The 115343-nt window shown below is 47.5% G+C and carries 96 protein-coding genes and 4 pseudogenes (1 of these 100 running past the window's edge); 77 read left to right on the forward strand and 23 right to left on the reverse strand.

Going from position 1 to position 115343, the window contains the following annotated elements:
- The 5 genes and pseudogenes from AC0YOA_RS28870 to AC0YOA_RS28890 form a co-directional block, all read left to right on the forward strand.
- A partial coding sequence (locus AC0YOA_RS28870) for a glycosyltransferase (RefSeq protein WP_475789566.1) occupies positions 1 to 799 on the forward strand: 799 nt, incomplete at its 5' end.
- Positions 800 to 850: 51 nt separating this feature from the next.
- A pseudogene (locus AC0YOA_RS28875) lies at positions 851 to 1034 on the forward strand (sugar phosphate nucleotidyltransferase); the annotation flags it as partial.
- 141 nt (positions 1035 to 1175) lie between these two features.
- Positions 1176 to 1367 (forward strand): annotated as a pseudogene (locus AC0YOA_RS28880) (IS256 family transposase); the annotation flags it as partial.
- 141 nt (positions 1368 to 1508) lie between these two features.
- Positions 1509 to 1817: a hypothetical protein gene (locus tag AC0YOA_RS28885; protein ID WP_475789567.1), complete on the forward strand. Its 309-nt coding sequence runs from the start codon at positions 1509 to 1511 to the stop codon at positions 1815 to 1817.
- A gap of 140 nt (positions 1818 to 1957) precedes the next feature.
- Entirely contained in the window at positions 1958 to 2545 is a 588-nt protein-coding gene (locus AC0YOA_RS28890; protein WP_475789568.1) for a TetR/AcrR family transcriptional regulator, read from the forward strand.
- Between the two features lie 146 nt (positions 2546 to 2691).
- Here the strand turns inward: AC0YOA_RS28890 and AC0YOA_RS28895 are convergent, their stop codons facing one another.
- Positions 2692 to 2838 carry a hypothetical protein gene (locus tag AC0YOA_RS28895; protein ID WP_475789569.1) on the reverse strand — a complete coding sequence of 49 codons (147 nt, stop codon included), beginning with the start codon at positions 2836 to 2838 and terminating at the stop codon, positions 2692 to 2694.
- An 85-nt stretch (positions 2839 to 2923) separates the two neighbouring features.
- Between AC0YOA_RS28895 and AC0YOA_RS28900 the strand changes: the two genes are divergently transcribed.
- The 3 genes from AC0YOA_RS28900 to AC0YOA_RS28910 all read left to right on the forward strand — a co-directional run bounded on the left by AC0YOA_RS28900 (position 2924) and on the right by AC0YOA_RS28910 (position 5314).
- Positions 2924 to 4258 (forward strand): alpha/beta fold hydrolase, encoded by a 1335-nt coding sequence (locus AC0YOA_RS28900; RefSeq protein WP_475789570.1) that lies wholly within the window; start codon positions 2924 to 2926, stop codon positions 4256 to 4258.
- Positions 4259 to 4448: 190 nt separating this feature from the next.
- Entirely contained in the window at positions 4449 to 4952 is a 504-nt protein-coding gene (locus tag AC0YOA_RS28905; RefSeq protein WP_475789571.1) for an SRPBCC domain-containing protein, read from the forward strand.
- Positions 4953 to 4975: 23 nt separating this feature from the next.
- Positions 4976 to 5314 carry a DUF1801 domain-containing protein gene (locus AC0YOA_RS28910; protein ID WP_475789572.1) on the forward strand — a complete coding sequence of 113 codons (339 nt, stop codon included), beginning with the start codon at positions 4976 to 4978 and terminating at the stop codon, positions 5312 to 5314.
- Between the two features lie 479 nt (positions 5315 to 5793).
- Here AC0YOA_RS28910 and AC0YOA_RS28915 read toward each other — a convergent pair whose 3' ends face one another.
- Positions 5794 to 6258 (reverse strand): nuclear transport factor 2 family protein, encoded by a 465-nt coding sequence (locus tag AC0YOA_RS28915; RefSeq protein ID WP_475789573.1) that lies wholly within the window; start codon positions 6256 to 6258, stop codon positions 5794 to 5796.
- Between the two features lie 373 nt (positions 6259 to 6631).
- Here AC0YOA_RS28915 and AC0YOA_RS28920 point away from each other — a divergent pair, with 373 nt between their 5' ends.
- From AC0YOA_RS28920 to AC0YOA_RS28940, 5 genes are all read left to right on the forward strand, one after another.
- Complete coding sequence (locus AC0YOA_RS28920) at positions 6632 to 7141, forward strand: AAA family ATPase (protein ID WP_475789574.1); 510 nt, start codon at positions 6632 to 6634, stop codon at positions 7139 to 7141.
- 361 nt (positions 7142 to 7502) lie between these two features.
- Positions 7503 to 8252 (forward strand): PEP-utilizing enzyme, encoded by a 750-nt coding sequence (locus AC0YOA_RS28925; RefSeq protein ID WP_475789575.1) that lies wholly within the window; start codon positions 7503 to 7505, stop codon positions 8250 to 8252.
- Complete coding sequence (locus AC0YOA_RS28930) at positions 8249 to 9013, forward strand: PEP/pyruvate-binding domain-containing protein (protein ID WP_475789576.1); 765 nt, start codon at positions 8249 to 8251, stop codon at positions 9011 to 9013. Before AC0YOA_RS28925 ends, AC0YOA_RS28930 begins: the two co-directional genes overlap by 4 nt.
- A gap of 585 nt (positions 9014 to 9598) precedes the next feature.
- Positions 9599 to 9952 (forward strand): PadR family transcriptional regulator, encoded by a 354-nt coding sequence (locus AC0YOA_RS28935; protein WP_475789577.1) that lies wholly within the window; start codon positions 9599 to 9601, stop codon positions 9950 to 9952.
- A complete protein-coding gene (locus tag AC0YOA_RS28940; RefSeq protein WP_475789578.1) occupies positions 9939 to 10955 on the forward strand; it encodes a hypothetical protein in 1017 nt (338 codons plus the stop codon). The genes AC0YOA_RS28935 and AC0YOA_RS28940 overlap by 14 nt, the downstream gene beginning before the upstream one ends.
- A 340-nt stretch (positions 10956 to 11295) precedes the next feature.
- Here AC0YOA_RS28940 and AC0YOA_RS28945 read toward each other — a convergent pair whose 3' ends face one another.
- Both AC0YOA_RS28945 and AC0YOA_RS28950 read right to left on the reverse strand, forming a co-directional pair.
- Positions 11296 to 11442, reverse strand: coding sequence for a paeninodin family lasso peptide (locus AC0YOA_RS28945; RefSeq protein ID WP_210044200.1), 147 nt, complete (start codon positions 11440 to 11442; stop codon positions 11296 to 11298).
- Between the two features lie 93 nt (positions 11443 to 11535).
- Positions 11536 to 12747, reverse strand: coding sequence for a right-handed parallel beta-helix repeat-containing protein (locus AC0YOA_RS28950; RefSeq protein ID WP_475789721.1), 1212 nt, complete (start codon positions 12745 to 12747; stop codon positions 11536 to 11538).
- Between the two features lie 501 nt (positions 12748 to 13248).
- Here AC0YOA_RS28950 and AC0YOA_RS28955 point away from each other — a divergent pair.
- The 5 genes from AC0YOA_RS28955 to AC0YOA_RS28975 all read left to right on the forward strand — a co-directional run bounded on the left by AC0YOA_RS28955 (position 13249) and on the right by AC0YOA_RS28975 (position 17270).
- A complete protein-coding gene (locus tag AC0YOA_RS28955) occupies positions 13249 to 14175 on the forward strand; it encodes an acetamidase/formamidase family protein (RefSeq protein ID WP_475789579.1) in 927 nt (308 codons plus the stop codon).
- Between the two features lie 604 nt (positions 14176 to 14779).
- Positions 14780 to 15751 carry a helix-turn-helix transcriptional regulator gene (locus tag AC0YOA_RS28960; protein WP_475789580.1) on the forward strand — a complete coding sequence of 324 codons (972 nt, stop codon included), beginning with the start codon at positions 14780 to 14782 and terminating at the stop codon, positions 15749 to 15751.
- Positions 15752 to 15837: 86 nt separating this feature from the next.
- Complete coding sequence (locus AC0YOA_RS28965; RefSeq protein WP_475789581.1) at positions 15838 to 16347, forward strand: DinB family protein; 510 nt, start codon at positions 15838 to 15840, stop codon at positions 16345 to 16347.
- A 52-nt stretch (positions 16348 to 16399) separates the two neighbouring features.
- Positions 16400 to 16690: a hypothetical protein gene (locus tag AC0YOA_RS28970; protein ID WP_475789582.1), complete on the forward strand. Its 291-nt coding sequence runs from the start codon at positions 16400 to 16402 to the stop codon at positions 16688 to 16690.
- Positions 16691 to 16712: 22 nt separating this feature from the next.
- A complete protein-coding gene (locus AC0YOA_RS28975) occupies positions 16713 to 17270 on the forward strand; it encodes a DUF1697 domain-containing protein (RefSeq protein WP_475789583.1) in 558 nt (185 codons plus the stop codon).
- A 271-nt stretch (positions 17271 to 17541) separates the two neighbouring features.
- Here AC0YOA_RS28975 and AC0YOA_RS28980 read toward each other — a convergent pair whose 3' ends face one another.
- From AC0YOA_RS28980 to AC0YOA_RS29000, 5 genes are all read right to left on the reverse strand, one after another.
- Positions 17542 to 18108 (reverse strand): beta-class carbonic anhydrase, encoded by a 567-nt coding sequence (locus AC0YOA_RS28980; RefSeq protein ID WP_475789584.1) that lies wholly within the window; start codon positions 18106 to 18108, stop codon positions 17542 to 17544.
- Between the two features lie 571 nt (positions 18109 to 18679).
- Positions 18680 to 20140: an ABC transporter substrate-binding protein gene (locus tag AC0YOA_RS28985; RefSeq protein ID WP_475789585.1), complete on the reverse strand. Its 1461-nt coding sequence runs from the start codon at positions 20138 to 20140 to the stop codon at positions 18680 to 18682.
- A gap of 36 nt (positions 20141 to 20176) precedes the next feature.
- Positions 20177 to 21076 carry a sugar phosphate isomerase/epimerase family protein gene (locus tag AC0YOA_RS28990; protein WP_475789586.1) on the reverse strand — a complete coding sequence of 300 codons (900 nt, stop codon included), beginning with the start codon at positions 21074 to 21076 and terminating at the stop codon, positions 20177 to 20179.
- 4 nt (positions 21077 to 21080) lie between these two features.
- Complete coding sequence (locus AC0YOA_RS28995; protein WP_475789587.1) at positions 21081 to 21983, reverse strand: sugar phosphate isomerase/epimerase family protein; 903 nt, start codon at positions 21981 to 21983, stop codon at positions 21081 to 21083.
- A gap of 194 nt (positions 21984 to 22177) precedes the next feature.
- Entirely contained in the window at positions 22178 to 23206 is a 1029-nt protein-coding gene (locus AC0YOA_RS29000; protein ID WP_475768955.1) for a LacI family DNA-binding transcriptional regulator, read from the reverse strand.
- 343 nt (positions 23207 to 23549) lie between these two features.
- Here AC0YOA_RS29000 and AC0YOA_RS29005 point away from each other — a divergent pair, with 343 nt between their 5' ends.
- From AC0YOA_RS29005 to AC0YOA_RS29015, 3 genes are read left to right on the forward strand one after another with little or no spacing between them, the layout of a single operon-like run.
- On the forward strand, positions 23550 to 24491 hold the full coding sequence (locus tag AC0YOA_RS29005; RefSeq protein ID WP_475789588.1) for a carbohydrate ABC transporter permease: 942 nt from the start codon (positions 23550 to 23552) through the stop codon (positions 24489 to 24491).
- The gene (locus AC0YOA_RS29010; RefSeq protein ID WP_475789589.1) at positions 24488 to 25318 is read left to right on the forward strand and encodes a carbohydrate ABC transporter permease; all 831 of its coding nucleotides are present in this window, start codon (positions 24488 to 24490) and stop codon (positions 25316 to 25318) included. Before AC0YOA_RS29005 ends, AC0YOA_RS29010 begins: the two co-directional genes overlap by 4 nt.
- A gap of 48 nt (positions 25319 to 25366) precedes the next feature.
- Positions 25367 to 26542 carry an MFS transporter gene (locus AC0YOA_RS29015; RefSeq protein WP_475789590.1) on the forward strand — a complete coding sequence of 392 codons (1176 nt, stop codon included), beginning with the start codon at positions 25367 to 25369 and terminating at the stop codon, positions 26540 to 26542.
- A gap of 114 nt (positions 26543 to 26656) precedes the next feature.
- On the opposite strand, the gene thpR is transcribed toward AC0YOA_RS29015, so the two are convergent.
- Entirely contained in the window at positions 26657 to 27325 is a 669-nt protein-coding gene (gene thpR, locus AC0YOA_RS29020) for an RNA 2',3'-cyclic phosphodiesterase (RefSeq protein WP_475789591.1), read from the reverse strand.
- A 272-nt stretch (positions 27326 to 27597) separates the two neighbouring features.
- Between thpR and AC0YOA_RS29025 the strand changes: the two genes are divergently transcribed.
- The 5 genes from AC0YOA_RS29025 (at position 27598) to AC0YOA_RS29045 (ending at position 32925) form a co-directional block, all read left to right on the forward strand.
- A complete protein-coding gene (locus AC0YOA_RS29025; protein ID WP_475789592.1) occupies positions 27598 to 29376 on the forward strand; it encodes a DUF5050 domain-containing protein in 1779 nt (592 codons plus the stop codon).
- Positions 29377 to 29431: 55 nt separating this feature from the next.
- Positions 29432 to 29947, forward strand: a complete 516-nt coding sequence (locus AC0YOA_RS29030) for a GNAT family N-acetyltransferase (RefSeq protein ID WP_475789593.1) — start codon at positions 29432 to 29434, stop codon at positions 29945 to 29947.
- Between the two features lie 91 nt (positions 29948 to 30038).
- On the forward strand, positions 30039 to 30344 hold the full coding sequence (locus AC0YOA_RS29035; RefSeq protein WP_475789594.1) for a hypothetical protein: 306 nt from the start codon (positions 30039 to 30041) through the stop codon (positions 30342 to 30344).
- A gap of 369 nt (positions 30345 to 30713) precedes the next feature.
- Positions 30714 to 32291, forward strand: coding sequence for a Calx-beta domain-containing protein (locus tag AC0YOA_RS29040; protein ID WP_475789595.1), 1578 nt, complete (start codon positions 30714 to 30716; stop codon positions 32289 to 32291).
- A gap of 112 nt (positions 32292 to 32403) precedes the next feature.
- Complete coding sequence (locus AC0YOA_RS29045) at positions 32404 to 32925, forward strand: AAA family ATPase (protein WP_475789596.1); 522 nt, start codon at positions 32404 to 32406, stop codon at positions 32923 to 32925.
- Between the two features lie 156 nt (positions 32926 to 33081).
- Here AC0YOA_RS29045 and AC0YOA_RS29050 read toward each other — a convergent pair whose 3' ends face one another.
- Both AC0YOA_RS29050 and AC0YOA_RS29055 read right to left on the reverse strand, forming a co-directional pair.
- Complete coding sequence (locus AC0YOA_RS29050) at positions 33082 to 33486, reverse strand: hypothetical protein (protein WP_475789597.1); 405 nt, start codon at positions 33484 to 33486, stop codon at positions 33082 to 33084.
- A gap of 50 nt (positions 33487 to 33536) precedes the next feature.
- Positions 33537 to 34349, reverse strand: coding sequence for an N-acyl homoserine lactonase family protein (locus AC0YOA_RS29055; RefSeq protein WP_475789598.1), 813 nt, complete (start codon positions 34347 to 34349; stop codon positions 33537 to 33539).
- 293 nt (positions 34350 to 34642) lie between these two features.
- Here AC0YOA_RS29055 and AC0YOA_RS29060 point away from each other — a divergent pair, with 293 nt between their 5' ends.
- Positions 34643 to 35494, forward strand: a complete 852-nt coding sequence (locus tag AC0YOA_RS29060) for a class I SAM-dependent methyltransferase (protein WP_475789599.1) — start codon at positions 34643 to 34645, stop codon at positions 35492 to 35494.
- Between the two features lie 62 nt (positions 35495 to 35556).
- Here the strand turns inward: AC0YOA_RS29060 and AC0YOA_RS29065 are convergent, their stop codons facing one another.
- The gene (locus AC0YOA_RS29065; RefSeq protein WP_475789600.1) at positions 35557 to 37449 is read right to left on the reverse strand and encodes a PAS domain S-box protein; all 1893 of its coding nucleotides are present in this window, start codon (positions 37447 to 37449) and stop codon (positions 35557 to 35559) included.
- A 331-nt stretch (positions 37450 to 37780) separates the two neighbouring features.
- On the opposite strand from AC0YOA_RS29065, the gene AC0YOA_RS29070 reads away from it, so the two are divergent.
- Complete coding sequence (locus AC0YOA_RS29070; protein ID WP_475789601.1) at positions 37781 to 38686, forward strand: SDR family oxidoreductase; 906 nt, start codon at positions 37781 to 37783, stop codon at positions 38684 to 38686.
- Between the two features lie 595 nt (positions 38687 to 39281).
- Here AC0YOA_RS29070 and AC0YOA_RS29075 read toward each other — a convergent pair.
- A complete protein-coding gene (locus AC0YOA_RS29075; protein ID WP_475789602.1) occupies positions 39282 to 40121 on the reverse strand; it encodes an SDR family NAD(P)-dependent oxidoreductase in 840 nt (279 codons plus the stop codon).
- A gap of 303 nt (positions 40122 to 40424) precedes the next feature.
- On the opposite strand from AC0YOA_RS29075, the gene AC0YOA_RS29080 reads away from it, so the two are divergent.
- From AC0YOA_RS29080 to AC0YOA_RS29125, 10 genes and pseudogenes are all read left to right on the forward strand, one after another.
- Positions 40425 to 40811, forward strand: coding sequence for a MerR family transcriptional regulator (locus tag AC0YOA_RS29080; protein ID WP_475789603.1), 387 nt, complete (start codon positions 40425 to 40427; stop codon positions 40809 to 40811).
- A 181-nt stretch (positions 40812 to 40992) separates the two neighbouring features.
- Positions 40993 to 41220, forward strand: a pseudogene (locus tag AC0YOA_RS29085) (IS701 family transposase); the annotation flags it as partial.
- A gap of 87 nt (positions 41221 to 41307) precedes the next feature.
- Positions 41308 to 41913 carry a TetR/AcrR family transcriptional regulator gene (locus tag AC0YOA_RS29090; protein WP_475789604.1) on the forward strand — a complete coding sequence of 202 codons (606 nt, stop codon included), beginning with the start codon at positions 41308 to 41310 and terminating at the stop codon, positions 41911 to 41913.
- A 100-nt stretch (positions 41914 to 42013) separates the two neighbouring features.
- Positions 42014 to 42961: an ATP-binding cassette domain-containing protein gene (locus AC0YOA_RS29095; RefSeq protein ID WP_475789605.1), complete on the forward strand. Its 948-nt coding sequence runs from the start codon at positions 42014 to 42016 to the stop codon at positions 42959 to 42961.
- 1 nt (position 42962) lies between these two features.
- Complete coding sequence (locus AC0YOA_RS29100; protein WP_475789606.1) at positions 42963 to 43754, forward strand: ABC transporter permease; 792 nt, start codon at positions 42963 to 42965, stop codon at positions 43752 to 43754.
- 362 nt (positions 43755 to 44116) lie between these two features.
- Positions 44117 to 45328, forward strand: a complete 1212-nt coding sequence (locus AC0YOA_RS29105) for an IS701 family transposase (protein WP_475789607.1) — start codon at positions 44117 to 44119, stop codon at positions 45326 to 45328.
- Positions 45329 to 45482: 154 nt separating this feature from the next.
- The gene (locus AC0YOA_RS29110; protein WP_475789608.1) at positions 45483 to 50096 is read left to right on the forward strand and encodes an S-layer homology domain-containing protein; all 4614 of its coding nucleotides are present in this window, start codon (positions 45483 to 45485) and stop codon (positions 50094 to 50096) included.
- 105 nt (positions 50097 to 50201) lie between these two features.
- Positions 50202 to 50387 (forward strand): annotated as a pseudogene (locus AC0YOA_RS29115) (TetR/AcrR family transcriptional regulator); the annotation flags it as partial.
- 150 nt (positions 50388 to 50537) lie between these two features.
- Complete coding sequence (locus AC0YOA_RS29120) at positions 50538 to 50969, forward strand: SRPBCC family protein (RefSeq protein WP_475789609.1); 432 nt, start codon at positions 50538 to 50540, stop codon at positions 50967 to 50969.
- Positions 50970 to 51284: 315 nt separating this feature from the next.
- Complete coding sequence (locus AC0YOA_RS29125) at positions 51285 to 52280, forward strand: aldo/keto reductase (RefSeq protein ID WP_475789610.1); 996 nt, start codon at positions 51285 to 51287, stop codon at positions 52278 to 52280.
- A 4-nt stretch (positions 52281 to 52284) separates the two neighbouring features.
- Here AC0YOA_RS29125 and AC0YOA_RS29130 read toward each other — a convergent pair whose 3' ends face one another.
- Positions 52285 to 52824: a winged helix-turn-helix transcriptional regulator gene (locus AC0YOA_RS29130; protein WP_475789611.1), complete on the reverse strand. Its 540-nt coding sequence runs from the start codon at positions 52822 to 52824 to the stop codon at positions 52285 to 52287.
- Positions 52825 to 53225: 401 nt separating this feature from the next.
- Here AC0YOA_RS29130 and AC0YOA_RS29135 point away from each other — a divergent pair, with 401 nt between their 5' ends.
- Positions 53226 to 53891, forward strand: coding sequence for a class I SAM-dependent methyltransferase (locus AC0YOA_RS29135; RefSeq protein WP_475789612.1), 666 nt, complete (start codon positions 53226 to 53228; stop codon positions 53889 to 53891).
- Positions 53892 to 54106: 215 nt separating this feature from the next.
- Here AC0YOA_RS29135 and AC0YOA_RS29140 read toward each other — a convergent pair whose 3' ends face one another.
- From AC0YOA_RS29140 to AC0YOA_RS29150, 3 genes are all read right to left on the reverse strand, one after another.
- On the reverse strand, positions 54107 to 55474 hold the full coding sequence (locus AC0YOA_RS29140) for an ABC transporter substrate-binding protein (protein WP_475789613.1): 1368 nt from the start codon (positions 55472 to 55474) through the stop codon (positions 54107 to 54109).
- 140 nt (positions 55475 to 55614) lie between these two features.
- Positions 55615 to 56973, reverse strand: a complete 1359-nt coding sequence (locus AC0YOA_RS29145; protein ID WP_475789722.1) for an LLM class flavin-dependent oxidoreductase — start codon at positions 56971 to 56973, stop codon at positions 55615 to 55617.
- Positions 56974 to 57021: 48 nt separating this feature from the next.
- On the reverse strand, positions 57022 to 58395 hold the full coding sequence (locus AC0YOA_RS29150) for an LLM class flavin-dependent oxidoreductase (RefSeq protein WP_475789614.1): 1374 nt from the start codon (positions 58393 to 58395) through the stop codon (positions 57022 to 57024).
- A 412-nt stretch (positions 58396 to 58807) separates the two neighbouring features.
- Between AC0YOA_RS29150 and AC0YOA_RS29155 the strand changes: the two genes are divergently transcribed.
- Complete coding sequence (locus AC0YOA_RS29155; protein ID WP_475789615.1) at positions 58808 to 60427, forward strand: ankyrin repeat domain-containing protein; 1620 nt, start codon at positions 58808 to 58810, stop codon at positions 60425 to 60427.
- Between the two features lie 128 nt (positions 60428 to 60555).
- Here AC0YOA_RS29155 and AC0YOA_RS29160 read toward each other — a convergent pair whose 3' ends face one another.
- Positions 60556 to 61350, reverse strand: a complete 795-nt coding sequence (locus AC0YOA_RS29160) for a cyanophycinase (protein ID WP_475789616.1) — start codon at positions 61348 to 61350, stop codon at positions 60556 to 60558.
- Positions 61351 to 62154: 804 nt separating this feature from the next.
- Between AC0YOA_RS29160 and AC0YOA_RS29165 the strand changes: the two genes are divergently transcribed.
- On the forward strand, positions 62155 to 67587 hold the full coding sequence (locus AC0YOA_RS29165; protein WP_475789617.1) for a S8 family serine peptidase: 5433 nt from the start codon (positions 62155 to 62157) through the stop codon (positions 67585 to 67587).
- A gap of 75 nt (positions 67588 to 67662) precedes the next feature.
- Here AC0YOA_RS29165 and AC0YOA_RS29170 read toward each other — a convergent pair whose 3' ends face one another.
- Positions 67663 to 68034, reverse strand: a complete 372-nt coding sequence (locus AC0YOA_RS29170; RefSeq protein WP_475789618.1) for an iron chaperone — start codon at positions 68032 to 68034, stop codon at positions 67663 to 67665.
- A gap of 460 nt (positions 68035 to 68494) precedes the next feature.
- Here AC0YOA_RS29170 and AC0YOA_RS29175 point away from each other — a divergent pair, with 460 nt between their 5' ends.
- The 11 genes from AC0YOA_RS29175 (at position 68495) to AC0YOA_RS29225 (ending at position 76640) form a co-directional block, all read left to right on the forward strand.
- On the forward strand, positions 68495 to 69628 hold the full coding sequence (locus AC0YOA_RS29175; protein ID WP_475789619.1) for a hypothetical protein: 1134 nt from the start codon (positions 68495 to 68497) through the stop codon (positions 69626 to 69628).
- Positions 69629 to 69671: 43 nt separating this feature from the next.
- Positions 69672 to 70586, forward strand: a complete 915-nt coding sequence (locus AC0YOA_RS29180) for a phosphotransferase family protein (protein WP_475789620.1) — start codon at positions 69672 to 69674, stop codon at positions 70584 to 70586.
- Between the two features lie 108 nt (positions 70587 to 70694).
- Positions 70695 to 71531, forward strand: a complete 837-nt coding sequence (locus AC0YOA_RS29185) for a nucleotidyltransferase domain-containing protein (RefSeq protein WP_475789621.1) — start codon at positions 70695 to 70697, stop codon at positions 71529 to 71531.
- Between the two features lie 243 nt (positions 71532 to 71774).
- A complete protein-coding gene (locus tag AC0YOA_RS29190; protein WP_475789622.1) occupies positions 71775 to 72098 on the forward strand; it encodes a hypothetical protein in 324 nt (107 codons plus the stop codon).
- A gap of 114 nt (positions 72099 to 72212) precedes the next feature.
- Positions 72213 to 72404: a hypothetical protein gene (locus tag AC0YOA_RS29195; protein ID WP_475768986.1), complete on the forward strand. Its 192-nt coding sequence runs from the start codon at positions 72213 to 72215 to the stop codon at positions 72402 to 72404.
- Between the two features lie 55 nt (positions 72405 to 72459).
- Positions 72460 to 73068: a zinc dependent phospholipase C family protein gene (locus AC0YOA_RS29200; protein ID WP_475789623.1), complete on the forward strand. Its 609-nt coding sequence runs from the start codon at positions 72460 to 72462 to the stop codon at positions 73066 to 73068.
- A 246-nt stretch (positions 73069 to 73314) separates the two neighbouring features.
- Entirely contained in the window at positions 73315 to 73785 is a 471-nt protein-coding gene (locus AC0YOA_RS29205; protein WP_210044431.1) for a DinB family protein, read from the forward strand.
- 274 nt (positions 73786 to 74059) lie between these two features.
- Entirely contained in the window at positions 74060 to 74608 is a 549-nt protein-coding gene (locus AC0YOA_RS29210) for a DinB family protein (protein WP_475789624.1), read from the forward strand.
- 192 nt (positions 74609 to 74800) lie between these two features.
- Positions 74801 to 75466 (forward strand): short chain dehydrogenase, encoded by a 666-nt coding sequence (locus AC0YOA_RS29215; RefSeq protein WP_475789625.1) that lies wholly within the window; start codon positions 74801 to 74803, stop codon positions 75464 to 75466.
- 235 nt (positions 75467 to 75701) lie between these two features.
- The gene (locus AC0YOA_RS29220; protein ID WP_475789626.1) at positions 75702 to 76040 is read left to right on the forward strand and encodes a VOC family protein; all 339 of its coding nucleotides are present in this window, start codon (positions 75702 to 75704) and stop codon (positions 76038 to 76040) included.
- Positions 76041 to 76178: 138 nt separating this feature from the next.
- On the forward strand, positions 76179 to 76640 hold the full coding sequence (locus AC0YOA_RS29225; RefSeq protein ID WP_475789627.1) for a DUF6985 domain-containing protein: 462 nt from the start codon (positions 76179 to 76181) through the stop codon (positions 76638 to 76640).
- A gap of 220 nt (positions 76641 to 76860) precedes the next feature.
- On the opposite strand, the gene AC0YOA_RS29230 is transcribed toward AC0YOA_RS29225, so the two are convergent.
- Both AC0YOA_RS29230 and AC0YOA_RS29235 read right to left on the reverse strand, forming a co-directional pair.
- Positions 76861 to 77019, reverse strand: a complete 159-nt coding sequence (locus AC0YOA_RS29230) for an MmyB family transcriptional regulator (RefSeq protein WP_475789628.1) — start codon at positions 77017 to 77019, stop codon at positions 76861 to 76863.
- Between the two features lie 16 nt (positions 77020 to 77035).
- Positions 77036 to 77182: a helix-turn-helix domain-containing protein gene (locus tag AC0YOA_RS29235; protein WP_475789723.1), complete on the reverse strand. Its 147-nt coding sequence runs from the start codon at positions 77180 to 77182 to the stop codon at positions 77036 to 77038.
- 341 nt (positions 77183 to 77523) lie between these two features.
- On the opposite strand from AC0YOA_RS29235, the gene AC0YOA_RS29240 reads away from it, so the two are divergent.
- From AC0YOA_RS29240 to AC0YOA_RS29310, 15 genes are all read left to right on the forward strand, one after another.
- Entirely contained in the window at positions 77524 to 77682 is a 159-nt protein-coding gene (locus tag AC0YOA_RS29240) for a hypothetical protein (RefSeq protein ID WP_475789629.1), read from the forward strand.
- Positions 77683 to 77934: 252 nt separating this feature from the next.
- Complete coding sequence (locus AC0YOA_RS29245; RefSeq protein ID WP_475789630.1) at positions 77935 to 78660, forward strand: TetR/AcrR family transcriptional regulator; 726 nt, start codon at positions 77935 to 77937, stop codon at positions 78658 to 78660.
- An 85-nt stretch (positions 78661 to 78745) separates the two neighbouring features.
- Complete coding sequence (locus AC0YOA_RS29250) at positions 78746 to 79714, forward strand: carboxymuconolactone decarboxylase family protein (RefSeq protein ID WP_475789631.1); 969 nt, start codon at positions 78746 to 78748, stop codon at positions 79712 to 79714.
- Positions 79715 to 80418: 704 nt separating this feature from the next.
- A complete protein-coding gene (locus AC0YOA_RS29255) occupies positions 80419 to 81072 on the forward strand; it encodes a TetR/AcrR family transcriptional regulator (RefSeq protein ID WP_475789632.1) in 654 nt (217 codons plus the stop codon).
- Positions 81073 to 81190: 118 nt separating this feature from the next.
- A complete protein-coding gene (locus AC0YOA_RS29260; protein WP_475789633.1) occupies positions 81191 to 82435 on the forward strand; it encodes an MFS transporter in 1245 nt (414 codons plus the stop codon).
- A 216-nt stretch (positions 82436 to 82651) separates the two neighbouring features.
- The gene (locus AC0YOA_RS29265; protein ID WP_475789634.1) at positions 82652 to 83188 is read left to right on the forward strand and encodes a hypothetical protein; all 537 of its coding nucleotides are present in this window, start codon (positions 82652 to 82654) and stop codon (positions 83186 to 83188) included.
- A 327-nt stretch (positions 83189 to 83515) separates the two neighbouring features.
- Complete coding sequence (locus AC0YOA_RS29270; RefSeq protein ID WP_475789635.1) at positions 83516 to 88792, forward strand: Ig-like domain-containing protein; 5277 nt, start codon at positions 83516 to 83518, stop codon at positions 88790 to 88792.
- A 76-nt stretch (positions 88793 to 88868) separates the two neighbouring features.
- A complete protein-coding gene (locus tag AC0YOA_RS29275; protein WP_475789636.1) occupies positions 88869 to 90674 on the forward strand; it encodes an S-layer homology domain-containing protein in 1806 nt (601 codons plus the stop codon).
- Positions 90675 to 90777: 103 nt separating this feature from the next.
- A complete protein-coding gene (locus AC0YOA_RS29280) occupies positions 90778 to 92409 on the forward strand; it encodes a response regulator (RefSeq protein WP_475789637.1) in 1632 nt (543 codons plus the stop codon).
- Complete coding sequence (locus tag AC0YOA_RS29285; protein ID WP_475789638.1) at positions 92402 to 94126, forward strand: cache domain-containing sensor histidine kinase; 1725 nt, start codon at positions 92402 to 92404, stop codon at positions 94124 to 94126. Before AC0YOA_RS29280 ends, AC0YOA_RS29285 begins: the two co-directional genes overlap by 8 nt.
- Positions 94102 to 95100, forward strand: a complete 999-nt coding sequence (locus tag AC0YOA_RS29290; protein WP_475789639.1) for a substrate-binding domain-containing protein — start codon at positions 94102 to 94104, stop codon at positions 95098 to 95100. The genes AC0YOA_RS29285 and AC0YOA_RS29290 overlap by 25 nt, the downstream gene beginning before the upstream one ends.
- Before the next feature lie 114 nt (positions 95101 to 95214).
- Positions 95215 to 96252 carry a galactose ABC transporter substrate-binding protein gene (locus AC0YOA_RS29295; RefSeq protein WP_475789640.1) on the forward strand — a complete coding sequence of 346 codons (1038 nt, stop codon included), beginning with the start codon at positions 95215 to 95217 and terminating at the stop codon, positions 96250 to 96252.
- 79 nt (positions 96253 to 96331) lie between these two features.
- Entirely contained in the window at positions 96332 to 97867 is a 1536-nt protein-coding gene (locus AC0YOA_RS29300) for a sugar ABC transporter ATP-binding protein (protein WP_210044498.1), read from the forward strand.
- Positions 97864 to 98883 carry a galactose/methyl galactoside ABC transporter permease MglC gene (mglC, locus tag AC0YOA_RS29305; protein ID WP_475769004.1) on the forward strand — a complete coding sequence of 340 codons (1020 nt, stop codon included), beginning with the start codon at positions 97864 to 97866 and terminating at the stop codon, positions 98881 to 98883. Before AC0YOA_RS29300 ends, mglC begins: the two co-directional genes overlap by 4 nt.
- Before the next feature lie 158 nt (positions 98884 to 99041).
- Positions 99042 to 99800 carry a cyclase family protein gene (locus AC0YOA_RS29310; RefSeq protein WP_475789641.1) on the forward strand — a complete coding sequence of 253 codons (759 nt, stop codon included), beginning with the start codon at positions 99042 to 99044 and terminating at the stop codon, positions 99798 to 99800.
- A gap of 233 nt (positions 99801 to 100033) precedes the next feature.
- On the opposite strand, the gene AC0YOA_RS29315 is transcribed toward AC0YOA_RS29310, so the two are convergent.
- Positions 100034 to 100936, reverse strand: a complete 903-nt coding sequence (locus AC0YOA_RS29315) for an aldo/keto reductase (RefSeq protein ID WP_475789642.1) — start codon at positions 100934 to 100936, stop codon at positions 100034 to 100036.
- A gap of 374 nt (positions 100937 to 101310) precedes the next feature.
- Between AC0YOA_RS29315 and AC0YOA_RS29320 the strand changes: the two genes are divergently transcribed.
- The 10 genes from AC0YOA_RS29320 to AC0YOA_RS29365 all read left to right on the forward strand — a co-directional run.
- The gene (locus tag AC0YOA_RS29320) at positions 101311 to 101874 is read left to right on the forward strand and encodes a hypothetical protein (RefSeq protein ID WP_475769006.1); all 564 of its coding nucleotides are present in this window, start codon (positions 101311 to 101313) and stop codon (positions 101872 to 101874) included.
- A gap of 71 nt (positions 101875 to 101945) precedes the next feature.
- Positions 101946 to 102671: a YebC/PmpR family DNA-binding transcriptional regulator gene (locus AC0YOA_RS29325; protein ID WP_475789643.1), complete on the forward strand. Its 726-nt coding sequence runs from the start codon at positions 101946 to 101948 to the stop codon at positions 102669 to 102671.
- Between the two features lie 237 nt (positions 102672 to 102908).
- Positions 102909 to 104213 carry an ABC transporter substrate-binding protein gene (locus AC0YOA_RS29330; RefSeq protein WP_210044522.1) on the forward strand — a complete coding sequence of 435 codons (1305 nt, stop codon included), beginning with the start codon at positions 102909 to 102911 and terminating at the stop codon, positions 104211 to 104213.
- Between the two features lie 68 nt (positions 104214 to 104281).
- Positions 104282 to 105076 carry a Nif3-like dinuclear metal center hexameric protein gene (locus tag AC0YOA_RS29335; RefSeq protein ID WP_475789644.1) on the forward strand — a complete coding sequence of 265 codons (795 nt, stop codon included), beginning with the start codon at positions 104282 to 104284 and terminating at the stop codon, positions 105074 to 105076.
- Between the two features lie 170 nt (positions 105077 to 105246).
- Complete coding sequence (locus tag AC0YOA_RS29340) at positions 105247 to 106209, forward strand: carbohydrate ABC transporter permease (RefSeq protein ID WP_475769010.1); 963 nt, start codon at positions 105247 to 105249, stop codon at positions 106207 to 106209.
- Complete coding sequence (locus AC0YOA_RS29345; protein ID WP_475769011.1) at positions 106206 to 107048, forward strand: carbohydrate ABC transporter permease; 843 nt, start codon at positions 106206 to 106208, stop codon at positions 107046 to 107048. The genes AC0YOA_RS29340 and AC0YOA_RS29345 overlap by 4 nt, the downstream gene beginning before the upstream one ends.
- Positions 107049 to 107151: 103 nt before the next feature.
- Entirely contained in the window at positions 107152 to 108906 is a 1755-nt protein-coding gene (locus tag AC0YOA_RS29350) for a sensor histidine kinase (protein ID WP_475789645.1), read from the forward strand.
- Between the two features lie 121 nt (positions 108907 to 109027).
- Positions 109028 to 110635 carry a response regulator gene (locus AC0YOA_RS29355; protein ID WP_475789646.1) on the forward strand — a complete coding sequence of 536 codons (1608 nt, stop codon included), beginning with the start codon at positions 109028 to 109030 and terminating at the stop codon, positions 110633 to 110635.
- A gap of 436 nt (positions 110636 to 111071) precedes the next feature.
- Positions 111072 to 113291, forward strand: coding sequence for a helix-turn-helix domain-containing protein (locus AC0YOA_RS29360; RefSeq protein ID WP_475789724.1), 2220 nt, complete (start codon positions 111072 to 111074; stop codon positions 113289 to 113291).
- 537 nt (positions 113292 to 113828) lie between these two features.
- A protein-coding gene (locus AC0YOA_RS29365; protein WP_475789647.1) for a glucuronyl esterase domain-containing protein crosses the window boundary here: on the forward strand, positions 113829 to 115343 show its 5' portion. 1863 nt of this gene lie beyond the right edge of the window; the window shows 1515 of its 3378 coding nt (coding positions 1-1515); the start codon lies at positions 113829 to 113831; the stop codon falls past the right edge of the window.

Here is a 115343-nt window from a genome sequence, read left to right on the forward strand (position 1 = left end):
TAGCTCAGAAGAGGGCCGTGCACGAAACATCGACCTTAATGGCTTAATGAAAAATACCATATTCGGGGATGCACAGAAGCTCTATGAAAAGGTGTTAACGGATCTAGGAGCGATCGGGGAAATGTCATACCTTCTTGACAGTTGCGTACGTGCGGACAGCTATCTTCAGTTGTCTGTAGAGGAACTGAGCTATAAGCGATCAGACCTGCCCGAAAGCGTCCGCTTCATCGGTGCGCTTCCTACCCCTCCTTCCGTAGATGCTAAATTGCCAGCATGGTGGTCGGATGTGTTAGAAGCTGAAAAAGTTGTCGTTGTAACACAGGGAACAGTAGCAAACGGTGACTTCACTCATCTCATTGATCCAACACTAGAAGCGCTAGCTGACCTGCCCGTTCTAGTTATTGCGGCGACAGGCAGCAAGAATGAAGTCAAAAACGTACCAGCCAATGCACGCGTCGTGGAATTCATTCCTTTCGTCGATCTCCTTCCGCATACCAATGTTCTCGTCACAAACGGTGGTTTTGGCGGGACGCAGCAGGCGTTAAGTTTCGGAGTGCCGATGGTATTGGCTGGCATTTCCGAAGATAAGATTGAGGGTAACGCTCGCACGGCCCATACTGGTGCCGCAATCAATCTCAAAACCCAAACACCGATGCCAGAGGCGGTTCGGGAGGCGGTCCTTAACGTACTCACTAAGACGGAATTCTTAGCGAATGCACAAAGATTGAAGGCGGAATATGCTGCCCTTGATCCGTTCACGGCCATCGCGAATGTCGTCGCCGAGTTAGATGCCAAATAATATTATCCTTGTCAACCTATATTGATGACCGGGGAGATAAGGGAGATATTAATGAAGGGAATTATTCTCGCAGGCGGGACAGGATCCAGATTGTTTCCACTAACCAAAGTGACGAATAAACACTTATTGCCAGTCGGTGTAGATATCCCATGATATTCCATCCGGTTTTTAAATTAAAGCAAGCCGGTATGAAATTCTTGTCGTAACAGGAAAAGAGCGTTTAGGAGATGTTGTCGTATAACGAATCGTACAGGGGCTTTATCCACGGGGATTTTCAGCTGGGAATAAGTGATCTGAGGATGGTCTCAATTTTGTTGCAGGAAGGAGCGATGACGGCAGAACAACTTGCTCAGCGCCTAAGCCTGACGACGGGGGTTACCATCGTCAGCTTCGCAAAGTGACGAAGGGAAAAAGCATCTTTCCAACGGATGAATCGTTACTAAAAATGCTCTATCTGGCCACCATGGATGATACGCGTAAATGGACTGGCCGTGTTCAAAACTGGGGTCAAATGCTCCTGCAGCTCTCTGTCTTCTATCCGGATCGCATCGGGCAGCATTTACGATAAATCCCCCCTCGGGGGAGCCTTCAAAAAGAGTTTACACAAAAGATTTGACAGACCCAACGGCCAACGGATACGTTAGTTCAAAGCATCTTGGAGCAGTTTGCCGGTAGCAACTGCTCCAGTTAGCTGGGGGAGGTTGGGTTTATGAGAGCAAGCAGCGGCACAATTATGAAACAACTGCTTGATTCAGATTATATTGATGCAAAGTTAAAGATCTTGTCTTATGACCATGCATCTCATGTGGTTCGTATGGCGTATGGTGACCCAACTAGTTATGATAATGATGTAACCCTTATTTTCAGGGACGGTTTTTCAGCCAATTTTAACACTTGGCTGGAAGGTATAACTGGAACCATTCCGATTAAACCAGGCGGTTCTGACTTCTACATTCATGACATCTCAATTCAGGGTATCGAAATCGATGCTGCAATTGATGATTTTCTTTTTCTTTAAGCCCGTAATATTAAGCATTCAAGTATAAAACTTTATTTTCATCAGACATTCTGAGAACTTCCAACTTGACAGGAGGAAAAGATTGGCCTAAAATGACAGTAACCACTGACAGACATTTGATTTTTGAAGGGAAGCTTATCATGAAAAACGACAAAATGGGAACTGGGGATAGACTCTTACAAGCTGCTATAGACCTAATCTCGGAGAGAGGCTATAACGGCGTAACTACGGAGGAAATCGCCACTACTGCCGGTTTAAGTGAAAAGACGCTGTTTCGTCATTTCGGAAGCAAGCGGAACCTCCTTGAGTCGGCTCTCGACCGGTTTCACTACGCCGAAGAGATGCGGTTGCTTTTTGAGGAAAAACTTGTATGGGAGTTGGAACAAGACCTCTATACCATTTGCAGAAAATATCACGAGATTATGAACCGAAATCGGAAGTTGATCCTGATCAGTATCAAAGATGAGGCTCATTTGCCCGGGTTCAAGGAACGAAAAATGCAGCACCCTCATCAGCTGTTAGAATTTCTGACGAAATACTTGACCACGATGGAGGAAAAAGGCAAGATCATTTGCTCAAATCCGGAGATGGAGGCTTTTACTTTTTTAATGGCGCAATTCGGCGCTTTCATCAATGATTTGGAAGCCGGTGAGAACTACCCAAATATCACCCTCGGACCCTTTATGAAGGTGAGTGTGAAGATGTTAGCTAGGGCTATAGCTCCCTAGTTTTTTATGACCATTATTTCAGTAAGTACTGACGGTCATATTTGAAAGGATGGAATTTCATGAAAAATCAGTCGACGAAGATGAAGACAGTAGGAGACCGACTGATGCGCATCCTCCTGCTCACACTCACGACTCCATGGCCTCTATTACTTCGCATTCGGCAGAACCCAACGCGTCGAGCCGTCCGAGACCCACTTGAACATGACATAAGCCGTGACGTACGCTCCAAGGATATATATCCTTGGCCAGCTTTCGCGCTCAGGCGCATTCAAGGCGATAGTGGTTAATTTCAATATATAATATTCCTTGACAGGAATATTCCTTTTAGGGTATATTCAAGGCAAGAACCGAAAACATATGAAAAAGGAGTGAGTTGGTTTGAAGAAGTTGACATTCCTGATAGTTGCCGTCGTGTTGCTCGGAGCATTGGCCAGCAGACCCGTGTTAGCTTTCACCGATTTAAATGATGCTGAACGAGAAGCCATTCTTCAGCTAAAGGATCGAGGTATTGTATCCGGCATCACAAGTAGCCAGTTTGCACCGCGTGAGAAAGCCAGTGTTGCACAAGGTGTCAATTTAATTGTGAAAGGCTTGAATCTGAAACTTGATCAGACCGGATCGGGTAAAAAGCCGGTCGCCACAGATTTTTTTCATACGATTTCCAATCACGCATGGTATAGCGATTCCTTTGTAATCGCACGTGTGAACGGATTGGAGCTTTCGAGTGAGGTTAATCCAAACGCTGATTTGTCCAGGCAGCTATATGCGGAGTTGCTGAAAAAAGCCGTTGGCATCAAAGGGTTAGACCTAAGCGATCCCGCCTTCTTCGAGAACCTAAATAACGAGGCCATGACTCGGGGAGAAGCAGCATTGTGGTTATATAAAACCATTCAATTTGTCGAGTCGCAGCAATCAAAAGAGAAACGCGGTCATTACGCCACAGTGAATGGGCTCAACATGTATTATGAGATCCATGGCACGGGCGGGCATCCGGTCGTCTTGCTCCATGGCGCATTTATGTCTATTGACTCCGCGTTTGGCACACTCATTCCCAAACTTTCCGAGAGCCGACAGGTGATTGCTCTCGAAATGCAAGGTCACGGACGTACCGCTGACATTGACCGTCCGTTAAGCAGCGAGCAGATGGCCGACGATGTGGCTGAGCTCCTGCATCAAATCGGGATTAAGGATGCCGATATAATCGGCCATTCCTTAGGTGGTGCAGTCGGAATTCAAATGGCTGCCCGGCATCCGGAGCAGGTTCGAAAGCTTGTAGTAGCCTCGTCGACGTTTAAGAGCGACGGCATGTACGATGAGGTTAATGGAATGATGGATTTCATCACGCCGGAAATTTTCGTAGGCACCCCAATTGAAGAGGAATATAAAAAGCTGGCACCGCGTCCGGAAGATTTCCCCAAGCTGGTTAACAAAATCAAGGCGATGGGTAGCGTAAAGCTAGATTGGACGCCTCTGATCAAATCAATTAAAGCTCCCGTACTCACTGTCATTGGGGATTCTGACAATGTTCGTCCCGAACATGCATTGGAGATGTTTAAGCTGCTTGGAGGTGGTGTAGCTGGAGACCTGACTGGCCTTCCCAAAGCTCAGTTGGCTGTGTTGCCCGGTACGACTCATGTGACCTTAATGGAGAATACGGATTTGATTGTTGCCATATTCACCCGATTTCTGGATGCTTCCAAAGAAGAAGAGTAATTCTCGGGCACTACTTCAATTTCCGGAATAGCAGGACTTGATGGCAGAAAATTAAGTCGAAAAATTGGTGCTAACGCGTGTCTTCCAACGCTCCCAGAGAGCGGTGCTCATTACATCTTCCGTTACGTTTTCATTCAGCCTTATTCGGTTCCCCCTGGAGAACCCATACCATTATTAGGAGGAGATTAATATGAATATGAATCAACATGCAGCAAAAGCAACAACTCGAGTAGAAGGTCAAGCACTGATCGTCGAACGCATTTTTCAAGCGCCGCGAGAGCTGGTATGGGATGCCTGGACAAAGCCGGAGCATGTGGCCCGGTGGTGGGGATATGGCGGAGTACCTCTTTTCGCTTGCGAGATCGATTTGTGCGTTGGCGGTACCTATCGATACGTTCAACGTGGCCAAGACGGGACCGAGTTTCCTTTCACTGGCACATATCGCGAGATTGCCAAGCCTGAACGGCTGAACTACACCATGATTTTTGATATGGCCCCGTATAACGAGCATGAATCCCTCATATTCGACTCGTTCGAACAACTTGATGTGGGCCTAACCAAACTGACTATGCGCACGGAATACGCATCTGCTGAAGCCCTTCAAGGTTCCATTGCTTCCGGTGCGGAGCAAGGCGCAATTGCATCCATGGAACGCTATGCTGAATACTTGGCAATGATTCAGCAGGCTAAATAGCTTACGAAAGGAGAATGAATAAAATGAATCAAGAAGTGACCACATTTATTGAAAATCTGAATCCACAATGGCAAATTGAACTGAGCGGCAAGCTGCGGCAGATGGTTCATGAGACGATTCATGGAGTGGAAGAAAAAATTCAATACAAGAAGCCACATTTTCTAAAAAACGGGCAATTTGCAGCGGTTATTTCGCCTTCGAAGGATGCAATTGCATTCATGATTATGAATGCAGCTGACGTTGAGTTTCCAAAAGGCTTTGAAGGACCAGCAGAACGGAAATGGATCAAATTGCGTGAAGGGGCTATACCTGATTTAGCACAATTGTCCAGCCTTCTGTCGAAAGCGTCCAAATCGCTGTAACATGGATAATGGGGGAGGGGTTATATGGATACGGCGACGTCGAATGCACGTGGGAGGAACGATTTGATCGTCTAGTCAACTATTTGCAAGAAATGAAGAGGGTTGGGCCTCCTATTAGGAGGCTGTAACTTGTCCGGATAGCGTTAATATTCTGGAGTGTTCCAAATGAAGAGAGTGAAGCCGCGGCTCTTCACTCTCTTTTTATTTCAAATGAAAGGAGGTTGATTATCCATACAAGCGACCAATATTAATTCTTTAGTCTTGAATGATGCGGTAAAGGGACCTATGTGGAAAGCTGATCGAGCGCTGGCGCCAGATTTGGCAAGAGGGGCAATGCTGCTGTTTATCGCACTGGCAAGCGATCCGCCATGGCTTTACGAATTTTGTGCAGCATCAACCAAGCCGTGGGGTAACTGACTTCGAGTTCGCGGGCGACAAACACCGCAGGTTGTTCTCATTCTCTTTCTCGCAAAATCGAATCAAGCTATGTCTTCTTTAACATTATCCTGACTATAACCAAGTGCTGTATTTATAGCGACAGTGTCGAAATAGTATGGAAATCCTTCAATTACTAAATTGTCCTTTATTTTTAGGATTTGGGCGAAAGGTAGCCGGATTTCTATTTCAGAATGTCTTGCAGTCGCCACTAAAGTACATCCCATAAAAAGGGTGTCACCGTCAAGTGTCGCAAGCATGTTCTCGGTATTCATGGAGTTCCACGAATTATGCATAATTTTAAAGAGTCTTCCAAGAGCTTCATAACCACGCCAATCGCCAGGATAAGGAAGCGAAGTTGGTTCATGCACCACGATGTCGGGGTGAAAGACTGATTTAATACCACTAAAATCGCTTCCATCAGAGCGCATAAATTCCATCTCAGCAGTAAACATCCGGTTTAATATTTCCATTGCCTTTGTGTTGTTGTCGCTAAATGCATTATTCATTCATAAATTCCTCCATTCATCATTTTTCAATACATACTTAATTATAGATCATGAGAAGTTTCGAAATGTTGCTATTACATTCACAGATGTGCCTGATGCATATGTGTTTTAGGTTTGCGAAGGACGAAGAGAAATGCGCAGCAGATTTAGCTGATTGGGCAGAAAGGAACAAAGTGAAGATAACCAATACATCTTTTTTTAGATGAATATAAGATGTGCATGGAGTACCTTTGTTTGTTGAGCTAACGGGTACGATAGTGGAGGAGCTTGCTTCGAGGCAGATCCTCTTTGGATTATTGAAGTAAAGGGCAGTAAACGACAGATAGACATATCCAATATATTGTGCTTATCCAGTTGAATGGAGGGTCAAGCCATGGGCATTAGGAATTATCTGATTGAAGGCGTTTCCGGCACCGGCAAAACTTCGGTTTGCAAAAAATTGCAGCGGCGCGGCTACCATGCCATTAATGGTGACCGTGAATTGGCTTATCAAGGCGATCCGGAAACGGGTACACGGACGGATGGCGTCACGCACGAGCACCACATTTGGCATGTAGATAAAGTAAAAGCTTTAGTCGCCAATCAGCATGAGGCGGTAACATTTTTCTGCGGTGGTTCTAGGAACTTTTCGAAATTCATAGATCTATTTGACGGCGTGTTTGTCCTCGAGGTCGACCTTGACACATTGAACCGGCGGCTTGACGAGCGACCGGAAAATGAGTGGGGCGGAAAGAAAACGGAACGGGAACTCATTGCGCGATTGCACCAAACGAAAGAAGACATTCCGAAAAACGGAATTATAATCGACGCCACCGCACCGATCGAGCACGTCGTTGACGAGATCGTCCGTCAAAGCGAAGAAAATAAACGCCAACGACAGTAACTTACGGGCGCTCACGGTCGGCTCTTTGCTAGCATCGTCAGTATTGATACATATTCATTATTTCGGTCCAGGTGATTTGGTTCTGACTTCATAATTGAACCCATCTTGAGACAAGATCGTTGCTTAGAATTGGCATTCCAGGATACAGAGGAAATGATTTACTTTTAATTGTGGCATGTGGTAGCTTTGAATTACCAAATATGTAAAGGGGTGAAGTGCAATGAATACAACTCAAATTATGATCTTTGAACAAACAATTGTTTCATCGCGCTCATCTAATCGGAGAAATCTTTTCATAATAACTAATGATCAGATGATGCCATGGTCTTTTTTGCGTTCCATAAAACAATGAAAGGGGTAGATGATTTTCAATAAGATCAGAATCGCTTACGGTGAGGTACTTGAAAATTTCAAACCCATATTACGGAATGCTTATCAGAGCATATACAACTATCAGCTGGATCGTACAACCGAAAATGAATCACAAATGCGCGAAGCCATTAACGCGACAAGGGAGATATTGGAGTTTTTTGCAACCCATTTGCCTTATTCAAAGGCCAAATATATATTAGCCCTGAAAAGATTGGATGAAATGGCTTCGTTTGACCTAATTATGTGTTTTGATCAAGCGATCTTTGAAATGCATGTATGGCAAACGCTATCAGAACTGAGAATCAAGCAAGGACAATGGGCCAAAAACAACACTTGGAGCAAGGAGCTTCGCGATTTATTGAATGAACGGCAAGAAGTTCGCCAAAATGATAACAACTTGAATGTTGAAGAGGAATTTCTAGTCAGCGGTACCCCGGCATCTAGAGGAAGTGCTCAAGGACGGGCCTGTATTGCTTTAAATAAAGAACATTTTAATAAAATAAAAAAAGGGGATATTCTTGTCACAACGATGACAACCCCCGATTTTATTGAGGTAGCCCATCTGATTTCCGGTCTTATTACAGACCGTGGTGGAGTCGTCTGCCATGCGTCGATTTTAGCCAGAGAATTCAATATTCCTTGCGTCGTAGGATGTCAAACTGCAACGACAACCATCAAGGATGGCGATCAAATTCGTTTGGACGCGACCTCAGGAATTGTAGTGAGTGTGATCCAATGAATCGTTATCGGTACTTGGTACCATTAGAGGATGCCGTAAATCCGTGTGAATTTGGAGGGAAAGCGTCGCAATTAAATCTTGCTATTCAACACAAGCTGCCCGTACCTAAAGGATTTGTGATATCCGACTCCTTTCTTAATCAATTTGAATCGGGCGAAATCTCCTTGGAAAAAGAGCTGCATCAGGTTCTGAGTAAGCTGGGGCCGATTGCCGTCAGATCGTCCGCTGTCGGCGAAGATAGTCAGAACAAAAGCTATGCAGGGCAATATATTTCCTGCTTAAACGCAGCTACTGTCCAGGCGATCGAAGAAGCGATAATTGCTGTCCGAGAATCGGTTTTTTCCAAGAGAGTGAAGGTTTACAATGAAAGGTTCGGGATAACTGAAATTCCCAAGATGGCAGTCCTTCTTCAAAAAATGGTATCTGCAAAGGTGTCGGGTATCCTTTTTACTCAAGATCCCGTCTCTAAAGCAGACGAGAGAATTATAGAAGCCAGTTGGGGGCTTGGTGAGTCGATTGCATCCGGGCGAATTATACCTGATTTTTTTCGATTAAGCAGGGTGGGTCAAATCCTTGAACAAAGGTCAGGCAATAAGACGGATCTAAACGTAAATAAGATTTGTTTAAATGAAATAGAACTTCAAAAACTTCATCAGTTAGCAACGTGTTGTGAAAATGTATTTGGCAGGGAGCTCGATATCGAGTGGGCATTCGTTCAGCAGAAGCTCTATCTGCTCCAGTGCAGGCCGATTACCTGTTGACACTCTTTTCTATCAGAACAAAAGTAGTGGGAGCTTAAAGAACAGTTAGCATTTCTTGCTTGTGAAGCAGTGAAACAATCATTTTAATCGAGCTTTTTTGACTTACAGCAACGTGGAAGCCTTACAGAAGTCCGGGCACTACGCGGGGGGAGAAGTTCAGGTTACTGATATTTGTTCCAAGCACCATGAGGCGGATTTGCCGCGTCCAGTAAGACGAGATTCTTGCTGTCGTGTTAAATAGTGTAAATTCATTAGATGCTGACCCCGTGTTTTGTAGGGTTCAAGCTCTTCTTTACATCCAGAAACTGAACAACGGGGCTATGATAATGGCCACCCCAATCGAGCAGACGCTCGTATGGTCTGTACATCATATAAAGGGCCGGGACTTTCTCATCTTGAGGATCCCGGCCTTTTCGCTTTATATTGTTTGAAATATATAGGACTAGATATATTGAATTTTTCTTCAAGCATCACATACGCGTGTCGTACATGGCTTAAAATCAAATATTATAAAATAAGTGTTATTACACCATTTACAACAGTGTGCGACATACAGTATGATGTAATCAGGAGTTGATGAAATAAATGGATATCAATGAAACGATCAGCGGATTAACACAGGAGTTGCGGCGTGGAACGATTATTATCGGCGTGCTCAGTCAATTATCTGAACCGCAGTATGGTTATTCCCTGGTCTCCATCCTGGAGGAGAAGGGCATTAACATCGATCCAAGCACCCTGTACCCGCTCTTGCGCAGACTGGAGAAGCAGCAATTGCTTGAAAGCAAATGGGACACCAATGAAACTCGCCCTCGGAAGTACTATTTGCTCAGTTCTATAGGGAAGGAAGTTTACCGGCAGCTTTGTCTAGAATGGAGGAGCATGAACATGAGCCTTGAAAATTTGATTGGAGGAGACGATGGGGATGGAGTTAGTTAAAAGATACATTTTTGCGGTGACGCAAAACTTGCCTGAGAAGCAGAGGACGGATATAGAGAAAGAGCTGAAGGGTTTAATCGAGGATATGCTTGAGGAGCGCGTCCAAGGTAGAGAAGCGACCAGGACGGATGTGGAAGAGGTGCTTCTTGAACTGGGGAATCCGAGTGAATTATCTGAAAGGTACAGGGGAGATAAGAGATATCTGATTAGTCCGGCAATCTTTTCGACCTATCTGTCCGTTCTCAAGATGGTAATTATCTCGATTGCAGTTGCAATGGCAGTCGTGTTCACGATTGAAACGTTCATGAATCCATCGCAAGTCCTTAACCATTTGGTGAGCAATCTGGCTTCCTTCCTTATCGTGGGTTGCGTTCAAGGCTTCGCCTGGGTGACGATCATGTTTGTCATAATAGAGGTTGTAAATGCTAAGAAAAGGAAGCTGGGAATCGCCCATGACTGGAAACTGTCTGAATTACCAGCCCTGCCTGATCGTCGGATTCGAATTAAGCGTGCCGAGCCTATAGCAAGCATAATCATTACCGTTTTATTCTTCGTGCTGTTTACCTTCTCAATCGACCTTTTTGGTGTATGGAGGTTTGAGGACGGCGGTTATTCGACGGTTGTGTCATTCTTCAATGAAGAAGTGTTTCGCGGGTTCCTGCCGATAATATGGATCCTGCTGGCCTTAAGCATCTTGAAAGATATCTTGATGATGATTTCAAGGAAGTGGACAGTAAGGCTGGTCGGCTTTGAAATCTTGCTCAATATTTTCTATTTCGTCCTCGCGCTGTTCATGTTCTCGGATATGGCGATATGGAATTCCGATTTTATGCAGCAACTCGCGCAATCCGGTATAACGCCGCTCCGCAGCGAGGCATTTGAAAGAGTGAGTGAGATTTGGGATCGTATCAATGAAGGTTTAATCTATCTGATAGGATTAGTTATTGCCGTACACGTTATCTTCATGGCTGTTAAAGCATTTCGGATCAAACAGATCTCATAATGTGTATCGATGCCTTGATCGGGCTGGCTTCCTCTCGGCTGTTGGAGTGGAATGCCGCCAGCACGAAGTGCCGGTCAGCCTATGCAGCTGCTAAGATTCAATAGGCTTAGATCGGGCAGCCGTAAACGTTAAGCTAACAGGTACGTTAGTGAGGAGCTTGCCGCGCGGCAGCTCCTCTTTTGGTTTTGAGTTATGACCACTTAACGATCACAATCCTAATCCTTCAATGCGCGAATCTACCCAAACCTTCACCGTAAATAACGCCTTGAATAGTCATGAAAAAAATGCCCCTATACAAAAATGTATAGGGGACTTGGACGTGCTTCAGGTTAAGTACACATTACGAGACCGGAGGCGTATCGGTAATATCAAGGTCGCTCGGAGAAACAGCGTCAATGTACTTCATGCCTTTTCCCTCCAGCGTTCTGCTCACTTGCAGCGTTTCCAGGGTCGGCTGTTCCCAGACATTCTTCACTTGTTGTTCCATGTTATCACCTCCCTTCAAAGTGATTTCTTACAGTCTTTCATCGTACTCAGTAGTGGCAGTACAACGCCGCCAAAGGGGCACGGCCGGTCCTTCTTATTTCAGGATATTGGCTGCAAAATTAACAAATATATTTTTCATATCTTCTTCTACGACTGTACTGCCATAAATAAGCTTCCCTTCGTTGGTTGTATTTCCTTGTATAATATGTCCGCCTCCCGCATAGGAAACGTATATTCCGGCGTTCGGTTCTCCTTTACGGGGATTCATCGCGTTGTTCTTGAAAATAATAATACCGTGGCTCGTCATTAGTTTGCTGTTGGGATCACCCGTCCGCAGAGCGATGTTATATCTGTTGTTTGTGGCCGTGTTCTGTGTGATATTGCAATAGCTGGAACCATTTTTAATATCGATGCCATAGTAGAAGCCTGTAACCGTGTTGCCTATTATCGAGCTGTTCTTTTCCGCTTCCACCGAAATCCCCTGCTGATCGCTTTTGTTTACGCGATTCTCGGAAACCGTGTTATTGGAAACCGTATTGTATTCTCCTCCACCGTACAGTGAAAGATGTCCGTCGCCGGAATTTCGGATGGTATTGGAATCGATGATGGAGTTTTTGGATTGCATGCTGATAATACCGGAACCACTGTTGCTTTCTGTAACGTTGTGCCTGACTATGCACTTATCCGATTTGTATAAATTAACGCCTTGTGAGAAATTCATCATCGCCATATTCTCAATCAAACAATCTTTGCTTTTCTGGACGAGGACGGCAACTCTGGACATGTAATGACCATCCGTTGGCATTGCGTTACCTATTAAGCTTCCACCTTTCAGATGCACATTTGAAGTATTATATATCCAGAAAACCCCGTATTCATATGCCGTTGAGGTTTTAAATGTGACGTTGTCCATTACAATGGTAATAGGCTTAGTGATCTTTAAAGCGGAATAGCTTTTCCCATAATCCGTATAAACAATATGCTCCGGATTTTTATTAATATTATAAACTCCCGGGGGGATGACGATTTTGCCTCCGCTTGGCGTTTCATCGATCATTTTTTGAATAGCCGGAGTATCATCCCTGATGGCTGGAGCAGCGGCTGCCGCGAGCTTATTGTTGGGAGAATAGTTGGGATTATTAACATCGAATGGAGGGAACGTTTGGTTAAGGCCAGTCAAGGAAAAAGCAAGTGGCAGACAAAGGACCGCAAGTATATAAAGATAAAATCTATTTCTTTTGCTTATTGTTACTGTCAGCTGTCTGTCCGGTAAGTTGGAAGACGGAAGTTTGTCTGAGACAGCCATAGGAAACAAAAAGAGCGGATGTACACGGGTTGCGAAGCGATTTCTAATCAAATTTGATTACCTCCAATGTTTAGATGTCTTGTCCATTGCATAAACGTTCTGAATGATCTCATGAAAAGACAACAGCTTATATAAAAGATACGTTATGTATCATTAAATGAAATTGATGATACCAATTGTAGCATATAATGAATTTGAGATATCACTTCTATCAAATGAGTTTTTTTTAAGAAAACAATAGTAAAGCAGGTCTCGGTGCATGTTCAAGATTTTCAAACATCAAATAAAAACCTCAACCTGTAGAACAGAACTGCTAGTAATGCAAGCTGATTCGATGAAAAGGAAGCGTCGAAGTCGTTTTCTTCCCCTCAGAATATAAGCAAAGTATAAATCTGTACTTTCTTATATTTTTAAAATTTTTTCATTCTCAATGAAGTGGAATTTACTCTTAATGGGAGTATACTTAAAGGATCAAAAACAATTTGAAACTGAGGTGATTGAATGGTTGTACATGAGTTGGCGCCAAGCAGGTATTGGAATACGATCGGCTCGCATGAGCCTGTACTGACCGTCAACGACGGCGACCGGATAACGACCTCGACGGTGGACGCCCGAGGATGGGATCGATACGGAAACTCGGCTGCGATGGCGGGTAACCCGATGACCGGACCGTTTTATGTGAAAGGCGCGGAGCCCGGGGACACGCTTGTCGTCCGCTTCGAATCGATTGTGCCGAACCGCGAGTGGGCATGGTCGATGGATGTTCTTGCTCCCAATGTCGTCGATCCGTCCTATTTTCCAAACCTTCCTAAAGCGGAAACAAAGAGATGGAAGATCAATACCGAGAGCCGGACGGCTCGGCCGGAGCTTGAATCTGAAATGATAGCTGGCTTGCAGCTTCCGCTTGCTCCCTTTTTCGGCTGCTTCGGCGTCGCTCCGGCGTTGGGCCAGGCTATCGGTACCGCAACCTCCGGTCAATACGGCGGCAATATGGACTACAGAGGCTTTGGAGCTTGCGAGACCATCTACTTGCCTGTATTCGTCCAAGGTGCGCTCTTTCATCTCGGGGATGGCCATGCCGTGCAAGGGGACGGCGAAATCGTGGGCACAGGGCTCGAAATTTCAATGGATACGACATTCTCGCTTTCATTGCTCAAAGGGCAAACGATCGGCTGGCCGCGCGGAGAGTCGGAGGATTCGATTTTTACGGTAGGAAACGCCAGACCTCTTGATCAGGCCCTTCAGCATGCATCGACGGAGATGCTTCGCTGGCTGACCAATGAGAACGGCTATGGCTTAAGCGTACAGGAAGCAAGTCAATTAATGGGTCAGTGCGTGGAATACGAGGTAGGCAATGTTTTTAATCCTGCCTATACGATGGTATGCAAAATGAAAAAACGTTGGCTTCCTTCAAAGAGAGCAAATTAACCCGTAGTGATATTTTTATTGCGGCTGTACTGATGACCCGTGCATACATAAATGCTGTCCCCAGTGGTATGCGAAATGATCTTATCATTCAAACAATCGGCTCTTTGATTATTATGGTTCCGTCTTCGGATTCGGGGTTTGTTAATCAGTACGTTGGCAGTCAACCTATAATTCTAAGCGTTAAAGGTTTGTTTTATCTCTTTGTAGTTGGCTGTTTTCTCTATGGGGGAAAGCTCGAGATCGGTAAGGAATGAATAATTAACAATAGTTCAAACCACCTTATAATAGGTGGTTTGAACTATTGCAATTTAATATCTTTTCCCCTTTAAACCAAATGATAGAAGTGATAAAATGATGGATAACGAAGGCCATATTCAATGAACCACAGTCAGGAAGAGCTCGCAAGAGCTCTTCTTTTATATTTATGGAGCCGATGAAAATAATATGAGTCTTCACAACTATAACGTGAATAGTTACATACCAGGGATTTAGTCCAACTCTGGACATGATGACGTCCGGGTAGAGAAACATATATAGTCACTGGTATATTTCAACCGCGAGGAAATATTAAAAAAAGATTATGTAGGAATAGAGGTCAATTCTGATGGCGAAATGGGATAACATGCTGTCCATGCTTTGGATGCTGCGATCCGGAAGGAAGCACACCGCCGCGCAGATCGCGGACAGCTTGGAGATTAGCATCCGTACCGTTTACCGGTATATCGACGCCTTATGCGCAAGCGGAGTGCCGGTCGTCGCAGAATCGGGACATGACGGCGGCATTCGCATTCTGGAAACCTTCAAGGAGACGCCATTGTTCTTCACCCTCGTAGAGCTGAAGGCGCTCGCGGACGCGTTTAAATTTTCGCAAGGCGCCGGCTATCCTTATACGGAGGAGCTGGGAAGCGTGTTGAAGAAGGTGGAAAACGGGCTGCACGAAGAGCAGCGCCACGATTTGCCCCGTCACACGAGCGGCTTGGATGTAATTTCTCCGGCACGACCGCCTTCCATTGTTCTGTTGTTACGGGACCTGGAGCAGGCGGCGATGGACGGACAAACATTGCGCATGACCTATCGCAAAGTAAATGCAGAGCAAGCTAACGAGCGTGAAGTTGATCCGTACGGGTTGGCTTACGACCAGAACGAGTGGTACGCTGTCGCGTTCTGCCATCGATCGAAGGCGGTACGGACTTTCCGAGTGGACCGTATCGAACGACTGGAGCCGACTCGATCGGGATTCATAAAGCCGGAGCATTTCTCAGCAGCCGTCTATTTCCGCGACCAGTCCGAACGGGTACGGGAGGCGGACGGACCTCTGACGGTCATCTGTATCGAGGGAGATCCCGACACGATGAAGGCGGTTTGTGGTCACTGGCATTTGCGCCACTATTTGACGGAGCGGACCGATCGAGAAGCGCGATTTCTGCTCGATATCCCGACGATGAACAAGTATCTTCCGAAGTATCTGGTGACATTCGGAACGACCATTCGCATTCGGGAGCCGCTGGAGCTGAGGCGTCGAATTCAGGAAATGGCATATGGAATAGCAAAACATTATGAAGACGCTCCCGATTGAACTCCCCTGACAACGGTTGTCAGCAAATCTGGTATACGATAGAGACAAGGTTGCGGCAGCCATACGAAAGGAATGTGATTTCATCCATGACTCAAAACCCGAAAAAATTGTACGAGTATCATGTGTGGGCAAATAATCAGTTCTTCACCTGCTTGGAGCAGCTTCCGGTGCATGTGTTCCATGCGGAAGTGACGAGCGTGTTCCCGTCCGTATCGCAAACGTTCGGGCATATGTACTTGTTCGAACAGATCTACATGTCTGTGCTAGCGAAAGTTCCGAACGAGGACATTTTTCCGAAGATCCAGGGTTGGACGGAGGAAGCGAAGGATAAATCTGTGGACGAGATGCGGCAGCTTTTCGCCTGCCTCGCCGAACAATTTCGAGAGTTGCTGCGGCGTACGTCCGATCCGGACAAGGCGATGACGATCGTGCATCCGCAGTACGGCCGAATCGATACGCATTTCTCTGAGATCCTGCAGCATGTAGTCAACCACGGGACGTATCACCGGGGCAATGTGACAGCGATGCTGAGGCAGCAAGGGTATGGCGGGACTCCAACTGATTATATGTATTATTTGATGAAACGACAGGAATGACCGCGGTAAGCTGTTCCGAATTCTGTCAACTTCCTACTAAGGAGGAAACCCGATGTCTTCTTTTAAAATGGAGTATAAAAATCCGGAGGGTATATTCAAATCAACAGCATTTAGTCAAGCAATTACTGAAGCTTCTGAAAATGCAAGTTTCGCCAATCTGGTCAAGCTCAATATCTATTTAGTTAGCGGAAGTGACCCCAGGATTGGTTACGAGGCTTTTCAGGAGACGGCCGGTATGTTAGATCACCCGCCTTTGGTCACCGTTTTATTTGTTTCAGAATTCTCGCGTCCGTCTTGTCTTCTTGAAATAGATGGAATTGCAGTCATTGAAGACATAAGCTAATAGCGACAAAAGAGAGGGAATTATGGTCTATACTGCTTTGCTTCGCGGAATCAATGTTGGTGGAAATAACAAAGTAGATATGAAAATACTTAAAAAATCATTCGAGCAAGCCGGTATGAAAAACGCCGTTACTTATATCAATATGGGGAATATCATTTTTACAACCGCCGGCAACTCCAAAAAGGATATAGCGCAAATTCTCGAAAAAGCTATTCTGGAAACTTTCGGACTGCAAATCAAGGTGCTGGTCCTTAGCTTGGAAGACATGAGGAAAGTGATATCCTCGATTCCCGAAGCATGGATAAACAATGACGAAATGAGATGCGACGTCCTGTTCCTATGGGAAGATATCAATGACGAATCCGTACTCGACCAGCTGGCCATAAAACCGGAGATCGAAACAGTGAAGTACGCTCCGGGCGCGATCCTATGGGCGATAGAAAAAATAAACGTGAATAAAATAGGTATGACAAAATTGGTTGGTACAAAAATGTATCAACAAATGACGATCAGGAATTTAAATACGACGCGAAAAATATATCAGCATATGCTGGCAGCAATCGAGAAAGAAGGGGTGTAACTGAAGTGTACTTGGACCCGAGTCCAGCAGTTGAATACAAGTGGCGGTACGGGTTTGCAGGTCAAGGAAACGCTCACCACCACGTCAAAAGCGATGGAGATCCAAAGCACCCCAAATTTAAATCTAATGATTCTAATTTGGGGTGCTTCTTGTTCGTTTATTAGCTATGGGTAGTACCAGCGAACTGACACCGCCCGCTAAGAAGATGTAACTAAATTACAGTATTATCTTATTGGATATAACTTCAGAACAAGAGTGTCCTCCACTATGTTTATGGCTGATGCTTATAGCCATCTTCAATAATGTCTAAAGCACCGGTTTCGGGATTAATAACCAAGCCGTGAACTGGAATATCCTTAGGGATTAACGGATGGTTTCGAATCACCTCAACACTTTGGTGAACGCTTTCCGAAACAGAATCAAACCCGCGTAGCCAATCCTTTATTTTAATTCCTGAATAATTCAAAGTGGTAATCGTTTGTTCGGAAATTCCTCGCTCGATCATCTTTCTTGTAGTTTCAGCTGCATTTACATGGGTCATACCGCAGTCGTGGTGACCTACAACGCAAACTTCGTGGGCGTTGAGATCATAAATGGCAACAATGATGCTTCGCATAATACTGCCAAAAGGGTGAGAAACAACCGCACCGGCTGTTTTAAGAATTTTGGCATCCCCATTTCGTAAATTCATCGCCTTTGGCAGCAATTCCGTTAGCCTGGTATCCATGCAGGATACAACCACTAACTTCTTGTTGGGAAGCTTTGAAGTTTGATATTTTTCATATTCCTTATTATCGACGAACCTTCTGTTGTGCTCGAGCATTTCATCTAAAAGCATGTTAGCCACTCCTTTTTTTTATTATTGTTCACTCCGGGTCCCGGCGCAATATGTGCTGCAACCATAAAATTCCCTTTTGGCCCTTTTTTTAAGAACCATCGGTGTCCGGTTCGGAACAAGAACCGGGATTCATTTTTAAAAATCACCCCAGTTAGCTCTTCGTGGACCAGGAGGACGCTCCACTATAAAGTTTAAATCGCAGAACATACAAAAACAACTCATTGAAAAAATTACTGCCGAGCACCTGGTCATCGGGATCGACATCGACCAGTAAACGCATGTTGCACAAACGGTGAATGCGAACAATGGGAAGGAGTCCGGAGCCTCAGCGCCTACCAAAATTTCAATGTGGACGGGACTGAAGGGCAGGTTCGAAAGCTTGTAGTAGCCTCGTCGACCGAATACCAATATTCCAGTGAACTATTTACGGTTCTGTGCGGTTGTTCAAAGCACTCATAGTGTTATCTTATATCATTAACAAATCCCCGAATAGATCACATTTAAGTGAGCTCTTCGGGGTTCAACGAAATAAAGGATATAGCTTAATTACCTTAGCTGAAATATTGGATCCTTACGGATTAGCAGTATGCCAGTCCTGCAGCAATTGATTCGTTGAGGAATCAATATTCGAAATTGTCGTTGCCATATCCTGACTGCCGTTGCTGAATTTAATAATTTCATCTTGGATAAGCTGGTCCATATCAGTGAAAGAAGGTACCCATGGTTCTAAATATTTCGTGTAATTTTTAGAATGCTCCATAATGGTTTGGATAATATTAAATTGCGGGTTCTTTTCTAAAAATTGTTTCGTTCCTTCCAGTTCCATTGCTTGGTTATTCATTGGATAGTAACCAGTACTCTTAAACCATTCTGCCGATACTTCAGGTGTAGCTAAATATTTCAAATAATCCCAGGCACCAAGAATGGAATCCTTGTTGCCGCGGTCAAAGAGATAAACGGCGGATCCGCCAACTCCTGTACCTGTAGTGCTGTTTTCATTTAGACGAGGCAATTCCGCTACCCCTACATCAAATAATCCGGCATCAATGATGTTTTTTGTTACACTCCCCATAGATGCAGTGGATGCTGGCATAATGGAATACAACCCGGATTGAAATCCTGCCATCGGAGAAGTATCCGTGTATTCTACACCGCCAGTAGCAAGAACCTTTTCCCATTCTGTTAACAAGGTTTCGAGTGTACCATCACTAGTCATCGAAAGCTTAGTTGGTGTATCTAAATGTCCATCTTCGTTATTGAAAATATATTTGTTCTCGCCTTGCATAGGAATCCATGTTCCGAGCAGGAAGAAACGCAATTTAATACCAATACCGTAACGAGTAGTTTTATTTTTCTCAACGACAGCCAGTTTATCTACCGCTGCAGCTAACTCTTCTAGTGTTGTCGGCGGTGATTCCGGATCTAAGCCCGCTTCTTTGAAGTGATCTTTATTGTAATAGATCATGATCGATGAGTTAGAGAATGGCAAGCCAAGCATCTTATCATTATACATGGCATATTGCATTGCATTTTGATTCAAATCATTTAAGTTAATCCCTTCAGAATCTTGCTCGATAAAATCTTGAACAGGTACAATATATTCGGAATTTTTTACATCAAAAATCCCTTTAGAGCTTAGCTGCATAATATCCGGCAGTTCCTTTTGAGAATCGGATTGCAGGATTGCCGCTAATTTGGTAGATGCTTCATCATAAGTACCTTGGAAGGTAGGCGTAATCGTGATTCCTTTTTCTTTACCGACCGACTCATTGTACTCTTTTGCAGTTTTCTCAATCATTTCTGCAGCCTCACCCGTCATCGAATGCCAAAAGATAACTTCTGTAGGTTTACTTGGCAATAAATTTCCATCTGTTGGAACGACCGATGAGGATGCTTCTCCCGTAGCTGCGGCATTAGTTGGGGTCGTCGCATTAGTGTTACTAGATGAGTTTGTAGAAGCTCCTGACGTGCATCCCGCAATTAAAGAGAGAACTAATGCAATGCCAAAAACTTTAGATAACCATTTATTCATGTCTGATTAAGCTCCTTGTATATAAGATTTTTAACATTATAATTTAGCTGCATGGGCATGAAATCTGTCGACACAATAGTTGCCGATTTGATAAGCATAGCTTGCCGATATATCTTTCAAAGCTTCAGGCATTTGCTTTGTTAAACCATAAATTTCATAAGTAAAATCGCCTGAATAGCCAATGCTCCATAGTGCATCTATAGCCTCTTCCCAGTTAACAGTCCCCATAAAGGGTGTAAAGTGTTGATCAGATATTGCCGTGTTATCATTAACATGAAGAGCAACTAAGCGGTTGCCTAAAACCTTTACCGGACGAGATAAGTCTCGATACATACGATGCCCATGACCAAAATCCCAACATACACCAATTCGCTTATCGTTAAAAGAATCTGCTAATGCTGCTAATTCTTCGGCACGGGCAGAAAATTTACGGTGTTCTGGATATTCAATCATATTTTCAAATGCAATACCAACACCATTTTTAAAAGCCAGTTCAATCGAATCAGCGTAAAACTGATGGTTAAATTGTATACTTGCTTCCTCGTCAAATTCCGTTTCCTCACATTGAGTAAATGGATGAACAACACCCCATGAAACACCCAGCATACTGCTTGCAAGAATACTTCGTTCCATGTGTTTTACGTATAAAAGTCGTTGTTCTTCATTTTTCCAAGTCGGCATATATCCTGGGTTGTAAGGCAAATGGGATTGTGAGAACGTCACACCGAGTCGTTCCGCTTCATTCCGGATCATATAAATTTCATTTTGCCAATCCTCTTCCCACAGCTCTGTTCGGGTGAAGAAAAATTCGACAAAACTAAAATCCAAAACTTTAAATCCAGCCTGTCTGCAGCGCCTAACAGATTCGATATACGGTGTATGCATACGTCCGTTGCGGCCTTTTCCAAACAAGTTTGTAGATGTCACTAATCTCATAAGATTACTTGACCTCTCCGGATTTAGGGGCCTTACCCAGAGAAAGTAAATATTCCCCAACTTTGTAACAAAATTCAGCAGTCACATTTTTAAGTTCATCCGGCATGTAATTGTTCGTTTTGATCTCATAAACGAAATCGCCCTTATACCCAATCTCTGTAAGCAGCGACATAATCGTTTCCCAATCGATATTCCCTAAGAAAGGCAATAAATGGTCATCTGTCAAACCATAATTATCATCGACATGAAGGGCAATGATTCTTTCACCTAGAAGACGAAGCGGGCGAACTTGGCTTTTATACATGCGGTTTGCATGTCCAATATCCCAACAAACACCTACGTGTGAATCGTTAAAAGAGTCAACTAATGTAATGAGCTCCTCTGCGATTGAACCAAAGCGCCGTTTGATATTTGTATCCACCATATTTTCAAATGCGATATTTACATTCCGTTTTGCAGCTTCTTCTACTATAGAATCGTAGAATTGATGGTTCAAATTTAAGTTTGCTTCTTCATTATGCTCTTCAAACACCTGCTCTGTTAAAGGATGAACAACAGCAGCTTTTACACCTAACTCATGGCTTACGATCAGAGAGCGCCAAGTGATCTCATTAAAGAATGCTTCTTCCTCGGAACCTGCCGGGAACAATTTATTTCCGGGCAAATAAGGTAAATGTGATTGAGAGAATTCAACACCCAAATTTTGTGCGGCAATTTTGATTTTTTCAAGCTCGGCTTCCCAATTGGGGCCATTTAATTCGGTTTTATTATGGATCATTGCGCACATATTGAAATCCAGCACAGAGAAGCCTGTATCTTTGCATCTTTGGATAGATTCAATATAGCTGATGTGATCATCGGCGCCTCTTTTTTCTCGAAATAGACTTGTCATTGTTGCTAAACGCATGGTTTTCTCCTCCACTATCTTTAGAATTGTTTAATTGTTCTTCACTTGAACATGTGAAAAAGAAAGATTACCGCAGCGGGATAAAAATAGTTATCGAAGTTTTATCGTCATAGCATTGGATTTATAATTACGAGTCGTACATCGCGTTTTGGACGGCTAACATCACCACCTCCTTAAAAGAATTCTATTTATTTTTAAATTAAGGATCTGACTGAGTTTCGCAAAATAAATGAGGGCTCGATAATTAATGTTACTTCTTGTGCATTTTGCTTTTTGATACGGTTAATCATCGTCATGCATGCCATTTCACCCAGTTGTATTTTATGTCCATCAATTACGGTTAAAGAAAAGGGAGCATGTGTTGAAAGCAGCGATTCTTCATAACTAATAATTGAAATATCTTTAGGTACAGAAATTCCCTGCTCGTATAAAAAAAGAATGATTCCTGCAGTGATTCCGTCACTGCCGCCAAAAATGGCAGTTGGCTTAACTCCATCATTCCACAATTGTTTCAACGTTTGATATCCACCCAAACCTGTATACGGCGAATGCATGAAATAAATTTGCTCCATGCTGATGCCTAGTTCGGCAACAGCTGCCGCAAAGCCATTTTGTTTGTCTTGAGAAATCGAACTATGTGCTGGCCCGCTTATAAATGCTATTTGCTTATGTCCTTGCTCCAACAAATATTTTGCTCCTAAATAACCAACTTTGTTGGCGTTAACAGAAACAGAATCAACCCCTTCTTGATGACGTCCTATAATGACGACATGAATCCCTTGCTTAAGGACCAGATTAATAAAGGCATCGTCATATAATCCACCAATTAAAAATACACCGTCTACACGTTTGTTTTTAATTAAATCAGGCAGTTTTGCGTGGCCCGACACTGAAAAGCGTTCAGTAAGCAAGCTGTAATCTGTATTTCTTAAACAAGCGTTGATTCCGTAGGTAACATCATAAAGCAAGGTTTCGGGTACGGAGTCCATAGCATAAGGAAGAGAGGTCTCATCTGAAGTCAAGAAGATCAGCCCCAATGTTTTCGTTCGACTTGTTGTCAATGCCCTTGCAGCCATATTAGGCACATAGCCCAGGTCATTAATCGTTTGCCATACTTTATGTCTCGTTTCTAATTTCACCTTATCACTTTCGTTAATAACCAGTGAAACTGTACTTTTTGAGACCCCGGCAACTTTTGCGATATCTAAAATGGTTACACTCATCCTCAAGCTCCTTTTATTAGAACGTTCCAAAAACTGTTTTTATCGTAAGGGATGACGATGGAATATTCAAATTAAGATATTGTGTAGATCGAATCGAATTTTTATGAGAAGCATCTCTTAAATATTAAGTATTTATTGATTCGTTGACACCGAATAAAAGCATCCTGTATATTGAATCCCATCGGAGCGGGGTTTATCGCGTGCATTGGATTTTATTTACGATGTGTATCTTGTCAGGAGTTTGCGAGCTTAAATTTCGGGAGGATCATTACTCTAAAGAATTGGAACCTTCCAATTTTTCGGGTGATTATGAAGTCAATAACTAGCTGGAGGAAGTTTTTATATGACGTCTTTTACGAGTGCTACTAAGAAAACGAACACCTTTCCATCACTGGCGCAGCTGGCAAGACGAAGAAAAAGAATTCAGACCCTAAAAGCTTATTTATTTTTGGCTCCAATAATCCCGTTTATATTAGCATTTGACTACTTTCCGTTTATTCGGACCTTTATTTATAGTCTATCTACGGTTAATTCACGAGGTGAGATTGTCGATTTTGTTGGATTGCAAAATTACATTAATATTTTAAGCCGTAAGGATTTTGTGAATTCAATTCTCGTTACTTTAAAATTTACGGCGATGTATGTTCCGCTGGCTATTATTTGTCCCTTATTACTAGCGTTGATTGCTTCACAGAAAAAACCTTTTTCTAACGTCTATCAGCTCTTGTATTCCATTCCAATGGCTGTATCCATGGCGGCAACCTGTTTAATATTTGAACACCTTTTGACTCGCAATGGGTTGTTAAATTATATTTTGAATTTATTGGGAGTCGCGAGCGACATCAATTGGTTAGGTGATTCTACATGGGCACTTCCGTCACTCGTATTGATTTCAGTCTGGACGATGATGGGCTTTGACTTTATGCTGCTGCTTGCTGCTGTTCGTAATGTTCCGCAAGACTTAAGTGAATCGGCCGTTATCGATGGTGCCGGCTACTGGACAAAAACGGTAAAAATAACGATTCCAATGATTACTCCAACGTTGTTTTATGTCGTTTGTACGCAGATTATTGTAGGGTTGACAACCGTAGGACCCGTTATGATCCTTACCCAAGGAAATCCGCTTGGTCATACCTCTACATTAATTTATTATGTGTATACGTCAGGATTCCGCAGTCTGAATTATACGATTGGCAGTACAGCGAGTATTTGTGCATTTTTGCTTACACTTGTGTTTTTGCTTATTAACTTTTTATATGAAAAAAGAGGGGTTGTTTACGAATGAGAATGCAACGATCATGGAAAACCTCTCTGAACACTGTATTAAGCTTACTTCTTGGATTAATTGTGGCATTCCCATTGTTTTATGCTATCCTCGCGGGATTTAAAACCGAAGGGGAATTCGGGTCTTTTCCTCCAACCGTATTGCCGGATAGCTTCTCCTATCTAGAAAATTTTAAAGAAGTCCTTTTTAATACGATGATTCCCAGATTCATGTTGAATTCATTTATGATTGCGCTAATCGTGACCTTAGTCCGCTTACTGATATCGACCTTAGCCGCATATGCACTAGCGTTTATTAATTTTCCAGGTCGTAAATTTATGTTTGTTTTCATTCTTGGAACGATGATGATTCCTTCTGAAGCTTTGCTTATTTCGAATTTTATTACGGTTAGTAAATTACATCTGTTGAATAGCTATTTAGGAATCATGATTGTATTCTTTGTTAGTGCTGGACAAGTATTTATGTTTAGACAAGGTTTTAAGACCATATCCGGAACGTTAAGAGAAGCTGCTTTCTTGGATGGCTGCGGTGATTTCAAATTTTATGCAAGCATTTGTATACCCGTATCTGTTCCTATCATTATTTCATTAGGGCTGTCCTCCTTTGTAGGTGTATGGAACTCTTATTTGTGGCCGTTGCTTGTCACTACCAAAGAAGAAATGAGGACCGTACAGGTTGGAATTACCTTATTATCTGCGCATGAAGGCAGCGACAATACACTTGTATTTGCGGGCATTGCCATTATATTGATTCCATCCGTTATCTTTTTTATGATTTTTCAACGCAATATGATTGGTGGTATTTTCAACGGCTCCATAAAAGGTTAACTGGCACCGTTCCATCGTACAAACTAGCTGAAGAGAGAGATGACATATGTGCATGGCAGCAGACTTTGGACAAAAAATTTCATAGCCATTTGCCTTAGCAGTTTTTTTATTTATATAACCGTCTACATGCTCAACACTACGCTCCCGACTTTTGTAAAGGAAGTCTTGCACGGCAATCAACAACAAATGGGCTTGGTCATTACACTTTGGTCGGTGGGTGTTATCGCATTTCGTTTATTTTCCGGTCGGTGGATCGAAATGATTGGCTTGAAAAAAACGGCAATTATTTCTTTTTTGTTATTTTTTCTAGCTGTTGCAATTTATTTAGGAGCGTATGGTATTTTATTTCTACTAATAGTACGTTTGATACACGGCGGCAGCTTTGCCGTCGCTGCTACTGCTACAAGTACCTTAGCTGCTGATCTGATTCCAGAATCTCAAAAAGGAGAAGGCATTGGGTACTTTAGTATGTTCATGAGCATTGCCATGGTCATTGGTCCAGCAATTGGAGCCTATGTGATACATGGATATGATAATAGCCAGGCCCTTTTTATCGTTAGCTTGATTTTATCTGGTCTATCCCTGATATGCTTAGTATTTGTTCGGCATTCTCAACAAACTTCTGTAAGACTAATAACGAATGAAAAAAAGTCCTGGCGTAATTTAATAGAGAAAAAAGTACTTCCCATTTCATTCGTAGGATTTTTGCTGTCATTTTCCTATAGCTCGTTAACTTCATTTATCTTTTCTTATGCAATGGAAATGAATTTAAGCCGCTTCTCGGGTCTGTTTTTTGTTATTTTTGCACTAATCATTATTGTTTCAAGACCACTTGTCGGTATGGCTTTAGATAAATGGCGAGAGCATTTTATCGTGTATCCGGGGACGATCATCTTTGTCATCGGGGTGATATTGCTAAGTAAATCAGAAACTGGATTTCTGTTATTACTTTCAGCAGCGATTATTGGATTAGGTTATGGAGCACTATTTCCATGCTTTCAGTTATTAGCTATTCAGGCTGTGGCCCTTGAACGTCGAAACATTGCTATTTCGACCTTTTTTTTGTTCTTTGATCTGGGCTTTGGCATTGGATCATTTGTACTTGGATGGATTGCAAGCAAGACAAGTTATCAAAGTATGTATCTTGTTGCAGCAATCGCCGGCTTAGCGTGTAGTGCTGTTTATTTTGCAGTGCATCATCCGTTTCTTAAGAGAGATAAATGAGAACATGCTTCACATCATGATTGTGCTGGTGCATCCACTGTGGAAGAAGGAAAGAGCCATGAGGAATCAATTCCTCACGGCTCTTTTTGCTCATTCCTATTCACTTCTATAAGGTCAGCGTAAAGCAAAGCGGGCTGCCGCTTCATACATCTGACGCCGATGCATATGGGTACGGTACAGGACAATCTCATCGACCCGCCAACTTAGCGGATCGTTAACATTGCCATAAGCCTGCGGCTGCGTGCCGTCATCGGAGTTATGACGGGAGCCGCTGGTCAGCTGGCCGCTCGAATGGTCGGCCCGAAGGAGCTCCGGCGGGCTGAACTCATCCTTGCCTGTGTATTTACGGGCGATAGTGAGATGGGGGCTGTAGGGGCGTTTTTCCGCTGCAAAGCCGAGCGGCGCCGTTGCTTCGACGATCATGCGCTGAAGGCTGTGCAGCTGCTCCAGTTCGCCGCCGATTCCTGCCCAAAGCACACTTGGCTGCCCGGGTCTGCCGAAGGTTCCCGTATCCCGGAGCGATAAGGTGAATGGCTGGATTCTGCCCGAGCCGGCTGCGGACGCCAGGGCTGCCTTCAGTTCAGGGATCAGGACCGGAGCCGTATCGCCCAGAAATTGCAGCGTCACATGCAGGTCTGCCTCGTCTGTCCATTTGCGAAAGTGAAATGATGTACGGATATCTCTCGTCCATGCGCCGATCAATCGTTTCAGTGAATCCGGCAGCGGTACGGCTATAAACAGCCGCTGAGATTCCTTGGTTGGAGCGGTTGTCGGGGTGGTCATCTGGTTCTTCCTCCTTCACGAACAAGTCCGGTCTCATCCTTATTTTAACCTAGCCGGCTTTAAAGCAGACACTATATTGCATGTACAACCTCTTAGCATAGTTTATCATTGTGTGCTGGGCGTGTGCTGGGTATACAGAAGGAGATGGGAATAGGGGGATGGTCCCGGTACGACACTTCTGAATGTCTGGACCGAAACATTTACGGTATGGTTGCGTCTTATGACTTGTAAGTAAATGGATTAAGCAGGATTTGGGAGAAGGAGGGATGTTTATGAAAAATTTTATAATGGTCATGTTTATAGGCATATGGTTTGTCAGCGGTTCTCTAATAACTTATGCGGCGGCTGAAGAGGGGGACAAAAAACCGTTAAACGAGGTTTTCGACCAGATTGTAATCGTTCCGTTCGATTATCAGAATAAAGTCTTTGCAAATGGACAAAAAACAGACTTCTATCAAGATTATCAAATCGTGCAGAGAGACGGACATATCCTGGTACCCATTCGATTGATGAGTGATCTGGCAACTCAAGCCAGCCAGTATAGCAGTATGTGGGAAGCGGTTTGGCAGCCTCAAAATCCGAATGACGTGCTCTTGAAGAATTCCAATTTAAACAAGGTCATCAAGTTTACGGTAAACAGCAAAACGATGCTGGTCAATAACAAGCCCCATGCCATCGACATCGCGCCGCAAAAAATAAACGGGAGAATCGTACTGCCTTTGAGGAGCGCAGCCGAGGCACTGGACAAAAAAATCGATTGGCTGGACGGTCTGGTCCTGATCGGCGACGAAAACGTAGATTTGCAGAACCCGCAGACGTTGGCTATCAAGGATCGGATCAAAGCCGAGTTGACCGATACCCGCAAACGGGTCGATTACACGCAAACCGTTTACCCTATTACGAAGTACGGAAATTCTGTTTACTATTTCAAGCGCAGTTATACAAACAACAGTGAAATACAAGCGTTGTACAAGAAAACAGACGGACAGAAAGAGGTTCAAGTCCGAATACAGGGAAATGCCATATTTGACTTTGCGAACGTGATCGATGACGAGCTCTATTACATATCCATGGTTAATAACAATGCCGAGCTGGATGCATTCAATTTTGCCGAAAATAAATCCAGGAAAATCTGTGCAGTCGAGCAGTGGAGGCCAGGGGACGGATGGCTGGTGAGTATTGAGAAAATCGACAATAAATTGTATGTCAACCTGCATTCCGGGGATTTGACGATGGGAAGCGAGACGTTGTATAAGGTTGATCATAGCGCTCTGAAAAGCGTTGCAGGTGCAAAAAGCTTTATCCGTTTTATAAAAGAAGGTGACTATATATACCAAACGGATTTCGCGCCAATGAACGGCGGAGCCGATAATTTAAATCGGGTCGATACGAAGACGGGAGAAGCTTCATCTATAGGAGAACCGGGGTTTGCCTACGGAATCAACCGGACGATAGACGACCGGGGCATCAGTTTTGGGACCAGCCATGCCATGTATATTAAAGACGGTTACCTGTATACGTTGGGCTATAAAGAAAGCGATCCTCAAGACGTAAGCTCGGTGTACAAAATCAATTTGGCCGACGGGACCCAGGTCAAGCTAAGCTCTCAGGCAAATGAATTCTGGATGGCGGACAACCGGATTTATTATACCGGCTCAAGCACAGGATATTTGAAAAGTGTCGACTTGAATGGAAACAATGATCAGATTCTGGTCAAACGAGAACTGATGCAGGCGCAGTTCTTTAATGGGAGTCTCTACTACACTGCAAGTGAGAATACGAAAGACAGCTCCGGCCTGGGAGAATTATACCGATATGATACTGCGAATGGGCGGGAAGTCAAACTAAGCGATAAATCGGTCAGTTCGTACTATGCGGGGAGTGCCGGCGTTTATTATCTGTCCAATGGCTATGACTTGGGATTATACAAAATTGATGCAGCCGGCCGCAATGTTCGTCTGGTTAAGGACACCATAGATTCTGCGGTATTAACGGATGCGGGGATAGTTTATACGATGGCTTATAAGGAGGGGATATATTCGGCGAAGTAGCATATCGTACGAAATCGCTATACGTGTAAAATAAGCGGCATTGGGGGAATGTTGTATGAATACTCGCATCCAAATCAGACAAATGAAAAATGAAGATATTGGCGTGGTTTTCCAAACACTTGAACACCATAATATCGGGAAACCAATGGACTATATAAAAAGGTGCTGGGAAGAGAATAAATCTGGGGAGCGGATCACACTTGTTGCTTTATATGATCAGAATTTCGCTGGATGGCTGCATCTTCTGTCCCAATCATATTATCCGTATTTCGCAGACAAAGGGATTCCGGAGATCAATAATCTGGATGTTATTCCCTCTCAACGCCGACAAGGCATCGGCAACGCATTAATGGATGCGATCGAACAAATTGCATTTGATAAATATGGTATTGTCGGAATCGGAGTTGGACTCTATTACGATTACGGTAATGCACAGCGGCTTTATGCAAAGCGGGGATACATCCCTGATGGAAGAGGAATATTTTACGAAGGCCAACAGGTGGAGCCGGGTAGTTTTGTTCGAGTCGGACACGATCTGGCCCTGTATTTGACAAAAGATCGAACGATTTAATAAGCGTGAAATTGAGTGTGAGTCCATCCTGTAAGGGATGGACTTTATTACAATTGTTCTGCTGCGGCAGAGAAGTGGAAGTGGTTTTAATATGTTGAAACTACTGAGAAAAATTAATCTGTGGGCGTTTTGGTTTTCTTTATTATGCTGGTTATTTTTCATGATATTATTTAAGCGAAATTTTGCTCAAGCAATTGAAAATGTAACGGGGATAGATCCTTGGTTTATTCTATTAGCATTGTCAGGACTAAGTATTACGATGGGGGCATTCGGAATATCCGGTATTAACGGTTGGCTTTCTGTTTTAAGAGGGATAGTAACTGTGGTTATATCTATCCTGCTATTTTTTATTACCGTATTTATTGTGTGCATAGCTGGGCTTATTAAGAGTGTATAAAGGAGAGTACATATGGATTGGATAACTGAGGTTCCATCACGCGGAAATTTTAATGAAAATAATGATGACATGTTTTCGATTCCTAAAATACGGAAGCTTGACTTAAGTGAAATCAAACCATCTTTTGATACTATTTCCCATTTCTTTTTGTCTTTATCTACAACAGGGTTAATTCGGATACGCTCGAAGTAATTTATTTGCATATGAAATTTGATTGAATCTGTAAGGTTCTGAAGACCCATTTTAAATAGTTGATCAAACCCTTGTCAGAAGTACAGGGTTTTCTATAAACTTACAATAGATACAATTTGTATAATAAATCAATCATTTTCATAATATGGTTTTTTCTAAAGTCAAGGGAGGCAGTCTATGACAAGCTGGAAAAGTATCAAGCGCAGTTTTTGTCTTATCGTTATATTTATTCTGAGCCCAGGCCTTTTTCTTTTATTTCAAGGAACAGCGCAGGCCGCTTTCGATGATCGTTTCCAGTTTGAAAGTCCGTATTATGGGGTCAACGAGTCGGATGGCTCCGTTACATTAACGGTTTATCGCAAAGATCATATTGAGGAGAGCGCAGATGTGAAGTACCGGCTCACCTTTTCAGGAGAGCAAGCAGCCGAGCCCGGACTTGATTTCGCCGCGGGGGAAACCCGAGGGACTGTGGCGTTTGCAGCGGGAGAAATAACGAAGACGATCACTATTCCAATCATCGACGATGAGATTGAAGAGTCTACATATGGCGCACCGGGATACAGGAGTGTCCTTGGTGAATACTTTGGGATTGAATTGTACCAGATGACAAACGGATTTGAGACGCCGGCCATCGCACATATCATCATATGGGACAATGATCAAGAGCAGCAGGAAGCGGAACCTTTCTTCAGGCTCAATGCTTTCAGTCCGGAAGTAGGTGAGAGGGATGGCTTGGCAAGCGTGTATATTCAAAGAATGGGAAACGCTGACGGTGCTGTGACTGTTGATTATGAAGCTATAGCAGTGACGGGACCGATTTCAGGCAGAAATCCGGCGACTGCGAATGAAGACTTTACCCCGGCGAGAGGAGTTGTGACCTTTGCCGACGGGGAATGGTGGAAGCGGATCGACGTGCCTGTCATCACCGATTCCATTGAGGAAGGGAAAGAAGTCTTCCGCGTTGCGCTCCTTAATCAAATTGCTGGTCCGCCTCATGAATCGGACTGGTGGGAGTACAATGTATTTATTGAGAATAACAAGTCGTCCGAACCGCCTGCCATACCGAATACGCTAACCTTTTATAAGACCGGTTTTTTTGTTTCGGAAAATGCAGGTAGCAGCATCATTACGATTACCCGGGATTACCCAACGAGCGATGTCCTGACCATTGATTATGCGACGAGGGACGAAGATTCAGCGCTTAGCGGCAGCGATTATGAAGCTGTCTCGGGAACGCTCACCTTTGGTCCCGGGGAGACGGAGAAAAATGTCCTTGTGCCGATCATAGATGATCACATTATAGAAGGCGATGAATATTTCTTTTTTAACATTTTCAACCCGGTTGGCGCAGAGGTGTACACCCCTCAGCGTGGGGATGGCATCTTTATCGTTGATAATGATATGACCAAATTATCCTTCCAAGCCCCTCAATACAATGTCATCGAGGAGGATAAAACCGCGCAGCTGACCGTTGTTCGTACAGGAAGTGTCGAAGGGGATGTTTCTATCCAACTGGCTGTGGAATCCGTGACGGCGCAGCAGAACTCAGATTTCACACTAGGGTCGCAAATATTAACTTTCAAATCCGGGGAGAGAACGAAAACAATTGCTATAAAGCTGATTGATGATGCGCGCATAGAGTACAGGGAGACTTTCACCGTGAAGCTAACCAATCCGGTTCCCGGTACAGGTGTCTCCTTTGGCATACAGGCGGCGGAGGTCGTCATTTATGATAAAGATCATTTGAAGAATTGAACATAAGTTGAGAGTGAATAGAAACATTGTGAAATAGGGGACCCGCCGGACTTAACGAAGCATGATAACTCAACAAGGGAGGGCATGATGGTCCTTGAATTAGGAGGAAATTATGAGGTTTAATGCGCAGACACCTTATTCAGAAAATATGGTATATGGAAGAAAAATGCTGCGATTACTGGTCACCGGGATGTCCGGAGTTGGAAAGTCGACTGCTTTGGAGAAACTCGGCGAACGAGGCCACCGGGTAGTGGATACAGACAGCGACGAGTGGAGCCAATGGGTCCATCTGCCTGATGGTTCAAGCGACTGGGTCTGGCGCGAAGATGCGATTAAAGAACTGCTGACCAGACACCAGGAAGGCAAACTCTTCGTTGCCGGTTGCAAGTCAAATCAGGGAAAGTTTTACTCATTATTCGACCATGTAGTTTTGCTTAGCGCGCCTGCCGATGTAATACTTGCACGGATAGCCGATCGGGTTAACAACAACTTCGGCAAAAGCCCCGAAGAGCGAGAACTTATCCTGCATCATCTTACTGAAGTCGAACCCCAATTACGGGCATCAGCAACTACTGTGATCGATGCCTCTGCACCGTTAGAAGAGGTCCTTCTGCAACTGGAGCGACTGGATTAGGATCGAGAAGGAGCATGGCCGCGCAGTCAAAGCAGCTCGTGAGGAGCTGCTCCACGTCCGGTCGTAAAATTTGCCGAGAGTCCGAACGTTTTATCATGATGATAATGAAAAATGATAATCTTGAATCGTCGAACATTGAATTCTTCCGATAAGCTGTCAAGGCAATCCTATCTCTTCCATAATGTTTTTTAATACAAGCAGATTATTCTTTACTTCATTTTGTATCTTCCCCTTTAAAAGCTTAAGCAACACGCCGCTAATACCGTTCGGCTTCATTGTCGCATAATTGGCCAGCAACGTTTTATTTCCCAGTTGCTTGAGTTCATATTTCATTTCATAAGAAAATCTGCCTCCGGTCGCTTGAAATTGCAGAAATTTGTTTTTTTGAGCCTTAATGATAGTTATCGTTTCTATTTCTACATGTTGACCTAAATTCCTTACTAACCTGTAGGTATCCTTGTGATCTTCTACCGCCTCGACACGAATAACTGCATAATTCCAAATTGAAAAGTTCTCCAATTTACTAAGATAGTCATAAATATGATCCACACTGCTATCCATGATAACTTCATTGCTAAATGAAATTTCAAACGCTGACTCCTCCTTGTTTTTCAAGTTATTATTTGAGGCGCAATCTCGGGATCGTGATTGACGATGACCATTCTGCAATCGTCCCGTTTGGAAAACTCGCCCAGCCACGTTAGAGATTTATCCGCTTCTTCCATGCTTGTTGTCACACCTGGCAGTATGTGTTGTTCCCATGATCTTCTGGCATATCCGACATCGCTGCCAAGCAAGACCCAGCCATCATCGGTTTTGACAAGTAAAGAGACCATGCCTGCACTATGTCCAGGTGTCAGTATGATGTAGATCGAACCATCCCCGAATAAATCCAAACCTTTCTTGTAGGGACCGTGAGGAATAGATTTCATATCGAACTTTTCCATGTTTACACCTTCCCACATGGATTTAATATAGTTGCGATCTTTTAGCGCCGCTTTCCACTCCAAATCCGAAACAATAATGCGTTTTGCACCGCTAACATGTTTAATTCCGCTGACATGGTCGGAATGCAGATGAGTCATAATGACAAGATCTAGATCCTTATCCGTATACCCCAAATGCTGCAGCTGTTCTCTTATGGATTGTCCTGGGGGCAATACTCCAGAGATCATAGTGCTTGTCAAGAAGCCGAGATGTTTGCGCACGTTCACGCGCATATCTTCATGCCAGCCGGCATCGACCAAAATGAGTCCCTTCGGGTGCTCAATCAAATAGGCAGAAACGGGGACCCACATTCTCCAGTTATTGGGACGCAGCCAACCCGAGAATGGCAAGGGGTGAAGTGTTTTCTCCTTAAACGGCAAAGCGCGATCGACATTGACGCTTCCAGTGTGCAGAACGTGAATTTTGGTTTGGCTCATGTTTTTTTCTCCTCATAATTAAATGATGTGTCATCTATATCCCGATAATAAGTGATACGTCATCTATTGTCAAGGAGAATTCTGCACGGTAACTCCCACGATCGATCCTGATTGGGAAATTGCATCTCTCTATCTATTAAATTACAGAGAAGTATAGGTCTAATCTGGTAAAATATGATTGAGGAATGGAGCCATCGATGGAGGAATCCATATAGATGCTGATTTAGAAACTGTATGACTGGGCTATGATAATGGCCCGTTTGTAATATGAGTAACATACAAGGAGGAATATAATGAACTGGAAGAATGACTATAAGATATTGCGCAAGTCATTTGAACAGTCCGCGAGCCTTTATCAGCAGGCGCGTCCGGATTACCCGGAAGAATTGTTCGACGATTTAATTCATGCGGCGGATTTGCATCCAGGCGATCGTTTGTTGGAAGTGGGTTGTGCTACAGGAAAGGCTACTCTTCCGTTAGCCAAGCGCGGATTTAAAATTACGTGCGTAGAACTTGGCGCTGAGCTCGCTGCAGTTGCCCGTCAAAACCTTGTCGGAATGGACGTTGACATAATCACGGGAAGTATCGAGGACTGGCAACCAGAGACGGAGAAAGGGTTTGATCTGGTATTCGCTGCAACCGCTTGGAAGTGGGTTGATCCCGAAGTTCGATACCTCAAGGCATGGCAAATCCTTCGTCCAGGCGGACATCTGGCATTTTGGAGCGCAGATCACGTTTTTCGAGACGGTGGGGACCCATTCTTCCGTGAAATTCAAGCCGTTTACTATGAGATCGGCGAGGGTAAATCGGTAGACAACAACGATTGGCCGCGGCCAGGGGAGCTGCACGAGCTAAGAGATGAGATTGAGAAAAGCGGGCTGTTTGAGGTTGTTCACGTTCGACACTTCGATTGGGAGCGCATTTATCATGTTGATGAGTACATTAAACTGCTCGAAACTTTCTCCGGACACATACTTATGGAGGAATGGAAACGCGATAAGCTCTTCAACGAAATCCGAGTTCGCCTTAATAGCCGTCCAGAAAAGTCGGTTCACCGCCACTGGGGCGCTGTTCTCCATGTCGCCCGCCGAAAGGATTGGGCATTTGTGAAAGAGTTGGAACGAAAAGCATTGCTTTCAACTTGATGGAAAGCGATATATCTCTGGGAATAGAATAAAGCCGAACGTTTTAAACGTTCGGCTTTATTCTATTCGTTCACAAATTGGTTTAAAAGCTTTAGGATGACATCGCGCTTCACAGGCTTGCTTACATACTCATCCATCCCCGCAGCTATGCACTTTTCCCGGTCGCCCTTTAGGGCATTGGCTGTGACTGCGACGATGCGGGGACTTTGCTCCTTGAGCTCTTCTTTTATCTTCTTCGCTGCATCCAGGCCGTTCACAATCGGCATGTGCAGATCCATGAAGATGAGATCAAATGATTTTTTGCGCGTTGCTTCGACAACATCGATGCCGTTTGTGACATTGGTAACCGTATGCCCCATTTTTTCAAGCATTTTCGTCAGTACCAGCTGATTAATGGGATTGTCTTCAGCGACCAAAATGCTCGCCTTGCGTGACGTTTGATGCATTTGCATGCGCATATCTTCACGGTTGGGTTTCGACGATTGCTTTAGCGGGATGGTAAAGGTAAACGTCGAGCCGCTCTTGCCGTCACTCTCAGCGTAAATCTCGCCATCCATCATTTCGATGATTTTGCGGCTGATGGCAAGACCGAGGCCAGTTCCTTCGTGTCTGCGCACCATAAAACTGTCAAGCTGCGCAAACGGTTCAAAAATGTCGTTAAGACGCTCGGGATCTATCCCAATGCCTGTATCCGTTATAATAAAGGCCAACCGGGGAGGACCTTCCTTCACTCGCATCACCTTAACCGAAATACTGCCCTTGATCGTAAATTTGACGGCATTTCCGAGCAGGTTTAGGAGCACCTGTTTCAAGCGATCGGCATCGCAATAAATAAAATCGGGAACATCGTGATTGATGGTGTAGGAGAGCTCCAGTTGCTTTTCATCGGCTCTCGTGGAAATGACGCCGAAGCTTTCCTTGATGCTGTTGCGCAGATCTACGGTATCCTCTTGCAGTTCACTTCGGCCTGCCTCGATTTTGGAAAGATCAAGGATGTCATTAATAATGTTGAGCAGGGTTTCCCCGCTTTTCCTGATGATCTCCAGATAACCTCGCTGCTCGTCATTTACATCCGTGGAATCAAGCAGAATATCCGTCATTCCCACCACCCCATTCATGGGGGTACGAATTTCGTGGCTCATCATAGCCAGAAACTCGCTCTTGGCTTTGTTCGTGGACTCAGCTGTCTCCTTTGCCAGCATCAGCTGCCTCTGCTCGGAGATATCCTTGCAGATGAGGTAAAACCCGATATTTTTCTGGTTCACAAAAATCGGTGCAAGACTCGTAAGCACTTCGACGACTTCATCGTCTTTGGTGACAATCGTGTCAATTTGCTGTTCAATCGTATTATCGTTAAGCGCCTTTTCTAAAATGAGGCTCACATTAGCCTGTCCAATTAAATTCGAAAGCTCCATCCCGATTAGATCCGTGTGGACTTGGTAGCCTGTCAACTTTTCCGCCATCGAGTTGGCGTTAATGATAATGCCGTTGAGGCCAAAGGAAATGACAGCGTCGTGGTTGTATTTTTTGAGCGACGTGTACCGTTCAACAGATTCCTGCAGCCGTTGTTCTGATTCTTTTTGCTTGGTAATGTCAATAATTTGGGCAATGTAATATATCGGCTGGTTTGCCTCGTTGCAGAACAATTTGACGGAGAGCAGTCCCCACAACGCGTCGCCGTTCTTTTTGAGGTACCGCTTCTCGAGCTGTACCTCCCTATTATCATCTCCCATCAGCGCCTTGAGATCGTCAAAGCTTGCCATCTCATCATCGGGGTGAGTGAGGTCGCCAAACAACTTGTTTTCAAACTCAGCACCGGTGTGGCCAAAGATTCTCTCAAAAGCAGGGTTTACTGTCAGAATCAAACCGTCTGGCGCAATAAGGGCAATTCCGAAGGAAGCATGCTCAAACACTTGCTGATTGAAGGCTTCCTGGTTCAGGTTTACGCGGTGCATGGCTAACCTCCGTATAAGTATAGGAACTGGATACGTAAAAATAGACCCCCATTTTTGAAGGTCTTATCAATTCATAAAACAAAATGGTTTCTGCAATATAGATTACCCGCCTGCTAGCTTATTTAAACAGGTCACGCTAACCTGGAATTACAACAAAGCTTTCTGCTTTCAAGGATATAGCTATCAATAACGGGCACGTTCTGTTTGCCCGAAAATACGTTGAACATATTTTTTATAATAGCATTGATTCGAACGGCATTGCTATCGAGCGCACTCTATACTTTAGCATTGCACATGTAAGTAATCATTTTCATTTTAGGAGGAATTCTTTATGCGTGTTTTTGTCACAGGAGCGACGGGTTTCATCGGCTCCGCCATCGTACGCGAACTCATCGACGCTGGGCATCAGGTCCTGGGTCTCGCCCGTTCCGACACCTCCGCCGCGACTTTGGCGAGAGTCGGCATCGACGTGCACCGCGGGGACATCGACGACCTCGACAGCTTGCGTGCCGGAGCCGCTGCAGCAGACGCGGTGATCTACGCGGCGAACAAGCACATCTCCGAGACCGCCGACTCGACTGCACGTGCGCAGGTTGAGCTAAACGCAGTTCAAGCGATCGGTTTGGAATTGGAAGGAACTCACAAACCCTTCGCGGTCACCTCGGGAGTCATAGGCCGCACGCCGGGACGCCTGCTCAGCGAAGAGACTCCCGCCGTTCCCAACACAATCACAGCGCTGCGTCTCCCAGTTGAGGAGTCCGTAATCGCAATGGCCGAGCGCGGCGTGCGCTCCTCTTCGGTGTTGTTGGCGCCGACCGTGCACGGCGAGTGCGACACGCGCGGATTCATTTCGACCCTAATCGGCATAGCTCGCACGACGGGCGTATCCGCCTTCGTCGGCGACGGATCGAACCGATGGCCTTCTGTGCATCGACTTGACGCGGCGGCCCTATTCCGGCTTGCTGTGGAATTCGCCCCGGCCGGTACGCGACTGCACGCGGTCGCCGAGGAGGGGGTGACGTTTCGGGACGTCGCAGAGGCCATCGGCCGCCAGTTGCAAATCCCAGCTGTAAGTATGACGGCCGAGGAGGCAAGCCAGCACTTCAGATTTCTTGCCCCGTTGGTTTCAATCGACAACCCGGCGTCGAGCGCACTGACCCGGGAACGATTCGGCTGGCAGCCAACGCACCCTGCACTGATCGCAGACATCGAAGAAGGCCACTACTTTAAACAATGAGCGCGACGGAAAACGAAAGACGGTCCACCCAGGCGGCTCAGTAGCCCGCCGGGGGCAATTGCAGGAGTGCACCGGCAGTCGTGGTCCTTGTTGGTCGAATGCTGCTTTGTAGGGATGGTCAGCGTCGTAGCTGGCTATTCGACCTTTGGATTTGATTACGGCGGCATGTACGACGAGGTGAGCATTAACGAGAGCTGGGCAAGGTCTTGTAATGTTTCGCGGAATGGGGAATAAGAAAATTTGCAAGCCAACTGGGCACAATAAAAGGAGCGGCTGCCACGGCAGCTGCTCCTTTTTTCTACTGAAATAACGGGCAGGTGATTGGCGGATGCCAGTCAACAAATGAAAGGCGAAAAGCAGAAGAGTCGACTGTGAATTACCTTAGTATTGGAGATAAATATTATATCAACGCCTGGCAACTAGCATTGATCGATCCAGCGGAGATCAAGAAAATAGCTATAATAGCAATCGAAAAGAATCCATCAAATATGTTAAATGCTGAGGCTACAGAGGTGGAGGCAGCCTCACCCAATCTGCCCCCTATCCTGCACGCTTCTCCTTGCCGCCCCTGTAGGTTTTCACCCCCGTGTCTCAGTTAGTCAAAGTCTGTTGATGTAGCGAGAGCTTCCCATGCTGCCAGATCCCGTTGAACGCTTTCGATCTTGGTGCGGGCGACTTCGTAAGCATCCTTCCCAAGAAACAGATGCAGCGGCGGATGCTCGGACTCCGCTGCGCGAATCAGCACATCCATCCCTTTCTTCGGATCACCCGGTTGATTCTGATCGTATTGTTTGAGGGCGGATTCCTGGGCTTCCCTGAGGGGAAGATAATCGTCGATAAGATGGGCCGAACTCGTTTTCAAGGATACTGGGGATAAAAATTGGGTGCGAAAATATCCGGGTTTTACGGCCGTTACATGAATCCCGAAAGGCTGTACATCCTGAGCCAGCGCTTCGCTCATTCCGTCTATGGCAAATTTGGTGGCCGCGTAAATGGCGCTTCCGCCGAACCCGTAAAAGCCGGCTGTGGATGAGAAGTTGATAATATGTCCCGACCTCTGTTTTCGGAGCTGCGGCAGCGCTTGACGCACCACATTAAAAGTTCCGAACACGTTGACTTCGAAATTTTGCCTGGCGGCGGCATCAGAAATTTCCTCGAAGGGTCCGACCTGTCCGTAACCCGCATTATTAACGACCACATCCAATCGACCAAACCGATCGACCGTTGCGGCTAGCGCTCTTTTAACATCATTTTCATCCGACAAGTTCATCTGCAGCGGAAGAAAATGATTGTTTTCACCCACAGCCCGCTGGAGATCTTGGGCGGTTCTCGACGTCGCGGCGACGTTGTATCCTCTTGCCAGCAGCATTTTAACCAATGTCAGGCCCATCCCCTTGGATGCACCCGTAACGAACCAGATTTTTTTCGTACTCAAATGAATTTCCCCTTCCAGGCAATGAATTTGTCAAGCTAGTAGAGCTATTAACAGCATACAGGCTAGAGTCTTGTCTAAGTCAATCAACATACCTCGATATCGGCGTATAACACATCGCGCCGTTCGGCGAATCGACAAATTTACCGGTTGAGTTTGCCCCACGGCTGAGCTTGCTGAGTTGCTGCCGGACATCGTTCACATGTCCGCCATCGTCCTAGCGAACGGCTCTTTATAGTTAAAACGGGGATATTAAGGTAGAATATCTTAGAGTAACTCTAATCTATAACAAGGAAGTGCGGACATATGGCCTACACGATTAAGGAAGTTTCCGAGAAAACGGGAGTTTCCCGTTATACTTTACGCTTCTATGAAAAAGAAAGCGTGCTGCCCCATGTTAGGCGGGACGACAACGGAGTGCGTTTGTATAGTGAATCTGATATCGACTGGATTGAAACGGTGCAGGTCCTCCGTTCAACGGGCTTGCCTCTGACGGAAATAAAGGAGTATGTAGAGCTGTACAAGGGCGGGCGCAAGACGCTTGATCAGCGGAGAACGTTGATGATGCGTCAAAAAAACAAAGTAGAGGAGCAAATTTCACTTTTTATGAAAACTTTAGAAAAGATCAATTACAAGCTTGCATTATTTGACGCCCAGGAAGAGAAGCTTGTGAATCTGCCGCAGACAAATTGAAAGAAAAAATTTCTCTGATTCGATAATGGAAGCCGCGCGTCTGCGGCTTTTTTTATTTTTGGTTGCATACTATAAATGAGTAAATTCACTTCCAGTAAACTGTAAAATCAAAAGAATAGAGACAAAGCGCTCTCCTTGTGGTGAAAAGTAGTCACCAAAACAAACTCTTACACGAGGAGAAATCGAATACTTGTGCCAGCACCGATTACCACTTTATTTTTCCAAACTGGTCGTCGCGCATGTGCGGAGACCTACTTGTTGGCAGCTACGGCGAAAGGGTTTCGTGGCAAGATTAGCGAAATACAGTGATTGCCACCGTACGACACTTGGTCATTTTCTGGCTGAAGGCAAGTGGAATGAAGCCGTCCTGCAAAACAAAGTCAGAGCCGAATCGCTTCGGCATGTGATTTAGATAAATTGAATACACAGTTGACAAGAATGTTGATACTCATTTATAATGACCATATGTTTAGTCATTATAAATGAGGTGAATCATTTGAGTAAACAAAAAGAACGTTTTGAAACAATGAGAACCGAGACAGTTGAAAAAATTATGTATGCCGCTACAATACTTTTCGCCCGAAAAACATTTTTTAAAACGACCATGCAGGATATAGCAGATGGAGCCGGTGTTAGTAAGGGATTAGCCTATCGGTATTTTTCATCGAAAGAAGAGATCATGAACCAGTTGATCGAGTTGGAAGTTCAAAATGTCGATAATATATCCAAGTTGTTTCAACGAGAGGGGGATGAAAAAGAGATTTTGATCCAGGCTACAAAATTTCTTTTGAAGAACCTAATAGAAGATTCTTCTACCGCCGATGGGTTTCTTCTTCTAAGTCAAATTGAAAGCTTTTCAGAAAACGAACTAAACCCAGACGTGAAATCCAGGTATGAGTGTTCATTGAAAAATTTGATTAATGTATTGGCGGATTTGATTTCATCCGGTCAGAAAAAAGGATATTTTAAGGAGGGGAATCCTCAAGAACTTGCTTTTTTCTGCTATAGTAGTTTCCAAGGAGTTGCGTTTACCAGTCGTAGCTTTAAGGAGGACTATATCTTTCCTACCGTAGAGGTATTCTTGAAATTTTTGATAAAGTAGCAAACAGGCATTGTATTCATTTTTTTTTAAAATAAAGTGACTAAACAATTAGTCATCATATAGTTGACCGATGTTACGGTCATTTAAGGAGGAAAATAATTTGGTTAAAACAAATACTGCGATTTCTGTTAATGGACTTGAAAAGTCCTATAAAAATTTGAAAGTGCTTAATAAAGTCCACTTTTCCGTACAAAAGGGGCAAGTCTTCGCCTTGTTAGGTTCTAATGGAGCGGGCAAAACCACGATAATCAAAATCCTGACCACTCTGCTCAAGCCCGACAGTGGAGACGTTCAAGTGGGCGGATTCGATGTTGTGCAGCAGCCGGAACGCGTACGGGAAGTAATCAGCCTGACTGGACAGAACGCCGCGCTGGACTGGATTTTGACTGGGCGGGAAAACTTGCGCATGATCGGAAAACTGCGTCATTTATCCGATGTAAATCGCAAAACGGAAGAAATGCTGGAAAGATTTGACTTGCTGGATGCCGGCAACCGACCGGCTGCGACCTATTCCGGCGGTATGTACCGGAAGCTCGATCTGGCAATGAGTTTGATTGGAAGTCCGTCAATTATCTTCCTTGACGAGCCGACTACGGGCTTAGACCCACAAAGCCGTTTGGCAATGTGGAAAATCATAAAGGGTCTTGCCCGCACGGGAACCACCGTGTTTTTAACTACACAATATCTGGAGGAAGCAGACCAGCTTGCTGATCAAATCGCTATCCTTAATGAGGGAAAAATTATAGCGAAGGGAACTGCGGCAGAGCTGAAAAAACTGCTTCCGCATGGACATATTGAACTGCGTTTTCACAATGAAAACGGGGCGCAAACGGCACTCGATTTACTTGCTGAATACAATGCGATCCTAAACAAGGAAACTCTCACGCTTACAATTGCCACTGATGGGAGTGCAAAACAAATGGCCAATATTTTGAATCGGCTTGAAAATGCGGATATTCCTATCGCAGAATACGCTCAGAAACTGCCTACGTTAGAGGATGTATTCCTTGCAATTATCAGCGACAACCAACCAAAGGAGGAAGCATAAAATGGAATTTGTTTCAAAATTTAGCCACTATCTCAGCGATACTAGGGTCATGAGTGGGCGTAGTATGCGCCACGCTTTCAGGAGCGTTGACACGGTGATTACGGTTATTGCATTGCCAATCGTGATGATGCTCATGTTTGTCTATGTATTAGGAGGGGCGATCGATATCGGCTCCGAAAGCTCAGGTCCCGCAAGCTATATCAATTATATGCTGCCTGGTATTCTACTCATGGGCATTACCAGCGGAATAGCTTATACCGCCGTCCGCTTAAACACGGATGTCACAACAGGCATTTTTGAAAGGTTCCATTCCATGCCTATTGCAAAATCGTCCGTGCTTTGGGGGCATGTACTGACATCGGTATTATCCTGTGTTATCTCAATGGTTGCTATCTTATTGATTGCCCTGTTAATGGGATTTCGGTCGTCTGCCGGAATCACTGAATGGCTGCTTGTAATCGGGATTCTATTGCTGTTTACGCTCGCATTGACCTGGGTGGCAGTCATATCCGGCCTCATAGCCAAAAGCGCCGAAGGAGCTGGTACATTCTCCTATCCGCTTATGTTCCTGCCGTTTGTGAGTTCAGCCTTTGTCCCCACCGAATCCATGCCCGGAGTCGTCCGTGCCTTTGCAGAACATCAGCCGGTTACTGCCATTGTTGGAGCCATCCGTTCTCTTCTTATGAATGAGCCTTTAGGGAATGACGCTTTGATTGCAATTCTATGGTGCTTGGGCGCTCTCGTTGTTGCTTTTATTTTCGCAAAGAGGGCTTACAAGAGTAAGGTAGCATAAATGTTATAAGTATTTTCAAGAACAGTCAAGGACGGACGAGTCATCTCCCTCATCCATATACCTTCGGGCGGGGGTCGTCGTAAGACATAAGTTGAGGACACGGAAATCGGTGTGCCGCAGGCGGAGACTTGAGCCCAATCCTCTCAAGATCCCTCGAGAACAACACAATAAAGGACCTCGGTTTCCTCTTTTTCTCGAACTATTATCGAAAAGTTACTGTGCATTCCTAATGGAACCGCCGTATACCGATCGGTACGTACGGTGGTGTGAGAGGGAGGTCGGCTGCTTAACTAATGGGCGGCCTCCTAACAGAATATCTATCAATCCCAGGGCGAGTTTGCAACACCAAAGGAGAAATTGCTATGTCTTATACCGCCATCGCACCTGATCATGCCACGCTTCGCAACTACTTATTGCAACATCGGTTGCCGCTTTATTTTTCCAAACCGGTCGTTGCGCATATCGAAACCTACATGGTGGCCGCTACGGCGAAAGGCTTTCGTGGCAAGGTGGTCGATCTAGCCGAATACAGCGATTGCCATCGTACAACACTTGGCCATTTTCTGGCCGAGGGCAAGTGGAATGAAGCGGTGCTCCAAAATAAAGTCAAGATCGAATCGCTCCAGCATGTCATTCAGCTATCCAACCAGACGGCAGAGCCCTTATTCATCATTCATGATGATACGATCTCCAAGAAGACAAAGCCTTCGTCACAGGCCCAATCTCCGATGGAACTGACGGGCTTTCACCACTCGCACCTTGAAGGAAAAGTCGTCTATGGCCATCAAGTTCAAGCGACGATCGTCCAAAGCGGAGACACCTCCTTGATCCATTCGCTTGACCTCTACGACAAAACGAAAACCCATGCTGACGGCACGGTCTGCACGAAAATCGATCACGTGTGCGACGCGGCCTCTACGTTTCCGCTGCCACCTCATGGTGGCTACGTGCTGGTCGATTCCTGGTTTACCTGTACACGCGTCATCGACAGTTATGCTGCCGCGGGCTATCACCTGATCGGTGGTCTTAAAACCAATCGCATCCTCTATCCACAAGGCATCCGTATTTCCGTCCAGGACTTTGCCGCCCATATCCGTAAAGAAGACGTTCGCATTGTGACCGTGAACGGAACTTCGTACTGGACGTATCGATATGAAGGTGCCTTAAATGACATAGAAAACGCTGTTGTTCTCCTGTGCTGGCCGGAGCAAGCGTTTGGAGAGTCTAAAGCACTACGTGCCTTTTTGTGCACCGATGTTTCCTTGGATACGGAAACCATTTCGACTTACTATAGCAAGCGGTGGCCGATTGAAATCTTTTTCCGCCAGTCCAAGAATAACCTCGGCTTCGACACGTACCAAGTTCGTTCAGCAACCGCTTTTACCCGACTGTGGGCGTTGCTGGCCTGGACACATTTATACTGCACTACGGGATTGGAACAGTCTTGTCCATTGGGCGATGGATTACGTGCCGTTCGTAAGCAAGTCCAACTGGATCGACTCCAGTTTGTCTACGATTGCGGGCAGGAAGGCATTCCCTTTCACATTGTTCGTGAACGCTTTAAACTGGCTTAATTACACTTGGAATTTTCTGTATCCATTTTTTCTCATTTATAGTTGCATATCTGGATTTAAGATAGAGACCTTTACATGAAATTTAAATAGATGAGGCTGAAAATTAACACTAGATTGTTATGTTGAACGTTACATAAACGAAAGGAGCTTAACAATGCTAAGAAATAAGCTTTTGTCATCTTTGCTGGTAGTTGTGTTGCTTTTATCCTTCTTTGCGAATTTCTCCTCTAAGGTTTACGCCGAGGAGGTTATTGCAGAGGACAAGCCTGTTTTAAATAACGGAATCTACGAAATCAGCAACCCGGAGCAATTACTCTATATAAGTCAGAATTTCGGTGATCCCGATATTCCCAAAGACGGTTATTACAAGCTGATGAATGATATCGATATGAAGCTGATTACGAACTTTGAGCCATTCGGCAGATTTTACGGCACCTTCGACGGCAACCACAAAGTGATCGCTAATCTCAGAATTGATATGCCAAACAGCGGAACCGTAGGGTTTTTCAATCATCTGGGCGATTCCGATGTGCAGGCGGTTGCCAAAAACCTTGGCCTTGTCGATGTGTATATCCGCGGCGGACAAACGGTCGGCGGCGTGGCCGGCATGCTGTGGGGTACGGTCGAGAATGTATACGTAACGGGCGAGGTCATCGGCAGCGACCATAGCGTAGGCGGTATTGCAGGCAGAATTCCCGAGTACAGCTCCGGCACGATCAAGCAGACGCCCGCTCCGGACAAGGCTGCGCATCCCACGATCAGGAACAGTTATTCCCTCGTCAATGTCAGGGAAGAAGGGACCAAAGACAGTCAGGGCGGGCTGGCTGGACGTGTTCTGAACCCCAATACACTCATCGAGAACAGCTATTCGGCCGGCATCATTGACGGTTATACAAGAGTTGGCGGGCTTGTCGGCGATTTGAGAACCGGCGTTATCCGAAACAGTGTCGCTGCCAATCCGCTGATGACAGCAGCTACCAATTCAGGCAGTGTAGGTTCGGCCGTGGGGCGGGTAAAGGCAGTTCCCGATCCCGATCCCGACCCGGATGTGGATTTGTATCCCGAAGCTGTTGCCACGAACCTCTTGTCGTTCGACAAAATGAAGAAGGTTGGCGACGCCAGCGGCGAATCGTTTGACGGCACAACCAAAACGGATACACAGTTGTATGACCAGGCTACCTATGAAGCTCTGGGCTGGGATTTCGGGCATACATGGGAAATGCTTACGGTTACCGACGGAGGCAAAACGTTCAGTTCCCCCGTGCTGCAAGGCTTCGAGCATCAGGAGCTCGCCTTTGATTTCGACAACTATCTCTCCAGCATTGAAGTAACGGTGCAGGCAGGCGATGTCGAGTCCGATTCTGTCACCATAGACGTCTACGCGACCGATACGGAAGATCGGGAAGCCAAGATTACGGATTACAGCATTATTCAATCCGCCAAGCGGCCGACCAGCGATCAAATCAAATGGGAGCAGCAGCCGCACAAAACTTTTACCGGCCTTGCTCCGTCGACGCAGTATACCTTTTGGATTAAGGTGCAGAGTGAAGACGGGAAGGAAAGCGGCTGGTCTCAGTTCAAGCAATACACCAAATATGCAATTCTGACTGATAAGATGCCCAAGGATATAAGTAATTCCATTACATTGGATCCCCAAACAAGCGCGTCGCTTGTCTGGTCCACAGACAATATCGATCTGGCGGACAGCACCGTTGAGATTGTGAAGAAGACCGACTCGGCAACTCTTCCGTCGAATCAATCCATAAGATTCAAGGGGAAGAACGAGGTCAAAGAGGTTCATATGACCCCGGGCGAGCTGGTCTTTGACGGAATAAGAAACTTCCACAGCGTAAGCGTGACAGGGCTGGAGCCCGGAACGGAATATATTTACCGGGTAGGGGATGCCGCCGGGAATGCATGGAGTCCTGCCGGAAGCTTCAAGACGGCGCCTGCTTCGGATGACTCGGTAATGTTCACTTACATGGCCGACCCGCAGGTTTCTAACTCGAGCGCGGCAAGCGCGGCAACATTCAAGACCGCGCAAGAGATGTTTCCCGATGCGTCCTTCACCTATATTGCCGGCGATCACACTGAAAGCGGCAGTTCCAACGGACAGTGGGATGTGCTTTTCCAGGCGGGGCAGGACTCCTTCATGAAAACTCCTGTCGTGTCTGCGCTGGGTAATCACGATGAGGAAAATATGATTAAATATTATATGAATAATCCGGACGACCCGGACGCGGGGCTGCCAAGTGTTTATTCCTTCGACTACGGTCCAGCCCATTTCTCTGTGCTTAACTCGGAGCACTACTCCGGGGAAGGCTTGGACAAGCAGATTGATTGGCTGAGGCAGGATGTGGCTAATTCGGATAAAAATTGGCATATCGTGATGCTTCATAAATCGCTTTACGCCGCAACGGATCATGTAGACGATGAGGACATTAACGATCTCAGGGTCGCTCTTGCGCCTGTTTTACAGGAGTTGAACATAGACGCTGTGCTGATGGGACATGACCATAGCTTTTCGAGGGGCTTTGTCAAGGACGGCTATAATGCCAAGCCTGAAAAGCTGGCAGATAGCGGCAGCGAAGTGTTCATCAAGCCGGACTCGCCTTTGTACATCGTGAACGGAACGATGGGGAACTCGAAATGGTACCAAAAAATAAAATACGACAACACCTTGTATCATGTTTCGCCGGACTATGAATTTATCGATAAAACTTCGGCAACCTATGATACCTCGCTCCATCAGCAGAGCTTTACGGCTGTTAAAATAGAGGATGGCGTGATGTCGCTGGACACGTACTTCCTGGAATATGATCCGAACGATCCGAACGGGTACGCGATAGCGCCGTATCTGTACGATTCAATCAAAATATCGAAAAACGATTACTACTGGCCCAAAGACAGTCAGCTAACGGCAAGCGATGTGACGCAAAACAGCTTATCCCTGGCATGGACGCCTGCGAATACACATGCGGAAAACGCCCAATACCGGTTGTACAAGGACGGATCGGTCATGGATACGGTTTACGGCAATTCTTACGGCGTCACGGGCCTGACCAAAGATACAGCCTATAATTTCAAGGTCGAAACAGCCGACGCTTCCGGCGGCTGGAGCAGCAACGGTCCGGCTATTACGGTGCGGACGCCAGGCGACAAACCAGACGCTTCCAGCAATGCCGCTTTAAGCTCGCTTGCTTTAAGCGGGATTACATTAGACCAGACGGTGACAGGGAATGTTTATGCCTATACGGCGACTGTACCAAACGCTGTCTCCGTAACCAACGTTACCTATGAGACTGCCGACAGCCGCGCATCCGCGTATCTGCAGCTTGACGGCGTGAGGATTGATAATCCGGTTAATCTGAGTGTCGGCTCCAATGACATCAGCGTTGTCGTTACCTCCCAAGCGGGGACAACGCAAACTTATTCGGTTGATGTAACGCGTAGAGGCATTGACTCGTGGCCTTCTTCACCGTCTAATCCGGCGGCGCCTGGACAAGATGATTTTAAAGTGAGTGATGCGACAAAATCCCTGTTGGGACAAGACGCTTCTTCCATTCTGACGGCTCCGGTCACCGTTCAGCAAAATGCCGATGGAGTAACCGTCAATACTGTCAATGAAACTGAGCTGCTGGCAATGATGGCTGTTACAGCCAATATTAAAGCTATTGTTGTGCCTGTATCGGTTTCCAGGAATGGTAAGTCCATTACGAGCTTTACGCCGGAACTGCTGACGGAAGCAGGCAAACATGAGGCTTCGGCGAAGATCGTGCTTCAGGGCGACGGCTTCGCCTACGAGATTCCGGCGGCATTCATGAACGTGGACGCTCTAGCGAAAAAGCTCGGCCTGGATGCTTCAACCGTACAAAAGGCGACCATCAACGTGTCGATGAATGTAGTCTCGGATGCGGCTGCTCTTGAAGCCATCAGCAAGAGCGGAGGAAAGCTGCTGTCCAAAGCCGTTGAGTTTGCGATTTCAATAGCTTCCGACGGCAAGAATTATGATTTCAACGATTTTGAAGGATCTTACATCAACCGGTCTTTTGAACTCGAAGATGCTGCAGATCCTGCAAAATCGGTAGGAGCAGTCATTCATGACGACAGTTCTGTATCGCCTGTCCCGACCGTCTTCCCGAATGTTGGGGATCGGGCTGTGGCAGTAGTAAAAGCGGATCATAACTCGACCTATGCCGTAATCGGGCACAGTACTGCGCTTACCGATATCGCCAATTCGTGGGCCAAGGAATTTATCCAGACGCTTGCCGACAAGATGATTATTAACGGGTACGAGGATGGAACATTCAAGCCCCGCAGCAACGTAACCCGTGCTGAATTTGTCACCATGCTGGCCGGCGGTCTGGGACTGGCCGATAAAGATGGAGCAACCAGCTTCACCGACGTATCGCCATCTGCATGGTATGGGGAAGTTGTCCATGCAGTCAGCGAGCGCGGATTCATTACCGGTTACGAAGACGGGAGCTTCAAGCCCAACCAACAAATTTCACGGCAGGAAGAAGCTGTCATTCTTCTGCGGGTATTGAAATACCTGAACAAGCAGCCTGCGTCTGTCGACGCAGATGGCTTTAAGGATTCCGCTGCCATTGCCGGATATGCCAAGCAAGCAGTTTCCGTCCTGGCAACCCTAAACATCGTTGGAGGAGACGAGAACGGAAACTTTAATCCTGCGAGCTTCGCAACCCGTGCCGAAACGGCGAAAATGATGATGAACCTCATGAAGGAAACAGATTTTTTAAGTGAATAACGGACGGGGCCGATGCAGACATGTAATTTGCTGCAGCTGCCCAAGGCAAGTAAAACGATACCCCCATGATTTACGCATAAAGGAGCTGCCGCGGCAGCTCCTTTTATTTATGGGAGCCGGGGCTATGAAGGCACCACGCTGCCGGACTTAATAACCGGGCTGGGCATTGCCCGTCAGAGTTTATATGACACATACGGCACGAAGCGTGATTTATTCCTTACGGCTGTAAAATATTATATGGACCAAATTTATAAAACTCTTCTCAGAGTGCATCGTTTCCAGGCAGCAGGCCATGAACCGCTGGGGCGTCTTGCACGACCTGATTTATATAGTTGAAAATCATGAAGAGACCTATAGAGTCATGGACTTCAGACGTATCGACTGCAAGTGGATGATATGGTATTATTTGAGAATAACATAGTCATATAAGGAGGTAATGTAATGGGAACAGGTAATCCGGTAACGATAACAGTAGAAACAATTGTTCATTCTCCCGTCGAAAGCGTGTGGGAATATTGGACGGAACCGAAGCATATCAAACAATGGAATAATGCCTCCGATGACTGGCACACGCCACACGCCGAGAATGATCTGAAGCCCGGCGGTAAATTCGTATCAAGAATGGAAGCCAAAGACGGCAGCTTTGGATTTGATTTCGGCGGCGTGTACGACGAGGTGAGCATTAACGAGAGCATCTCCTATACGATGGCCGACGGCAGAAAAGTGAAGATCGCTTTTATTCGCCAAGACAACGACACGCGAATCATTGAATCATTCGACGCGGAAGAGACCAATGCCATCGAGATGCAGCAAGCCGGATGGCAGGCAATTATAAATAATTTCAAAAAATATGTGGAAACAGCTATACAATAATAAAAAAACTTTCGCAGTTTTAGAAGCGCATGCCGACATCGGCATGCGCTTTGCTATGTACGCCTGGCAGGGGCGACATCTAAGACGCCGCATAATCGCGGCTTTTTTCATTATATGGATATATATTTTTTTCCGCGTTCTCCGGCAAGCTGTTATGGACCCCTGCATGGGCTCTACATTCAACAGTAAGTCACCTGAAGGTTACCAGATGAGTAAATAGTGCCTCCTTGTGGGTGGCTAACCTCTAATTCATACTAGATTTACGCCTTGGTAGAACGAATCGCAATTTAAATCGAAATCGGAGGAAACCCTAAAATGCTAAAACGCAAACTTGGCCAAAGCAACGAAGCATTGTCGGCGATCGGACTCGGTTGTATGGGGATGTCGGATATGTACGGAGATGCGGATCGACTGGAGAGCATCGCAACGATCCACGCGGCGATGGAGGCGGGAATTACACTCTTGGATACCGGAGATTTCTATGGGTCAGGTCACAATGAAATGCTGATTAGCGAAGCACTGAAAGGGAGAAGCCGTGAGCAGGCTTTTATCGCTGTTAAATTTGGTGCCTTGCGCGATCCGAAAGGTGGTTGGGGCGGCGTCGATGGTCGCCCTGCTTCCGTGAAAAATTTCCTTGCCCAGACGTTGAAACGTCTAGACACCGATTATATCGATTTGTATCAACCAGCGAGACTTGATCCGAACGTACCGATCGAAGAGACGGTTGGCGCGGTCGCGGACATGGTTCAGGCGGGATATATCCGGCATATCGGATTATCCGAGGTAGGTGTGGATACCATTCGCCGCGCTCATTCCGTGCATCCTGTCTCATGGCTGCAAATCGAATATTCTCTGTTCAGTCGTGGCATTGAGCGAGAGATTTTGCCTGTATTACGTGAGCTGAAGATTTCGCTGAGTGCTTACGGGGTACTGTCCCGGGGGCTTCTGAGCGGAGCATGGACGAAGGAGCGATCAGGCAATCCGGCGGATATCCGTAACTTTGGGCCACGTTTCCAAGGGGATAATCTTGAGCATAATCTGGAGCTGGTCGAGAAGTTGCGCAGATTGGCGGAATCTCACGGCACCAATGTGGCGCAATTGGCTATTGCGTGGGTAATCGGTCAAGGGGAGAACATCATTCCGCTGATTGGTGCCCGCAAGCGCACACAATTGAACGATGCATTGAACGCAGTGGAGATACATCTGTCTCCCGGGGAATTGAATGATATTGGCAGCGTATTTGCCCCTGAAGAGGTGGCGGGAGAGCGTTATGACAAACATTCGATGGCTTTATTGGACAGTGAGAAATAAAGAACTAGAAGACTAAAAAAGAAGCTCTCAGGATTATGTTCCTGTGAGCTTCTGAATCATTTTCTAAATTATCAGCTGCAGAGGACATCGAAGAGTCGAAGGCAGTTTTATGCGTGGGGAGTGCTGCTGCTTTGCGCCAAGCGTTGACGATGGTTGGCCCCCATTCAAACATGATGTCAAACATAGGCCCCAACGTTTGCCCGTATACCGTCAATGAATACTCTACCTTTGGAGGGATATCAGGAATGACATTACGGTTTACTAAACCGTCTTCTTCCAATTCACGAAGCTGCTGAGTCAGCATTTTCTGGGATATGCCTGAGAGCCCCCGGCGCAAATCGTTGAACCGCCGGGTCTTACCAACCAATTCATATAGCAACTGCAGCTTCCATTTCCCGCTGAGAACGCGAAGGGTTGCCTCGATATTGATATCGCATTCTTCCTCATGTTCAGTGTTTACTTCTCCATTTCGCAGCTGTTGCTCCTCAGTCGTCGTTATTTGATCCGGCGAAATGTCGTTAAGCTTTGGATTTTCTTTCATCATATTCCCCACCACCTTTTTGACAAACACTCTCTACCAAGAATACGGTAAATTCCCAGTAGAAAGCAACTTATGAGCAATCAACATTGGATTATAGGTTGAAGGACACAATATTCAAACAAAGGACTGAACATAGTTACCGACCCAGTTTGGGCAAATCGGATGGGGCTTTCCAGACGCTAAAAATTACATTATGATAACTTCGAGAGCACACTCGTTAGAAAAAAAGGCATCATTCCAGAATTTTCATCAATTATCTTTTTGCATGCAAATAATTTATCCACTTTCATGAAAAACGACCTAAGGATGTAAACTTGATTTCCTTCCCAAAGTTCTGGAAGATATAAGAAAAGATTTAATACATAGAATCACTCGCCATTTCAAGAACTGCTGTCAATCTTGAAATGAATATAGAAAACTTAATTCAAACAAAAAGACGGATGGGAGAGAACTCCAAAATGACACTTTACGACAAAACGACATTGAAGCAAGCTTATAACCGATTCGCCGCACAAAGGGATCAGGCAGCAATTGAGCCTTGGAAGTTCGAAGAACGGGAACGGTTTGTCGGGCAAGTGCTTCGAGAAAACCGCTCAACGCTTCTTGAAATCGGCGCCGGAACAGGGCGTGACAGTTTCTATTTCGAGCAAAGGGGGCTTCGCGTCACCTGTGCTGATCTTTCCGAAGAGATGGTGAAGCTTTGCAGGGAGAAGGGGCTGAACGCTTATTGCATGGACTTCTCCGAATTAACATTTGATGCAGATAGCTTTGACGCAGTATTCGCGCTAAACTGCCTCCTCCATGTGCCGAAGGCTCGGCTTGATTCCGTATTGGGTCAAATCGCCAAGGTCCTCAGACCTGGGGGGCTGTTCTTTTATGGCGTATACGGCGGACAGGATTCGGAAGGGGTTTGGGAAAAGGATTTCTACGAACCAAAACGCTTTTTCACCATGTTTCAGGATGATTCCATCCAGGAAGTTGTGAGGTCCAGATTTCGGGTGGAAGACTTCCACACCGTTCCTATGGGTGAAGGGGCTCCCCATTTTCAATCGCTACTGCTGCGAAAGTGAAAACTTCTTTTTCACCAGAAGATCGAGTTAACCTCCATATTCTGTGGAGCGGCGCTATCACTCACTTTAAGCTATCAGGAGACTTGTAATGCCGGAAGAAAAAGCGGCTTCTTTCATTTATGGGATCAAGTTCTTGTCAATTGCTGATGAAAAGAACTTGATCCCATTCCCGATTGAAGTACGAAAATATTTTACAGACGCTTTACTGTTTACCGTTAATAGGGTTCCCCCAGTGTCGTGCGAAGCGTATCGACATCCTTGTTGATCGCTTCAGTTGCTTTGCGAATCGCCGAGTTCACATCGAGTCCATTGATTGCCAAATCCTCGGTAGCCTCTGTCAGCCGGATGAGGATGTCCGTCTCGTAAGGGTGGATATAATGGTTCAGAATTGGCGTACCTACAAACACATTCTGGATCGTTTTTCCTTTCAGTACCGGAATATCCTGTCCGAATTCCTTCTCCAGCTCCGGATTGATAATGGCGGGCACTCTGCCATTGCGAGCGATTATGCGCTGCCCTTCATCCGACAGAAGCTCCTGGAGCACTTGGAAAGCTTCGTCTTGGTGCGGGCTTTTGCTGCTGATTCCGATGGTATGAATTTGTGCCTCCCTTGTCTTGGGCAATTGATCCTCAAAGCTCGGAGAAGGGGCGAAATCCCAATTGAATTCCACACCCTGCTGGCGCAGTTCCTCTAACGGACCCACCATGTTCGCCAGGAAGGAGACCCGCATTCCAATCACCTGATCCTTCATGAACTGATCCCTGCCCCAGTTCCAGAACTTGTCTGTCGCAATATAACCGGGAATATCGAAAATCCTTTTTTGCAGGTCGAATATCCTTCGCCACTCCGGCGTATCGATAGCGGCATCGCCTGTCTCTGCATCAAGCAGCGGAAGAGCGAGTGATTTGGACAATCCGGTCAGATTGTCTGCGGCCAGACCGACATAATGAACGCCGCTCTCGGTCCGGGTCAGTTTAGCGGCAATCTCCAGTGTCTGGTCCCACGTCAACTGCTTCTCCGTCGGATAAGGAACGCCGAATTTATCGAAGAGATCCTTGTTGTAATACATGATTTGCTGATTTATATTGAACGGAAGCGCGGAAATAGCATCGCCCCGGCCCTTGGTAATGCTCTTGATGTAATCGTACCCGATTGGCTTCAGGCGGCTCTCGTCAAAATGATGCCGTTTGATCAACTCGCGCAGATCCTGGAACACACCGGTGCGTACCAGCTGCGGGTTCGCGCTGCTGAAGATGATATCCGGTGTATATGTAGTCAACACTTCTTCCGGTGGGGTATCTTCCGCCGGTGTAATCCGCTTGATCGTCACATTCGGATATTTCTTGTGGATGGGATCGGCGATCATTATCGCGAATTCGGAATCCGTAAATGTCGATCCGTAGCTATAAAATTTCAGTTCCAGCGGTTCGGCGCCCAGCTTCTTGAAATCTTCGTCATCGGCACTTTCATTACTCGGATGAGGGTCGGGGCTATTGGGGTTCCCATTGTTCCCCGTTGATGTGCAAGCTCCAAGAAACACCATTAGCATTGCGAGTTGAAGCCAAGTGATCGTCCTTTTCATTGTTCATCCTCCATATCTGTACAGCAAATTTGGGTTGCCCCGCCGTTCCTGTTGGAATGCCAGTCTTTGCCGAAACCAAAAAACCGAAGAAGCCCGTTAGGCATTCTCCGGTGATCCGGTAGGTATTGTTGGCACAAAATTTATCCGGAGGCATTCAGCGCGGCAAGACTTTGGCCGTTGGCAGCCCATACTTTCTTATGTTGGTTGTCGGGACGCGCAAGACCAAGATTTTCCCGCAGCGTCTTGCCCTCGTAAGCAGTACGGAAGATTCCGCGGTTCTGCAGTTCCGGTATCACCTTGTCCACGAAAGCTTCCAGACCGGACGGAATAATCGGCGGCAAAATGTTGAACCCGTCGGCGCCTCCTTCGCGAAACCATTTCTCAATGAAGTCCGCTACCTGCAGCACAGACCCCGTAAAGGTAACATGGCCATGTCCCCCTGCACTCCGGCTCAGGAACTGCTTGATCGTAAATTTGTCCCGGATCGCAGCATCGATGATCACATCCCGTCGGGATGTGATTCCGACTCTGAAGTCCTCCGCTGGCCTCAACTTATCCAGCGGTACAGGCGCATCCAGCGGATATTCCGACAGGTCTACCGTAAAGAAACGGGACAAGTTTTGAAGGGAATGCTTCGTATTAAGCAATGAAAACAACTCCTCTTCGAGGTCTCTGGCCTCCGCTTCCGTATCGCCGATAATCGGGCTCAATCCTGGTAATATGAGCAGTTGTTCCGGGTTTCTTCCAAACTTGCCCAGTCTTCCTTTCACATCCCTATAGAATTCCTGCGCGGCTCCAAACGTCTGTTGAGCGGTAAAGATTGCTTCCGCTGTCCTTGCCGCCAATTCCTTGCCGCCTTCAGAAGATCCGGCCTGAACGAGTACCGGATAGCCCTGCGGAGGACGTGGAATATTCAGTGGACCCTTCACTTTATAATATTCACCTTGAAAATTAATACTGTAGACCTTGTTTGAATCCAGCTGCTGACCCTTCTCTTTGTCATACACGAGAGCGTCCTCTTCCCAGCTGTCCCATAATTGCCTGACAACATCTACGAATTCCTCACCGACCTTGTATCGCTGCTCTACATCCGGATGCTCATCCCGGCCGAAATTATGCGCCGCCGACTGGGCCCCTGTCACGATATTCCACGCAGCGCGTCCTTTACTGATATGATCCAGCGAAGCGAATTGACGGGCAAGATGGAAGGGGTCGTTATAGGTCGTTCCGACTGTAGCGATAAAACCGATATGCTTCGTAAGCACGGCAAGCGCGGAAAACAGTGTGAACGGCTCGAATCGGCGGGATGCGCCAGAGTATCCATCAGCAACAAACAAAGAATCAAGTAACCCACGTTCAGCGATTCTCGCCTGATTGACGAAATGCGCCAGATCCAGACCTCCGTTCGGATTAACCGATGGATGCCTAGATGAAGCGGCATGATGTCCGGTACTGCGAATGAATACGTTGAAATGGGCTTTTCTATTGATGTTAGTCAGCTTGTTCACCTCATAATCTTCTTTTTTATTCGGAATCAATTCCGGCTTTTACTGCACTGGATTTGATACATTTTCCTTGTTGGTCTGGTACCGGGCCGTCCATATTTCCCTATTTTTGTTCTCGGGTCGAGTCAGTCCGAGATTCTCGCGCAAGGTCGTACCCTCATAGGCCGTACGGAAAATTCCACGGTTCTGCAGCTCGGGAATGACCTTGTTAATAAACGTTTCCAAGCCATGAGGCACAACCTGCGGCAATAAATTGAATCCGTCCGCTCCGTGCTCCCGCACCCATGTTTCGATAAAATCCGCCACCTGAATGTAGGAGCCCGTATACGTGACATGCCCGTGTCCACCGGCGCTCCGATTTAGAAATTGACGAATCGTAAATTTCTCTCTGCGGACCGCATCGAGAACGACTTCGCGCCGGCTGGTAATACCGCTCTTACGGCTGCCGTCTTCCGGTTTGATTTTATCGATCGGCAACGGATCATCCAGCGAATACTCGGACAGATTGACGGAAAAAAAACGGGAAGCGCGCTCAAGCGAATTCTCCAGATTCAAGAGGCCGAACAGATCATTCTCCAAATCTTTGGCCTCCGCTTCCGTTTCTCCGACAATGGGCGCAAGCCCGGGCATGATCACCAGTTGGTCAGGATTCCTTCCGTACTTAGCCAATCTTCCCTTGACGTCGGCATAGAAATTCTGTGCGGCTCCCAGCGTTTGCTGTGCAGTAAAGATTACCTCGGCATGCTTGGCCGCCAATTCCTTGCCGTCTTCAGAGGAACCCGCCTGTACCAGAACGGGGTAGCCCTGCGGCGGACGCGGGATGTTCAAGGGTCCTTTGACATTAAAGAATTTGCCTCTGAAATCAATTTCGTGAAGATTGATATGGTTAACCCGCAGCTCACTTTCCCCGATGCTGCCCGCCCCTTCATCATCCCAGCTATCCCATAGCTGCTTGGTAACTTCGACGAATTCGTCGCCGATTGCATATCGTTCGCTCTGCTCCGGATAACCTCCCCACCTCGTAATGTTGTCCCCATCTCCCGGCGAATGCCCCGTAACAATATTCCAGGCGGCCCGGCCATTGCTCAGATAATCAATCGACGCCAGCTTGCGGGCCACATGAAACGGATCGTTGTAGGTCGTGCTAACCGTTCCGATCAATCCGATATGCTTCGTCAAAGCCGCCAACGCCGAAAGCAGAGTGAACGGCTCCAGCCTTCTGCCTGTTCCGGAATAATTGTCTGCCGTAAACAGCGAATGGATGAAGCCCCGCTCAGCCAAAAGAGCCAGTTCTGCATATTTATCAATATCCAGATCGCGTTCAGGTTCCGCTTCGGGGTGCCTCCATCCGCCAGCATGGTGGCCTGCTATACGCACAAACACATTCAGGTGCACTTTCCGATTACGTTCGCTCAATTCATTCCACACTCCATTTTCGAAAATAATGATGGTCTTTCAGCAGAGCTGCTCGCCTGATCTGAAGGATCCAATGAGCTAACAACAAAAAACCGCAAACGAGCCGCAAGGCTGTTTCCGGTTGACCGGTAAATATATTATATTCGCATAAGAATACTGTGAAATAAACTTACTGCTGTATTGTGTATATTGTCAAGTCATTTTTATGTTCGAAGTGAGGGACCGTAATGCTTTTCAACATGTTTACAGTGTCAAAGTGTATGGAAATGAAGGCAGATACGTACCAAGATATATTCTCAAGCGATTGCAGCATATTTAATTTTTCAGTAAAATGGAAGAAAAATTATAAAACTTTTGAAAGATTATTCACCCCGTATATCAAACGAATCTATCTCTGACGGTGGGTGTGAGCATGGAATCGAAAAAGATATTTAGAGGGTTTGACCTTACAGCTATCGAAGAGAGCAAAAGGAAAACGATTATCCATTCTATGCTCGGAGACACTGCGGCTTTAGAAGCACTGCTTCGAAATGACGCGGGACTTGCAAACTGCACATGGGGATATTTCACCCCTTTACATTTTGCTGTCAGGTCAGGAAATACCGAATCGGTCAAATTGTTGTTGGAATATGGAGCGGATGTAACCAAGCACACACAAATTCTCGGATGGCAGGACGATCCTTTGACGAAAGCCAAAGATCGCGGATACCAACAAATCGTGGACATCCTGGAGCAGCATCTTGCACAAAATTTTCAAACCTCGCCTGCGGGCAACAAAATTGCAGGTTGGATAAAAGAGGGACAGAGAGAGAATGTACTTCGGGAATTGGATCATTCTCCAGAGCTGGTTAGGTCGGGCGACGAACGGGGCAATACTCCCCTGCACTGGGCTGTTCTCACCCGACAGATCGGGTTAATTGAAGATTTGCTCCGCCGCGGAGCGGACATTCAAGCCAAAAGGTCGGACGGGGCCATGCCCATCCATCTTGCTATTCACGGTGATTATTGGTATCGTGCAGCTCGGGATCTAAGCGAGCAAGCGATGAGAAACCAATGGTTCCTTGTTGGATTTTTGGTTGCGTGCGGCGCAGAGTACGACATCTGGGCCGCTTCAACCGTCGGCGACTCTGTCCGTGTTGCTTCCTTACTGCATGCGGATCCCAAGTTAGTTAACGCGAAAAATTCAGTGGATAGGAGACCTTTAAGCTACGCGGCCAAGTACGGGAATGCTAATACGGTAAAGCTTTTGCTGGATCAGGGTGCTGATCCGAATGCCGAGGAAAGAGACGCTCCGCAAGGAAGTGCGCTTTGGGCTGCGGTTGCAGGCAACCATGAGGAGTGTGCAAGGTTGCTCTTGGAGCGTGGTGCGGATCCGAATTCCAGTGTGGAGTCAGGAGCCAATCCTGTTAGCATTGCCATGAGCAACGGCAACGACTTGTTGATGAAGTTGCTTTATACCTATGGAGCCTCGGTTAATCTTGACGCAGCTTGTTGGATGGAGAGAATCGATTTAGTGGGTGAAATACTAACAGCTAACCCGTCTTTGATAAATGGCGGCGGTGACTATGGTCCGCTCTGTATGGCTGCAGGATCCGGACACACAGACATTGTCAGGATGCTTATTAGAGGCGGAGCAGATTTAAACGCTCCTTGGTATGCCAATAATTTCATGGGATATGCCATTGACAGCGGTCTGGAAATGGTCAGATTACTGCTGGAGTCCGGCGCGGATGCGAATAACGCAAATTGGGTAGGTGTTTCGTATCTCCATAAGGCTGCATGGCTCGGCAACTTGGAATTTGCTAAGCTTCTCATTGAATTTGGAGCTGAGCTAAACGTGGTTGACGAGGAGAGCCAATCTACTCCACTCGGTTGGGCAGCGAAATATGGAAAGACCGAATTAGTTCGCTTTTTGCTGGACAAGGGAGCGAATCCTCGTCTTCCGGAACATGAAAAGTGGGCTCAGCCTCTTGCGTGGGCTGAACGTAGAGGACATAAAGATATCATAACGTTACTTTCTCAATTGAATTGACCAAAACTTGCGTTACACAGTGCGGAATATGTCACCGCCCGGCATTCCAGAACCATGGGATACGACAAAGAGGGTACCCGATCGGGCACCCTTAAACTTGCCGTTACCAATTCAGGTCATTACGCTCTCTACTCGTTTGACGCCTGATTGGAAGCCTGATTCATATTGTATGATAATTTTGCTTCTCTTGTTTCCAGGTTGAATGTATCTCCAGGGGATAGAAAATAAAATTTACCGCCTGTAGTATTCATATACTCCTTGTCATAAATGGAAACATAACTTTTACCTACTACTTCAAAGGTTGTTCCCTGAACCACAATGGCCGTTCCTTCGTCAATACCAATACCCAGCAGCTCCGGATGAGCGGAGATAACTTCAACTAGATCAAAATGACGGTTTCGACGTAACAAATGCTGGTCAATCGTGACGTTTTTCAAGAAACCAAAACCCTCCTCATGGTCACCCATAAGAATGGTGTTTGTTTGAGTATCTCCTCTTACCAAATAGGACCCTTGGATTGTCGCACCCGCAGAAGTTCCGCCAATAGTACCTCCCCGGTCAAGAAGAGCGTTCAATTCCTGATGAACCTTCGTGTGCAGATAGGCATCAGCAAGCCTCCATTGTCTTCCGCCCGAAAACCATACGGCATGGGCCGATTTTATTGGAGCGGCGAACTCCTCCGTATCAGCCAAATTTCGATCATTAGTGTGAAGGAATGTGATATTGGCAGCCCCAGCCTGTTCAAAAGCAGTTAAATCCTGCCCTTTATTGGCATTCAGGTTCTCTTCTTGAGCCGTAGGAATCACAATGATTGAAGCTTGCGTACCGCCTGCCAATCCTATAAACCGCTCAATTACATCCGAATGTAAGCGTCCCCCGCCTGCAATAACCAAAGAACCATTTTCCAGACCTTTTGAAATCATACACACCATCCATCCCCTCATTTTTTATGTCCATAAGAAGATTTTTTTTTATTGATATGATAGGTTAGTATGAAAATTATATCATTTTTATTAAAAACTGACATACAGGAATCTTATTTGTATGTATGGTTTCTTGACGATTCAATATTAATTGATGTTGGAGGAGCCCAAAAGCTCGGAATAAAAGCGGTATGGTTGAACCAAGACACTACCTCAAATGATTACGCCCGAATATGGTTGTTATAACCTTACGCTAACGGGCACGAGTGTTAATAAACAACAGGAGGAGGCAGCCGACCTAAGTGAATAGGCTGTCTTTCACAACTAACAGGCATTAGTGTTAAATTCTGGAATTATCTGCGATAATTTTGATTTTCTTGTAAGGAACACTTACATAAATGCTTGTAAGTTTCTTGTAATATCTTTATACTTTACTCAAGCTTAAATACCCTCGTGTAAGAATACAGGAATAAATATGTTCCTTAACTCACTCTAAAAAGACCCACAACATCCTCTGTTTCTACTTCTATTGATTTTAGCTTCCTCCCATCTAAGATGACATTCTCTCTGATTTGACTTGCAAATTGTATGTATTGACTCTATTGCTAACGTTTGATTCACCTTAAAGGGGGTGGTTATCAAAAAAAGACAAGCCAGATTTTGTTGTGTGCTTCTCGTCGGTTAGTGGTTTATTTGGTGTTTCTAAGAGTACTAGTTTTGTTATTGCTGTAAGCAAAAATGTATTCCAAAAATTTGGAGAAGATCCTACCGTTTTCTATTCCATTTTAAAGGAGTGTAGTAGACTTGGTCACAGCGAAAAAAACTAAAAGAACGTTCTCACTCGGGATGGCTTTCCTCCTGGCAGTGTCTATTGTTATTCCGGTTGGCGCTGCTCCTGCAGCGGCGGCATCAGACAAAGTCGATTTGCGATCTGCTTCCCCGGATTTGATTACGGCGAAAGTAGATTCCAAGCTGAACAAACTTTTTGAAGAAGACAAGTATGTGACTTATCTCGTCAAATTAAGTGAGCAGGCAGATACCGGACTTGCTGCTCAGAAAGCATTTGAACTCGCAACGGCTCAAAAGGCAACACCTGCGGCCGCGAAAAAGTCAGCAAGGACATCAGTCGTAAATACGCTTCGAGAGGCTGCAACCCGTACTCAAATCCCGATTCAAAAGTATCTGGATGCGCAGCAGGCATCAGGAGGAGTTAAGGAATACAAGAGCTTCTTTATCGTCAACTCCCTGGCTGTTACCAGTACGAAGGAAGTAGTGGAAGAACTCGCTCTCCAGCCCGGTATTGATAAAATTCTTCCGAACGAAGAACGCTTTCTCCAGGAAGTTACCGTGGACAAGAATGTTTCCACACCAAAGGCAAGCGCTGCAGCCAGCGGTTCTTCTACTGCTGTTAAGGGCTCCGAGGCAAAAGCCTCAGATTTTGACCCTGAAAACATCGAGTGGAACATTGCCCAAGTCAATGCTCCTGAAATATGGGAACAGGGAATCGATGGTTCCGGTATTGTTGTAGCTAACTTGGATACAGGCGTTGAATATACGCATCCTGCATTGGCAAGCAAGTGGCGCGGTTTGGATGCCAATGGCAATGTCGTGGATCCGGAGCTCAGCTGGTACGATCCGCACAGCGGTTCTTCGATGCCGACGGATGCTGAGGGTCACGGAACGCATACGATGGGTACGATGGTCGGTGCGGAAGAGGATGGCACCAATATTATAGGCGTTGCTCCCGGTGCGAAATGGATGGCGGTCCGGATCTTTAATCCATCTACAACGGATGCCATCATCCTCGACGGTGCGCAGTGGCTGCTTGCTCCGGTTGATGAGGAAGGGAATCTTCACCCTGAACTTGCGCCGGATGTTGTAAACAACTCCTGGGGCGGAGGTCCAGGCATCGACGAGTGGTTCCGTCCGATCGTACAAGCCTGGCGGGATGCTCAGATTTTCCCTGAATTTTCTGCAGGCAATACTACAATAACGAATCCCGGCGGACCTGGATCTGTTGCAAACCCGGCCAACTATCCGGAATCGTTCGCTACCGGGGCTACGGATGTTAACGGCAACCTGGCAGATTTTTCACTTCAAGGACCTTCTCCTTATGGCGAGATCAAGCCTGAGGTTTCTGCGCCAGGTGTAAACATCCGTTCATCTGTTCCTGGCGGCGGTTATGAAGGCGGCTGGAACGGAACGTCAATGGCTGGCCCTCATACAACAGCGATCGCAGCGCTCTTGCTGCAAGCCAATAATTCGCTCACTGTAGACGATCTGGAAGATATCTTGACGGAAACGGCGACGGAAAGAACAGATAGCAATTTTCCGAATTCGCCTAACAACGGTTATGGACATGGTATCGTAAATGCGCTTGATGCGGTTGGTTCTGTCCTTCAAGGCGTTGGATCTGTAACGGGCCGCGTAACCATTGATGGAGATGATCTGACAGCGCCTGAGCTCGAGCACACGGTAGTTGAGACCGTTTATGCGGGACTTGATACCGCAATTACAATTGGTGCGAGCGATAATGTAGGAGTAACAGATGTCAGCGTATTTGCTAGAATTAAAGGAACGGGTCTCTATGGTTACATACCAGCGGAGCTCACTTCCGGAGATGGGTTAAACGGGACTTACCGGGCAGTGATTCCTGCTTCACTCATTGAAGAACCGGGACTTGAATATTACATTCGTGTCAACGATTACGGCAATAACGGTTATGATACGAAAGTATATTCTGTAACTGTACTGGAAGGAATTGAACCTGGTTATTTCCAAGATTTCGAAAGCAATTCTGTTGGATTCCTGCCGGACTTCGAAAACCCATGGGTATGGGGAACTCCCGAAAGCGGTCCTGGAAGTGCATATTCCGGAGACAGTGTTATGGCAACGAATTTAACGGGCACTTATGCACCGGGCTCCAGCACGGCCTTAATCGCACCGCCAATCAACCTGGTTGATGTGCCGGAGGGCGGATTGTTATCCTTTAAGCAATGGTATGACCTGGAAGATAACGGAGATTTTGGAAGTGTTTATATCGCAACGGAAGACAGCGGCTATGAGTTCGAACAGCTGCTTACTTTCACCGGCAGCAGCGAGGCATGGGTCAACCAATATATCGATTTGACAGCATATGCGGGTCAAAAAGTATATATAGCTTTCTTGCTGACTTCCAATAGTTCGATTGAAGGCGAAGGGTGGTATATTGACGATTTCTCCTTGCAGCTGCCAGATGAAGAGGCTCCGGCTTCCCCGACAGAGTTGACGGGAACACCTTCCATTCTTGGTGACGTCACCCTGAACTGGACTGCTCCGGCAGAGGAAGATTTGAAAGAGTACAATGTTTACCGTTCTGACGTTTCAGGCTCAGGTTATGAGCTTATCGGAACGACTGCTGACACGACTTATGTGGACAGCATCACGATTGAAGGAGACGCCGCAACTTATTATTATGTAGTCAAGGCAAAAGATTACAGCGGGAATGAAAGCGCGGCTTCCAACGAAATTTCTGTAGATGTTCAAGTGCCCGAATCGATCTTCAGTGATTCGTTTGACAGTGCAGACGATAACGGCTGGACGCACTCAGGCACGCATGATGAATGGGAACGAGGAGTCCCTTCTGCACCCGGGCCGGCTGCTGCTGTGAGTCCGCCTAATGTATGGGGAACGGATCTCGACAGTACCTATGAAAATGACGCCAACTTCTCCTTGGTATCGCCTGTCATTGATTTGACTGCAAACAGCAATGCAGCTCTTACCTTTAACCAATGGTATGAAATCGAGAGAAACTATGATGATGCATACGTAGAAATAACAGCTGACGGTGGTTCAACTTGGACGGAGATCGCTTATTTCTCCGATCCGAATGAAGGAAAACAATGGTCCCCTGTATTCATTGATTTAAATGACTACGTTGGAGGCGAGGTTCAGGTACGATTCAGATTCACATCAGACGGCAGTGTGACGAATGCAGGATGGTATCTGGATGATTTCCGGGTACTTGCAGTCGAAGCTCCTGAATCTACAGCAAGCGATACAAACTCCGAAACGGTCAAAGAAAAGGTTGTAGAGAAAGCTCCAGTATTAAGAGACGTCTCTGCTCCAGTATTAAGTGACTTTGCTGCAAGCAAAAGCATTTCGACACAAGGCGATTCGGTATCCAAAGAAGATGAGGTCGGGATCTTCAGTCTTCCTGTTTCAGCGACGGTAACCGTGGTTGAAACCGGACGTTCCGTACGTACAGACCCATACACGGGCCGTTACAGCTTCAATCATGTAGCAGGCGATTACAATCTGAAGGTGGAATCCTATGGATACTATCCACAAACGGTTCCGGTAACCATTGCGGATGGGCAGACGCGTTCAGTCAACTTCCAATTGGAGGCTGTTCCCCAGGGCACCATTACGGGTACAGTGAGGAATGAACGTACTGGAGAACCGATTGCTGACGCGGTTATCATGGTGATGGAGGACGCACAGGTAGCTCCAGTACGTACCGGAGAAGACGGAACATTTGCGCTTACCGTATATGAAGGAGAGTATAGCCTGTCCATCTCCGCACTGGATTACTACAGTAAATCCATAACAGTCGATGTTCCCGCAAACGGCACTGTAACGCAGGATGTTGATCTGAAGCCATTTATCGGCCATGCAGGCGAAATTGCTTACGATGATGGCACAGCGGAAAATGCACATGCGTTTTATGCTGCAGGTAATGGATGGGCCGTTCGGATGACACCGGAATCTGAAGCGGCTCAAGTGACCGGAGCTTCCTTCCGTTTCTGGAACACGGAATGGCCTGTACCGGGAGGGACAGAATTCAAGTATGCCATATATGATGCTTCGGGACCGGATGGCACCCCTGGACGTCAGCTCGCCGGACCATTTGATGGAACAGCTCTTCGCAATGATGAGTGGACGGTGGTCGAGTTTGCTGAACCGGTATCTGTTGCAGGTGATTTCTACATCGTCTACATCCAGACGCAGCCGGATCCGAATGCGCCAGGACTTGGTACAGACGAAAGCAGTACTGTTTCGGGGCGAAATTGGCAATTGGTCAGCGGAGTATGGTCACTTTCCCCTGTAGAAGAAGGAAATTACATGATCCGCGCAGCTGTACAGTATCCGGTCAATGCTCCAGTCTTCACATCACCGGCTGAGGATACTTACACCAATGAAGAAAGCATTACCATTACAGGTTCTTCTTCTGCCAATGGATCTACCGTTGTCATTTATAACGGGGAAGTAGAGGCAGGAACAGCAGTAGTGGAAGACAATCTGTTTGAAGCGACAATTGACTTGAATGCCGGTGCGAACGTTCTGACCGCTGAGGTATTGGTCGGTGAAGAGGTAACTGACCGCTCTGCGCCAGTCACCGTAACACTTGATCAAACGGCGCCTGAACTGGCAGTGACTTCTCCTGAGGATGGAGAGAAAACGAATGCAGAGGCGTATGCCGTCAGTGGTACGGTAACGGATGAATTCCTAAGTGAACTTACCGTTAACGGTGAGGCTGCTGAGGTCGCTGAAGACGGCAGTTTTGTTCACCGGATATTGATTAATCCGGGTGAGAATGTCATTACTGTAACCGCAACGGACCTGGCAGGCAATGAAACGACGATTTCTCGTACGGTGATTGCAGACTGGAATGCACCGGTGATCACGAATTTGAATCCGCTCACGGATGTGCATCTCACAGTAGGGGAAGCGGTCTATGTATCCTTTGACAGTGATCCCGGTCTTTCCGCTTCCTTCCGTATCGAATTGCCTGGAAACACGCTGTCCAGTTTCAACGAAACCGCGATGACCGAAACGACATCCGGTCATTATGAAGGAGCCTATATAACGCCGGAGTCGCTGCGCCTTGAAGGCGGAGTCATCGTCGTTAGAGTATGGGATGCCGCAGGCAACGAAATTGAAGCGACGGCCCTTGGCAGAGTGTATGTAACAGAGGACGGGGAAGAGCCGGCTCCTCCAAACCTTGCACCTGTAGCGCTAATTCAAGGACCAGATGCAGCTCAGCGCAAACGTGACGTAACATTTGATGGCACTGCCTCTTATGATGAGGACGGCAGCATTGTCTCCTATGAATGGAACTTTGGGGACAGATCAACAGGCAGCGGCGAAACAGCTGTACATGCTTATGCGAAAAAAGGAAACTATACAGTCGAGCTGACGGTTACAGATGATCAAGGTGCAACGAACACAAAAACCTTTGCCATTAGAATCCGTTAAACCAGTTTTATGAAAAAGAAGAGGTGTACGGGCTTTAGAGCCTGTACACCTTTTCTTTTTCAGTGCCGATAACTCTTATTTCCGCCAAAAAGTGGAACAGTCTGTCTTATCCAAAATATTAAACTCGATCATTTTCTCCAGTAATGAGAACTCAATCGGACTATCCCACCGGATACGTATCAGCTCCTTGGTGTGATCATAGCCAGCCTGCACAATTTCATCAGAAAAATGATTAATCCCTGTTCTTTCCGGGGCAACAGCCAAATGATGTTTGGCTACGCTAAAGCCTATTATAAATGTGCCGTGATCGGTAAACATAGGCTGATTCCATGCAATTTTTGGCATTAAATTTGGAAATTTCTTCGTTACCCAAGTCAAAACTTCTTCCGTTCTGGCCCGATGCTGCGTGTTATCAATATGCGCCAAATATTCTGCAAAAGCTTCCATTTGCTCCCTCCTGAAATAAAAATTATGTCGTTCAGAGAAGTTCCTCAAACCTCTAAACAACACCTATTATTCAAATTATAGAGCATAGAAATTGCCCCGAATAGATGGACACAGAGAAAACCTCTATAATAAATGATACAGGGATTCACAATGGGACAAGTGTGAAAGAACGCGGCAAACCAGACCAGGGATAAGCCACGATGTTAGCCAAAGGAGGGTATAGATGAGGAAACAATTAAAAAGCAAAGCTATTGTTATATTAATACTAATTACCTGTTGTATTCCCTTTCTTTTATATTGGTGGTTGTATCATATCCTTAATTCTTCATTGGTACCATGAAAGCCACAAAATCGTTTTTATGGTTTACTCTCCAAAAATTTGGCCAGGAAATAGGGTGTAATGAGCATCAGGCTGTCCCAATGAAATACATGTTTTTGAGGAAACAGAGGTGTGATCGTGATGTTAAGCACAAAAACGGAAAAAGAATGGGAGATTGATCCTATTTGCTTGCAGTCTCTACTGCAACGAATTTTTCAGTCCGAATATCTACAGTTATTAACGTGGACTTGCAGCCTGCTGGGAAAAAACAAGGAAGAAAGTTCGGTCTATAGGGTATCCTGCTCAGTTCTGGACAACGATAGAAAGCATAATTATGCCCTGATACTCAAAATAGTTAAACCCGATATTACGCGAAATCAAGTCGATCACTATAATTATTGGAAACGTGAAGCTTTGGTTTACCATTCAGAGATACTGAATCAGCTGCCGCCTGGTATAAGGGCGCCCATATGCCATGCAGTGGAGGAGTATCCTAATGGGGATGTGTGGATCTGGCTTGAGGATATAGCTGCTGAATCTATCCAAAGTGACTGGTCATTTAAGCACATGTGTAACATATCCTACTTGCTCGGAAAATATAATGGCGCGTACCTTACAGGAACTCATCTCCCGATTGAGTCTTTCTTATGTCACACTTGGATGCGTTCATGGGTAGAGGTTTGCACCGCTTATGCCAAATCCATTGAAAAGCAAAAAATTATTTGGGATTCTTGTTTGAAGGATTTTAAAGGTATGAAGAGCTCCACTTGGGAGATTTATCAGATTAATAGAACACGAGTAAACAGCTTGCTGGAGACATTGGAATTATTGCCGCGCGTGTTTGCCCATCAAGACGTACATTGGGATAACATTTTTGTAGAGCAATTGAATGGAAACGATTCATTAATAGCGATTGATTGGCAGTTTGCAAGCATTTCAGGTGTAGGAGAAGAACTCGGTCGAATGTTTGGATATGCATTAATAAAGAAGAAGGTTCCAATTAACAAGGCAGCAGAATATAAGGAAGAGTTGTTTCTAAACTATATGCAGGGACTTAGAGATATGGAGTGGAACGGGGATTCCAGACTTGCTCGTTTCGGTTTTACTGCAGCTGCGGCGTTCAGGTTTATTATGGTTATTGATAAGCTGATTTGTAACTTGGAAGTAGAAGATAGAATAAAACAGGAAGAAAAATCAAGTCATCTTTTTTTAGTTAGTCAGGCACTGCTTAAAATGGCAGAAGAGTCTTGGAACCTTAGAAGTGAAATAATATAGTTAATACAATACCGTATATCAAATTCCCAGAAGGAGCGTCACGATGCGAATAACCGAAATCAGGGAATATATCCCGGCGTTGTGGAAAGCGACGGACGTGTCAAAGATTCATAAAGGCTTCTCTTATGACGGGAAATATCTCGTTTACGAAGGCAGTGACAAGCCGGTTTACGTGCTTCGTACTGCCGCTTTCAATCAGAGCGAACGCAAACGCCGGGAGTTTGAGGCGGTAGGCCGCATACACGGACTCGGCGTCCGAACCTCGGAGCCAGTTGCATTCGGTACGGTCGAGGCGCTTGATTTATGTTACATGGTTTTGCGTTATGTCGAGGGGGAAGACGCTTCCGAGAGGCTGCCGCTAATGACGGCTGACGAACAGTACAACGTGGGTGTCGATGCCGGACGGGAGCTGCTTATGATGCACGAAGTGGAAGCGTTTGAGAACATGGAAGCGTGGTCAATGCGAAGGATAGCGAAGCACAACCTTCAATTGGCGGAATACCGCCGCTGTGGGGTCAAGCTGCCTGAAGAGGATGCGATTGTCGCTTTTATCGAAGGGCAATTGCCGCTAATGGAGGGTCGCCCGAACCGGTTTCAGCACGACGACTTTCATCCTGGCAATCTGCTTGTGCATGGCGGCGCTTATGCGGCGGCGATCGATTTCAACCGGTACGACTGGGGAGACCCGTATCACGATTTTCTGAAAATCGCCTACTTCAGCCGCGAGGTCAGCATTCCGTTCTCGATTGGGCAAATCGACGGTTATTTTAACGGAAAGATTCCGGAAAAATTCTGGAACCTGTATGCGCTATATTCGGCGCTGATTATGTTCGGAACGATCAGTTGGACACTCAAGGTCGTGCCGGCACAAATCGATTCGATGATGGCCCGCATCCGTACAGTGCTGGACGATCACCGGAATTTTGAAAGCGCTGTACCAACCTGGTACAAAAGTTAGTCTGGGCAATCCGTTAAGAAGGTGACTGAACTGGAAATTAACTATAGCTTGAAGCACACGTTCCCCTTTTTATTAGGGAAAAATATAATAGCCAACCACGGAGGGTCTATGGAACTTGAAAATACAATTTCTATGCTTGTTAACGGTCTGAAGCAAATAAACGGCGTGAGGGCTATTGTTCTTGGCGGCTCAAGAGCCAGAGGGAATCATACTCACAACTCAGATATCGATATTGGCATATATTACGATTCCAGAAGCGGTTTAGATATTCCTGGGCTTCAACAGCTTGCCGCCGGTATGGATGATGCTGGCAGACATAACTTGGTTACGGAGATCGGCGGCTGGGGGCCGTGGATCAATGGTGGCGGCTGGCTGGTTGTTAATCATTATCCTGTTGATTTTCTATATCGCGATCTGAACAAGGTATCTGACGTGATCGAGCAATGTCGCTCGGGGGAAATTACTATTGACTATCAGCCGGGGCATCCACATGGATTTATCAACTCGATTTATTTCTCGGAGATCGCGTTATGCCAAGTATTATGGGATCCTTCCGGTACTATTGGAGAAATGAAGACAAGAACGGTTCCGTATCCGCCTGAATTGAAAAAGTCCATGATTCACAAGTTTTTTTGGGAAGCGGCTTTTGCACTTGATAATGGGAGAAAGGGGATGTATAAAACAGATCTGGCGTACATCGCAGGGTGCTGTTTTCGGTCGATATCCTGTTTGAATCAGGTCTTGTTCGCTGTTAACGAGTGCTACTTGATGAACGAAAAAGGGGCTGTTGCAATTGCAGATTCATTTAGAATGGCACCAAGGCAATACTCCAAGAGAGTAAATAATATAGTCAGTTTAGTCACAGAGGATCAGGATTTTTTGGAGAAGTCCTTCAATGAGCTGCGTGATCTGATTGAAGAAACTAAGACTTTTATAAAGAACTAAATGGTTATGGATGCAGAGGAGGTTTGACGATGTCCAGGGGAAAGATTATTTATCATAGTGTCTCCAATCAGACCGGGTTATGGTTTGGATCTTGATCTCGTGTGTTCTTTCAATAAACGCTGTAAGTTTTTTGAATTATTTAAAAAAACGATTATTAGAATAAATAAAGACTGAGGTTCAGATTTAACTGGTAATGACTATAATAAGGTTAAATCAACCCATACGCTGAGGGAGCGAATTGATTTGACAATAAAACGATCGTTTGGATCAGGATCAATTGCATTATTTGTTCTAATTTCGGGATTTTTATTTAATTTTAAATTTCAAAACAACTTTATGAAAAGCCATTATCTGTTTCACTTGTTCAACTGGGATATATATACGAATGGAGACGTGGGTTTTCACATTCCGTTTATAGCCGCTATCATTTTTTGGTTGCCAACAGTGTTGATTTCAAAAAAATACCCCAATGATTTTGGTACATCTTTGAGTTATAAGGTAGGCGGATTTATGCTGGTTGCAAGCAGTATCGTTTTTACAGTTTTCTTATTGGGGACCCTTGTATAAATTACTAAAGGCTGCCGCGCGGCTGGCCTTCATTCGGCTAACGGATATTGTTTTGAAGGATACGAAAGCGGAATATTGATTCCTTCATAGGAACGTATAGGGAGGGTGGATCATTTGGCAGAAGATCAAGAAATACAGGCGTTAAAGGAGCGGATTATTATACTCGAAACAAAAATTGAAATGTTGGATTCGAAAGAACATGAACGCCCATTTTGGGTAAATGTACTTATTGGCTTTGCAGTTACATTGGGGTTTATCTTACTTCTTACTTTGATAATCCCAGCTATCTTGCTTAGCTTCAGCTAGGGCATCATGAAATTTGCGGAGCATAATAATTCTTCTTAAGGGGGGCCAGCAAGTAATGGGTTCGAGAATGATGCACCTTATTATTGCTAATCAAATAGCCGACCACTTTTCAATAAAAGATAAACCGGCATTTTTGTTAGGCGGAATTGTACCTGATGCAGTTTCTCCTAAAGATTTATCCCATTTTTTTGCCGGAAGCCATAGTGATTACACAAGGAGTATTGATTATGAAAAATTCATAAATAAATATAGCTCCCATAAGCATGCCAATTATATATTGGGTTATTATACACATTTAATTGCTGATGATATATGGTTAAAGGGCTTCTTTATACCTTGGTTAAAAAATAGACTTGAAAACGACAAGGACGTTTTGGATCGATATCATAATGATTTCCGTTTGTTAAATGGAAAATTATTGGACTATTACAACGTTGCAAACAATTTTACCCAGGTGATTACAAAAGAGGTTGAAATCGTTGAATTAGAAGAAGTCACAGAAAAAGATATAGAAAAATTTCTACCTGAGGTATTTGAAGATATGAATGTTGAACAAAGCTCAATTAAAGAGCAGTTGAGTGTGTTTACTTTTGAACAAATCGTCGGTTATATAGAGACTTCAGTTGAGAAGGGTGCTATGTATATTAAACATCTGATCCGATAGAGTTCTCCCGCTGGGCAAAAGAGGTTGACGCACCGGAAATCATCATGTAAGATTATGGCATCGACAAAGGAGGTGGGAGCTATGAATAAAAACCGCATAGATGTTATGCCGCAACTAGCCCCCCTTACGGAACAGATGTGCGTTTAGGATACGCCATACGCGTGTCCGCTCTATTCTGGCCATGGGCTGATTGCCCGTGGTCTTTTTTATGCTTTCAAATTCAGGCTTTATTAGGAGGCAAAACAGATGTTGAAATTATTCGAGTATAACTGGCAAGTTCGGCAAGACTGGTTCGCCTGGTGCCAAGACGTTTCTGAAGAAGAACTGCTCAAGAAGCGGACAGGCGGGATCGGAAGCATTTTGCACACGTTGTTTCATATCGTGGATGTGGAATTCAGTTGGATATCCGGTCTGCAAATGAAGCCGGAGTTCACGGAGCCATTCGAACCCTATGCCACCCTGCAGAAGGTGACGGAATTATCCGCCAGGTTTCACGAGGAAGTCCGTCCTTTTGTCCTGTCGTGGACCGATGAAATGGATTCGAAGGATTTAACGGAATTAACACCAAAGGGGGAACCCGTTACCTTCAAATATGGAGAAGTCATGCGGCATGTCATCGCCCATGAAATCCACCATATCGGCCAATTGTCCGTGTGGTCGAGGGAAGCGGGCAAAGTCCCCGTGACGGCTAATCTCATTCGCCGGGGATTGTTTTAATCCCCAATAAGCTGATTATCGGCAAGTACAATCAAACTTTCCCGGCGCGATAGTTTTAAAAAGACGAAAAAGGAGCTGGAAAGGCAGCTCCTTTTTCGTCTTTCTTTGGTGATGATTGAGCTAATGAGAGGAGAGTGGTTGAAAAATCATGATAAAATGTTTGTTTGTCAGCATTGTCGATAAATAGACTTTTTGATAAAATATTAGTTATTAAGCAAACATTTATAATGAATGTTTGTTTTTTAATTGACATAGAAAACGGAGGAGAGCAGCTGTGAACGATAAAAATATTCAAAGCATAACAGACTGCATCCGGCATACACTACATTTCCAGTTCGAAATCTCATGGAAAATGCTAGAGATTCATCTCGATGGCCTTGAAGATGAGGAGTATCTGTGGCGACCTGCTTCAAAGGGGCTTCATGTTTTTAATGAATCAGGAGTCTGGCGCGCAGATTGGCCGGAATCAGAGGCTTACGATATTGGACCGGCGAGTATAGCTTGGTTAACATGGCATATCATGTTTTGGTGGACAATGGTTCTTGACTATTCCTTTGGAAAAGGAACATTAACGCGTGAGGATGTTAGTTGTCCTGGCAACATCATCGAAACGAGGGAGAGAATCACACACTTGCGTCATGAATGGGAAACTGCAGTGGCCAAGTTGTTGGATGATGAACTTCTTTCTAACGATCGAACAAGATGGCCTTTCACCGATAAGCCATTTCATGCGCTTGCAGGCTGGCTAAATCTTGAACTTATAAAGAATGCTGCCGAAATCGGTTACTGCCGGTTCCTTTATGCCGCGGCAGTCCAGGACTGAACTGCACCCCGTCAAGCAGACAGTACAAAAAATACATTCAATTAAGCGGCCTTAGTCCTGTATTGCACCGGGCTGAGGCCGTCAAGTGGTTTACCTTATTTGTTCCCAGATATCCAAGAGCCTGGATAAAAAATCCTCATGAAGTTTTTGGTTTTTGAAGTTGTTGTACAAGAAATAAGGAGGGGAATTCATATGAATAACCAGGAGTTACATTTAAGAAAATCGCAAAATCCCAAAAAAATAATCGTGATCGGAGCCACGGGAACCATCGGCAACGCGGTCGCCAATACTCTTGAAGAAAAAAATTATGAAGTTGTTCGTGCATCACGTAAAGGAGCGGTTCAAGTGGATCTGGAGGACTCAAATTCCATTAATGCGCTCTTTGCGGAGGTGCACAATGTCGACGCAGTCGTTGTCACAGCTGGAAGCGGCAAATTGACTCCACTTGAATTTCTTTCAGAAGAAGACTTCACGTATGGTATGAAGAGCAAAGTGCTGGGACAGGTTGCTCTCATACGCCGCGCAGCCGATCATTTGCGTGATGGGGGATCCATTACAATTACAAGCGGCAATATGTTCGAGAACCTCATTCCCGGCAGTGCGGTAAGCGCATTTGTGAACAATGGTCTTGAAGGCTTCGTCCGTGCCGCGGCGGCGGAGCTGCCGCGTGGAATTCGATTAAATATCGTCAGCCCAGGCTGGGTAAAGGAATCTCTGGCGAGCATGAGCTCGGATTTACGGGTGAATCTTGGATTGGAAAACGTAAATGGCACATCTGCGATTGACGTGGCGCAAGCCTATGTTAAGGCACTCGAAGGGACCATGCAAGGACAGACAATCACCCCGAAGGCCTTTTGATCCGTCATGGACAATTTTATTGAGGTACATGAGAGATAAGGAATCTAAACTTGCGACACTAAGCGCGTCTGCGATCTCCAGCAGTTCATTCAAAATCCTTCAAGAAATGTGACGGATTATCTGCTTAAAAGATACATAATTTAAGGTGATTTTACCCAAACCCTGCCACTTGCATGAAGGTAATATAATGAGGATGAAACACGGTTCAAGAACGAATTGAGGAGAGGGTGGGAAAATGAAAATCAAACATCTCAATCTAACCGTTACGAATGTCTCAACTGCTCGGACGTTTCTGGAAACTTATTTTGGCATGACATGCGCGGGCACCCGAGGAAACAGCTTTGCGGCGTTGTTTGATGACGATGGCTTCGTCCTGACTTTAATGAAAGGGGAAGAAGTACGTTATCCGAAAACCTTCCATATTGGATTCCCCCAGGAAAATGAAGAACAAGTGAATGCGATCAATCAACGCTTAAAAGAGGATGGCTTTGATGTGAAACCTCCCCAACAAGCACATGGCTACACCTTTTATGTCGAAGCACCAGGAGGATTCACAGTAGAAGTACTCTGCTGACTGAAGGGGATTTTCAATGGGCCCGATAGTGCATTCCGAGGGGCTGCCGCACGGCAGCCTTTCGCTCAACAGCACGGAGCTTGCGCACTCCATAATATGCTATTATTAGGATTAAAAAGAATCGATGGAGGTTGCGGGATGCTGAACAATATTCGAAAAGACGGCTATTTCGTAAGAGCGGACGTATACTCCCCGCTGTTCAACAGGGAAGTGTCGGTCATTATGGACGACGAGGAGCATATCGGGTATGCGGAGTCATGCATTATTTATTTTAATGCTTTCAGCGATGATTTAATTGTCCGGCTTTGCGAGGCATCAATCAGGTACAGCGACTTTTTTCTCGAATATATCGGTGAGGAGCCCATCGTTTATGAGTCGGCCAGAGACGTGCTCAACCATATTACGCCGCTCACCTTCATCATACCGAATCCGGAAAACGCCGATGAGCCCGTCCTGCATATGGAACTCAATTGCGAATGGGAGACGGAGCACGGCATGGAATGGATTGTTCGCGGCGACAAGGTCCTGTACGTCGGAGGCTACGACGGCATCGATCCATGGGGAGACTTCACCAAGGAAGACGAGTGGAATTACGCTTGAATTATGCGGGATTAAATAGATATACTTTTGTACAAATTATATAATATAAATTTACAAGTTTCGTTGACGAGCCATGCTTCAGCTGTATTTTCATATAGTGTTACACATCATATGTGGACATCCGTTTTAGTTGAGTTAAACAGATCCCTTGCTTTTTTTCGCGAGGGATCTCTTTATTTAGCATAAACTATGGGGCTAAGGAGCGGCAGGTGAACTAATTTCATTCGATGACAAATATTGAATCTTCAATGTAACGGGCTGATGCAGTATGAAATTCCGCAATGATTCCTAGGACGGTTTGTTCCCATTTACTGAAGCGTTTCTTCCATCCCGGGTTAGTAAAAAGTCGCCAGATTAAGTTGAAATCATGAGGCGGCAACGCTTCGGAAATAGAACTACTTGAGGAGACAAGTTAGGCGGCAATGATTCGCCCGCAAGAAAAAAAGATGACGGCGTTCATTGGGACTAAGTCTTAGAGCAGTAGCAAGACTTTCCAGTACTTGTGCTAATGGGCGGACATCACGTCCCTGCTCCAGCCACATATACCAGGATGTGCCGATACTCGCCAGCTGTGCGACCACCCTCGGCGTAATCCGGCTGTCCGGCGGCGAGTGCCAACCGGTAATCTTACATCATCCGGAGAAAGGCTGGGCCTCCATGCTATGTGATACACGTAAACGAACCATTCCTTCAAACGCCGCTCCCCCAATTACAAATCCGGCAAAAAATGCAGCATACGGATATCTAAGTTGAGGTGAGCCAAAAAAACTTTTATTCACAGGGATGGAGAAAATCGGTATTATTGAGCTAGCCGGCAGGTCTTCGCCAAACAGACAGAATAGATTAGTCATGGTCCAACTATAACAACATCCAGGAGGTAATAATGAAAATTTTTCTTTATTGTATGTACGCTGGTATATTAGGGGTTATTTCTTTTATTACTCATGAAATTGTTGCTTTTGTTCTATTGGGCTTTATTTTAATAGCTCTTAATAATGTTTTGACAGTCCTCAAAGAGATTTCTAATAAGCTTGATAAATAAACAATGTACATTTAATATTGTCCCTCTTCAGATGGAAGTTGAACGAAAGAAACACGATAGTGGATGTTCTGAAGCAGTGCGCCACCCGGGGAAGGGATCACGAATGCTTCATCCCTTCTCTAAGGCCGATAGGAGTGGAGAATTGCGGCCGAAACTAACAGATCTTGATATTATGGCAAGATATGATACAATCTTATTAATTAATAGAGAGAGAGTCGGTTTATTAAATATAAATCTAAGAAGGAGGAAATAATGGCACGTATTGTTAAAGAACATGAATATGCCAAGAAACGAAATGAAGTACTCGATGCTGCTCAACGGCTCATATTTACCAAAGGCTATGAGCAGATGACTATTCAGGACCTTTTGTCTGAACTAAGGATTTCCAGCGGAGCGTTCTATCACTATTTTGATTCGAAGCCAGGGTTATTGGAGGCTTTTATTGAGCGGTTAAATAAAGAGTCGGAAAAACCAATCCTTCCTATCGTAAATGATCCTATTCTGTCTGCAATCGAAAAACTGCAGGGCTTCTTTAACGCGTTTGATCAAAAGCGAATAGAGCACAAGACAGAGCTGGCTAAGCTGCAGAGCGTTTGGTACAACGATGCGAACGCCGTAGTCCGCGACAAAGTGAACGAGGCGGTTATTACACATCGTGCGCCGCTGCTGAACAAGATTGTACAACAAGGTATTCGGGAAGGCGTTTTCACTGCAGCCTATCCTGCACAGGCCGGTGAGGTCATCCTATCCCTATTGCAGGGTATGGGGAGCACTCATGCCAGGCTATTGCAAACATCCGGAACGGAGCGCGATGAACGAAGTCTGATTGAACGTATTGTCACAATTCATGCAGCCTATATGGACGCCATTGAGCGTATGCTTGGCGCTCTCCCAAATACCTTATATCGTATTGACGCAGATGTGGTCGAGGTGTGGGTGAATGCAATAAAAGATGATGCAGAGAACGGATTGGACTAAAGATTTTTGCAAATAAGCTTGCCGTAACCAATAATAAATAGAACAACGGTTTATTTAAAGGAGGAAAAGCTTGATGAAAGAGGAAATGAGGAACAAATCGGACGGAGCGGCACAAGTGAATATGCGGCAAGGGCGGGGAGCAATCAAGCGGCCGACGGAGGCTCGGATTCCGCTGATGGATGTGTCGGCGCTGTCGAAAGATCAGCGCGTGTTGGCAGGTACCGGAGCGTCGAATGTGCTTCGAATGCTTGCACACCGTGGAGACCTGCTGGAGGCCTGGCTGGAGTTTGGAGCGCACCTCACGACCGGAGGACGGGTGTCAATGCGAACACGCGAGCTTCTGATCCTACGTGTTGGACTCCGCTCCTCGTGCGAGTACCAGTGGGCCAACCACGTTCCCGGAGCTCTCGGTGCCGGAATGACCGCCGCCGAGATTGATTCCCTTGCACAAGGCGCTGGCCCGTGGTCCGATGCTGATGCGGCGGTACTAGACTTAATCGACGACCTCTGTGCAGACGACTGCGCTTCGGAGAAGACATGGAAGGAGCTGACAGCATCGTACAACGAGGGAGAGATCATCGAATTGCTGATGCTGATTGGCTTTTACCGGATGAACGCCGGATTCCTGAATTCGCTCGGAGTGCAGGCCGAGCCTGGGCGCCCCCGTCTCGGCGAAGGTATGTCCAGCGAGTCATCCTTGCCTCCCCAACGGCAGATCAGCAGCTCCACGGCCGGAGAACGATCAGAGGCCAAACCAGATGGGACGTGGCATCTGAAATTTTACCACCCTGCGGCGACACAGGAACTCCGGCTCATGATCGTGACGAGGGAGGGGGGACTGTCCGGCTCGCTCATCAATGAGGTATTGGATGTCACTGTGCCGATTTCAGAGGGTAAGGTATCCGGGCATCAGGTGACATTCACGACTGTCATGACGAAACCGTATCCAATAACTATCACATGGGAAGGGACGATCGATAACGACTTCCTCGTGGGCACAGCCAACATCGACGGCGCGGCCTCGTTCCCGTTTGATAGCGAGCGGGTTGAATAGTTGGCATCCTGTTGGCGACTCTATGTTAGGTACCAGGGAAAGATAGTACTAGTTAAACATGGCGTTCTGAATTATTGTTAACTCAGCCACAACAAGATGTATATTATGGCAGGCGATTGGCATGCAACAGCGGGTAGGAGGGAGAAAGATACTTAATTGGCTATTGAGTGATTGGATGGCAAGTATCGTGATCATTGTATTGTTTATGGTCATTTTCGTTATACTCTTTAGTTCTCTGGTATTCAAAAACATGGTTATAAAAATCATCTCCGCGACGCTCATGCTTACCTTACTGATTTCGATACCCTGTATTGGACACTCGGATTGGAACCGCGAATATCAATTAAAGGCCGGGATCAATAATTTACGCTTAGAGGATATAACGATTTACTCCGATAGGAATGCTGTTAAAGAAATAATTTCCAGTCCACATCCGATACAGATCAATACTTCTAGCGGTTTAAAAATTCAGAATGAAGGAAGTACTCTTTTCTTTACACAAGTTGTGCAAATAGAAGACAAGAGCTACAGCATAAGAATGGCTTGTTATATGTACCCTTTAGCATGGACACCGTATCAAACATGGGAAGTAAATTTAACAAGAAGGGCCTGATTGATCTTCTATTTTATTTAGCTTGACAATTCGACGGGTAACCGATATATTAGTTACATACCAACCGAATGTATGAAAGGAGGAAGAAATCTTGGCAAGAAATAAACACCCTGAAGAAACGATAAACCAGATTCTCAACGTTTCGCTGAGCCTGTTTATGGAAAAAGGTTATGAACACACCTCTATTCAGGATATTATAGACGGCCTTGGCGGGCTTACGAAGGGAGCCATTTATCACCATTTCAAGTCAAAAGAGGATATCATGTTGGCGGTGATCGAACAGCTCTTCAAAGGAGTTGACGATAATTTGATCGCCATCCGGGACGACAAGGAGCTTAACGGTCTGGATAAGCTTCGCCGAATCATCCGCGTCTCTTTGAATAATCCCGTACAACTGGAAATGATGTCTACGGCGCCTAATCTCCTGAACAATCCAAGGATGCTGGCAGCCCAAATGCAAAGCTTAATTGAGGATGCAGTGCCCATTTATATCCAGCCCATCATCGAGCAGGGAATAGCGGATGGCTCCATCAAAACCGACTATCCCAAGGAGCTTAGCGAAACGATCATGCTTCTCAGCAATCTGTGGCTGACCCCCTTGATTTTTGAAGCCCCAGCCGAGGATATGCTTCGCCGGTGCCGGTTCTTCCAGATAGTATTGCAAGGATTAGGGCTTGACCTGCTCGATGAGCAAATGATCGACCGGTATGCGGAGTTTTATCGTTTGTACAGTGAAAAGATATGAAAGCCGGCTGAAGGTTTTAGGCTTAAAATAACTGCCTCTGAGGCAGATTATTTTTTGGCAATATACATACCTTCGGTTGGTATCAAAAAAATACGAGCTAAAAATTGGAGGAATACTTATGAAACAGCAATGGAAAAAAACGTTCGCCTTAATCTTCAGCGGTCAGCTCTTCTCGATTCTGACCACATCCATGGTTCAATTCTCGATCATTTGGCATTTGACGGCGACGACCGAGTCTGCGATTGTCCTGATGATCGCCGGGCTTGCCGGATTTTTGCCGCAGGTCATTCTGGGTCCTTTTATCGGTGTGTGGCTTGACCGCTGGAACCGCAAGAAAACGATGATTGCAGCGGATGGGACGATTGCCCTCTTCAGCTTGGCTTTAGGTATCTATTATTACGTGGGTGACCCGAGCCTGGTATTTGTTTATGTTATCCTGTTGATCCGCTCGACCGCTTCATCGTTCCATGCTCCGGCTTTCCAGGCGGCAATACCACTGATTGCTCCGGAAGATCAGCTGACCCGGGTGGCAGGCTGGCAGCAGATGATCCAATCTGTCTCGATGATAGCCGGACCTGTCCTCGGCATTGCGGTATACTCGGCCACTTCTCTTGGCATTGTACTGTTTCTGGATGTGTTTGGCGCTTTGATCGCCAATCTGATGCTGTTGCTCACGAGAATCCATCAGCCAAAAGCGGAATCCACTCCATCAGCTCCTTCCTTCTATAGCGAATTCAAGCTTGGCTGGCAAGCCTTTATTCAGGCAAAACCGATTGTTCTGCTTACCATCGGCACCGCGATTTTCGGTATTGCGTTCATGCCGCTTCCGACCTTGTTTCCCTTGATGACCCTGTCGCATTTCGGACGCGGCGGCTACAACGCGAGTATGGTCGAAGCCTTATTCGGTATCGGAATGATTCTGGGCGCGATCCTGTTATCCATGCTCGGTTCCCGCTTGAAAGACATTGCGTATATTTGCATCAGCCTGGTTGGAATCGGCCTCACCTGCGTAGCGATCGGTGTCATCAGCCAAGAGTCGTTCATCCTGTTCGTCATCCTTTCCTCCGTCATGGGAATGGCGGCCCCATTCTTCAATGGCCCATATATGGCGATGCTTCAACGAGCATATGAACCTGCCATACTGGGCCGCGTTATCTCTCTGGTGACCAGCGTCACGCTGCTCTCCGCGCCGATCGGGCTCGCTCTGGCAGGACCGATTGTGAACAAATTCGGCGTGCAAACATGGTTCTTCTGGTCAGGCATCGCCACGATATTGACGGGCTTCTTCATGTATGTCCAGTTCAAACGCATGCATGCGAGCGAACGTTTAGACAGCCTGGGCAGCGTAAACCAGTCCCTTTAAGGGGGCTGGTTTTTCCGGTTCATACGATCTGTTTACGTGCTAAAGCTGTCGTTAACACAGGATTCCGCCCCGTTGAAAAGGAGTGAGGGCAAGAAAAAAGATTCCTGCCAGCAGGCGGGGGGATGAAAGAAACTTTCCAGACACTGGTAACGTATAATGGTTGAGTTTAAGGCTGCAGAAACGTCTTTTTAAGTGTTCTGGTGAGGAGATGGTTTCTTGTCAAAAATAATGAAAATCATTTTATCCATCGCTGCGATATTAATCGCTTCATTCGGACTGAAGGACGATACACAAGGCATTAAAACGGCTGTTCTTTCTTTAAACCAGCCAATGACAAACCTTGTTCGGATTGAACGATTAGAAAATAAAAATGCCATCGCATTTTATGAATGGGGCACTGCTTCACAAGAGTATTTCGGTATGGTAATAGTAAAGAAAAATCTATTTGGCTGGCATTTTATTGGCGGCTCCACTTCGCAAACTCCAAAGGGATATAAGTTAGGCTGGTCTTATTCAGACTTAAGGGGGGAGTTCTCAAAGTACACGGAGATTAGTTATGGAAAAATTTTCGACTCCGATGTTGAAAGCGTACTTGTTACGACTAACAAAGGAAAGCAATATCCAGCAAAGATACTTGAATACGATAGCGGCGAAAGGTTATGGTTCTTAATAACAGATGGATTAGACCTGGCAGGTTCCACTGTAATAGGCCGTTCTGCAAATGGAGAAATAATTGAACAGATTCCAGGCTAAGTGACGAGAATAAATATCTGCTGGAAATTTACGAGAATATGAATGATAACATCGATATGAATGCGGGAACGATTATTGACGGAACGGAAACGATCGATCATGTCGGAAGTAGAGGCCGAATGTTACACTTGCTGATTATTCAAAAAAGCGTATTGCTCCCGTCGGCAGTAGGCTTTTTGTCGTTCCGACGCTGACGCAGATATAATTGACAGTCCTGTCAAAGAATATGAGAAATTCGATAGAAGGCATGAGAATATTCAATTCCGCCATGGTCTCCCCGGAAGCATAATGAATGAGAAGTAAATCACAATCGGGGAGGTTGTAAGATTGAATCAAATTTTATTGCATTTTAAACTCCGCAAGAGATCATCGTTAGACAAGGCTCCACTGTACCAGGACAAGATGAGGGTTAAGCAAAGTAAAAATGGAAGCGCAATCAAAAAAACCGTAAGTATGATCTTATGCGGCATACTTGCAGTAACGCTGCTGCCTTCATTCCCGGCAAGCGCCGACTCAAACCCGGCAGCTTCGGCTTCGAAGGTTATCACAGCTGTAGCGGAAAATAATGAACGCAGCATTGATTTTAATGACAACTGGCAGTTTTATCTCGCAACCCGTACGCCGGCGCTCATCTCCGGCAATATCGTCAATGGGCTGCAGGATCCTCCCGATGCGCCCGCTGCTGCCGACATTGTTAAATCCGGTTTTGACGACCGTTCATGGAGAACGCTGAATGTTCCTCACGACTGGAGCATTGAAGGACAGAAGCTTGCAGGCTCAAGCAACTCGCAAGGTTACTTGCAGGGAGGGCTGGGCTGGTACCGCAAAACCTTCACACTGCCGGAATCCATGGGAGACAAGAAGATTGCCATCGACTTTGAAGGCGTGTACGCAGACTCCGTTGTATATGTGAACGGCAATCTGGTTGGCGAATACCCGAGCGGCTATACCGGCTTTTCTTACGATATCACTCCTTATGTGACGCTGGGAAGCGATCAGCCGAACGTCATAGCCGTCAAAGTGCAGAATATGGCCCCATCGGGCCGTTGGTACACAGGCTCCGGCATTACAAGACCGGTCAGCCTTGTCGTAACCGACAAAACGCGTTTTCTGCGGCATGGCCTCACCTATACCACGCCTGGACTTGAAGCCGCGTACAAAGCGGATAAAGGCGCCGATTTGGCGGTGACCGCGGATATTTACTCTGAAGCCTCCAATGGGGTAACAAATATCCGCACGTCCGTTATTGCAGCTGACGGAAGTGTCGTCGCGACACATACCAGTGATGTGGTCGATTATAATCCGTCTACAAAGCTTACCTTGAACGACAGCTTTAAGGTGCCGGATGTTCACCTCTGGTCGATAGACGATCCGTATCTGTACACGATCCGTACGGAGCTGATTACCGAAATCAACGGCGGCACCGGACCGAATGTCGTCGATTCGATCGATACGTCATACGGCTTCCGTTGGGTTGAAATCAAGGATGTAGATGTGACAGATGCCGATGCGACCGCTAATTCCGGCGGCTTTTATTTGAATGGCGTCTATACGAAGCTCCAGGGCGTCGATCTGCATCATGATGACGGGGCACTGGGAGCAGCCAGCACGCTGGATGCGGCCATGCGGAAATTCAGGATTCTCAAGGATATGGGCGTCAACGCCTTCAGAACCTCGCATAACCCGCCGAGCAAAGAAGTTATTCTTGCTTGCGAGAAGCTGGGGATCGTCGTTATGGAAGAGGCCTTTGACGGATGGGGGAGCCGCAAGGCTACCTACGATTTTGGCAACTGGTTCCTGACAAGTATGCCCGAGGGCTGGGCGGGTTCGGTCCTTGCGCCGGTTCCGAGCACCAATGGCGCTCAATTTATGTGGAGCGACTGGGTTTTGCAGGAAATGGTAAACCGCGATAAAAACTCTCCGGCCGTCATTATGTGGTCGATCGGCAATGAGGTGCGGGGAGTCGGCACGAAGCCAGCCTGGATGAATACGCAGGAATTGTATGGCGTCGCCTCCTTCAATGAATACAGCGAAGCCATCCGCCTGAAGCGCGATGTTCTGGCAATCGACCCTTCCCGGCCGGTCGTCATGGGCGGCGACCAGGAGCGGACTCCACCGACGCCTACCAGCGTTTGGGGTCTCATCAATAATTATCTGGATGGATACGGCTTGAATTACAATACGGCGCAATCCGTGGATACGCTGGCAACGCGGTTCCCGAATACGTTCTTCTTTGAATCGGAATCTTCTTCGCAAACAAGCGCGCGCGGAGTCTATCAGGACGTCCAATTGGTCAATACCGGCGTGAACCAGACACCAGGCTCTCGCGGAACATCGTCGTATGATAACAATTTTGCTTCCTGGACGATGGGCAACGAGTACGGCTTGAAGAAAGACCGGGACAGAAAACCGTTTATTGGCCAGTTTATATGGACGGGCTTCGATTACATAGGCGAGCCCACTCCGTACAATGTATACCCGGTAGGCGTCTCCTCCTTCGGCGCTATCGACACGGCTGGATTCCCCAAGGACTCCTTCTATCTCTTTCAAAGCCAATGGACGTCGAAGCCCATGTCGCATATCGTGCCCATGAACTGGACCAGCTGGACGCCAGGGGAGATCGTGGACGTATGGGTCAACACCAACCAGCAAAGCGCGGAGCTGTTCCTGAACGGCGAATCGCTGGGCCGCAAGAGCTTCGATATCAAGACAACCAATTACAGCAAAAAATACTACGAAACCTCCGAACCGTCCAAAGATGACAAGCTGAATACCAGCGGCACCAACACAGGCGGATATTTGAGCCCGACCGGTGAGTACGGAAAGCTTCATCTCACCTGGAAGGTGCCATTCGCGCCAGGAACACTGGAAGTAAAAACGTACGCGGATCCAACCAGTCCGGTGGTGACGTCCACCGACGTCGTGAAAACGGCAGGCCAGCCCTACACGCTTAAAATGACGGCGGACAAGCCGGTCATTACCGCCGACGGACGCAGCCTGGCTTATATTGAAACCGATGTAGTGGACGAGAACGGCAGCCTGGTTCCGGATGCCAATCAACTGGTTAAATTCAATGTTACGGGCGGCTCGATTATCGGTGTGGACAATGGGCAGCAGGAAAGCGCGGAGCTCTATAAGTGGAACAATGTGGACCGCAGCGCATATTCGGAACGCTCCGCATACAACGGCAAGGTGCTTGTCATTGTCCAGTCGAATAAAGGACAGACAGGCCCGATCACGGTAACCGCCTCCTTCGACGGCTCCGCTCCGGCGCAAGCGACAGTATTTGCCGCTGCTGCAGATGCGACCGGCAATGTTGGAATAACACCGGTCACGCTTCATGTGAAAAAGGGAGACGATGTCAATCTTCCGGCGCAGGTAACCGTAGTAAAGGCGGACGGGACGACTTCCCGGCAAGCCGTCTCCTGGAGCAATATTCCGGCTTCAACGGTGGCGGGATCCTTCCAGGCTACAGCGTCAGTAGGGGGTCTGCAGGCCATCGCTTATGTAGATGTATACGACTTTGCCGAAGCTGGCGTCAGCATTGCCGCTGCCAAAGGGGACATGCCGGTCTTGCCGGCTAATGTGAAGGTTCGTTATACCAACGGTCTGAGTGTAATGAAGCCCGTAACCTGGGAGGAAATTGCGCCAAGCCAGCTGGAGTCAAACGGCGTAATCACGGTGAACGGTCAAATTGCAGGACTGCCGAATCCGGCAAAAGCCACGGTTGTGGTGACGGATCAGTATACGCCTGACGTCAATCTGGCCCGCAGCGCGGCGGGTACTGGAACTCAGGATACCGTTTCGGCTGTCGGACCGCTTGCAACGGCTACATTTACAAACGGCACATCCTATCCTAATTTAATGTTGGACGGCAACAAGACAAGCGCCGGCTGGAGCAACAGATACAGCATCTCGGCAACGGCGAATCTGCCGGCAGTCAACAATACGCGTCCCTATGAATTTGTGCAGGTGTATTGGCCGAAGCAGCAAAGCTTCGATTCCATGAAGCTTTATTTCGCGATTGGCGGTACGGCTCCAACGAATAATCTGCCAAAATCGCTTGATGTTCAATACTGGGACGGCTTGAAGTGGGTATCCGCCGGTAATCAGAACATTGCGTGGGCGGCAGCTGCTAACGAAGCGACCACGATCACATTTGACAGCCTGACATCCGCCAAGGTGCGTGTGGGCATGGAGAATGCCACTCCATACTCCAGCGCGGCCGGAGCCATGACCATTACTGAACTCGAAGTACTCGGCAATCAGTTCAACGAACCGGTTATCCAGGAAATTCCGGGAATCCATGTGACGACAAAAGCGGGGGTAGCGCCGATATTGCCGCCGGTAGTCGAAGCGGTATATTCCGATGGATCGAGGGCCCAGGTTGCAGTAACATGGAATGCTGTTGATCCCGCGTCCTATGCTCAAGCCGGAAGCTTCACCGTTAACGGGACCGTTAGCGGTTCCAATGTGCAGGCGGCAGCGACCGTTGCAGTAACGGAAGATTCCAAAGTGACGGGAGTGAGCTTGAACAAAGATAAACTGTCTCTGACAGTCGGAGGCAGCGAGACGTTAATCGTCACCGTTGAACCTGAAGGGGCGGCCATTAAAACGGTAACATGGTCGGTCTACGATCCGGCAATCGCGGCAGTAAGCGATAACGGTACCGTTACGGCTGTGTCTCCCGGCGAGACCTATGTAACGGCAACGACGGCAGACGGCGGTTTTACCGCCAAAGCCGATGTTACGGTAACGGCAAGCGATGCCCCGAACACGTCATTAACGGGACCGGCGCAGGTGTCGCGCGGCCAAACGTTCGTGACAAGCTATGGCCTTGACCGAGTGCAGGGCAGTGTCATACAAGAGATTTATGCGCAGGATGTCTCGATAACCTTCGATACGGCGGCATTTGAATTTGTGGAGGCCGTATCCGTGAAGGAGGGGCTGGCAGTTGTGGATCATCAATTAACAGATGCAGGGCAGCTTCGCCTCATTCTGGCAAGCCAAGGGCCGGGCGGCGCCATTCGTTCGGACGGACCGCTGGTCGATTTGAAATGGAAAGTGAAAGATAATGCGGGCATCCCGGCAGCCGCGATCCAGGTGGCCTCCGCCACATTAAGCAGCAATACGGGTCAGGAGGCGGCAGCTAACGGCTCTGTCCTGAACATTCAGCTTTTATTGGTGGATAAGTCCGCATTAATCAATCTGATTAGTACAGTGCAGGCAGCTTTAAGCGCGGCAGTAGAAGGTACCAAGCCAGGGCAGTATCCTGCAGGCTCGAAAGCGATTTTGCAAGCGGAGCTGACGTCCGCCGAACAAACAGCCAGTGATTCTGCAGCGACTCAAGCTCAGGTCGAGCATGCCGGAGAATCTTTGAACAACGCTCTGCAATTATTCCTGGGCAAGCAAATCGCCGCGATTCCGGGCGATGTCAACGGCGATGGCAAAGTGTCGATCGGTGATCTGGGAATAATTTCTGCAAACTACGGATTGAACAGCGAGGACAGCAGCTGGAACGAGATTAAGCGGCTGGATTTGAACAATGACAACGTCATCGATATTATGGATCTGATCGTGGTCGCCAGAAATATTTTAGTGTAAACGGCTGTAAGGGAAAGGGGGCCGCTATCAATGGGGTCACCCCTTTCCTGTTCAGCAAAACGGAGGCATGGGATACATGGGAAGGAAAGCGCGTCGGAACGGGTTAATGGTTGTAACGGTCATCGGTTTGAGCATCATGTTGTATCTGGTTGGAGCTGCTGCAGCTTCGGCAGAAGCCGTGTTTACATTGGATACGGATGCGGGGCAGGTGCAGCCAAACGGGGAATTTATTGTCACTGTTCAGGCCAAAGACGTTCAGGACGTTTATGGATATGAATTGAAACTGAGCTATGACAGGCAAAAACTTGAATTTGTAGACGTCGTTCAGTACATGACAGACGCTGGCTATAAGGTTCCTCCCGTTCAGGAGGGGAATCAGGTTACGATTCCATTTACCAAGCTTAAAAATGTAGCCGGAGAATCCGGCGATGTGGTGATCGCGAAGGTGAAATTCAAGGCCAAAGCCAATATCGAAGGCAAGGCGGCCATACATCTGGACCGGGTAAAACTAGGGGACAGCCAATTGAATGCGCTGGTATGGGATGCGGGAACAAATATTGATGTTACCATCACGAACTCTGGCAGTCCGGGCAGTCCGGGGAGCGGTAACGGCAGTCCCGGAAATCCGGCCGACCCAACTCCCCGATCCGAAATTTCATTGGAGGAAAACGATAAAACAGTAGAAATTACGGAATTAGAAGACGGTACGCAGACGGTTCATGTCAAGGTCAAGCCGTCTATATTGGAGGCCTATCTGGATGAACTTGGCAGGGTTCCGGATGGCGGAAAACTCGTGATTGATGTAGAATCGGCCGATGCGCTATTGTTAGATATACCTGTGCAGGCATTTCAGAGGTATGAATCCGGGAAAACCATCATTTCGATACGCAGCGGGTTTGCATCGTACGATTTGCCTCTGCATGTTCTGCAAACGGCATCATTAGCCGGCAAGCTTGAGGCCGATGCCGGGCAGATGACTCTTGTCATTGCCATCCGCAAGTTAAATGAAGCGGAAACCGGGCTGTTGAAGAGCCGGCTGAATGCCGGCATGACGCTGCTCGGAACGCCTGTCGAGTACCGGATTTCCGTTGCGGCCAACGGAAAGACGATCGGGATCAGCGAATTTGGCCAAACCTTTGTGAACCGCAGCATCATTATTCCCGGTCTCCAGGACTCCGTGACCGCGACAGCGTTCTACACCGATACGGTCAGCGGCGGGATCTTGTTCGCACCGTCGCAATTTGCGCCCCGGACCGATGGAAAGACCGAGGTTGTCATAAAACGCAACGGAAACAGCGTCTACGGCGTCGTTTCCTACAAGCAGACGTTCTCTGATATTCAGTCGCACTGGGCCGCCGGTGAAATTGAGAGATTAGCGTCGAAGCTGATTGTAAAAGGCGACAGCGGAACGTTGTTCTCGCCGAACCGGACGATTAACAGAGCGGAGTTCGCTGCCCTTCTGGTGCGGGCTTTAGGCTTGAAGGGGGAGGGAGAAGAGTCCTTTACAGATGTAAATGAAGATGCATGGTATGCGGAGCCGGTTCAGACCGGTGCCGAGTTTGGGCTTATAGACGGCTTTGAAGACGGAACGTTCCGGCCAACTCAGCTTGTTACCCGCGAACAAATGGCCGTGATGGCATCCCGGGCAATAAGCTTGACAGGGTACAGGGCGGATACGGCAACCGATCCGGATACTCTCCTGTCGGGCTATCTCGACAAGGATGAGGTTGGCGCATGGGCCAGACAGGCTGTGGCCGAGAACATGGACATCGGCTTGCTGACCGGCATGACGGAAAATACGCTGGAACCACGCAGTACCGCTACGCGTGCCCAGGCTGTCATGCTGCTGTCGCGGTTGCTGATGCATATTAATTTCATATAGTCGTTTGGCAGCGTTTTTTGAACGGCTCCCGTATCCGCAGATACGGGGGTCGTTCTTCCTGTTATGAACCGGCCAAACAGCACCGCGATATGGGGGATATCGAATGTATAAATTAATGTTGGTTGATGATGAGGCGGATGTGCGCGAAGGCATGCTTGGCGAGGTAGACTGGGCGGGTCTTGGAATTGAGGTCACTGCGACCGCCGAGAACGGAAAAGAAGCGTTGGACATGCTGGACCGGGTTACGCCGGATGTCGTCGTAACAGACATAAGTATGCCGTACATGAACGGTCTTGAATTAGCGGAGAAAATCCGCGAGCTTCGGCCGACTGTGAAAATTATTATCTTTACCGGGTTCGACGAATTCGAATATGCGCGGCGCGCGATCAAGCTTCACATTGATGAATATCTGTTAAAACCTTTCTCCTCACAGGAGTTTACGCATGTGCTGCGCAAGGTCAAGCAGACCATCGACGAGGAGATCGATGCCAGAAAAAATATAGAAACGCTCCGCGAGCATTACAGGCAAAGCCTGCCTTTGCTGCAGCAGCTGTTTTTGTCGTCGCTTATGAGCAGAAAGCTGACAATTCTTGAGCTGCACAGCCATTCGGAATTATGCGGCTTGCAGTTGGAGGGGGGCTCCTTCATCGTCGCGGTTATACGCGTGGATTCCCAGCCTGAGGAGGACGTTGGCCTCGCTTCGGATAAAGCGCTGCAGTTGTTCGCCCTCTACAACATTGCCGGGGAAATTGCCGGGCGGCTGGAACCGCCGGCCAGGGCGTTTATTCACGGCCATGATGTTGTCATTCTGGCTTCGGGTCCGGAAACCTCCCGGAATTCGCTCATCTACCGCATATCCGCCGCAATGGAGGAAATCAGGCAAGGCGTCGAAAAATATTTAAAATGCACCGTCACCATCGGTCTGGGCACGCCTATCGGGCGGCTGGTTGACGCTAAGGAAGCTTACGATTCCGCTGCACAAGCGCTGGATTATCGTCTGCTGCTGGGCAATAACCGGGTCATTCTGATCGGCGACGTTGAGCAGAGGACGCCTGCCCCTGCCGCCCGGTTCGACGAGCTGAAGCAGCAGGCGCTTATGCGCTGCATTAAGGTCGGCACGGAACCGGAGCTGCTCACAATTATTAGCGAGCTGTTTCGGGAACTATCCGATACGGGCGGAACGGTGATGGATTTGCAGCTCTATTTGCTTGAGCTGGTAACGGCAATATTTCGCGTTGCGAGGGAGGTTGGGACTGCGATTGAACAGGTGCCGTCCTCCGAGACAAGCCTGTTTACGCAAATCGACCGGTTTCAAAATCTTGAAGAGGCGAAGCATTGGGCCGTCCATGTCAGCATCCGTCTTATGCGTCAAATTGCGAGTGAACGACGCTCTACGCAAAGATCTCTGATTGAACAAGCCAAAGAATATGTGAAAGGGCATTATGCGGATCCTGAGCTGAGCGTTCAGAAGCTGTGTGGCGAGCTCTACATCAGCGCGGGCTATTTCAGCGGCTTGTTCAAGAAAGAAACCAAGCAAACCTTCGTCGCCTATCTTCAGCAATTCCGTATGGAGATTGCCAAGGAGCTGCTTTGCACGACAGATATGAAAGCGTTTGAAATAGCCGAGAAGGCAGGCTATGCCGATCCGAATTATTTCAGCTTTTCCTTCAAGAAGCTGTACGGCATTTCGCCGAAGGAATACCGGAGCAGCGCAAGGGTGCCGGTCGATGAATAATCTCCTGCGGAGTATCCAGTTCTGGATTACAGCCTCGTTCGTGTCTTTGTCCGTGCTGGCGATGCTGCTCGTCGGATTTTTGCTGTACAGCAAATTTGCCGCAACGGCCGGATTGAACGCGGAGAGGAGCACCCAGCAAATTGTGCAGCAGGTTTCCTATAATGTTGAAGCTTATTTGAATGGCACCGCCGGCACCTTCTCACTGATCGAAGATAAAATTCAGAAGTCCCGGCAATTTCCCGATTCTCAGCTGCAGCGGGAGCTGGACACGGTGCTGGATACGAGAGAGGACATTGTATCGATTACCTTTTTTGACCGCCATGGCAATCTTGTAGCCGATATTCCAGAGGGGGTGCAGCGCAAATATACCAATGTCCCGACACAAGGCTGGTTTGTGCAGGCACTGAAGGATCGGGATCCTGTCTCGTTCTCGTCCCCCCATATTCAGAATCTGTTCAAAGGCAGGTATCCCTGGGTCGTATCCTTGAGCAAAAAATTGACACTTGAGAAGGAAGGCCAAGCCATCGAAGGCGTGCTGCTGCTCGACGTCAACTTCAAGACTATCGACACGTTGATGCAGAAGGTCAGCCTGGGGGAAAAAGGATACGTCTATATGATTGACTCCTACGGCAATATTGTCTATCACCCGCAGCAGCAGCTTATTTATGCGGGGCTGAAAAGCGAGAATGTCGAGCGGGTAAGCCGGGTCTCCAATGCTTCCTTTAAAGACACCGCTTTGGGAGAGGAACGGCTTATTACGGTTCAGACCATCCCCGGCATCCAGTGGAAGGTGATTGGCGTATCGTTTATGGACGAGGCGGTTACGACGCGCAGGGAAATGACGGAATTCATGCTCAAGCTGATGCTTGCCGTTCTGGGCTTCGTCGTCATTTTGGCTTATTTTGTCTCCTCTTATTTGTCGCGGCCGATCAAAAGTCTGGAGCGTTCCATGAAACGGGTCGAGCAGGGCAATTTCGGCACGACGATTAATGTGCGCGGCTACGTCGAAGTCGTGAAGCTGTCGGCCCGCTTCAATATTATGGTCACGCGGATAAGAGATTTGATGAAGCAGATCGTCGAAGAGCAGGAAGAGAAGCGCAAACGTGAATTTGAAGTGCTTCAGGCGCAAATTAATCCGCACTTTTTATATAATACCTTGAATTCAGTCGTCCGATTGGCCAGCTCCGGGAAGAACGAGGATGTTGTCCGGATGATTACTTCGCTGTCCCGGTTTTTCCGGATTTCGCTGAGCAGGGGAGACAATATTATTTTGCTTAGCGACGAGCTTGAGCATATCCGCAGCTACTTGACGATCCAGGAAATCCGGTTTAAAAAGAAATTCACCTTTTCCATTGAAGCAAGCGAAAAGGTGCTGATGTGCAAAACGATAAAGCTGATCCTGCAGCCGATTGTGGAAAATTCGATTTATCACGGCTTTGAGAAAATGGTGGATCCCGGCATGATCCGGATTTCGGCTGAGGCGGTCGGGGACCGGATCCTTCTTCAGGTAAAGGACAACGGACTGGGCATTCCGCCTGACCGGCTGCGTGTACTGCTGTGGGGCTCGCGCACGGAAGGAGAAGGCTCGGGTGTGGGACTGCGCAATGTGCATGAACGGATTCAATTGTATTTCGGCATGCAGTACGGCATTGAAGTGGCAAGCGAGCTGGAGGAAGGAACGGAGGTGAATGTATGGATTCCGCTTGGGTTGGAATAAAGCCTGCGTCTGCAGCCAGAAGCCTGCTTCTCATAAGTGCCTTAATCCTGCTTGTTACCGGATGCGGCGGAGGCAGCGACGCAATGGCTTCGGTCGGCAGGAAGAAAATCGCCATGGTCGTGAAGATGAACCAGGGCGAGTATTGGGGAACGGTGCAGATGGGAGCGGAGGTTGCGGCGAAGGAATTCGGGGTTGATCTGCGTTTTACAGCCCCGCCCCTGGAAACGGATGTCCGCGGGCAAATCCGGTTGGTCGAGCAGGCTATCGACTGGAAGGTCGACGCTCTTATATTGGCGGCCAACGATTATTTATCGCTCGGTCAGGCGACTGACAAGGCCGGAAGCGCCGGAATCCCCGTTATCTCGATAGATACGGAGGTGGCTTCAACGAAGGCGAAAAGTTACATCGGCACCGATAATTATGCCGCCGGGCGGAAGGCCGGGATGGAGCTGATCGAGCAGACCGGCGACAACAGCAGAGTCGCCGTCGTCAGCTTCGTCGAAGGCGCGCGAAATGCCGTGCAGAGAGAGGAGGGCCTGCTCAATTTGCTTGCGCAGTATTCCGGCGTGCAGGTCGTCGATCTGCGGTATGCCCAGTCTGATATTGCGACCGCGGAGCAGGTTACAAGAGAAATTCTTCAGGAATACGGCCAAATAGACGGCATTGTTGCATTGAATGCCATTGCGACGATCGGCGTTATGAACGTGGTGGCAGAGCTTGGTATGGGCGAAAAAATCAAGGTAATCGGCTTTGACAGCACTTCGGAAATTATGGAAATGCTGCAGGAAGGCGTCATCCAGTCCACGATTGTGCAAAATCCCTTTACGATGGGCTACCTGAGCGTCAAGTATGCGGTGGAGGCGGCAGACGGGAAAAAGCTCCCGGAGCGGGTGGACAGCGGTACGGTCGTTATTGATATAAACAATATGCTGGACGAGAAAAACCAGAAGCTGCTGTTTCCCTTTATCAAATAAAGGCATGAGAAAATCGATAGAACACATGAGAATAATCAATTCCGCCAAGGCCCTCCCGGGAGCATAATGATAACGTAGCGGGAACAAATACACATTAATCGGGAGGTTGTATGCATGAGAAAGATGATTTCAGTACTTGCCATTGGCGCGATGCTGTCCGCGGCAGCGGTCGGCTGTTCGAATGAGCCAAATACGGCATCAAACGGGGGCAGCGGCGGCGATTTGCCGACAGTCGGCGTGGCCATTTACAAATTTGACGACACGTTTATGACGGGCGTCCGCAACGCCATTTCCGAGGCGGCAAGCGGAGTGGCGACTGTCGATATCGTCGACAGCCAAAACTCGCAGCCTACGCAGAACGACAAGGTTGATTTGTTCATTACGAAAAAGGTGAGCGCTTTGGCTATCAACTCGGTAGACCGGACAGCGGCAGGCACTCTGATCGATAAAGCAAAGGCAGCGGATACGCCGATTGTATTCTTCAACCGCGAGCCTCTGCCGGAGGATATGCAGAAGTGGGATAAAGTGTATTATGTCGGCGCAAAGGCCGAGGAATCGGGTACGATGTCCGGGGAGCTGATCGTAGACTACTGGAAAGCCAACCCGGCAGCGGACAAGAACGGCGATGGCGTGCTGCAGTATGTCATGCTCAAGGGCGAGCCGGGCCACCAGGACGCGGAGCTTCGTACGGAGTATTCGGTCAAGGCGATTGAAGCGGCAGGCATCAAGGTAGAGAAGGTTGCGGAAGATACGGCGATGTGGGACAGAGTGAAGGGACAGGAAAAGATGTCGGCGTTCCTTGCAGCCAATGGCGATAAAATCGAAGCGGTGCTGGCTAACAACGACGATATGGCTCTGGGAGCGATCGAGGCGTTAAAGGCGGCGGGCTATTTCACAGGCGATAAAACAATGCCGGTCGTCGGCGTAGATGCAACGGCTCCCGCGCTGCAGGCGCTGCAGGACGGGACGATGCTGGGCACCGTCCTGAACGATGCGGTCAATCAGGGCAAAGCGACGCTGAACATTGCCGCAGCAGTCGCCAAGGGCGAGACGCCCAACAAGGAAACGACTGGCTACGACCTTGTAGACGGCAAATATGTATGGGTACCGTACGTGAAAATCACGAAGGACAACATGGACGACGCAAAGTAAAAAGGGAAGCCGAAAAGGGGCAGGCGGAAAGCTCGTCTGGCCCTTTCTGCTGCATTAAACGGGGAGTGGAGGGATCGTAATGGGCGAATATCTTTTGGAAATGAATGGCATTTCGAAGGAATTTCCGGGTGTGAAGGCCCTTGATCAGGTTGCGCTGCATGTCCGGCCGGGGACCGTTCATGCGCTGATGGGGGAGAACGGCGCAGGCAAATCAACGTTAATGAAATGTTTATTCGGCATTTATCAACCGGACTCGGGCGAGATTAAGCTTAGCGGTCAGCAGGTAGCGATCCAGAATTCCAGAGATGCCCTGAATCTGGGCGTCTCCATGATTCATCAGGAGCTGCATCCAGTGCCCTACCGCAATGTGATGGAAAATATTTGGCTCGGACGGTTTCCCACCTTCGGCTATGGGCCATTCCGGTTAGTAAATGAAAAAAAAATGTATCAGGATACATTGGAGATCTTCCGCGACCTTGATATCGATATCGATCCGAGGGCTCAGACGGGATCGCTGTCCGTCTCGAAGATCCAGTCGCTTGAAATCGTCAAGGCCGTATCGTTCCATTCCAAGGTAATCGTAATGGACGAACCGACATCCTCGCTTACCGGCAACGAGGTGGAGCAGCTGTTCACCATCATTAACCGGCTTCGCTCGCGTGGTGTATCCATCATCTATATCTCTCACAAAATGGAGGAAATCCTGCGTATTTCCGACGATGTGACAATTATGCGTGACGGCAAGCGGGTAGGGACATGGGCGGCTGGCGAGCTGACGATGGATCTGATCATTAAACGGATGGTCGGCCGCGACTTGACGGAGCGCTTCCCGGAACGGACGCATGTGCCGGGGGATACGCTGATGAAGGTCGAGTCCTTAAGCTCGGCGAATCCGAAATCGTTCCAGAACGTATCCTTTGAACTGCGCAAAGGGGAAATTCTGGGTCTTGGCGGACTTGTCGGCGCGCAGCGGACCGAGCTGGTCGAAGCGCTGTTCGGTCTTCGCAGCGTCGCTTCCGGCACCGTATCGATCCATGGCAAAGCCGTAAGGATCAAATCGCCTTCCGATGCGAAGAGGCATAGAATCGCCCTGCTGACAGAGGAGAGGCGGGCCACCGGCATATTTCCCGTGCTGTCGGTGTACGAGAATACGATTATAGCCAATTTGGGCCGCTACCAGAACCGGGCCGGCCTGCTGAATGAGCGCAAAGGAAGAGAAGAGGCGCAGCAGAATGTCGAGAAGCTGCGGACGAAGACGCCGTCGGTGAACACCCAGATCCGTAATCTGTCGGGAGGGAATCAGCAGAAGGTGCTGCTTGCGCGCTGGCTGCTTACCGAACCGGATATTTTGCTTCTGGATGAACCTACGCGCGGCATCGATGTCGGCGCCAAATATGAAATTTATACGATTATTGCACAGCTGGCCAAACAGGGAAAAAGCATTATCATGATTTCCTCCGAAATGCCGGAGCTGATTGGCATGTCCGACCGGATCATGGTCATGTCCGAGGGCCGTAAGACGGGAATCGTAGAGGGCGGCGCGGCAACGGAGCAGGAGATCATGAGGCTGGCCGCACAGCAGCGGTCGGTCGAATCAGGGAGGGTTAACGAATGAATACACAAACCATGATGAAGGTCAGAACTTATTTGGCGCAGCGCGCTATATTCGTTGTATTGATACTGCTGGTTATCGGAATCGCGATTGCGGATCCGCATTTTTTGGGCTTTTCGACGCTGCGCGACATTCTGCAGCAATCCTCAACAAGATTAATTATCGCGCTGGGCGCGGCTTTCATTCTCATCACGGGCGGGGTGGATTTATCCGCGGGCCGGGTTGTCGGACTGACGGCCGTCATCTCGGCTTCCATGCTGCAGATCGAGTCGTACACAAACCGGTTTTTTCCGGATCTTCCACAGCTGTGGGTGGGCACTCCCATTATTGTAGGCATTATCGCGGGCCTGCTGGTGGGACTGGTGAACGGCTTGATCATCGCCAAGCTTCACGTGCCCCCGTTCATCGCCACGCTGGGCACAATGGTCGGCATATACGGCGTCAACTCCATCTACTTCGACATGGAGCCGAACCAGTCGCAGCCGATCGGAGGCCTCCGCCCGGATTTCACGAAATGGGGCTCCGGCTTTATCGATCTCGGGGGCGGCTACTCCATCCCCAACATTGTCATTATCGCAGTCATCGTCGCCTTGATCTGCTGGGTCGTGTTCAATAAAACGCGGCTTGGCAAAAACATGTACGCCATCGGCGGCAACGTTCAGGCGGCGCATGTATCGGGCATTAATGTTGCCCGCAGCCTCATTGCCGTCTATTCCATCTCCGGGGCGCTTTACGGACTCGCGGGAGTGCTGGAGGCGGCGCGCACCGGCGGAGCGACGAACAATTACGGCAATATGTACGAGCTTGACGCCATTGCGGCCTGCGTGGTCGGGGGTGTTTCAACGGCCGGCGGCATCGGTACGGTGCCAGGCGTTATGGCGGGCGTGCTGATCTTCGGCGTGATCAACTACGGTCTGACCTTTATCGGCGTCAGCCCTTATTGGCAGCTGATCATTAAAGGTCTCATTATCGTCGCAGCCGTTGCATTCGATATCCGCAAGTATATGGCTAAGAAATAATCGGATCCATGGAGCGCTTATTCAGATACATCAGTTGACTGATGTATCTGAATAAACTGAAAGATTAAGTTATCGTAAATGTTCATAAAGGCAGGTGATCTGCAGTTAGAGCAATATGGTATAATACCCGGTGGTGACAATGAAGGGGGATTTATGCGATGAAGCTTATCGACTTGAGCGTGCCGATCAGTCCGAGCATCCGCGAGCCGCTGCCGGCAAAAATCGAGTATGCGACTCATGAGGACGGGGCGCTGCAAGCGGCGGCGGCACTCGGCCTCAAGCAGGACGATTTTCCGGAAGGCAAGGCGTGGGCGACGGAAACGGTGACGCTGAACACGCATGCTGGCACTCATATTGACGCGCCGTGGCACTACTGGCCGACTTCGGAAGGAAAGCAGGCAAGGACGATTGACGAGCTGCCGCTGGAATGGTTTTATTCTGATGGCGTGGTGCTCGATTTCAGCGGGAAGCCGCCGGGTTACGAGATTCAGACGGATGACCTGATTACCGAGCTGAAACGGATCGGGTATACGCTGAAACCGCTCGATATCGTACTCATCAGGAGCGATGCGGACAAACGGCTGTATCATGAGCATTATGCGTTCCTTCACGCCGGGGTATCGGCCGAGGCTACGCTGTGGCTGCTGGATCAGGGAATCAAGGTAGTCGGTACTGACGGCTGGGGCTGGGATATCCCGCTCAACCTGCAGGCTGAAGCGTATAAGAAGCAGCCGAGGGAAGGCGTCCTGTGGGCGGCGCATTATGTGGGCAAGGACCGCGAATATTGCCAAATCGAGAAGCTGGCCAATTTGGAGCAAATACCGAAGCCGTTTGGCTTCAAAGTCAGCTGCTTTCCGGTCAAAGTCGAAAAGGCGAGTGCCGGCTGGGCCCGTCCGGTCGCAATCGTGGAGGAGTAATACGAAAAAACAAAAGCCGATTTTTCCTGCGACAAGAGAGGAAGAATCGGCTTTGTTCAAATAGAAGAAAGTATAAAACCCACTATGCCTTTGCTTATATTTCTGAGGGAAGAAACTCGTTGCGCTCCCAGAGGACGGCGTTAGCCGGTTCTTCTTGGTTTCAACAGATCCCCCCGTTACAGACCAGAGCAAGGGGACTTTCATCCCAACATATAGACTTTATAAGCTGCGGCTCAGCCGAGTCCGCGCCAGTCCGGTTCGGCCCTTTCCTTCCAAACAGCGCGGATCGCTTCATATTCGGCCTGCCCGAGTACTCCATTCTGCAGATAGGCGGCATTCTGCTGCCATCTGCCTTCCCTGGCCGTGCCGACGATCGCCGAATGGACGCCGGGAACGGCCAGGGTGAAGCGGAGCGCCGTCTTCAGCACGGCTTCGCCGTCCTTTTGCAGAAAATCGTAGTCCAGCTTCTGCAGCCGGTTCCAGTTCTCCTGATGGCGCTCGTTATTAATATTCTCCGGCGCGAACCAGACTGCGTTGGCGACGGGGCGCTTGGCCACCACGCCGATGCCCTGCCTGGCCGCCTCCGGCAAAGTCAGCTCGATCGCTTCCTGATCGGCGATGCTGACAGAAGTCTGGAGCGACTGGAACGCTCCGCACTGCACGGCATAAAGCGCGGCGTAATGGTCGCCGCTGTAGCCTGCGAAGCGGATTTTCCCCTTCTCTCTGGCCCGCAGCAGCACCTCGATCACGTCGCCCTGACGCAAAATGTCCTCGGAGCAGTTATGCAGATGAATGACGTCGATATAGTCCGTCCTCAGCCGCTTCAGGCTGCGGTCGATCGTCTCCTCCAGCAGCGAAGGCTCCCAGTCCGGGCGCTCATATCCCGCCACCTTGCCATGCCCGCATTTGGTAAACAAATAATAATCGCTCCGGCGATGGCCGACTGCTTGCCCGATCAGCTCTTCGCTGTCGCCGTAGCACTCGCCGGTATCGATCAGATTCAATCCCGAATCAAGCGCGCTGCCAAGCAGCCGTTCGATGGCCTTCGCTTCGGCTTGAATAAACCCAATTTCCGCTGCGCCAAAGCCCAGCATACTCACCTGCATGCCGGTATTGCCGTATTCCCTTCGTTCCATTTCCGCCACTCCTCTTCTTCAGCATTGAAGTTGAATTGCCTGTCATCATCATTATGGCATATGCCTGGCGTCCGTAATGTAGAGGATTCTGACCTGTTTAACAAAATCACAATGGAGGCTCGTGGTTCGAAAATACGGATCGCAGGCTGCAAGCTGCAGCGTGCAGTCCGCACTGTGAAGGCTGCAGTCTCAGGAGCAGCGGTTTGAGTTGATTTTGCTTGGCATGAGCTTTAAAATTCATATAGTCAGAGTAAGATATAAAAGGGAGTGCTGCTTTATTGAGTGTGACTGATTAATTTGTGGAAGATTGAATGGCCTTCTCGATAAACAATATGGGGGACTTATAAAAGCTTGTTCAAAACAGGGAGCGCTTTATGACTAAATTGATAGTAATTCTAGCAGTATTGTCTCTAAGTGTAATAGGCTGTCAAAAAGAAACTGAAAGCAAAAAAGAGTCTCAAGAATATTCGGATCAAGCAATTGCAGAAGAAATAAAGAACGATATCGATCCGAACATTATTGACAGTACATATTATACAGAAGACCCGTTTAATGGAATTGCCCAACTCAGCGTAGAACATGGCGAGATTTTAAATGTAATACAATTGTATTTCGGCAATTATAACGATATAAATCGGTGGAAGGAGTACGCTTCAACTAAATTCATAGAATCAGTAATTGAAAATAAAATTGATATTTCCAATAAATCATTGGATGAAATGGTTAAAGAATATTCGAAACTTGGAAAACAGGATGGTGTCTATAAAATTACAGAGTATGCATTAAAGCAGGTGAAATGGATAAATGACAGTGAAATTTTAATCCTGGTAACTTATCTTAATGAAGATGGATATGGAATAGATCGTACTTATCGAATAAATAAATTGGAAAATAAATGGTTGTTTGATGAATTCTTGCTGGATTTTGAGTGGTTCTAGCTGCAAGACTGGCCTACAGCTTAATAAATCGGCTATAATTAATGTAAAGCAAAGTAGAAAGCGGGGACAGTATGGGACGTAAGTGGAACAATATTAAAGAAAAGAAAGCATCCAAGGATGCGAACGTGAGCCGTATTTATGCAAAGTTTGGCCTGGAAATTTATGTGGCGGCCAAGAAGGGCGAGCCCGATCCGGAATCAAACCGGACGCTGAGGGTTGTACTCGAACGGGCTAAAACATACAATGTGCCAAAAGCGATCATTGACCGCGCGATTGAAAAAGCAAAAGGCAGCGGCGATGAAAACTATGTAGAACTGCGGTACGAGGGCTTCGGACCGAACGGCTCAATGGTAATCGTGGATACGTTGACGAATAACGTAAACCGCACGGCTCCGGAGGTTCGCTCCGCATTTAATAAGAATGGCGGCAGCATGGGAGTCAGCGGTTCGGTATCGTATATGTTCGATTCAACGGCTGTTTTTGGCCTGGCGGACAAGTCATTGGATGAGGTCATGGAGCTATTGCTGGAATCTGACGTTGATGTGAGGGACATTGTGGAGGAAGACGGGATTATTATTGTTTATGCCGAGCCCGATCAATTTCATGCCGTCCAGGAGGCGTTCAAGAATGCCGGTATTACCGAATTTACCGTTGCGGAGCTGACCATGCTTGCCCAGAATTATGTAACTCTTCCAGAGGATTCCCAGGCGCAATTCGAGAAATTAATTGACGCGCTGGAGGATTTGGAGGATGTTCAACAGGTCTATCACAATGTGGAGCTGGCCGAATCGGACTAGCCTGTGAACCATGCTGGCGGGATTCAAAATCAGGATCATTCCACGGGAAGCCGCGTATAACGCGGCTTTTTTTGACCTTATAGCCCCGCAGCCTCCGGCCGGGCGGGTGAACTGATCCTGAGAAATCGGGCTATTTTAAAATAATTCGTGCATCGCTCTTATATGAACTTTCATGCTAACTTGTTACTCTTAATAGCAGAGCAGGATATTCATTGTTCAAAAACAGGAGGGTTAACGATGTTGAAATGGAAGCGTTCTCTGACAGTCTTCGTTGCAATTGCATTAGTGGGCTTGCTGGCCGCATGCGGCGGCGGAAATGAGCCAAACAACGGTTCGGAGTCTGCGGGCTCTGCAGCAGAAACGGGAGATAAGCCGGTCAAGCTGCGCATTATGTGGTGGGGTGCCCAGGAGCGGCATGAGGCAACACTGGCGGCGCTTGATCTGTACACGAAAAATAATCCGAATGTTACGTTCGAACCGGAGTATTCCGGCATAGACGGTTATCTGGACAAGTTGTCAACGCAGGCTGCGGCCAATAATGCGCCGGATGTTATTCAACTGGATCCGGGCTGGACTCCGGATTGGGCGGCCCGTAATCAATTGGCTCTCTTGACGCCAGAAGTCGATGTAAGTAAAATTGATCCGAAATTGCTGGCCGGAGGACAAGCAGATGGCAATCAATATGCCGTACCGCTGGGTTCTGTCGCTTATGGAATGATCTTCGACAAGGCGGCGCTGGATAAGCTCGGAGTTAAAACGCCCGCCAATGACTGGACGTGGGACGATTTCTTCGCGTTGGCGGAGGAAACCAAAAGCAAGCTGCCGGACGGACAGTACTTTACCAAGGATTATGCAGGCGACTATTTTGCCTATTCGGCATTCCAGTACAGCAAAGGCAAAGGCACGATTGTGTCGAAGGACGGCAAATTCAATGTTGATGAGGCTACCTTTCTGGAATGGACCAAAAAATTCGAAGAGCTGCGCAAGGAAGGAATCGTTCCTCCGGCAGATATCAATTCATCAGACAAAGAGTTTGATCCCCAGCTGGATCTGATGGTTGCCGGCAAGATTCTCATTCGTTTCAGCTTTTCCAATAATTACGGTTCATGGGACAGCTTAAAGCAGGGAGCTTACGCGCTTGTAGAAATGCCCCGTTCGACAGAAGCGGGCGGATGGCTCAAGCCTTCCATGTATCTGGCTGTTTCCGCAGCCTCCAAGAAAACAGACGAAGCCAAAAAATTCGTCAATTGGTTCGTAAACGACCCCGAGGCGGCTAAAATATTGAAGACCTCGCGCGGGCTGCCGGTTAATAAGGACAATGCGGCAGCACTGGAAGCGAGTATGAGCGATATCGATAAAGTCGGCATGGGGCTTCTTCGCGAAACGGAGAAGGACGGACAAACCTGGACAGCCGGACCTGGCGGCTGGACGAATTATGTGGACAAGGATTGGCCGCTTGTCCGCGATTCGCTCAGCTTCAACAAAATAACACCGGAGCAGGCCTTCGAGCAGCTGAAGTCGGCAGCAAAGGCATATGAATAACAAATAAAGAACGTGAGGCCCGGAACAGACATTGTTCCGGGCCTGGCGTTATTGAGGAGGAGGCAGCCATGACGATATCCATTAATGACGTCTTGAACAAATTAACGGAGCCCGTTGACCGGCTTGAGCAAACGGTAGACGGGCTGGAGTCAGGAGATCCGTCCACAGCTGTGAAGGGAATCGCGACCACGTTCATGGCGACGCAGGACGTGATTGAACAGGCAATTGCAGCGGGAGCAAATCTGATTATCTCGCATGAGGGAACATTTTACAGCCACCATAACCAAGGCGAAGCCCTGCAGCATGATCCGGTCTATCAGCAAAAACAAAAGCTTGTCGACAAGTCCGGCATCGCTATTTACAGGTTTCACGATTATTGGCACCGTTATCGGCCTGACGGGATTGTGGCAGGGTTAATCGAGGAATTGGGCTGGGCATCCTGTGTGATTGAGCATCAGCCGGCGGCTTCAATTGTCACTGTTCCGGCTATGACTGTCCAAGAAATAGCCGAATGCGCGAAGCGCAATCTGGACATCCCCTACGTACGCGTTGTCGGGGATTTATCCATGACATGTACACGGATCGGATTGCTGGCAGGGTACAGAGGCGGAGGCGCCTTGTCCATCCCGCTCTTGGGGAAAGAGAATGTGGACTTGATTATAGCAGGGGAAGGCCCGGAATGGGAAACTCCGGAATATGTTCGCGATGCTGTCCATCAACAGAGACGGAAGGCTTTGATCATGCTGGGTCATGCCCAAAGCGAAGAACCCGGCATGAAGTATCTGGCCAAGCGGATCGAGAACTGGTTTCCTGCGATTCCTGTTCAGTTTATTTCCGGGAAGCATGGCTTCCGTCTGGTCTAACCCCGGGGGAGCGGCGTGACCGCGGGACCCTCTTGGAAGAAGTGGCAAAAATGCCGCTTCTTCTTTTTTTTCGTGATATTTTGAAAGAATTCGAGGATTCCTCTCCTTTAGTCTAGGGGAACCCGCCTTTATACTTAAAGTATAAAATTGATTACAAGAGGTGACTACACATGAAACGTTCCACAGCCGTTACCGCAAACATTACTGAGAACGCCAGGAAAAAGCGTTCTACCCCAAGCAGATGGAACGCTCCCGTTGCGGGCTACTTGTTTATTTCACCTTGGCTGCTCGGCTTTATCGGACTTACCGCGTATCCGCTGTTCTTGTCATTGTATTATTCGCTTACCGACTACACCTTGATGGAGCCCATCAAATGGGTAGGCACCCGCAACTACGAGCTTATATTTACGGAAGATCCCAAATTCGTGCAGTCCGTAAAAGTAACGTTCATGTACGTCATTGCATCCGTTCCGTTGAAGCTCGCCGCTGCCCTGTTCGTAGCATTGGTGCTTAATAAGGCGATAAAGGGTATCAGCTTCTACCGCACAGCGATATATTTCCCTTCGCTGATTGGCGGAAGCATAGCGGTGTCGCTGCTGTGGCGGAATATTTTCGGCGTTGACGGGATATTCAATAAAATTATTGCGGTCTTCGGCATAGAGGGAAAAGGATGGATCACAAGCCCCGATACGGCACTGGGGACGCTCGTTCTGCTCACGGTCTGGCAATTCGGCTCGACCATGGTCATTTTTCTTGCAGGACTGAAGCAGATTCCAAACGATCTGTACGAAGCCTCGTCGGTGGACGGCGCCAACAAGCCCATTCAATTTTTCAGAATTACGCTGCCCATGCTTTCGCCGATCTTGTACTTCAATCTTGTCATGGCCGTTATTGGCGCGTTCCAGATGTTCACTTCGGCTTTTGTCATTACGAACGGGGGGCCGATGAACTCCACCTATGTCTATGCTCTTTACTTGTATGAGCGGGCATTCAGCCGGTATCAGCTGGGCTACTCCTCGGCATTGGCCTGGATTATGCTCGTCATCATTGTGGTGGCAACGGTCGTTATCGCCGGCACCTCGAAATATTGGGTGTTCTACGAAGCTCAGCCGGGAGGGAGAAAGCGCAAATGACAAAAAAATGGAGTCTGGCTGTCCGGCATATTTTCATGATCGTCTTCAGCATCTTGATGCTGTACCCGGTCCTTTGGTGGATCGGCGCATCGCTCAAACAAAACAGCGAGCTTAGCTCGCCGAACATATTTCCTTCCGTACCCCAATGGAGCAACTTTGTAAAAGGCTGGAACTCGGTTCCCGGGCATTCCTTCACGGATTTTTATCTCAACACATTCGGACTGGAGCTTGCCGTGCTTATTGCTACGCTTATTTCCAGCACGCTTGTTGCGTTCGGATTCGCAAGGCTGGACTTTCCGCTCAAAAGCTTCTGGTTCGCACTGCTCATGCTGACGCTGATGATGCCGGGACAGGTGCTGATTATTCCTCAATATGCCTTGTTTTATCAGCTGGGCTGGGTCAACACGTATCTGCCGTTTATCGTGCCTCACCTGCTGGCAAGCGGGGCGGGCGGAACGTTCTTTGTCTTCCTGCTGATTCAATTTGTGCGCGGGATTCCGAGAGAGCTTGACGAATCGGCCAAAATGGACGGCTGCACCTGGTTCGATATTTATTGGAGAGTCGTCATGCCCCTGACCAAGCCTGCTATCGTTACCGTCATGATCTTCTGCTTCCTGTGGAATTGGGACGATTTCCTCGGTCATCTGCTGTACATCAACTCGGTAGACAAATATACGGTCGGCCTGGCGCTGCGGATGATCAACGATTCCCAATCCGCCCAGCAATGGGGCCAGCTGCTGGCGATGTCGCTTGTATCCATCATTCCTGCCACGCTCGTCTTTATGTTCCTGCAGAAGTATTTTGTTGAAGGAATTGCAACAACCGGGATAAAAGGATAAGATGAAGAACAATCAGGAGTCCAATAGCGGTAAAGCGGCGAATCTCATTCGCGGCTTTACCGTTTCTTTCGCCTGAGACGGAAGATAAAGGAAGTGAATCGGCATGACCAATCCGTTCAAAAAATTCAGAATCGACCGCCTCTTCTTCCGCAGCTTCGCCTTGCTGATCATAGTAGTCCTTGCCTTCGTCGCATGGACAAGCTACAACCTCTCGTCGAAGGCGCTTGTGCGGACCACCTCCCACTACCAGCAGCAATTGCTCGATGAGCTGAATAATGAAATCACGACGCGTCTTGTCATGATCGAGCAAATCTCGCTGTCTACCTCCCGGGACAATGAGCTGATCACCTTTCTTGTGAACACGCAGGATGAATTTGACCGGTACCGGGGGTACGTGGGAGTTGAACGCGCGCTGGCGAATCTGACCTATTCCATACCGCTTATCCAGGGGATCGATTTGTACATGGACCGTCCTCAAAGCGGGGATGCCAAAAGCTATATCCAATTTCGCAATATCAGGGATCTGAATAAACAGGATTGGTCTCAATATCTCGTCAACAGCGATTTTGCGTGGTCCAGCGAACATGAGATTCCGAGCTTTCAAGGCGATGTTCCCGTACTCAGCTTTGCCAGAAAGATTGTGTATGAAGACAAATATTTAGGTGTGCTTGTCGTTCATGTGAAGGCCAAGGAAATTCAGACGCTGCTGACGGGCAATTCCTCGGGATCGAACCGTATGATGACGAACACCGAGGGGCAGCAGTTTCTGAAGATCGGCCAGGCGCTGAATCAGACGGAGCTGTCCAAATGGATCGATGTCAAAAGCGACCAATCCGGTTATGTCCATATCCGGGGAAATCCGGAGGTGCGTGATTCACTCCTGGTTTATTCGAAGCTGGCCGATTCCAGTTGGACTTTGGTGGAAATCACGCCATGGGATCAAATTACGGCAAGCAGCTTCCAGTTGGCCGAGGTGATTGTACTTATCGGCATTGCAGCCGTTCTGTTGGTGCTGCTGCTTACCCACTATCTAAGCGGACAGTTCACGAAGCCGATCAAAGAGATGGTAACGGCGATGAGACAGTATTCTGTAAGCGGAAACAATGTGGAGCTCCCGGCGGATTACGAGAATGAATTCGGTTATTTGTTTGCCGGTTACCGCAAGCAGAATGAGCGCATCGAGGAATTGTATCTTTCCGTTCAACGCCGGTATGAGCAGCAGAAAAAAGCCGAGATTGAGGCGCTGCAGGCCAATATCAACCCGCATTTTCTGTACAATATGCTCGATCAGCTCAACTGGATGGCCATTGAAGCCGGACAGGGCGAGCTCAGCCGGATTTTGGAGCTGATGGGGCGTATGTTCCGGATCGGCTTGTCCAATGGCGAGAGCTTTATCACAATCAGCGAGGAGCTTGAGCATATCAATTGCTATCTGGAGATCCAGCAGCTGCGCTGGGGAGGCGGATTGCAGTATACGATAGAGGTTCCACAAGACATCCAGCATTTGTTTATTCCGAAGCTAACCCTTCAACCGTTCGTGGAGAATTCGGTCGTCCACGGCTTTAATAAGCGAATTAACGGTCACATCCGTATTCAGATGAGCAGCAGGAATCATTCTTTACAAATCATCATTGATGATGACGGTACCGGACTCAAACGCGTGGCGGAGGGGAAACAGAAACGTCGTACGGGAGGCTACGGCATCCGTAATGTGCGGGAGAGAATCGCCGGTTATTTCGGAGATTGCTATGGTGTTGTCCTGACGGATCGGGAAGAGGGGGGAACCAGGGTCGAAATTACCCTTCCGCTGCTGACCGAGCCGCAGCCTAAAGAGCAGGCAGATAACAATCCCGTATAAATAGTTAAGCTTTTAAAAATAAAGGGTGAATCTCTAAGATTTGCATGTCTGATACGGATTGGTAGTATAAAGAGTGAAAGCGATTTCTTCGCTGCTGTTGAAGTTAAAGGAGGTCTGTTTTGTGTGGAAGATTGCCATCATTGACGATGAACGCCATGTGCTGCAAGGAATGAAGCGCGTTATTCCCTGGGATGAGCTGAATGCGCAGTGGGCGGGGGAAGCCTTGAACGGCGAAGACGGACTGGACTTGATCCGGGAGACCCAGCCGGATATTGTGATCACTGATATTTATATGCCGGTGATGAACGGCCTGGATATGATGGAGCAGCTGCGGAAGGAAGGGTTTAACGGCAAAATCATCATTCTTAGCGGATATTCGGATTTCGAGCATGCCAGACAGGCGCTGAGACATAACGTAAGCGATTATGTATCCAAGCCGATCAGCGTGCCGACTTTAAAATCGATAATAGGTAAAGTTATTCAGGAGCTGGTGGAAGAAGAAGAGAAAAGAGTCCGGCAAGGCGAGCTTGAGCATAAGCTGATGCTGTACGAGCCTTTCATCGAGAAGGAGTGGGTGCGATCGGCTGCGGTCGGCACACTGGACAGCTCCTACCAGAATGGCAGCCATCTGCCGCAGCCTTACCTCCACTGGCTGGAGAGCAATCATGCAACGCTCGGCATTGATCTGGTCCGCGATGTTCGTGCAAGCGAGCTTTCCCTGTCTGACTGGAACCTGTTTCGTTTTGCTATCAGCAATATCGCATGCGAGGTCGCCGGTAAAGTGTTCCCCCATATGGAATACACGGAGCTCCACAGCACAAGAGCGCTGATCATCGTCCACCCGGGAGCCGGAACCCCGGAGCAGGTGGAGAAGAAGCTGGAGGAACTGGGCCTGAAACTGATCGACAGCATCAAGCTTTACCTGAAGCTGGTTATTCGCGTCGGGATCGGTGGCGTTAAAGGGGAATGGGTAAAAATCCCGGATTCGACGGAGGAAGCCTTCCGCGCTATTGATTTGAGAGACCGGCGGGTTGTCCCTGCTTACGATTTGTTTGCCTACAGACAGAAAATAAGAGAGCAGGAATCGGTTGTCCTGTTTCCCGTCAAATTCTCTTATAAGCTGGCAAGCGCCATCAAAGCATCCAAGGAGGCCGAAGCGCATCAGCTTGTTGCCGATTATATCGGAAAGCTGGAGAAGCAAGGGGGGATGACGCAGGATTATATACAGATGCTGGGAAGCGAGCTATGGGGCATTTTTACGTATTGCCTGTATGAAGCCGGCCTGGTGCTTGACGATCTGTTCGCGAATGATCAGATTGCCAAAGAATTGTTCGGCCTGACCCGGCCGGAGCAATTGGCGGAATGGCTCACAACCAAAATATCCGTGATTTGCAGCAACCGGCAGTGGAAAGGGAGCAGCAAGCACAGGCAGGTCGTAGATTTTATGACGCATTATATTCATGAGCATTACGCGGAGGAAGTGACTCTTGCCGAGCTGTCGGACAAGGTGTTTATTTCGCGGAATCATTTATCTATTATTTTCAAAAATATGACGGGTGAAACCTTCAACAACTATCTTACCCGGGTGCGGATCGAGAAGGCGAGAGAGCTGCTGCTTGAGCAGAATCTGATGGTATACGAGGTAGCCGAACGGGTCGGGTATAAGAATGTCCCCTATTTCAGCACCCTGTTTAAAAAAATCACCGGCATGAATCCGACAGAGCTGTGAAGGGGCGCAGCCTGCCGCTGCCATGTATGACAATTTCAATTTCAGCAAATCAGAAAGGCATGCTTGAATTCCAGATGTTGAATCCGGAATTCCGGCATGCCTTTCTTCCTGAGTTCAATAGAAAGGCAAACCATATAACCCGGAGAAAATGGAAAGGCCTCTCGATTTCCAGATAAATAAATGTATACGCTTACAAATATCGTGCTATTTTAAAGCAAATCGTGCATCATTCGCATATGAATTTCTATCCGTAGTTGATACAATTTTCCCCATAGTCTGATTTGCTCGTAAGGTGAGCGTGAGAGGGTGATGACCGATACAATCATTAAGGCGTAATAATCCGTACCCCATTACATACCCGGTGGCGATTCCCGACTGACCTTCTGCTTTTTTTCTAATCGAAACGCCGAGAACAGGAGCGTGGATTCGATTGAGGATGAATTGGTATTACCGCATGCTGCTTTCGTATACTCCGATTTTCTTCGTAGTTATTTCTTCCATTATTTTTGTGTTTTTCACCGTGCTCAATAATGCCTCCGCGAACAGATACATGGATACGAATCGAACGATTGTCGAGCAAATGATGCGCAATACCGATGCGAACCTGAAGCTGATCGAACGCAACGTCGTCAGCGGACTGGTGAATAATAACGCGATACAGGACTATTTCTCCGATAGGCCCAAAACCGTCTATGATTACTTCGTCATTCAAAAGAACCTGATCGATTTGAAATCGTTGTTTCCTTTTGTCCATTCAATCTATCTGTACAAGGAGTCCGACAGGCGGGTACTAGCCGACTCGGGAGCCTATCAGCTGGCGTCGTTTGCCGACAAGCCGTTTCTGATGTCTGCCTACGGCAGCCAGGGATTGTCCGGCTGGACGAACCCGAGGGCTTATTCCCTGTCAATGCCGGACCATAATCCCCAGAAGGTCGTTTCTCTCGTCAAGTTATTCCCGAACGCATCGTTGAAGCAAGGTGCAGTGGTCGTCAGCATTTATACCGGCTCCATCGTCGAGTTTCTGAACAGTTTCGTTGAGAAAAGCAGCGGCTCCGTCCGACTGCTGGATTCGGAGCGACAGCCTTTTCAAACAGGAAGCGCAGCGGTCGATCCGCCGCAATTATATGCTCATTCCCCCTATACGGGATGGTATTACTATACCGACAGCGTGCATGCGAAGCAGTTTACTGTGCTGTCCTTTCTCTCGAATGTTTGGGTAATTGTTGTGCTGATCATGATCGTGCTTGCGCTTGGCGGATTTACATTCATTACCCATATGCACTACAAGCCGCTTGAGGCTATCTTCGGGAAGGTCGGCGGTTATACGGCCCGCAAAGGCGAAGAGATTGGCAGGAAGACCCCCCGCAACGAGTTTGCTTTCATCGAGACCGCACTGGATCATTTGCTCAAAAAGTCGCTTGATTACGACAATCTGTATAAGGAGGACACGGCGCTGCGCCAGCAGCAGCTGTTTCAGGAGCTTCTGGCGGGACACCGGACATCAAGCCAGGCCGAGTGGGAGCGGCAAATGGCCGCACTCAGCCTGCCGCATGCATTCGACCGTCTTTGTGTCGTCGCGCTGGAAATCGATCATTATCGTGCATTTACCAAAAAGTATAAGCAGAGCGACCAGCATCTATTGAAATTCATTTTGGAAAGCGCTTTCCGGGAGCTGGCGCAGCAGCGGGATTTGTTCGTATGGCATGCCTGGATGAAGCCTTATCAAATTGTGTTTGCCGTTCATTTGTTTGAATCGGAAACGCCATACGGCGACACGATGCGATTGATATGCGAGGATTTTCGGACATGGATCAACCGCCATCTGGAGCTGACAATTTCGGCAGGGATCGGCGAAGAATCAAGTTCCGTCCCTATGATCGTTCAATCCTGCCGCAATGCGCAGGAAAATGTCTCCTATAAAGCGGTTTTCGGAACGAATACCGTTATCGATAATCGAATGAGGCAAACTAAGGCTGACGGGGATGCCTATTTCTATTTCCAGGCCGTTCAGGATGTGACGCAGTCCTTCCGGAAAGACGAGAAGAGCTGGAAGGAGAAGCTCATTCGAATTTTCGAATCGATGAATGCGACTTTGGTGACCAAACAGGCGATGGCGGAGTTTATGAGCAATGTGACGAGGCAGCTGACGAAAGAGCTAGGCATGTTGTCCCCGGATATTCAGCTCCTGTGGATGGAGTATTATGAGCTTTTATTCGAGGAGCTGGTGGACGATTCCGAAACGCTGGCTGAGCTGCAGGAGCAGCTGACGGCTGCGATGGAAAAGCTCGAAGGCGAGCTCATGCGGCAGCGCATCAACAGAAAGCATCATAGCGTTGCCGTCCAGGTGAAAAATTATATTGATGAGCATTACGCGGACCCGGGCTTGTCGCTCATACAGATTAGCGACAGATTCGGCCTGGAGTCCAGCACGCTCAGTCATTTGTTCAAAGAAGAGCTCGGAGAGAAGTTTATCGACTATGTACTGAGGCTGCGGTTTGGCCATGCCAAACGGCTGCTCGTGGAGTCGGATGAACCCATCTTAAGCATCGCGGAGAAGGTCGGATACAATCATGTCATTTCCTTCCACCGGGCCTTCAAGAAGCTGTACAACCTCCCTCCCGGAGAATACCGCAGCCTGCACCGTTCCGACCGTTAGATTACTGCGTTTCCCGGGGGAATTCCCCGGTCTCCAAGAAAGGTTAAGTCTGTTTAAATCGTAATTATCACGTTGTGCAGGGCTTGTTTGGTGCGGGTTAGTTGCCCAATTATTGTTAATTTCCAAGTGTGGCGGACGGGTGTTAGATTGGTGGTCAAGAATGTTTGCCACAATCAGGAAGGGGAGGGCTCATGCGGCTGCTGCACCGGCAAACAGGCAAGAAGACAGCAGCCGCGCACGGCATGTCCGCTGTGAATAGATGACAGCGGGATTGGCAATCGCTCGAAGCGAACAAACGGCACCGGCAAGGGGAACATGATTTGAAGGAATGGAAGCGATTTCATTTCTGGCCGTGCCGCTGCAAGGCAAAAAAACAGCTGATTTCGAAAGGGAGGTGGAGCTGCTTCTGAGCGTCATTGCTGCCTTAAACTGCAAAGTCAAGCAAACAGCAGCGGATAAATGGAACCGAAGCTCTGGCTGTTGGCTGGTTCCAATGTAAATGAATAATGCCTACTCAAAAAAACAGGAGGAAGATGCATGAAAACCAAGAAAAAACTGTTAAGTGCCATCCTGGGCGTACTTCTGAGCTTCTCAATGGTGCCCTCCGTCTTCGCTGCAAATGCGTATTATCCATCCAACCAGGGTCCGTCCCAAGCCCAGCCTCCCGCGGGACGCGAGTATTTCCCTACCGACATCAATAAGCTGCCCAGCTCCGACGGCCTGCCCGACCTGTTTAAATTCCTTGACCCGACGAAGGGAACGAACGGTTATGCGACTACCAAGTCAGAGTGGGATCAGCGCCGGGCGGAGATCTCCGACGAGCTGCAGTACTACTACTACGGCCATAAGGAACAGACCAGGAAGGAGGATGTCACCTATTCCGGCACCTTCGGCACGAGCAACGCAGCGTTGACGGTTACCGTCAATAATCCGGACAACGGAAAATCCGGCAGCTACAACGTAACCGGCATTTACATCCCGACCTATAAGGAAGGTGTGGCGGATGCCGATCTGAAAAACGGCGAAACGAACATCGCGCCTCCCTATCCCTTTGTTATCGGCGTAGGCGGCGGCGTTTCCGCCAATATGCGCAATGCCTTCCTGCGTCACGGCTATGCCGTGATGAACAACCCCACCGGCACGATCTACAGCGACAGCGCCAGCCGCACCGGCCTGTACACCACATTGTATCCATTCAACAAGGATACGTACGAGGGCGATTCGGGCGCGCTGATGGCATGGGCATGGGGCATCTCCCGGACCATTGACGCGCTTGAGAACGGCGCGTATAAAGGCCTTATCGACCCGACCCGCTCGGTCGTCACCGGCGTGTCCCGCAACGGCAAGGGCGCGGCTCTCGCCGGGGCGTTCGACGAGCGCATCAGCATTGTTGTGCCCGTGGATCCCGGTCAGGGCGGCATAGCGTCCATGCGCTATTCCTCCGAGGGCCGCATCTACAACTACAACGTGCCGAACAGCGCGAACGGGGCTCCCAATGCCTCCTACAGCAACTCCAACATGAACCGCAGCTTCTTCCGCAACGAGAAGCCGACAAACCTGCTGTCTCCAAGCGAAGCCCACTGGCTTGGCGTCAAGGCCGAGGATTTCCGCTTTGACCTTGACAAGCTTCCGTTTGATTCGCATGCTCTCGCGGCGCTGGTCGCTCCGAGGCCGCTTATCACCTTTACCGGGGAAGGCTTTGATTGGCTGGGCTCCCCGTCCAATGTGCTTGCCACTGTCGCCGCCAAAGAGGTCTATGAGCTGCTCGGCGCAGGCGGCAATATCGGCGTATATGTCCATGACGGCGCGCATGCCTTTCAGGACCGCGACCACGCCTATGTGCTGGCTATGATGGACCGCGAGTTCCACGGCGGAAAATACGGCGATCCTCTCAAGGTTGAGGGACCCGATACGCTCGGCGTTAACGTCAACCCGCCGGTTCGACCGGCGCAAACCTACGGCAGCGTATGGGAAATGTCGAGCTATCCGTTTGAGGTAGACAGCTCGTATATTCAATGGTCACGGCCGGGCAAATATTCACTCTATACCACG

It is taken from the genome of Paenibacillus sp. JT22N12, from assembly GCF_056269365.1.

Excerpts from the sequence above, each read along its gene's own strand:
- AC0YOA_RS29285 (WP_475789638.1), top strand. The coding sequence starts at position 92,402 with ATGAATAATCTCCTGCGGAGTATCCAGTTCTGGATTACAGCCTCGTTC.
- AC0YOA_RS29130 (WP_475789611.1), bottom strand. The coding sequence starts at position 52,824 with ATGATGAAAGAAAATCCAAAGCTTAACGACATTTCGCCGGATCAAATA.
- AC0YOA_RS28930 (WP_475789576.1), top strand. The coding sequence starts at position 8,249 with ATGAATCGTTATCGGTACTTGGTACCATTAGAGGATGCCGTAAATCCG.
- AC0YOA_RS29235 (WP_475789723.1), bottom strand. The coding sequence starts at position 77,182 with ATGTGGCTGGAGCAGGGACGTGATGTCCGCCCATTAGCACAAGTACTG.
- AC0YOA_RS29220 (WP_475789626.1), top strand. The coding sequence starts at position 75,702 with ATGAAAATCAAACATCTCAATCTAACCGTTACGAATGTCTCAACTGCT.
- AC0YOA_RS29105 (WP_475789607.1), top strand. The coding sequence starts at position 44,117 with ATGTCTTATACCGCCATCGCACCTGATCATGCCACGCTTCGCAACTAC.
- AC0YOA_RS29010 (WP_475789589.1), top strand. The coding sequence starts at position 24,488 with ATGAGAATGCAACGATCATGGAAAACCTCTCTGAACACTGTATTAAGC.
- AC0YOA_RS29295 (WP_475789640.1), top strand. The coding sequence starts at position 95,215 with ATGAGAAAGATGATTTCAGTACTTGCCATTGGCGCGATGCTGTCCGCG.
- AC0YOA_RS29025 (WP_475789592.1), top strand. The coding sequence starts at position 27,598 with ATGAAAAATTTTATAATGGTCATGTTTATAGGCATATGGTTTGTCAGC.
- AC0YOA_RS28995 (WP_475789587.1), bottom strand. The coding sequence starts at position 21,983 with ATGCGTTTAGCAACAATGACAAGTCTATTTCGAGAAAAAAGAGGCGCC.
- AC0YOA_RS29185 (WP_475789621.1), top strand. The coding sequence starts at position 70,695 with ATGGAACTTGAAAATACAATTTCTATGCTTGTTAACGGTCTGAAGCAA.
- AC0YOA_RS28960 (WP_475789580.1), top strand. The coding sequence starts at position 14,780 with ATGGCGAAATGGGATAACATGCTGTCCATGCTTTGGATGCTGCGATCC.
- AC0YOA_RS28970 (WP_475789582.1), top strand. The coding sequence starts at position 16,400 with ATGTCTTCTTTTAAAATGGAGTATAAAAATCCGGAGGGTATATTCAAA.
- AC0YOA_RS29335 (WP_475789644.1), top strand. The coding sequence starts at position 104,282 with ATGACGATATCCATTAATGACGTCTTGAACAAATTAACGGAGCCCGTT.
- AC0YOA_RS29205 (WP_210044431.1), top strand. The coding sequence starts at position 73,315 with ATGTTGAAATTATTCGAGTATAACTGGCAAGTTCGGCAAGACTGGTTC.
- AC0YOA_RS28945 (WP_210044200.1), bottom strand. The coding sequence starts at position 11,442 with ATGGAACAACAAGTGAAGAATGTCTGGGAACAGCCGACCCTGGAAACG.
- AC0YOA_RS29290 (WP_475789639.1), top strand. The coding sequence starts at position 94,102 with ATGGATTCCGCTTGGGTTGGAATAAAGCCTGCGTCTGCAGCCAGAAGC.
- AC0YOA_RS28915 (WP_475789573.1), bottom strand. The coding sequence starts at position 6,258 with ATGAATAATGCATTTAGCGACAACAACACAAAGGCAATGGAAATATTA.
- AC0YOA_RS29100 (WP_475789606.1), top strand. The coding sequence starts at position 42,963 with ATGGAATTTGTTTCAAAATTTAGCCACTATCTCAGCGATACTAGGGTC.
- AC0YOA_RS28935 (WP_475789577.1), top strand. The coding sequence starts at position 9,599 with ATGGATATCAATGAAACGATCAGCGGATTAACACAGGAGTTGCGGCGT.
- AC0YOA_RS29225 (WP_475789627.1), top strand. The coding sequence starts at position 76,179 with ATGCTGAACAATATTCGAAAAGACGGCTATTTCGTAAGAGCGGACGTA.
- AC0YOA_RS29160 (WP_475789616.1), bottom strand. The coding sequence starts at position 61,350 with ATGATTTCAAAAGGTCTGGAAAATGGTTCTTTGGTTATTGCAGGCGGG.
- AC0YOA_RS29260 (WP_475789633.1), top strand. The coding sequence starts at position 81,191 with ATGAAACAGCAATGGAAAAAAACGTTCGCCTTAATCTTCAGCGGTCAG.
- AC0YOA_RS28965 (WP_475789581.1), top strand. The coding sequence starts at position 15,838 with ATGACTCAAAACCCGAAAAAATTGTACGAGTATCATGTGTGGGCAAAT.
- AC0YOA_RS29125 (WP_475789610.1), top strand. The coding sequence starts at position 51,285 with ATGCTAAAACGCAAACTTGGCCAAAGCAACGAAGCATTGTCGGCGATC.
- AC0YOA_RS29070 (WP_475789601.1), top strand. The coding sequence starts at position 37,781 with ATGCGTGTTTTTGTCACAGGAGCGACGGGTTTCATCGGCTCCGCCATC.
- AC0YOA_RS29120 (WP_475789609.1), top strand. The coding sequence starts at position 50,538 with ATGGGAACAGGTAATCCGGTAACGATAACAGTAGAAACAATTGTTCAT.
- AC0YOA_RS29080 (WP_475789603.1), top strand. The coding sequence starts at position 40,425 with ATGGCCTACACGATTAAGGAAGTTTCCGAGAAAACGGGAGTTTCCCGT.
- AC0YOA_RS29155 (WP_475789615.1), top strand. The coding sequence starts at position 58,808 with ATGGAATCGAAAAAGATATTTAGAGGGTTTGACCTTACAGCTATCGAA.
- AC0YOA_RS29310 (WP_475789641.1), top strand. The coding sequence starts at position 99,042 with ATGAAGCTTATCGACTTGAGCGTGCCGATCAGTCCGAGCATCCGCGAG.
- thpR (WP_475789591.1), bottom strand. The coding sequence starts at position 27,325 with ATGACCACCCCGACAACCGCTCCAACCAAGGAATCTCAGCGGCTGTTT.
- AC0YOA_RS29040 (WP_475789595.1), top strand. The coding sequence starts at position 30,714 with ATGACAAGCTGGAAAAGTATCAAGCGCAGTTTTTGTCTTATCGTTATA.
- AC0YOA_RS28910 (WP_475789572.1), top strand. The coding sequence starts at position 4,976 with ATGAATCAAGAAGTGACCACATTTATTGAAAATCTGAATCCACAATGG.
- AC0YOA_RS28990 (WP_475789586.1), bottom strand. The coding sequence starts at position 21,076 with ATGAGATTAGTGACATCTACAAACTTGTTTGGAAAAGGCCGCAACGGA.
- AC0YOA_RS29250 (WP_475789631.1), top strand. The coding sequence starts at position 78,746 with ATGAGGAACAAATCGGACGGAGCGGCACAAGTGAATATGCGGCAAGGG.
- AC0YOA_RS29360 (WP_475789724.1), top strand. The coding sequence starts at position 111,072 with ATGAATTGGTATTACCGCATGCTGCTTTCGTATACTCCGATTTTCTTC.
- AC0YOA_RS28980 (WP_475789584.1), bottom strand. The coding sequence starts at position 18,108 with ATGCTTTTAGATGAAATGCTCGAGCACAACAGAAGGTTCGTCGATAAT.
- AC0YOA_RS29275 (WP_475789636.1), top strand. The coding sequence starts at position 88,869 with ATGGGAAGGAAAGCGCGTCGGAACGGGTTAATGGTTGTAACGGTCATC.
- AC0YOA_RS29065 (WP_475789600.1), bottom strand. The coding sequence starts at position 37,449 with ATGCACCGCGTAAACCTGAACCAGGAAGCCTTCAATCAGCAAGTGTTT.
- AC0YOA_RS28975 (WP_475789583.1), top strand. The coding sequence starts at position 16,713 with ATGGTCTATACTGCTTTGCTTCGCGGAATCAATGTTGGTGGAAATAAC.
- AC0YOA_RS29320 (WP_475769006.1), top strand. The coding sequence starts at position 101,311 with ATGACTAAATTGATAGTAATTCTAGCAGTATTGTCTCTAAGTGTAATA.
- AC0YOA_RS28950 (WP_475789721.1), bottom strand. The coding sequence starts at position 12,747 with ATGGCTGTCTCAGACAAACTTCCGTCTTCCAACTTACCGGACAGACAG.
- AC0YOA_RS29340 (WP_475769010.1), top strand. The coding sequence starts at position 105,247 with ATGAAACGTTCCACAGCCGTTACCGCAAACATTACTGAGAACGCCAGG.
- AC0YOA_RS29200 (WP_475789623.1), top strand. The coding sequence starts at position 72,460 with ATGGGTTCGAGAATGATGCACCTTATTATTGCTAATCAAATAGCCGAC.
- AC0YOA_RS29110 (WP_475789608.1), top strand. The coding sequence starts at position 45,483 with ATGCTAAGAAATAAGCTTTTGTCATCTTTGCTGGTAGTTGTGTTGCTT.
- AC0YOA_RS29280 (WP_475789637.1), top strand. The coding sequence starts at position 90,778 with ATGTATAAATTAATGTTGGTTGATGATGAGGCGGATGTGCGCGAAGGC.
- AC0YOA_RS28955 (WP_475789579.1), top strand. The coding sequence starts at position 13,249 with ATGGTTGTACATGAGTTGGCGCCAAGCAGGTATTGGAATACGATCGGC.
- AC0YOA_RS28985 (WP_475789585.1), bottom strand. The coding sequence starts at position 20,140 with ATGAATAAATGGTTATCTAAAGTTTTTGGCATTGCATTAGTTCTCTCT.
- AC0YOA_RS29350 (WP_475789645.1), top strand. The coding sequence starts at position 107,152 with ATGACCAATCCGTTCAAAAAATTCAGAATCGACCGCCTCTTCTTCCGC.
- AC0YOA_RS29045 (WP_475789596.1), top strand. The coding sequence starts at position 32,404 with ATGAGGTTTAATGCGCAGACACCTTATTCAGAAAATATGGTATATGGA.
- AC0YOA_RS28885 (WP_475789567.1), top strand. The coding sequence starts at position 1,509 with ATGAGAGCAAGCAGCGGCACAATTATGAAACAACTGCTTGATTCAGAT.
- AC0YOA_RS29240 (WP_475789629.1), top strand. The coding sequence starts at position 77,524 with ATGAAAATTTTTCTTTATTGTATGTACGCTGGTATATTAGGGGTTATT.
- AC0YOA_RS29055 (WP_475789598.1), bottom strand. The coding sequence starts at position 34,349 with ATGAGCCAAACCAAAATTCACGTTCTGCACACTGGAAGCGTCAATGTC.
- AC0YOA_RS29060 (WP_475789599.1), top strand. The coding sequence starts at position 34,643 with ATGAACTGGAAGAATGACTATAAGATATTGCGCAAGTCATTTGAACAG.
- AC0YOA_RS29000 (WP_475768955.1), bottom strand. The coding sequence starts at position 23,206 with ATGAGTGTAACCATTTTAGATATCGCAAAAGTTGCCGGGGTCTCAAAA.
- AC0YOA_RS29345 (WP_475769011.1), top strand. The coding sequence starts at position 106,206 with ATGACAAAAAAATGGAGTCTGGCTGTCCGGCATATTTTCATGATCGTC.
- AC0YOA_RS28925 (WP_475789575.1), top strand. The coding sequence starts at position 7,503 with ATGATTTTCAATAAGATCAGAATCGCTTACGGTGAGGTACTTGAAAAT.
- AC0YOA_RS28890 (WP_475789568.1), top strand. The coding sequence starts at position 1,958 with ATGAAAAACGACAAAATGGGAACTGGGGATAGACTCTTACAAGCTGCT.
- AC0YOA_RS29175 (WP_475789619.1), top strand. The coding sequence starts at position 68,495 with ATGTTAAGCACAAAAACGGAAAAAGAATGGGAGATTGATCCTATTTGC.
- AC0YOA_RS29030 (WP_475789593.1), top strand. The coding sequence starts at position 29,432 with ATGAATACTCGCATCCAAATCAGACAAATGAAAAATGAAGATATTGGC.
- AC0YOA_RS29215 (WP_475789625.1), top strand. The coding sequence starts at position 74,801 with ATGAATAACCAGGAGTTACATTTAAGAAAATCGCAAAATCCCAAAAAA.
- AC0YOA_RS29315 (WP_475789642.1), bottom strand. The coding sequence starts at position 100,936 with ATGGAACGAAGGGAATACGGCAATACCGGCATGCAGGTGAGTATGCTG.
- AC0YOA_RS29245 (WP_475789630.1), top strand. The coding sequence starts at position 77,935 with ATGGCACGTATTGTTAAAGAACATGAATATGCCAAGAAACGAAATGAA.
- AC0YOA_RS29135 (WP_475789612.1), top strand. The coding sequence starts at position 53,226 with ATGAATATAGAAAACTTAATTCAAACAAAAAGACGGATGGGAGAGAAC.
- AC0YOA_RS29325 (WP_475789643.1), top strand. The coding sequence starts at position 101,946 with ATGGGACGTAAGTGGAACAATATTAAAGAAAAGAAAGCATCCAAGGAT.
- AC0YOA_RS28920 (WP_475789574.1), top strand. The coding sequence starts at position 6,632 with ATGGGCATTAGGAATTATCTGATTGAAGGCGTTTCCGGCACCGGCAAA.
- AC0YOA_RS29140 (WP_475789613.1), bottom strand. The coding sequence starts at position 55,474 with ATGAAAAGGACGATCACTTGGCTTCAACTCGCAATGCTAATGGTGTTT.
- AC0YOA_RS29050 (WP_475789597.1), bottom strand. The coding sequence starts at position 33,486 with ATGGATAGCAGTGTGGATCATATTTATGACTATCTTAGTAAATTGGAG.
- AC0YOA_RS29330 (WP_210044522.1), top strand. The coding sequence starts at position 102,909 with ATGTTGAAATGGAAGCGTTCTCTGACAGTCTTCGTTGCAATTGCATTA.
- AC0YOA_RS28940 (WP_475789578.1), top strand. The coding sequence starts at position 9,939 with ATGGAGTTAGTTAAAAGATACATTTTTGCGGTGACGCAAAACTTGCCT.
- mglC (WP_475769004.1), top strand. The coding sequence starts at position 97,864 with ATGAATACACAAACCATGATGAAGGTCAGAACTTATTTGGCGCAGCGC.
- AC0YOA_RS29005 (WP_475789588.1), top strand. The coding sequence starts at position 23,550 with ATGACGTCTTTTACGAGTGCTACTAAGAAAACGAACACCTTTCCATCA.
- AC0YOA_RS29180 (WP_475789620.1), top strand. The coding sequence starts at position 69,672 with ATGCGAATAACCGAAATCAGGGAATATATCCCGGCGTTGTGGAAAGCG.
- AC0YOA_RS29170 (WP_475789618.1), bottom strand. The coding sequence starts at position 68,034 with ATGGAAGCTTTTGCAGAATATTTGGCGCATATTGATAACACGCAGCAT.
- AC0YOA_RS29300 (WP_210044498.1), top strand. The coding sequence starts at position 96,332 with ATGGGCGAATATCTTTTGGAAATGAATGGCATTTCGAAGGAATTTCCG.
- AC0YOA_RS29035 (WP_475789594.1), top strand. The coding sequence starts at position 30,039 with ATGTTGAAACTACTGAGAAAAATTAATCTGTGGGCGTTTTGGTTTTCT.
- AC0YOA_RS28905 (WP_475789571.1), top strand. The coding sequence starts at position 4,449 with ATGAATATGAATCAACATGCAGCAAAAGCAACAACTCGAGTAGAAGGT.